Annotated in this window: 100 protein-coding genes (2 of these 100 running past the window's edge); 44 read left to right on the forward strand and 56 right to left on the reverse strand. The window is 30.7% G+C overall.

Features of this window, described 5'->3' with window-relative positions; genetic code table 11:
- From KK2020170_RS07745 to KK2020170_RS07780, 8 genes are all read right to left on the reverse strand, one after another.
- Positions 1-74, reverse strand: partial view of a hypothetical protein gene (locus KK2020170_RS07745; RefSeq protein WP_221257764.1) — the 5' end (the start) only. Its footprint begins 340 nt before the window's first position; only the first 74 of its 414 coding nucleotides appear in the window; it begins with the start codon at positions 72-74; its stop codon lies off the left edge, out of view.
- A gap of 590 nt (positions 75-664) precedes the next feature.
- Positions 665-1555: an outer membrane protein assembly factor BamD gene (locus KK2020170_RS07750; protein ID WP_221257765.1), complete on the reverse strand. Its 891-nt coding sequence runs from the start codon at positions 1553-1555 to the stop codon at positions 665-667.
- Between the two features lie 3 nt (positions 1556-1558).
- Positions 1559-2644 carry a hypothetical protein gene (locus KK2020170_RS07755; protein ID WP_221257766.1) on the reverse strand — a complete coding sequence of 362 codons (1086 nt, stop codon included), beginning with the start codon at positions 2642-2644 and terminating at the stop codon, positions 1559-1561.
- Positions 2645-3183: 539 nt separating this feature from the next.
- Entirely contained in the window at positions 3184-3822 is a 639-nt protein-coding gene (locus KK2020170_RS07760) for a hypothetical protein (RefSeq protein WP_221257767.1), read from the reverse strand.
- A 3-nt stretch (positions 3823-3825) separates the two neighbouring features.
- Complete coding sequence (locus KK2020170_RS07765; protein ID WP_221257768.1) at positions 3826-4884, reverse strand: nucleoid-associated protein; 1059 nt, start codon at positions 4882-4884, stop codon at positions 3826-3828.
- A gap of 121 nt (positions 4885-5005) precedes the next feature.
- Positions 5006-5401, reverse strand: a complete 396-nt coding sequence (locus KK2020170_RS07770; RefSeq protein WP_221257769.1) for a four helix bundle protein — start codon at positions 5399-5401, stop codon at positions 5006-5008.
- Between the two features lie 49 nt (positions 5402-5450).
- Positions 5451-5981: a plasmid pRiA4b ORF-3 family protein gene (locus tag KK2020170_RS07775; RefSeq protein WP_221257770.1), complete on the reverse strand. Its 531-nt coding sequence runs from the start codon at positions 5979-5981 to the stop codon at positions 5451-5453.
- 64 nt (positions 5982-6045) lie between these two features.
- Entirely contained in the window at positions 6046-6960 is a 915-nt protein-coding gene (locus KK2020170_RS07780) for a glutaminase (protein ID WP_221257771.1), read from the reverse strand.
- A gap of 197 nt (positions 6961-7157) precedes the next feature.
- Between KK2020170_RS07780 and KK2020170_RS07785 the strand changes: the two genes are divergently transcribed.
- The 5 genes from KK2020170_RS07785 to KK2020170_RS07805 all read left to right on the forward strand — a co-directional run bounded on the left by KK2020170_RS07785 (position 7158) and on the right by KK2020170_RS07805 (position 10647).
- A complete protein-coding gene (locus KK2020170_RS07785) occupies positions 7158-7787 on the forward strand; it encodes a tetratricopeptide repeat protein (RefSeq protein ID WP_221257772.1) in 630 nt (209 codons plus the stop codon).
- Entirely contained in the window at positions 7787-9121 is a 1335-nt protein-coding gene (locus KK2020170_RS07790; protein ID WP_221257773.1) for a 2TM domain-containing protein, read from the forward strand. Before KK2020170_RS07785 ends, KK2020170_RS07790 begins: the two co-directional genes overlap by 1 nt.
- A gap of 27 nt (positions 9122-9148) precedes the next feature.
- Entirely contained in the window at positions 9149-9451 is a 303-nt protein-coding gene (locus tag KK2020170_RS07795; protein WP_221257774.1) for a 2TM domain-containing protein, read from the forward strand.
- A gap of 55 nt (positions 9452-9506) precedes the next feature.
- Positions 9507-9812, forward strand: coding sequence for a 2TM domain-containing protein (locus KK2020170_RS07800; protein WP_221257775.1), 306 nt, complete (start codon positions 9507-9509; stop codon positions 9810-9812).
- 79 nt (positions 9813-9891) lie between these two features.
- Positions 9892-10647: a LytR/AlgR family response regulator transcription factor gene (locus tag KK2020170_RS07805; protein WP_221257776.1), complete on the forward strand. Its 756-nt coding sequence runs from the start codon at positions 9892-9894 to the stop codon at positions 10645-10647.
- On the opposite strand, the gene KK2020170_RS07810 is transcribed toward KK2020170_RS07805, so the two are convergent.
- The 7 genes from KK2020170_RS07810 to KK2020170_RS07840 form a co-directional block, all read right to left on the reverse strand.
- Positions 10648-11859 carry an Ntn hydrolase family protein gene (locus tag KK2020170_RS07810; RefSeq protein WP_221257777.1) on the reverse strand — a complete coding sequence of 404 codons (1212 nt, stop codon included), beginning with the start codon at positions 11857-11859 and terminating at the stop codon, positions 10648-10650. It abuts the gene before it with no gap.
- A 135-nt stretch (positions 11860-11994) separates the two neighbouring features.
- The gene (locus tag KK2020170_RS07815; protein ID WP_221257778.1) at positions 11995-12675 is read right to left on the reverse strand and encodes an ABC transporter ATP-binding protein; all 681 of its coding nucleotides are present in this window, start codon (positions 12673-12675) and stop codon (positions 11995-11997) included.
- Positions 12675-13589, reverse strand: a complete 915-nt coding sequence (locus KK2020170_RS07820; RefSeq protein WP_221257779.1) for an ABC transporter permease — start codon at positions 13587-13589, stop codon at positions 12675-12677. Before KK2020170_RS07820 ends, KK2020170_RS07815 begins: the two co-directional genes overlap by 1 nt.
- A 2-nt stretch (positions 13590-13591) precedes the next feature.
- The gene (locus tag KK2020170_RS07825) at positions 13592-14623 is read right to left on the reverse strand and encodes a COX15/CtaA family protein (RefSeq protein WP_221260011.1); all 1032 of its coding nucleotides are present in this window, start codon (positions 14621-14623) and stop codon (positions 13592-13594) included.
- A 34-nt stretch (positions 14624-14657) separates the two neighbouring features.
- Complete coding sequence (locus KK2020170_RS07830; RefSeq protein WP_221257780.1) at positions 14658-16076, reverse strand: CCA tRNA nucleotidyltransferase; 1419 nt, start codon at positions 16074-16076, stop codon at positions 14658-14660.
- Positions 16077-16167: 91 nt separating this feature from the next.
- On the reverse strand, positions 16168-16728 hold the full coding sequence (locus tag KK2020170_RS07835; RefSeq protein WP_221257781.1) for an L-threonylcarbamoyladenylate synthase: 561 nt from the start codon (positions 16726-16728) through the stop codon (positions 16168-16170).
- Positions 16729-16731: 3 nt separating this feature from the next.
- Positions 16732-18561, reverse strand: coding sequence for a DUF3413 domain-containing protein (locus KK2020170_RS07840; RefSeq protein WP_221257782.1), 1830 nt, complete (start codon positions 18559-18561; stop codon positions 16732-16734).
- Positions 18562-18656: 95 nt separating this feature from the next.
- Between KK2020170_RS07840 and pseB the strand changes: the two genes are divergently transcribed.
- The 9 genes from pseB to KK2020170_RS07885 are packed head-to-tail and all read left to right on the forward strand — an operon-like array spanning position 18657 to position 28861.
- Positions 18657-19670 carry a UDP-N-acetylglucosamine 4,6-dehydratase (inverting) gene (gene pseB, locus KK2020170_RS07845; RefSeq protein ID WP_221257783.1) on the forward strand — a complete coding sequence of 338 codons (1014 nt, stop codon included), beginning with the start codon at positions 18657-18659 and terminating at the stop codon, positions 19668-19670.
- Between the two features lie 2 nt (positions 19671-19672).
- Positions 19673-20860 carry a UDP-4-amino-4,6-dideoxy-N-acetyl-beta-L-altrosamine transaminase gene (gene pseC / locus KK2020170_RS07850; protein WP_221257784.1) on the forward strand — a complete coding sequence of 396 codons (1188 nt, stop codon included), beginning with the start codon at positions 19673-19675 and terminating at the stop codon, positions 20858-20860.
- 4 nt (positions 20861-20864) lie between these two features.
- The gene (locus KK2020170_RS07855; protein WP_221257785.1) at positions 20865-21536 is read left to right on the forward strand and encodes a class I SAM-dependent methyltransferase; all 672 of its coding nucleotides are present in this window, start codon (positions 20865-20867) and stop codon (positions 21534-21536) included.
- A 4-nt stretch (positions 21537-21540) separates the two neighbouring features.
- Positions 21541-22389, forward strand: a complete 849-nt coding sequence (locus tag KK2020170_RS07860) for an aldo/keto reductase (protein ID WP_221257786.1) — start codon at positions 21541-21543, stop codon at positions 22387-22389.
- The gene (locus tag KK2020170_RS07865; RefSeq protein ID WP_255567346.1) at positions 22386-24473 is read left to right on the forward strand and encodes a glutamate-1-semialdehyde 2,1-aminomutase; all 2088 of its coding nucleotides are present in this window, start codon (positions 22386-22388) and stop codon (positions 24471-24473) included. The genes KK2020170_RS07860 and KK2020170_RS07865 overlap by 4 nt, the downstream gene beginning before the upstream one ends.
- Before the next feature lie 6 nt (positions 24474-24479).
- Positions 24480-25496 (forward strand): GNAT family N-acetyltransferase, encoded by a 1017-nt coding sequence (locus KK2020170_RS07870; RefSeq protein WP_221257788.1) that lies wholly within the window; start codon positions 24480-24482, stop codon positions 25494-25496.
- On the forward strand, positions 25493-26530 hold the full coding sequence (gene pseI, locus KK2020170_RS07875; protein ID WP_221257789.1) for a pseudaminic acid synthase: 1038 nt from the start codon (positions 25493-25495) through the stop codon (positions 26528-26530). The genes KK2020170_RS07870 and pseI overlap by 4 nt, the downstream gene beginning before the upstream one ends.
- A complete protein-coding gene (locus KK2020170_RS07880) occupies positions 26520-28001 on the forward strand; it encodes a capsular polysaccharide export protein, LipB/KpsS family (protein WP_221257790.1) in 1482 nt (493 codons plus the stop codon). Before pseI ends, KK2020170_RS07880 begins: the two co-directional genes overlap by 11 nt.
- The gene (locus KK2020170_RS07885) at positions 27998-28861 is read left to right on the forward strand and encodes a hypothetical protein (protein WP_221257791.1); all 864 of its coding nucleotides are present in this window, start codon (positions 27998-28000) and stop codon (positions 28859-28861) included. The genes KK2020170_RS07880 and KK2020170_RS07885 overlap by 4 nt, the downstream gene beginning before the upstream one ends.
- 1 nt (position 28862) lies before the next feature.
- Here KK2020170_RS07885 and KK2020170_RS07890 read toward each other — a convergent pair whose 3' ends face one another.
- Positions 28863-29711, reverse strand: a complete 849-nt coding sequence (locus KK2020170_RS07890) for a glycosyltransferase (protein ID WP_221257792.1) — start codon at positions 29709-29711, stop codon at positions 28863-28865.
- A gap of 73 nt (positions 29712-29784) precedes the next feature.
- On the opposite strand from KK2020170_RS07890, the gene KK2020170_RS07895 reads away from it, so the two are divergent.
- Genes KK2020170_RS07895 through KK2020170_RS07910 form a run of 4 tightly spaced genes read left to right on the forward strand, consistent with a single transcriptional unit; the run spans position 29785 to position 33161 of the window.
- The gene (locus tag KK2020170_RS07895) at positions 29785-30552 is read left to right on the forward strand and encodes a lipopolysaccharide kinase InaA family protein (protein ID WP_221257793.1); all 768 of its coding nucleotides are present in this window, start codon (positions 29785-29787) and stop codon (positions 30550-30552) included.
- A 22-nt stretch (positions 30553-30574) separates the two neighbouring features.
- Positions 30575-31387 carry a glycosyltransferase family 2 protein gene (locus tag KK2020170_RS07900; protein ID WP_221257794.1) on the forward strand — a complete coding sequence of 271 codons (813 nt, stop codon included), beginning with the start codon at positions 30575-30577 and terminating at the stop codon, positions 31385-31387.
- Between the two features lies 1 nt (position 31388).
- Positions 31389-32210 carry a glycosyltransferase family 2 protein gene (locus tag KK2020170_RS07905; RefSeq protein WP_221257795.1) on the forward strand — a complete coding sequence of 274 codons (822 nt, stop codon included), beginning with the start codon at positions 31389-31391 and terminating at the stop codon, positions 32208-32210.
- Positions 32211-32216: 6 nt separating this feature from the next.
- Positions 32217-33161, forward strand: coding sequence for an NAD-dependent epimerase/dehydratase family protein (locus tag KK2020170_RS07910; protein WP_221257796.1), 945 nt, complete (start codon positions 32217-32219; stop codon positions 33159-33161).
- Here the strand turns inward: KK2020170_RS07910 and KK2020170_RS07915 are convergent.
- Complete coding sequence (locus tag KK2020170_RS07915) at positions 33151-34206, reverse strand: glycosyltransferase family 9 protein (protein WP_221257797.1); 1056 nt, start codon at positions 34204-34206, stop codon at positions 33151-33153. The genes KK2020170_RS07910 and KK2020170_RS07915 overlap by 11 nt on opposite strands.
- A 2-nt stretch (positions 34207-34208) precedes the next feature.
- Positions 34209-35024: a 2,3,4,5-tetrahydropyridine-2,6-dicarboxylate N-succinyltransferase gene (locus KK2020170_RS07920; RefSeq protein WP_221257798.1), complete on the reverse strand. Its 816-nt coding sequence runs from the start codon at positions 35022-35024 to the stop codon at positions 34209-34211.
- Positions 35025-35123: 99 nt separating this feature from the next.
- Between KK2020170_RS07920 and KK2020170_RS07925 the strand changes: the two genes are divergently transcribed.
- The 6 genes from KK2020170_RS07925 to KK2020170_RS07950 all read left to right on the forward strand — a co-directional run bounded on the left by KK2020170_RS07925 (position 35124) and on the right by KK2020170_RS07950 (position 38455).
- Positions 35124-35603, forward strand: coding sequence for an META domain-containing protein (locus KK2020170_RS07925; protein WP_221257799.1), 480 nt, complete (start codon positions 35124-35126; stop codon positions 35601-35603).
- A gap of 1 nt (position 35604) precedes the next feature.
- On the forward strand, positions 35605-36018 hold the full coding sequence (ruvX, locus tag KK2020170_RS07930) for a Holliday junction resolvase RuvX (RefSeq protein WP_221257800.1): 414 nt from the start codon (positions 35605-35607) through the stop codon (positions 36016-36018).
- 36 nt (positions 36019-36054) lie between these two features.
- The gene (gene def / locus KK2020170_RS07935) at positions 36055-36642 is read left to right on the forward strand and encodes a peptide deformylase (RefSeq protein ID WP_221257801.1); all 588 of its coding nucleotides are present in this window, start codon (positions 36055-36057) and stop codon (positions 36640-36642) included.
- A 103-nt stretch (positions 36643-36745) separates the two neighbouring features.
- On the forward strand, positions 36746-37168 hold the full coding sequence (locus tag KK2020170_RS07940) for a DUF5606 family protein (RefSeq protein ID WP_221257802.1): 423 nt from the start codon (positions 36746-36748) through the stop codon (positions 37166-37168).
- A gap of 73 nt (positions 37169-37241) precedes the next feature.
- Positions 37242-38021: a nucleoside triphosphate pyrophosphohydrolase gene (mazG, locus tag KK2020170_RS07945; protein ID WP_221257803.1), complete on the forward strand. Its 780-nt coding sequence runs from the start codon at positions 37242-37244 to the stop codon at positions 38019-38021.
- A gap of 146 nt (positions 38022-38167) precedes the next feature.
- Positions 38168-38455: an antibiotic biosynthesis monooxygenase family protein gene (locus KK2020170_RS07950; protein ID WP_221257804.1), complete on the forward strand. Its 288-nt coding sequence runs from the start codon at positions 38168-38170 to the stop codon at positions 38453-38455.
- 8 nt (positions 38456-38463) lie between these two features.
- On the opposite strand, the gene KK2020170_RS07955 is transcribed toward KK2020170_RS07950, so the two are convergent.
- The 20 genes from KK2020170_RS07955 to KK2020170_RS08050 form a co-directional block, all read right to left on the reverse strand.
- Positions 38464-38997 carry a hypothetical protein gene (locus tag KK2020170_RS07955; RefSeq protein WP_221257805.1) on the reverse strand — a complete coding sequence of 178 codons (534 nt, stop codon included), beginning with the start codon at positions 38995-38997 and terminating at the stop codon, positions 38464-38466.
- Positions 38998-39040: 43 nt separating this feature from the next.
- Positions 39041-40927 (reverse strand): DUF349 domain-containing protein, encoded by a 1887-nt coding sequence (locus KK2020170_RS07960; RefSeq protein ID WP_221257806.1) that lies wholly within the window; start codon positions 40925-40927, stop codon positions 39041-39043.
- Between the two features lie 124 nt (positions 40928-41051).
- Entirely contained in the window at positions 41052-41813 is a 762-nt protein-coding gene (locus KK2020170_RS07965) for a shikimate dehydrogenase family protein (RefSeq protein ID WP_221257807.1), read from the reverse strand.
- A 4-nt stretch (positions 41814-41817) separates the two neighbouring features.
- Positions 41818-42786 (reverse strand): DUF368 domain-containing protein, encoded by a 969-nt coding sequence (locus KK2020170_RS07970; protein ID WP_221257808.1) that lies wholly within the window; start codon positions 42784-42786, stop codon positions 41818-41820.
- A gap of 68 nt (positions 42787-42854) precedes the next feature.
- Positions 42855-44252, reverse strand: coding sequence for a tetratricopeptide repeat protein (locus tag KK2020170_RS07975; RefSeq protein ID WP_221257809.1), 1398 nt, complete (start codon positions 44250-44252; stop codon positions 42855-42857).
- A 91-nt stretch (positions 44253-44343) separates the two neighbouring features.
- Positions 44344-45528, reverse strand: coding sequence for an aspartate aminotransferase family protein (locus KK2020170_RS07980; RefSeq protein ID WP_221257810.1), 1185 nt, complete (start codon positions 45526-45528; stop codon positions 44344-44346).
- A 10-nt stretch (positions 45529-45538) separates the two neighbouring features.
- Positions 45539-47209, reverse strand: coding sequence for an OstA-like protein (locus KK2020170_RS07985; protein ID WP_221257811.1), 1671 nt, complete (start codon positions 47207-47209; stop codon positions 45539-45541).
- 102 nt (positions 47210-47311) lie between these two features.
- Complete coding sequence (locus KK2020170_RS07990; RefSeq protein WP_221257812.1) at positions 47312-48583, reverse strand: adenylosuccinate synthase; 1272 nt, start codon at positions 48581-48583, stop codon at positions 47312-47314.
- A 33-nt stretch (positions 48584-48616) separates the two neighbouring features.
- Positions 48617-49051, reverse strand: coding sequence for a Fur family transcriptional regulator (locus tag KK2020170_RS07995; RefSeq protein ID WP_221257813.1), 435 nt, complete (start codon positions 49049-49051; stop codon positions 48617-48619).
- Positions 49052-49129: 78 nt separating this feature from the next.
- Positions 49130-49810 (reverse strand): hypothetical protein, encoded by a 681-nt coding sequence (locus KK2020170_RS08000; RefSeq protein WP_221257814.1) that lies wholly within the window; start codon positions 49808-49810, stop codon positions 49130-49132.
- 2 nt (positions 49811-49812) lie between these two features.
- Complete coding sequence (locus KK2020170_RS08005; protein WP_221257815.1) at positions 49813-52035, reverse strand: RelA/SpoT family protein; 2223 nt, start codon at positions 52033-52035, stop codon at positions 49813-49815.
- 71 nt (positions 52036-52106) lie between these two features.
- Complete coding sequence (locus tag KK2020170_RS08010) at positions 52107-52895, reverse strand: TrmH family RNA methyltransferase (RefSeq protein WP_221257816.1); 789 nt, start codon at positions 52893-52895, stop codon at positions 52107-52109.
- Positions 52896-52951: 56 nt separating this feature from the next.
- Complete coding sequence (locus KK2020170_RS08015; protein ID WP_221257817.1) at positions 52952-54238, reverse strand: amidohydrolase family protein; 1287 nt, start codon at positions 54236-54238, stop codon at positions 52952-52954.
- A gap of 3 nt (positions 54239-54241) precedes the next feature.
- Positions 54242-57265, reverse strand: coding sequence for an amidohydrolase family protein (locus tag KK2020170_RS08020; RefSeq protein ID WP_221257818.1), 3024 nt, complete (start codon positions 57263-57265; stop codon positions 54242-54244).
- A 150-nt stretch (positions 57266-57415) separates the two neighbouring features.
- Entirely contained in the window at positions 57416-58696 is a 1281-nt protein-coding gene (locus tag KK2020170_RS08025; protein WP_255567348.1) for a DUF58 domain-containing protein, read from the reverse strand.
- A gap of 56 nt (positions 58697-58752) precedes the next feature.
- Positions 58753-59760, reverse strand: a complete 1008-nt coding sequence (locus KK2020170_RS08030; RefSeq protein ID WP_221257820.1) for an AAA family ATPase — start codon at positions 59758-59760, stop codon at positions 58753-58755.
- Positions 59760-60950: a DUF4350 domain-containing protein gene (locus tag KK2020170_RS08035; RefSeq protein WP_221257821.1), complete on the reverse strand. Its 1191-nt coding sequence runs from the start codon at positions 60948-60950 to the stop codon at positions 59760-59762. Before KK2020170_RS08035 ends, KK2020170_RS08030 begins: the two co-directional genes overlap by 1 nt.
- Positions 60951-60953: 3 nt before the next feature.
- Positions 60954-61658, reverse strand: coding sequence for a DUF4129 domain-containing protein (locus tag KK2020170_RS08040; RefSeq protein WP_221257822.1), 705 nt, complete (start codon positions 61656-61658; stop codon positions 60954-60956).
- Positions 61648-62586, reverse strand: a complete 939-nt coding sequence (locus tag KK2020170_RS08045; protein WP_221257823.1) for a hypothetical protein — start codon at positions 62584-62586, stop codon at positions 61648-61650. Before KK2020170_RS08045 ends, KK2020170_RS08040 begins: the two co-directional genes overlap by 11 nt.
- Complete coding sequence (locus tag KK2020170_RS08050; protein ID WP_221257824.1) at positions 62570-63547, reverse strand: stage II sporulation protein M; 978 nt, start codon at positions 63545-63547, stop codon at positions 62570-62572. The genes KK2020170_RS08045 and KK2020170_RS08050 overlap by 17 nt, the downstream gene beginning before the upstream one ends.
- 24 nt (positions 63548-63571) lie before the next feature.
- On the opposite strand from KK2020170_RS08050, the gene KK2020170_RS08055 reads away from it, so the two are divergent.
- The gene (locus tag KK2020170_RS08055; RefSeq protein ID WP_221257825.1) at positions 63572-64309 is read left to right on the forward strand and encodes an RDD family protein; all 738 of its coding nucleotides are present in this window, start codon (positions 63572-63574) and stop codon (positions 64307-64309) included.
- Here the strand turns inward: KK2020170_RS08055 and KK2020170_RS08060 are convergent, their stop codons facing one another.
- A complete protein-coding gene (locus KK2020170_RS08060) occupies positions 64310-66085 on the reverse strand; it encodes a T9SS type B sorting domain-containing protein (protein ID WP_255567297.1) in 1776 nt (591 codons plus the stop codon). It abuts the gene before it with no gap.
- Between the two features lie 106 nt (positions 66086-66191).
- On the opposite strand from KK2020170_RS08060, the gene KK2020170_RS08065 reads away from it, so the two are divergent.
- From KK2020170_RS08065 to KK2020170_RS08085, 5 genes are read left to right on the forward strand one after another with little or no spacing between them, the layout of a single operon-like run.
- Positions 66192-67172, forward strand: coding sequence for a GNAT family N-acetyltransferase (locus KK2020170_RS08065; protein WP_221257826.1), 981 nt, complete (start codon positions 66192-66194; stop codon positions 67170-67172).
- Entirely contained in the window at positions 67169-68269 is a 1101-nt protein-coding gene (locus KK2020170_RS08070) for a DegT/DnrJ/EryC1/StrS family aminotransferase (protein ID WP_221257827.1), read from the forward strand. The genes KK2020170_RS08065 and KK2020170_RS08070 overlap by 4 nt, the downstream gene beginning before the upstream one ends.
- Entirely contained in the window at positions 68257-69261 is a 1005-nt protein-coding gene (locus KK2020170_RS08075) for a glycosyltransferase family 2 protein (protein WP_221257828.1), read from the forward strand. Before KK2020170_RS08070 ends, KK2020170_RS08075 begins: the two co-directional genes overlap by 13 nt.
- Entirely contained in the window at positions 69258-70697 is a 1440-nt protein-coding gene (locus tag KK2020170_RS08080; protein WP_221257829.1) for an oligosaccharide flippase family protein, read from the forward strand. The genes KK2020170_RS08075 and KK2020170_RS08080 overlap by 4 nt, the downstream gene beginning before the upstream one ends.
- 36 nt (positions 70698-70733) lie before the next feature.
- Complete coding sequence (locus KK2020170_RS08085; protein ID WP_221257830.1) at positions 70734-71129, forward strand: sugar 3,4-ketoisomerase; 396 nt, start codon at positions 70734-70736, stop codon at positions 71127-71129.
- Here the strand turns inward: KK2020170_RS08085 and KK2020170_RS08090 are convergent.
- Positions 71116-71991 carry a glycosyltransferase family 2 protein gene (locus KK2020170_RS08090; protein WP_221257831.1) on the reverse strand — a complete coding sequence of 292 codons (876 nt, stop codon included), beginning with the start codon at positions 71989-71991 and terminating at the stop codon, positions 71116-71118. The genes KK2020170_RS08085 and KK2020170_RS08090 overlap by 14 nt on opposite strands.
- On the opposite strand from KK2020170_RS08090, the gene KK2020170_RS08095 reads away from it, so the two are divergent.
- Positions 71976-73106: a glycosyltransferase gene (locus tag KK2020170_RS08095; RefSeq protein WP_221257832.1), complete on the forward strand. Its 1131-nt coding sequence runs from the start codon at positions 71976-71978 to the stop codon at positions 73104-73106. The two genes, KK2020170_RS08090 and KK2020170_RS08095, sit on opposite strands and share 16 nt — an antisense overlap.
- Position 73107: 1 nt before the next feature.
- On the opposite strand, the gene KK2020170_RS08100 is transcribed toward KK2020170_RS08095, so the two are convergent.
- Genes KK2020170_RS08100 through KK2020170_RS08110 form a run of 3 tightly spaced genes read right to left on the reverse strand, consistent with a single transcriptional unit; the run spans position 73108 to position 75786 of the window.
- Entirely contained in the window at positions 73108-74208 is a 1101-nt protein-coding gene (locus tag KK2020170_RS08100; protein WP_221257833.1) for a glycosyltransferase family 4 protein, read from the reverse strand.
- Positions 74209-74214: 6 nt separating this feature from the next.
- Complete coding sequence (locus KK2020170_RS08105) at positions 74215-75102, reverse strand: glycosyltransferase family 2 protein (protein WP_221257834.1); 888 nt, start codon at positions 75100-75102, stop codon at positions 74215-74217.
- Positions 75103-75786: a cell division ATP-binding protein FtsE gene (locus tag KK2020170_RS08110; protein WP_221257835.1), complete on the reverse strand. Its 684-nt coding sequence runs from the start codon at positions 75784-75786 to the stop codon at positions 75103-75105.
- Positions 75787-75964: 178 nt separating this feature from the next.
- Between KK2020170_RS08110 and KK2020170_RS08115 the strand changes: the two genes are divergently transcribed.
- From KK2020170_RS08115 to KK2020170_RS08155, 9 genes are all read left to right on the forward strand, one after another.
- Positions 75965-78979: a tetratricopeptide repeat protein gene (locus KK2020170_RS08115; protein ID WP_221257836.1), complete on the forward strand. Its 3015-nt coding sequence runs from the start codon at positions 75965-75967 to the stop codon at positions 78977-78979.
- Between the two features lie 76 nt (positions 78980-79055).
- Positions 79056-80810 carry a TonB-dependent receptor gene (locus KK2020170_RS08120; RefSeq protein ID WP_221257837.1) on the forward strand — a complete coding sequence of 585 codons (1755 nt, stop codon included), beginning with the start codon at positions 79056-79058 and terminating at the stop codon, positions 80808-80810.
- A 12-nt stretch (positions 80811-80822) separates the two neighbouring features.
- Positions 80823-81242 (forward strand): RDD family protein, encoded by a 420-nt coding sequence (locus tag KK2020170_RS08125; protein WP_221257838.1) that lies wholly within the window; start codon positions 80823-80825, stop codon positions 81240-81242.
- Positions 81239-81688: a hypothetical protein gene (locus KK2020170_RS08130; protein WP_221257839.1), complete on the forward strand. Its 450-nt coding sequence runs from the start codon at positions 81239-81241 to the stop codon at positions 81686-81688. The genes KK2020170_RS08125 and KK2020170_RS08130 overlap by 4 nt, the downstream gene beginning before the upstream one ends.
- A gap of 291 nt (positions 81689-81979) precedes the next feature.
- Complete coding sequence (asnB, locus tag KK2020170_RS08135) at positions 81980-83644, forward strand: asparagine synthase B (RefSeq protein ID WP_221257840.1); 1665 nt, start codon at positions 81980-81982, stop codon at positions 83642-83644.
- Between the two features lie 487 nt (positions 83645-84131).
- Positions 84132-86072, forward strand: a complete 1941-nt coding sequence (gene gyrB, locus KK2020170_RS08140) for a DNA topoisomerase (ATP-hydrolyzing) subunit B (RefSeq protein ID WP_221257841.1) — start codon at positions 84132-84134, stop codon at positions 86070-86072.
- 162 nt (positions 86073-86234) lie between these two features.
- On the forward strand, positions 86235-87167 hold the full coding sequence (gene mdh / locus KK2020170_RS08145; protein WP_221257842.1) for a malate dehydrogenase: 933 nt from the start codon (positions 86235-86237) through the stop codon (positions 87165-87167).
- 181 nt (positions 87168-87348) lie between these two features.
- Positions 87349-90279: a protein translocase subunit SecDF gene (gene secDF, locus KK2020170_RS08150; protein ID WP_221257843.1), complete on the forward strand. Its 2931-nt coding sequence runs from the start codon at positions 87349-87351 to the stop codon at positions 90277-90279.
- A 79-nt stretch (positions 90280-90358) separates the two neighbouring features.
- Positions 90359-90811, forward strand: coding sequence for a gliding motility lipoprotein GldH family protein (locus KK2020170_RS08155; protein WP_221257844.1), 453 nt, complete (start codon positions 90359-90361; stop codon positions 90809-90811).
- Between the two features lie 29 nt (positions 90812-90840).
- Here the strand turns inward: KK2020170_RS08155 and lgt are convergent, their stop codons facing one another.
- The 4 genes from lgt to folE form a co-directional block, all read right to left on the reverse strand.
- Complete coding sequence (lgt, locus tag KK2020170_RS08160; RefSeq protein WP_255567298.1) at positions 90841-91773, reverse strand: prolipoprotein diacylglyceryl transferase; 933 nt, start codon at positions 91771-91773, stop codon at positions 90841-90843.
- Between the two features lie 79 nt (positions 91774-91852).
- A complete protein-coding gene (gene yidD, locus KK2020170_RS08165; protein WP_221260014.1) occupies positions 91853-92074 on the reverse strand; it encodes a membrane protein insertion efficiency factor YidD in 222 nt (73 codons plus the stop codon).
- A gap of 10 nt (positions 92075-92084) precedes the next feature.
- Positions 92085-93572: a cysteine--tRNA ligase gene (gene cysS, locus KK2020170_RS08170; RefSeq protein ID WP_221257845.1), complete on the reverse strand. Its 1488-nt coding sequence runs from the start codon at positions 93570-93572 to the stop codon at positions 92085-92087.
- A gap of 140 nt (positions 93573-93712) precedes the next feature.
- Positions 93713-94384, reverse strand: coding sequence for a GTP cyclohydrolase I FolE (gene folE / locus KK2020170_RS08175; RefSeq protein ID WP_221257846.1), 672 nt, complete (start codon positions 94382-94384; stop codon positions 93713-93715).
- Between the two features lie 199 nt (positions 94385-94583).
- Between folE and KK2020170_RS08180 the strand changes: the two genes are divergently transcribed.
- Together KK2020170_RS08180 and KK2020170_RS08185 are read left to right on the forward strand one after the other, a co-directional pair.
- On the forward strand, positions 94584-94979 hold the full coding sequence (locus KK2020170_RS08180; protein WP_221257847.1) for a hypothetical protein: 396 nt from the start codon (positions 94584-94586) through the stop codon (positions 94977-94979).
- Positions 94980-94987: 8 nt separating this feature from the next.
- On the forward strand, positions 94988-101491 hold the full coding sequence (locus tag KK2020170_RS08185) for a T9SS type B sorting domain-containing protein (RefSeq protein WP_221257848.1): 6504 nt from the start codon (positions 94988-94990) through the stop codon (positions 101489-101491).
- A 67-nt stretch (positions 101492-101558) separates the two neighbouring features.
- Here the strand turns inward: KK2020170_RS08185 and KK2020170_RS08190 are convergent, their stop codons facing one another.
- Positions 101559-102749: a pyridoxal phosphate-dependent aminotransferase gene (locus KK2020170_RS08190; protein WP_221257849.1), complete on the reverse strand. Its 1191-nt coding sequence runs from the start codon at positions 102747-102749 to the stop codon at positions 101559-101561.
- A 127-nt stretch (positions 102750-102876) separates the two neighbouring features.
- On the opposite strand from KK2020170_RS08190, the gene KK2020170_RS08195 reads away from it, so the two are divergent.
- Positions 102877-104202: a PDZ domain-containing protein gene (locus KK2020170_RS08195; RefSeq protein WP_221257850.1), complete on the forward strand. Its 1326-nt coding sequence runs from the start codon at positions 102877-102879 to the stop codon at positions 104200-104202.
- 30 nt (positions 104203-104232) lie between these two features.
- On the opposite strand, the gene KK2020170_RS08200 is transcribed toward KK2020170_RS08195, so the two are convergent.
- Entirely contained in the window at positions 104233-104619 is a 387-nt protein-coding gene (locus tag KK2020170_RS08200) for a DUF1573 domain-containing protein (RefSeq protein ID WP_221260015.1), read from the reverse strand.
- A gap of 308 nt (positions 104620-104927) precedes the next feature.
- On the opposite strand from KK2020170_RS08200, the gene KK2020170_RS08205 reads away from it, so the two are divergent.
- Entirely contained in the window at positions 104928-107555 is a 2628-nt protein-coding gene (locus tag KK2020170_RS08205) for a valine--tRNA ligase (protein WP_221257851.1), read from the forward strand.
- A gap of 769 nt (positions 107556-108324) precedes the next feature.
- Here KK2020170_RS08205 and KK2020170_RS08210 read toward each other — a convergent pair.
- The 7 genes from KK2020170_RS08210 to KK2020170_RS08240 form a co-directional block, all read right to left on the reverse strand.
- Complete coding sequence (locus KK2020170_RS08210; protein ID WP_221257852.1) at positions 108325-108987, reverse strand: hypothetical protein; 663 nt, start codon at positions 108985-108987, stop codon at positions 108325-108327.
- Positions 108988-109027: 40 nt separating this feature from the next.
- Positions 109028-109489: a hypothetical protein gene (locus tag KK2020170_RS08215; protein WP_221257853.1), complete on the reverse strand. Its 462-nt coding sequence runs from the start codon at positions 109487-109489 to the stop codon at positions 109028-109030.
- A gap of 148 nt (positions 109490-109637) precedes the next feature.
- Positions 109638-110753 carry a hypothetical protein gene (locus KK2020170_RS08220; RefSeq protein ID WP_221257854.1) on the reverse strand — a complete coding sequence of 372 codons (1116 nt, stop codon included), beginning with the start codon at positions 110751-110753 and terminating at the stop codon, positions 109638-109640.
- A 6-nt stretch (positions 110754-110759) separates the two neighbouring features.
- The gene (locus tag KK2020170_RS08225; protein WP_221257855.1) at positions 110760-112016 is read right to left on the reverse strand and encodes an OmpA family protein; all 1257 of its coding nucleotides are present in this window, start codon (positions 112014-112016) and stop codon (positions 110760-110762) included.
- A gap of 41 nt (positions 112017-112057) precedes the next feature.
- Complete coding sequence (locus KK2020170_RS08230) at positions 112058-112834, reverse strand: hypothetical protein (protein WP_221257856.1); 777 nt, start codon at positions 112832-112834, stop codon at positions 112058-112060.
- A 4-nt stretch (positions 112835-112838) separates the two neighbouring features.
- On the reverse strand, positions 112839-113585 hold the full coding sequence (locus KK2020170_RS08235; RefSeq protein WP_221257857.1) for a hypothetical protein: 747 nt from the start codon (positions 113583-113585) through the stop codon (positions 112839-112841).
- A 303-nt stretch (positions 113586-113888) separates the two neighbouring features.
- A protein-coding gene (locus KK2020170_RS08240; RefSeq protein WP_221257858.1) for a response regulator crosses the window boundary here: on the reverse strand, positions 113889-115343 show its 3' portion. It continues 1311 nt past the right edge of the window; only the last 1455 of its 2766 coding nucleotides appear in the window; its start codon lies beyond the right edge, outside the window — the gene reads right to left on this strand; it ends in the stop codon at positions 113889-113891.

The following is a 115343-nucleotide window of genomic DNA, read 5'->3' on the forward strand; positions in this document are numbered from 1 at the left end:
TTTTCAGTCAGAGTTTGTCCGAATACGAATGAACTTAAAGAAATTAAAAAAACGAAGGTTAAAAATTTTCTCATAGGTGTTTTTAAATTGTTTAGAACGACCTGCTAAACGCAGTTCTATGATTTTTGCGTAAATATAAGAAATTTGTTGAGCAATTATCCGATTATAGATCTTCCGCTTAACAATCGGATAATTGATTGTCCAATAGTAAACGTAGTTTACGTAATTGGTTCAAATTTCGGTTATTGGGAGCAAAAATTATAGGACCAAATTGCTTATAGCTTATGTTAGTACACGTTTTCCCTCGATGGGCAGTTAAAGCTGTATTATAGCAAATATTCCTGGCAATTTGGTTTAGCAGGTCGTTAGAACACATTTCTTTTGGGGTGGGATTTAGCGCAGCAAAATATAGCAACAAAAGTCAGCTTTAGCTGAATGTGTTCTAACGGTCTTGTATATGAAAAGTAGCGGGTTTTATGCACTAACTTTTCGGATTATAACTGACCTCTAATTTATTTATTTTGTTTCGGTTAAGCGATTAAACCGCTATTTTTTATATACGTTGTTAGCACAAGTATATTGATTTCGTTCATAATGTTATATCTTTTTATTAATTAGGCTAAAAACAATCTTTAGCTACGCTTTAGTGCTATTATTTATATTTCTAACGATTATTATATTTAGGTACAGTTCCATATTTTTTTATAAAATAGCTCATTGCATCATAAAATTCATCTCTTCTTTTCTCAGTAAAGAATACAATGTCCCAAGTCTTTACTTTGCTATTCTCAAGAAATAAATATTTAGTTTCACTAGGTAGCTTTCGATAAATTCTGACAAGAACCCCTTTTGAAGCATTACCTCCTTCTATCATCGATATACTTGACTGTTCAATGCTTATTTTGTATTTATTGTCATCAAATGTTTTATAATAATTTCCCACACAAGACCAACCAATATGATAAATATATTTATTACCACTAGTTTTGCTTGTCATATAAATCTTTAAAGCGTAAATCTCTTTATCACTTTCTGTAAATATAAATTCTGTAGTAGTTACTTTTTTTGCAAAACTTGAATATCTATCATCCTCTTTACCATAATTATTAATGATATTATGCATTTTATTTTCATACTCTTTTTCTTTTCTCTTTTTTTCTTCTTTCTCGTCCTTAATTCTTTTCAGTCTATCTATTTCATTCTGTTTTTCTTCAACAGCTTTTTCAATTCTAACAAAGTAACTTAACGTTTCACTTTTTATTTCCTCTGAAGCATTATTTTGATGCTCATTTATAAATAAATTTAAGGATGATTCAGCTTTTTTGAATTCTCCATTATTATAATACGCTTTAACTTTCAAATTAAGAGTTCGAGCATTTGAACTTCCTAATACTTGTTCTGTTTTTTCGACATATTCTATAGCTTGTTTGAAATCATTTTGATTAAACAATCTTTCAGCCTCTGTAAAGTAGAGAAGTGCTTTTTTGTTATCATCTAATTGAGAAAAAGCGTTAATGTTAACTAATAAAAAGATTAATGAAAACAGTGATTTCATTTTTTAATATTTAGTGATTAATAATGTTCCTGTAAACCCAGTAAGTAAATTCCATTCTTTAGACGATATTAATTTACCTGTATCGTCATAAACATCAAATTTTGCTGTATTTGGACCAGCAGTTCCTTGGTTTAATGCTTTAAAGTCTATACGATTCATACCCCATTTTAATTGGATTTTAAATGTTTTTGGGGAATTTGTTAAATATATATTTGATTCAACAATTGATTTATTGTTAAATAAAGCAACTCTATCTCCATCTTCACTTCCGTGGTCTTTACATACAATTCTTATGTATTGGGTACTACTATTTATTTCGCCGATAAATTGGTTACTTTCTTTAGGTTTTGTGTTATGTTTAAAATATTCTTCTTCTTTTTGATTTCCTTTACCAGACCAAAAGTTTTCGTCATTATTTTGTTTAGCTTTCTTTTTCGATTCTCCACCACTCCAGAAATCATCATCTTTCTTAGAGTTTGATGATGTATTTTTAGATTCTTTTTTTCCAGACCAAAAATCATCATCATTATTTTTTTGTTTTGATTTTTGAACTTGATTTTTAATTGATAATCTATTTGCAACACTTTCTGCTGTTTCAAGACATTTTAAATATTGCGTTTCTGATTTTCCGTATTTTTTTCTTTCGTTTTCATTGAACCTAAAAGTTACCTTACTTATCTCTGCTGTTGCATATGGTTTATCGAAAATATTACTCTCAAAAGTATAACTACCTCCGGGTTTAATATATGCTCTACCACCTAAAGGTTCATTTTCCCATTTTAAATTTAAACCTACTTCAAATTTAGATTTATTTGTTATTACGATTTTATTCCACCTGTCTCTTTTGTTGTCACTTAATGTATTGGCATCTTTTAAAAAAGCTTCATATTTGAGAAAGAAAAAATTTGTACCGCCTTTTACACCGCCAAGTGATTTCCACTGTTTTGGTAAATCGTATTCACTTTTTCCATTTACCAATTTTCGACCAGGTTCATACATTATTTCAATTGTATAACTACAACTTTGTGAATACGTCAACTGATAAAAGTTAATAACTATAATTAATATTAATAAACTGCGTTTCATCATATTTGTGCTAACGACCTGCTAAACGCAGTTCTATGATTTTAGCGTAAATATAAGAAATTTGCTGAGCAATTATCCGATTAAAGGACTTACGCTTAACAATCGGATAATTGATTGTCCAATAGTAAACGCAGTTTACGTTATTGGTTCAAATTTCGGTTATTGGGAGCAAAAATTATAGGACCAAATTGCTTTTAGCTTATGTTAGTACACGTTTTCCCTCGATGGGCAGCTAAAGCTGTATTATAGCAAATATTCCAAGCAATTTGGTTTAGCAGGTCGTTAGAACACATTTCTTTTGGGGTGGGATTTAGCGCAGCAAAATATAGCAACAAAAGTCAGCTTTAGCTGAATGTGTTCTAACTTATTTATATCCTTACCTTTATTCCGCATAGCCAACTATTTTGGAAGGATAAGCGTATAAAAGGATTCTTATATCAAACCTAATAAATATTTACAACATATCAAATAAGAAGTTGTTGACATATACAAAAAAATCCTTCTTTAAAAAGAAGGATTTTAATATTTAAGTTTATAATAAACTATATTTTTTTTGCTTTACTTTTTTTAAACCTTGAGTTTTTCCAAACATTCATCATCACTTCTTTATCTTCTTCATTATTGTAGTTTATATTTACACTAAAATCATAACCTTCAATAAATCTACTATACATAATTTGCTCCAAAATAACTTCATCATTTGGGCTGTAAATTGTAAAGCTAAATTTTTTAAAATCTAAGCCATTAATTTTTTCAATTGTAGTAGCAGAAGAATCCGTTTTAATGCCATTATTTACATAAGTCATATAAATAATTTGCTTTAAAGCTTCATTGTTTTCTTCCCATTCACCATCGTATTCTTCTACATAAGGTTCTGAAGTAGATTGAAAAAGATTAAATTGATTTTTTTGAAAGCCTATAAGGTTTCTTAGTTCACTATAATCAATTTTTCCATCAATAGTTTCTTCAATAGCTTTCAAGCCTCTCTCATTACTAGCTTTTGTTTGTTCTTTGTCTATTACTGTCCAATCTTCAGGAATTTCTATAGACCATCCAATTTCTTCACTAGTATAGATGTTGTTTTTAACATTTCCTTCATCAACTTGTTGGTTTGGATCTGCCTTTCCACAAGAAATCAAAGTTGTTATTACAAAAGTAACTGCAATAATTATTTTCTTCATTTATTAACTCTTTTGTTCTTTGTTGAAATATACTAAGTAATAATACATTTGTTTTTCTTCGTCCCAACCTTTTTCTACAAATTTCTCAGCGCTTTCTGGGTTAATAAAGTCAAGTTTAATTTGTATGTTGGTATCCAGTTGAATCGTGTTTTTAATTTTCTTACGCGCATCAGTCACCGCTGGGTTCGAAATAGGGAAGTTGGAAACATCTTCAATGCTGTATTTCGCACCTTTATCTACTTTATAGTTTTTAAATTCTGGGATAAACTCAGGGTTTTCCATTACTTCGTTTAAGAAAGCCGTTTCTTCAAACTCATCGTTTTTCGCAAAGTGATTAATCGCTCGGTTCATAAACAAAACTTCTTGTTGTTTGTCTTCGGCAGGTAACACCACATCTTTAGCGAAATCTTTACAAAATTGTAAGTATTTTTTCGTCATGAAGTTTTCGTCTTCAAAAACATCAACCGATAAGAAATGCTCTAACCAATAACGTGCATCGTAACGATTGCTATCTACGGTTAAAATCTTGTAACCTTCTTCTTTTTTATAATTGAAAATGATACAACCTTTGTCTAACTTGTTTAAGTTAATTCCTTGTTGTAACACCATTTCTAAACTGCTGTTGTTTTCTTCAAATTGTAAGAAATCGGTTTTAATTTCACTTTTGAAAACGCCAATTGCATCAACATTTTGATTGTCGATTCCCACATGCGTCATATACGTAACATACACTTCACCACTTTTAATGTGTGGATGGTTCGATTGTTCAAATAGATGTTGGTTTATCTTTTTAGAAACCTCGTGTACTTGCGACGGATTGTTGAAAATTTCTGTAACTAAATTGTACATTTCGTTGTATTCTAAATCGACATCATGAGCAAACTGATAATAGTTTTCTTCCTTATCGCGAAAGGGTTTAAAGAAAAACTCTTTTAACAATGGCGTAATTTCATCGTTTAATGCATACGGCGCTTCCGATAAAAAGATACCTTCGTTTTTGCTTTTATTTCCTACTCGGTGAATCGATAGGTTTTCAATATGTGTACTGTATAGGTTGATCATGTTTATTTAATATTTTTTATAGTTTAAAGTTGTTTGAAGTTGTTTAAATAGTTTAAAGTTGTTTAAGGTTGTTTAAAAATTGTTTAAGGTTGTTTAAACATTTAAAATGGTTTGATTTTACTTATTTGTCCATAAACTTTGTTCCTCTAAACTCATTTTTATTAAGATAGTTAATGAAGTTATGAATTTTGATGCTGAGCTTTTCATATTCAGTAACTAGCTCTTGCATTTTATCTTCTTCAATATAATTGTTGTCGTAAATTCTATAGATTTGAGAACGTGTTTCTCCTGCTGATGCTTTTGCAATAGAAAGAAATTGAATGAATTCTCGGTTTCCATTTCGTTCAAACCCTTCGGCAATATTATCCATAACTGAACCAGCTGAGCTTTTAACTTGATCTCGTAATCTGAAGTCAGTTTTTAACTCCGAATTTTTACTAATGGTTATTATTTCTAACGAAAGTCTTCTGGCTTCAATCCAAATTTCTAAATCTTCAAATCGCTTTACTGTAGCCATAAAACTTTTAAACCTTTAAACCAAAGAACAATTTTAAACTAATACTATTTTAATTCCAATTCTCATCAAATCCGAAGTCTTCGAAGCTGTCGTCTCCGTCGAACATATCGAAATCTTCTTCGTCATAATCGTCTTTAAACTCAGAACCGAAATCGTCACCTTCAAAGTTCATATCTGGTGCTTGATTAGGCAATTGTCCGTGAGAGAACAAAAGAGCTGGATAACTTTCGCCTTCTTCTTTTTCTTCGATGGCTCCAAGTTCAATTAAGAATGTCCACATATTGAAGAAATCGTACACATAAATGATTTTCGTTTGGTCTTGGTGTAAAATGTCTTCCAAAGTAAAATCGTTCATAATACGCATTTCACCAGGAACATCACCAGTATCAAACAACGGAATTTCTTCGTCTTGTGTCCAATCTTCATCACACGTATAAAAAGCTGCCATTTCGCTTCCGTCGAACCCAAAAGCATTTACAACGGCATTGTGTAAATCTTCTAAAGTAGCTTCTTTTTCAATGGCAATATCTCTAAAAATATCTTCTTCGGCATCGAGTATAACTCGGAATTTGTAAATCATGTTCATTAAATTTTAGGAAAGCAAAATTAAGTATTATTTGTGAGTTTAAAGTACAATTTTAGATTTAAAAAATAGAAGTTCCGGTTTCGGTTGTCAATCGTTCTAATACTTCTAATCCGTAAAATGAATTTCCTTTTTTGTTGAGTTTTGGACTCCAAACGGTTACGGTATATTGGTTAGGAAGTAAAGCCACAACGCCACCGCCAACACCACTTTTTCCCGGTAAGCCTACTTTGAAAGTAAATTCGCCCGCTTGATCGTAAAAGCCACACATTTGCATTAAGGCGTTCATTCGTTTGCACTGACTTTTGGTTAGAAATAAATCATCAGTATTCGGAATTAAGCCTTGGTTAGCAAATACTCTGAAACATTTTGCTAAATCGGTTGTGGTCATTTCAATCGCGCATTGGAAGTAATAGAAATCGAGCACATCTTCTGGTGCATTTTTAATGTTTTTAAACGATTTTATAAAGTTTACCAAAGCAGCATTGCGAAATCCGCTTTCCATTTCAGATTGCGCCACACTTTCGTTCGATTGAATGGTTGGATTTTCAGCTAACGTACGCACAAAGTTTAAAAAATATTTTTTTGGATCGTCGAAATGATCGAGCATTAAATCGGCAATAACTAATGAACCTGCATTTAAAAAAGGATTTCTAGGAATTCCTTTTTCGTATTCTAGCTGAATTAATGAATTAAAAGCATTTCCAGAAGGTTCAAAACCTACACGTTTCCACAATTCGTTACCTTCTTTGGCAAAAATGATTGCTGTAGTTAAAACTTTAGAAATACTTTGAATGGAAAAAGTTTCTTTAGTATCGCCAACTTCAAAGATGTTTCCAGTAGAATCGACTAAAGAAATTCCAAATTTTTCAGGATTGACCTTAGCTAATTCGGGAATATAATCAGCAACTTTTCCTGTGTTTTCAATCGATTGTACTTCGTTATATATATTTTCTAGTAATAACTGGTAATTCATTTACTTAAATTTAGATTTCAAATGTAGTAAATTGGACGAATTAAAGTGTAATTTACAATTCATCCGTCAAAATCTACAATTCGGTAAGTTCTTTTTTTATTGAGAGTAATTCTATTGCAACTTTGTCATGTAAATCAATAAAAACAAACAAGAATGAAATCAAAGATTCACGTAAACCAATTAAACCAATAAATATTATGAGTACACGAATTATCACTTTAATTGCGCTTATGATTGTGGGAGTACTTTCTGCGCAAAGTAAAGAATCTGCAAATTTAATAGAAGCAGTTTCTTATTTTAACAATGACCAACATAAAGATGCAAAGTCTTTATTTGAAAAAGAAGTAGAAGCTAATCCTGAAAATTGGTTGCCAAATTATTATTTAGCTTTAATTTATGGAGTTGAAGCTCTTGAAAGTAGAAATGCTCAAGATAAAATGAAATCCTTATTAGAAACGGCTCAAGTTTATCAAGATAAGGCAAACAATCTTCAACCTGAGAATGCTGAAGTGATGATAGTGCAAGCGATGATTCATACAGGATGGATAATTTATAATCCAATGGTATATGGAAGAGATTTGTCTACGGTTGTTGATCACCTATATAACAAGGCGTTAACGATTGCTCCAAATAACCCAAGAGTTGTTTTTCAAAAAGCTTCATATGATATTGGAAAGGCAAGTTATTTTGGTCAAGATACTAAGCAGTATTGCGCTGAAGTAGGAAAAGCCATAGAACTTTTTAGTACCTTTAAGCCTGAAAGTAGTTTAGATCCTAGTTGGGGATTAATTTTAGCAGAAAAAACATATTCTAATTGTAATCAATAATGAATATTCAAAAAGAACTTATCAAAGCGTTAGGAATAGGAGTTGTAATTTTTATTGTAATTCAAACCATTAATTATATTTATAACTTACAACTTCCAGATTTTAATTCCTTAAAATTCAATTTCTTATTCACCATATTGTATAGTGTTGTATTATATTTTGCCAATGCCTTGGTTTTTATACAACTCGATAAGTACTTTGAAAAAAACAGATTTCATTTAAAGCGATTGGTAATTGGTTTTCTAGCTTCTTTTTTAATTTCTGGAATAGCTATTTTCTTTTTGAGAATTGTTGAAGAAGTATTGGTAGAAAAATTAAGTTTGAGAGATTTTTTTAATCAAGAAACTGTTTCAAATTATGTAGTAGCCATGATTATAACTTTAGTGGTTACACTATTTGTTCACTTAATTTATTTCTACAAAAATTACCAAGAAAACCGAGTTAAACAAGAAAAGATTATTGCTGGAACAGCTTCGGCACAGTTTGAAAGTTTAAAAAATCAGCTCGATCCGCATTTCTTATTTAATAGCTTAAATGTATTAAGTTCTTTAATTGAAGAAAATCCAGATAATGCGCAGAAGTTCACAACATCGTTATCAAAAGTATATCGTTATGTATTGGAACAACGCGATAAAGAATTGGTTACTGTTCAAGAAGAGTTAGCGTTTGCTAAAACGTATATGAATCTCTTAAAAATGAGATTCGAAAACAGTATTTCTTTTGAGTTACCAACTGATTTTGAAAACCAAGAAGCTAGGGTAGTTCCGCTTTCATTACAGTTATTGTTAGAAAACTGTATCAAACACAACATTGTGAGCGAACAAAAACCGCTACATATTAAAATTTATATTGAAAATAACGAATTAATAATTGAAAATAACAAACAAAAGAAAGAAGTTTTACAAGATAGAAAAGGCGTAGGTTTACAAAACATTGTGAATAGATACGCTATCCTAACGAATAGAAATGTAGCTGTTTTAGATTCTGAATCTGTTTTTAAAGTAAAACTTCCAATTTTGACTAAACAAGTAAACATCATGGAAACAACAATAAACAATTTCAATGAAGATATGGCTTATGCAAGAGCCGTAGATAGAGTAAAAAAGATTAAAGAATTTTATAGTAGTTTAATTTCCTACTGTTTGGTAATTCCTTTTTTAGTATTTATTAATTACAAAACTTCCGATTTTCAGTGGTTTTGGTTTCCAGCTTTAGGTTGGGGAATGGGATTAATTTTTCAAGGATTTCAAGTTTTTGGCTTTGCAAAAGATTGGGAAGAAAGAAAAATTCAAGAGATTATGGACAGAGATAAGAATTCAAAAAATTATCAATAATTTAAGTTAAAAGTCAAAATTAGAAAAATGGAAAAATATAAATCAGATTACGAGCGATACGAAGAGGCAAAAAAACAAGTAAAAGAAATTAAAGGATTTTATGTACACTCATTTATTTTTACAGTTGTACTTATTTTTTTAATTTTTATAAATCTAAAATATACACCAGAATATTTATGGTTTATTTGGACACTAGGAGGATGGGGTATAGGTCTACTTTTTCACGGATTGGGAGTTTTTAAAGTAATGCCTTTTTTTGGAAAAAATTGGGAAGAAGATAAAATTAAAGAGTTAATGGAGAAAGAAAAAAAAAATGGGAGTAGCTTTTAAGTTAAAAGTTAAAAGTTTTTTAAACTCATAATTTATCTCATAATTAAAAAACATCATGAATACAGAAGAAATAAGATATAGAGAAGCGCAAAAAAGAGTAAAGAAAATAAAAGGTTTTTATACACATAGTATGGTTTATTTGGTAATTAATATTATGATTGTGATTATCAATATTCAAAACTTGAAAGATGGAGAAAGTTATTTTCAAGTACAAAATTTTTTCACAGCTTTCTTTTGGGGAATCGGTTTATTAGCCCACGGACTTTCCGTTTTTTTACCCGATTGGATTTTAGGGCAAAATTGGGAAGAGCGTAAGATTAATGAATTGATGGAAAAAGAAAAAGCAAATAAGTGGGAATAATTAGTCACAGTTTTCAGTAGCAGTTGACAGCCAACACAAAAACTTGAAACCTTAAATCTAAAACCTGAAACAAAAAACAATGAACATATTAATTATAGAAGACGAAAAACCAGCAGCAAGATTATTACAACGAAAAGTTGAAAAACTTGGATTTGTGGTGAACCAAATGTTGCATTCTGTTGAAGAAGCGATACATTGGTTTACCAATAATAAGCATCCCGATTTGATTTTTTTAGACATTCAATTATCGGATGGTTTGTCTTTTGAAATTTTTGAGCAAATTGATATTAAAAGTGCCATTATTTTTACAACTGCCTACGACGAATATGCTTTGCGTGCGTTTAAATTAAATAGTATCGATTATTTGTTAAAGCCAATTGATGAAGACGAATTAGAAGTGGCAATTTCAAAATTTAAAAATCAGTTTCAAAAGAATACCATTTCAACATTAGATTTTGAAGCGATCAAAAGAATGTTGGTTAATCCGGTTCAAAAAGAATATAAAGAACGTTTTACGGTAAAAGTGGGTAACCAAATTAAAGTCATTTCTATCGATGAGGTCGAATGTTTTTACAGTGAAAATAAAGGAACCTATTTACATACTTTAGAAAATCGGGATTACTTAGTCGATAGTTCATTAGAAGTAGTTGAAAGCGAGCTAAATCCAAAAGATTTCTTTCGTATTAATCGAAAGTTTATTGTTCCACTTAAAGCGATTAAAGAAATTCAAATGCATACCAATTCACGTTTAAAACTCATTCTTCCCACATACAAAGGAGATGAAGTAATTGTAGCTCGTGAACGTGTGAATGAATTTAAAGATTGGATTGGGTAACTAGAAAAACATTTGCCAATACATAAAAAATCCAATTAAAACTAAGTACAAAGCATTGTTTATGCTGAATGTAAACAATGAAAATGTTTTCCAAGATTTTTCTTTAATTATTTTATAATTAAACAACAGTAACGGAATAATCGTAATTACCAATACATGTGGTAAATACGAAGCTAAAGTAATAGCTAGACTATGTGAATCGTAATAAGGTGCTGGAAAATAAAAAATACTGGTATTAGTATTCAATATAAAGATGTAATAAAACAATAAAGGACCCATTGCAATTAAAAATAATTTAACCCAATTGTATTTTTGTTGTTTTCTAGTTCTAATATAATTAATGAAGAAATAAAAAGAATTTGCCAGAAAAAACAATCCACATAATAAAAGAAACATTCGGATTGTATTTGAGTTTTTGGGTGTTTTAAATTGTACAAGTTGTTCAAATTCTTTATTCTTTGGAAATAAGTAATCGACTTTTAATATATGATTCCCTTTTGCTAATTCTTCTTTTAAATTATATTGAACAGTATGGTTATAATCGTGATAAAAATAAATGTTTACAGTGCCATTAGTTGAATCAAAAATGGATGTTATTAAAGTTCCATCACCAATTTTATCACGACAAACACTCATTGTATCTGAAACACTTCTGCAAAACTCTAAATCTGCTTCGTAATTGTCTTTTAAAAAATCAACACCTTTTTTATAACGAACTAATTTTCGTGCATCGTCTTCAGATGTAATAGATGGACAAAAATTAGATAAAACATAAGTTGGATCATTTCCTTCAATAATTTTGTAAGGTTCCACCACAATATAATCGCCCGTCTTGTCGATGTAAATAAAGACATCTTCTATAAAAAAGCTTTGGTCATATTTTTCAATATAAGCTTTTACTTCAGCTATTGTTTTACAATTGTGGAGAATATCTTTGAGGTAAAAGGTTGGATTAGTAATTTTTGTTCTCGCATCCATTATTGAATTTTCAATTTTAGGATGAAAAGAAGATAAACGTGAAAAAACTAATCCGTGTTCATTCATTCCTGATTGTGGTGCATAACCATTTTTGCCATCAAATCTAGAACCTGTAAAAACCGTACCATAAGGAGCATTTTTTGTTCCAATTTCAAACCAAATTTGCGGGGTTGTCAGCCAAGCATCATGATTACAGCCTACAAATGTTATTCCATTTTTAGTTATTTTGTACATGCTACAAGCATTACTAAAACTAATTGAAAAGACAAAAAATAAGCTAAATAAAATTTTAAAACACTTCATCGTACTAGTTTTATAAAACTAAAACGACTGAAGTGATTAATTGTTACACGATTGAATTTTAGTTTTTTATTTTAAATTCAAACGATCTATTTTATTCCCAATGCTAAAGTTCTTCATTTCGGATTCAAATGAAGTAAAATTTTCTTTTAAAATTTGTTTGGAAAATTTTCCATTTTCTAAAACTAAAATTTCGTCACAAGTATCGCTCAGTGTAGAAAAAATATGAGAAGAAATAAGTATAGTTTTTTGTAAGCTTTTTAGTTTATGAATTATTTCTGTAATAATAAGATTGCTATGAATATCGACACCATTAAAAGGTTCGTCTAAAATAAAACAATTATTTTCTTGAAGTAAAACAGCGGTTAATGCCAATTTTTTCTTCATTCCAGTTGAATATGTTGAAGCGTATTGATGTAAAGGTAAATCAAAAATATTTTTTTCTTCAAAATCTTCAATCTCAATTTCTCTTGCATTACAAAGTAATTGCAAATATTCTTTTCCTGTCATTTTTGAAAAGAAAAAAGGTTCGGTTGTTAGTAAACCTAATTCATTTTTTAAAACTTTTAATTCTGAATGTATTTCGCCTTCAAATTTTTCTAAACCAGCAATACAATTGAAAAGAGTAGTTTTTCCAGCGCCATTTTCGCCCATAATTCCATAAACCTTACCTTTTTCAAAAAGTATTGAAATGTCTTTTAAGATTTCTTTGGAACCAAATTTTTTTGACACGTTTTTTAGTTCAATCATTACAAAATTATTTTGAGGTTTTTGATTGCTTGAAAGTAAAATATTGGAATTACAACAACTAATAATGGAGGGAAATATAGGCTAAAAGCTAAAAATACACCTTGAACTACATTCATTTTTTCAGGATATGCCGAATATTTTGCTAAAACTCCTGCGATTGTAAATAAGTAGCCAAGAAATGTGAAAATTAAAATAGATTCAAATTCTTTAAAAAAGAAAAAGCATAGAATTGAAACAAAGGGCACTACTAGATATGAAGAATATTGTAATGAAACTCTAATCTTATTCCATAAAAATTCTTTAGGAGTTAAGCTGAAGTTCCACACATAATATGAATTTTCAGGAAAACTATAATAGCTAAATATTATCGCAAAGCAAGCTACGATAGAAAATATTCCCAGGTTTAAGTTTGAAACATCAATTGCCTTAATTAAAACAAAAAATACTATCGCAAAAACATAAAATGTTTTACGAAAGCCAATTGCAAATTCAAATGGTTTTTTTGAAAATGGAGTAGGTATCGTTTTTTGAAAAACAGCATCGAATTTGATAAAACTTAGTATAGCTGCCAAAACTAGTATAAATGATATTACTAAGTAGTTTTGTTTGTAAATTAAATAAAGAACAAATGGAAAGGCTAATGCATAATTTTCTATTAAACGTAATTTAAAATACTTTTCTTGACTGAAACATGATTGTAAAAACCGATTTCTATCAAAATTGCTCAATTGTAATGTAAATCCTGCATATAAAACAATGTAGATTAGATAAGCATAATCAACCTTTTGGAAAAGTTTTTCTGAACCTATAAAGAATCCGCCTAAAATTATAAGATAACCTATAATAACTGGTATGCCAAATTCTACAAAAGAACGATTTATAATTTTATATTGCAGATAGAAATAGTTTTTCATAACTATTTACTCAATCGATGCAACGTATAAACCATAGTGGTTAATAAACCAAATGCCACCAATTGATGCGCTAGCCCTAACCAAAGTGGGACATGAAATAACAAAGTCAAAACACCTAATGTAAATTGTAATAGAACTACAATCTGCAATAGTATAATTCCTTTTTGTTGATGAGAATTTAAAGTATATTTTTTGCTTTTGAAATACAATAAAAACATTAAGAAAACTACCACATAAGCAAATGTTCTGTGGAAAAATTGAACGCCACTTTTTCCTTCAACAATCGCTTTTAAAATGTTAGATTGTTCTAATAAAATACTTTCATGGAAAAACTGACCGTCACTCATTAAAGGCCAATGATTATGAATTAATCCCGCATTTAAACCTGCTACAAATCCACCCCAAATAATCTGAATGATAAGGACAATTAAAGCAATTTGAGCAATCTTTTTTAATTGCGGAAAAAGTGTTTCCGTTTTTTTAGGATATATTAAATCTAGCGCCACCCAAAGTGTATAAGCAAATGTGATGAAAGCAAATGTTAAATGCAAAGCTAATCTGAAATGACTTACGTCGGGATTATCTATTAGTCCGCTTTTCACCATAAACCATCCCAAAAATCCCTGAAAACCACCCATTACTAATAGAATCAAGCATTTTTTGATAGTTTCTTTATCTAATTTCTTTTTGGCTAAAAAGTAGATAAATGGGATGATGAATACTATTCCGATAATTCGACCAATAAAACGGTGAAACCATTCCCAAAAGTAAATAAACTTGTAATCTTCTAAATTGAAACCGCCCGTTTTGTATTGATTGATTTTTTGATATTCTGGAAAGGTTTTGTAAGCTTCAAAAGCTTCATTCCATTTTTCTTCCGATGTTGGAGGAAAAGTATCAGTTATCAAATGCCAATCGGTCATTGATAAACCAGAATTGGTTAAACGGGTAATGCCGCCAACCATTACCATTATAAAAAGTAATACACAACCTGAAAGTAGCCAAATTATAACTGATTTATTTGATTTCATTATTTATTATTAATTTTCAAATTGACATATTTTCAAATCAACGAATTGATTTCAATCCCATTTTTTCAGCTCTTGAAAGTACAAATTGATAAGCGGCTTCATATTCATTTGGAATTTCGCCTTCTAAAATAGCTTCTTTAACGGCTTCTTTTAAAACACCAATTTCTCTACCAGGCTTCAAATTAAACAACTGCATAATTTCTTCTCCATCAATTGGTGGTTGAAAATTACGAACTCTATCTTTTTCTTCAACTTCTACAATTTTCTCACGAACAATCTTGAAGTTGTTATGATATTTTTGAAACTTCTTCGGGTTTTTTGTGGTGATATCGGCTTCACAAAGTGTCATTAAATCTTCCACATCTTCGCCAGCATCAAATACTAGTCGTCTTACGGCTGAATCTGTTACTTCTTCTTGTGCTAAAACAATGGGACGCGAACTCATCATTACCATTTTTTGCACAAACTTCATTTTTTGGTTCAATGGCATGTGCAAACGAGTGAAAATTTTCTTAACCATTTTTCCGCCTAAAAATTCATGTCCGTGAAAAGTCCAACCCTGTTTTTTGTGAAATTTCTTAGTTGGTGCTTTACCAATATCGTGTAATAATGCCGACCAGCGTAACCATAAATCTTCCGTATTCGGACAAATATTATCGACCACTTCTAAGGTGTGGTAAAAATTGTTTTTATGTGTATGACCTTCAACTTCTTCTACATTATTTAAAGCGGTTAATTCAGGGAGAATAATGTCTAAAAGTCCAGTTTTATGCAATAATAAAAATCCGATTGAAGGTTTTGGCGTTGCCAAAATTTTATTCAATTCGTCTACAATTCGTTCTCCGGAAATGATTTTGATGCGTTCTGCATTTCGAGTAATCGCATCAAGTGAATCTTTTTCGATTTCAAATTGCAATTGTGTAGCAAAACGAATAGCACGCATCATTCGCAATGGATCGTCTGAATAGGTAATATCTGGATTTAAAGGTGTTTTGATGATTTTGTTTTCCAAATCTTGAACACCACCAAAAGGATCTACTAAATCACCAAAATTATTTTTGTTAAGTGAAAAAGCTAAAGCATTTATCGTAAAATCACGACGTTCTTGATCGTTTTTCAGTGTTCCGTTTTCTACAACTGGATTTCGGCTTTCAAAATTATAACTTTCTTTACGTGCCCCTACAAACTCAACATCCATATCTTTATAGCGTAACATGGCTGTTCCGTAATTTTTAAAGACTTGAACTTTTGGTGTATTGGGTAACAAAGAAGAAACCTTTAAAGCCAAATCGATACCGCTACCAACGGCAACAATATCAATATCTTTTTTATGGTCTCTTTGCAATAAAATATCACGAACAAATCCGCCAATTACATAAGATTCTAGTTGAAGCTCATGCGCGGCTTGTGTAATGATTTTAAAAATTTTATTATCGAGATGTTGTTTGTAATTCATGTTTTTTTATTCTTATTGTCACTTCGAGCGGAGTCGAGAAGTCTTATTAATCTTGAGATTCTTCACTTCGTTCAGAATGACAAACGAACTTTTATTTTCTAATAATCTTCACTTGACTATCAAGAGTTAATTTGATAATAGTGGAAGGTTTGTCACAAATTTTATCGTGATGCAAATTTACAACATAGTCAACACCTTTTATAATTTCAGGGGAAATTTCTTTGAAAGATTTTGGTGTAGGCTCACCAGAAATATTAGCAGAAGTTGAAACCAATGGTCGTTTCATTCGTTCCATTAATTTATTGCAAAATTCTTCAGTAACCATACGAACACCTAAAGTATTGTCTTCAGCGATAATATTTTTGGCAACATTTTTTGGTTTTTCTAATATAAGGGTTGTGGGCTTTTTAGTATTATCCCATATATCCCATGCCACTTGAGGTAATTCATTAAAAACTTGATACAACATACGTTCTCCATTAACCAATACAATCATGCTTTTACTTTCTTCTCGTTGTTTCAGAGCAAAAATTTTCTTTACAGCTTCTTCATTTGAAGCATCGCAACCAATTCCCCAAACAGTATCAGTTGGGTAAAGGATTATCCCGCCATTTTTAATTACTTCTAAAGCATTTTGGATTTCAGTATTCATGGTTTATTTTTTATAAAATCGACTATTTATTTCGAATGCATCTTTAAGTATGGTAACATCCAAATCTTCATCAGTTAAATTTAAATTCTTATCTAATGTTTGGTAAGAACCTGATTCGGAAATATTTGTAATCAATGAATTGCAAATTATGGAATATTTTTGGTTATAACCGCAAATGAACCAATCTCTTTTTTTCGTGTCAAATAAATTTTTCCCGATAGAATAATCCATTATTTCATTTTGTACATTCAGCATATCTTTACATAATGTTGGTGCCAAATCGTAATGAAATGTATTATGAGTATATGTTTTTTTTGTTTTTCCGTCGTAATAAATAAAAGGAACTTTAATTTGATAATCAGAAAAATTTCCACCGTGCAGCCAATGTCCTTTTTTATTATCATTGAACTCTTGGCCGTGATCACCTGTGATTATGATTGTAGTATTTTCAAGTAAATTTTTCTCTTTTAATTGATTAATTACTTGTCCAACTAATTCATCAACATAGTAAATTGAGTTTTTATACAGATTAATTAGTTTTTCAGGATTGTAATCTCCATTAATTGCTAAATAATCTGGCTCTTGTAGAGTTGGGTTAAATTTGGTTTTATAGTTTTTTGGAATACTAAAACCATGAGCAGAATCATAAAATAAAAAACCGAAGAAAGGTTTCGAATTATCTAAATTATCAATATCTGCAAGCCATTCCTTTGTAATTGACAAATCTCTTTCACTAGGAGAGTCACCTTTTGAGTCTGTTCTTAAATTATCGACACTTGAAAAAACATTTAAATTAAAAGGTGGGTTTTCTAATGTTGAACTGCTATAAATTTTAAGCTGGTAATTGTTTTTTTGAAGTTCATTAATAAAAACAGGGGATTTTCTTGCTGTTGTAAACGACATGAAATATGTAGCAGGTATTCCGTAAAACATTGAAAAGATACCTCCTGTTGTCATGTTAGAACCACTTCTGTGATTTTCAAAAACATTTGATTCTTTTGAGAAATTATAAATGTTTGGTGTGATTTCTGGTGAAATACAATCAAATCGCCATGTGTCGATAACTATAAATAGTATGTTTCTTTTATGATTTAATGGAGTGCTTTTAATCTTACTGAGCGGATAATTTACGATTCCAGAATTTTTATCAAATAATAAATTTTCTTTCTTTTTACTAGCTTCTTCATCAACCATGTCTAATTTAGCCAATAAAGTATCAGCAGTTAAAGGAAAGTAAACAGGTAGTGCTTGTTTATATTGCATTATGAAACTATTGTAATTCGCATCTCCCCAAGCATGAATAAAGTTACTTGTGATAGTTAAAAATAAAAAGCTAATTAATGTGGCTTTAAAATAAAAAGTTCTTTTAGATAAGTTATTTGCAATTTTTAAGAATAAAAATTGTGCTAAAATTATTATAAGGACTATTGAACCAAAAGTAATTTTATTTTGCAATGAAAATTGAAATATATCACCAGATTTTTTACCAAAAACCAAATTAAAAACAACTGGTGAAAGATGGTATTTAAATTGACTAAATATTAAAGCATCAACTTTAATATAGATCAATAAAGCGATGTTTAAAATAACAAAAATGTATTTAACCCAATTTTTCTTTATCAGGTATAATGCAATTATGCTAATAATAAGGGGTATTAAAGCAATAAAGAAAAAATGAGTTAGAAATGTAATCAAAAAGAAGAACCTTAAAAAAAAGGTTTCTCCAACTTCTAAATAGGCGATATAGGGTATCGCTAAATATAAAACAACTAAAAAATTAAAAAGAAAAGCAATGTATAATTGTTTCCTTAAATTAGAAGTTAAGCTATTCATAAATAATCATTAATAATTGCAAAAGTAAATATTAATTGTTTTAGAAAATAAAATGTCTTTATTTTACTTCTTATATTTGCATAAAATAGTTAACAATGTTAAATAATAAATCAATTCTTATTACAGGTGGAACTGGTTCCCTTGGAAAAGAACTCACCAAAACAATATTAAATAAATGGCCAAATGTTAAAAGATTGGTTATTTACTCTAGAGACGAACAAAAACAATTTCAAATGGCTCAGGAGTTTCCTGAGTCCGAATATCCAGCGATTAGATATTTTATTGGCGATGTAAGAGATTTAGAGCGATTGAAAAGAGCTTTTAACGGAGTTGATTATGTAATTCATGCGGCGGCTATGAAGCATGTTCACATTGCTGAATATAATCCTGATGAATGTGTAAAAACAAATATTGGTGGAGCTGAAAATGTTATTAAAGCTGCACTTTCTTCAAACGTTACTAAAGTAGTTGCTCTTTCAACAGATAAAGCATGTGCGCCAATTAATTTATATGGAGCTACTAAGCTTACATCCGATAAATTATTTATTGCGGCAAATAATATTAGAGGTAAACAAGATATTAAGTTTTCTGTAGTTCGTTATGGAAATGTTATGGGTTCAAATGGATCGGTAATTCCTTTCTTTATGAACAAAAGAGACGAAGGTGTTTTACCTATTACTGATGTGAATATGACTCGTTTTAATATTTCTCTTCAAGGTGGTGTAGATATGGTTTTACATGCATTAGATAAAGCATGGGGTGGAGAATTATTTGTTCCCAAAATTCCATCTTACAAAATTCTAGATGTTGCAAAAGCAATTGCACCAAGTTGTGAACATAGAGTAGTAGGAATTAGACCAGGAGAGAAAGTACATGAAGAAATGATTACTGCTTCTGATTCTTTTACAACTTATGACTTGGGTAAATATTATGTTATTTTACCACAAGTAACCAATTGGGATTTGAATGAATACAAGAAAGAATTCAATGCAGAATTAGTTCCACAAGGTTTTAGTTATACTTCAGGAGAAAATACTGATTGGGAAACCGTTGAAAGTATGAGGGACCAAATAAAAATACATTTATATCCAGATTTTCAACCTAAATAATTATGATACCTTACGGACGTCAAAATATAACTGAGGACGATATAGAAGCAGTAATTTCAGCTCTTAAAGGTGATTATTTAACACAAGGACCTACAATTTTAGAGTTTGAAAAGGCATTTGCTGAATATATCGGATGTAAATATGCTGTAGCAGTAGCAAATGGAACAGCAGCATTACATTTATCTGTTTTAGCTCTAGGAATTGAAAATGGAGATAAAGTTATTACAACTCCTATAACCTTTGCAGCATCGGCTAATTGTGTTAAATATTGTGGAGGAGATGTTGTTTTTTCAGATATTAATGCAGAAACGTATTTATTAGATGTAAACGCTGTTGAAAAGGTATTGGAATCTTCTCCGAAAGGAACTTACAAAGGAATTATTCCAGTTGATTTTGCAGGTAGAGCAGTTGACTTAGAAGCCTTTAAAAAATTAGCAGACAAACATAATTTATGGTTAATTGAAGATGCATGTCATGCTCCTGGTGGATATTTTATTGATAGTAAAGGAGTTCAACAAAATTGTGGAAATGGAAATTATGCTGATTTAGCAATTTTTTCATTTCATCCTGTAAAACATATAGCAACTGGAGAAGGAGGGATGATAACAACTAATGATAAAGAGTTGTATGAGAAGTTATTACAACTTCGTACCCACGGAATAACAAGAAATGTTGAAGAGTTTTCAAATTCATTAGAGTTTGCTAACGGTACAACTAACCATAATGAAACATATCCCGGTTGGTATATGGAAATGCAAACTCTTGGTTACAATTATAGGTTTACCGATTTTCAATCTGCATTAGGACTAAGTCAGTTAAAAAAAGCAAACGCAGGTATTGATAGAAGAAGAGAAATTGCCAGTATTTATAATGATGCTTTTACTAATGAATCTTTCATTAAAGGGCAATCAGGAGTAATAGAAGGACATGCTTATCATTTGTATGTAATTGAAGTTGAAAACCGTTTGGATTTATATAATCATTTAAGAGAAAATAAAATTTTTGCACAAATTCATTACATACCTTGTCATTTGATGCCTTATTACAAACAATTTGGTTGGAAAGAAGGAGATTTGTTGAATGCTGAAGAATATTACAAGACTTGTATTAGCTTGCCAATGTATCCTACTTTAAAAGGAAGCGAACAAGAATTTGTTATAAATACAATTAAAGAATTTTATAAAAAGTAAAATATTGGAAAATACTCATAAGCATTCTTTTTTAACGTATGAAGCTGATAATTGGTTTGAGAGAAATAAAGTTATTGTAGATAATTATACTCCTGAAAATGATAAAGTAATTGATTTACTGAAGAAGTATAATGTTAATTGCAATAAAGTCTTAGAAATTGGTTGTTCTGCAGGTTATCGATTAAATGCAATTAATGAGATTTTTCCCAAAGCTACTGTTTTTGGAGTTGAGCCGTCTTTAAAGGCAATTGAATTCGGTAAGGCAAATTATAGGAATGTAAATTTTTCGCACGGAACAGCCGATGATTTGAGTGATTTTAAAAATGATACATTTGATGTAGTTATTGTTGGTTTTGTTTTCTACGTTATTGATAGAAACATTTTACTAAAAGTAATTTCGGAAATAGACAGGGTTTTAAAAGATGGTGGTATTTTAATTATTATTGATTTTTTTTCGGAAACATCTTTAAAAAATATCTACGCGCACATAGATGAATTTGAAGCTTATAGCTATAAACAGAATTATTACGAAATATTCACAAATTCTAAGCTATATCATTTATTGGATAAATCTACATTTAGCCACTCTACTAAAGAAATGGATTCATCGGATAATTATCATGATAAATATAGTATATCATTACTAAAAAAGGATATTAACTCAAGTTATAAATAATACATTGAAGCTTGCATTAGGAACCGTTCAATTTGGCTTATCTTATGGAGTATCAAATACACAAGGTATTCCATCAGATAATCAATTAGCCGAAATATTTTCAATGGCTACAAAGTATCAATTAAATACATTTGATACAGCAATTGCGTATGGAAATGCAGAAGAAAGAATTGCACCTTTTTTGAATCAGGATTCTAAAGTAATTTCTAAGTTCCCAAAGCCCAGTTCAAAAGGTGAATTGGAAAATGCAATTGTTCAATCTTTGCAAACACTTCGTTTAGAATCATTATACGGATTCATGTCTCATAATGGTGATTTTTTAATTGAAAACCCAAAACTTTGGGATGTTTTATTGAAATTTAAATCAGACAGGAAGATTAACAAAATTGGATATTCATTATACCATCCAGAACAATTAGAAAAACTACTAAAATTAGGATTACAACCAGATATTATACAAGTTCCTTTTAGTCTTTTAGATAGAAAATTCGAACCTTACTTTAAAGAATTGAAAAGTAATAATGTAGAAATTCATTGTCGATCGGTATTTCTTCAGGGTTTATATTTTTTAGATTTAAATAAGATACCAACTAAATTAGAAGTTTTAAAACCAAGTTTATTAACTTTACATCAAGTTGCTAAAGATGCGAAAAATGAAATGGTAGATTTAGCATTAAATTATGTATTAGAAAATAAATTTGTAGACAAAGTTGTTATTGGTGTTGAAAACGCAAAACAGTTAGAGCAAAGTATTTCATCTTCATTACGTTGGAAAGAAGATAAAGAAATATTTGAAGCAATTAATAACATTAAAGTAGTAAATAAAGAATTATTAAATCCGGCTAATTGGTGAAAATAATTGGTGTAACACAAGCAAGAATTGGCTCTTCTAGATTGCCAAAAAAAGTTTTATTAGAAATTAAAAATAAAACACTTTTAGCATATCATCTCGAAAGAATTGTTCAATCGAAAAGTGTTGATAGGTGGATTGTTGCTACTACTAATGAATCTGAATCCGATGCTATTTGTAAAATTGCAAACGAGTTCAAAATAAATTCATTCAAAGGAAGTTTAGATGATGTTTTGGATAGGTTTTATCAAGCAGTAAAAAATGAAAATGCTGATTATATTGTAAGGGTAACTTCAGATTGTCCATTAATTGATAATCAACTTATAGATGAGACGGTTCGGTTTTGTATTGATGAAAAGCTAGAGTATTACTCTAATGTTTTTGAAGATAGTTATCCAGACGGTTTAGATGTTGAGGTATTTTCTTTTAAAATGTTAGAAGAAGCTTGGCAAAATGCAAATTTGAAAGCCGATAGAGAACACGTAACGCCTTATATCAGAAGAAAAGTTGATTTGTCCTATTATTCAATAAATATTGAACCTAAGTATTCTAAACTTCGTATTACAGTTGATGAAGAGAAAGATTTTAAACTGGTTCAATTTTTAATAGAACAATTAGGCGATAATAAAGGTTGGAAAGAATATGCAGATTTTATCTTGCAAAATCCTGATGTTAAAAATATTAATGATTCTATAATTAGAAATCAAGGTTATATGAAAAGTAAGTTTGAAGAAATTAAATTAAGAGAAGTTACAAATTTTACAATTTCTAATAAATATAGAAATGAAATTCATCAATTAATTCCTGGTGGATGTCATACGTATTCAAAAGGTGATGATCAATTCCCACAACTTTCTCCAGCGGCAATTGCTAAAGGAAAAGGTTCGCATGTTTGGGATGTTGATGGTAATGAATATTTAGACTGTTCAATGGGACTTACAAGTGTAAGTTTAGGACACGCTTATGATGAAGTTGTAAACGCAGTTAAAGAAGAATTAGAAAACGGAGTTAACTTTCAAAGACCTGCTTCAATAGAAAAAGAAATGGCCGAAGCATTTTTAGCTTTAGTTCCTGGTCATGATATGATTAAGTTTTCAAAAAACGGTTCAGTAGTAACAACAGCTGCAGTTAAATTAGCGAGAGCAAAAACGGGTAGAGATTTTGTTGTCTTTCCTGGCGATCATCCATTTTATAGTTACGACGATTGGTTTATTGGTAAAACGGCATGTAATAAAGGGGTTCCTGAAGCTACAACTAATTTATCACTAACGTTTCAGTCGTATAATATTGATTCATTAAAAGAGCTTTTTGAAAAATATCCTAATCAAATAGCTTGTGTAATTACAGAACCTGAAAAACCAAATTATCCTCATTTGCCTGCAAATTTCAAAGTAAAAGAGTTTTTAGAGCAAGCGATACAATTGTGTCATGAAAACGGAGCCTTATTTATTGCTGATGAAATGGTAACAGGTTTCAAAACTGAGTTTCCAGGTTCAATTACTAAATATGGAATTCAACCCGACATGGCTACTTGGGGAAAAGGAATTGCTAACGGATTTTCTTTTTGCGCCTTAACAGGTAAAAAAGGAGTAATGGAGTTAGGCGGAATTTTAAATGAAGGTGAAGAGAAAGTATTTTTAATTTCGACAACTCATGGAGGAGAAACTCATGGAATGTCCGCTGCAATTGCAACTATTGATATATTCAAAAATCAAAATGTTATTCAGCATAATCATGCTATTGGTAAGAAATTATCACAATTGTGTAAAGAGTTAGTTCAAGAAGCAAACATTTCAGACTATATAGATGTTGTAGTTTCAGAATGGATGCCTTTCTTCATTTTTAAAAACAATAAAAAAGAAGTATGTCAAGGTTACAGAACTTTATTTTTACAAGAAATGATTAAACGAGGTGTTCTTTTTCAAGGAGCTTTTGTACCTTGTTTTTCACACACAGAAGAAGATGTTTATTATTTTGCTAAAGCTTTTAAAGAATCTATTGAGGTTTATAAAAAAGCTTTAGAAGAAGGATATGAGAATTACTTAGTTGGAAAACCTGCTAAAGCAGTATTTAGAAAATTCCTTTAATTTTTTGTGAGAGTTTATAAGTGTTTACATACTAATCGATTTCAATTTGGTGATTTTTACATCGAACCTATTCGTCATGAAGATCGATTAGAAATTATGACAATAAGAAACGAACAGCTTTATCATCTAAGACAAGCTAAACCATTAACAATTGAAGATCAAGATAATTATTTTAATACAGTTGTAGATGCTCTTTTTAATCAGGAAAAGCCTAGTCAATTATTATTTTCTTTTTTCGAAAAGGATGAGTTTATTGGTTATGGTGGATTAGTACATATTAATTGGATTGATAAAAATGCTGAAATCTCTTTTGTTATGAAAACAGCTCTTGAAAAAAAGAACTTTTCAAAGTATTGGTCAAATTATCTAAAATTGATTGAACAATTGGCATTTAATGACTTAAATTTTCATAAAATCTTTACTTATGCTTTCGATTTAAGACCGCATTTGTATGAGGTTTTAGAATCTTGCCAATTTAATGAAGAAGCTAGGTTGAAAGAGCATTGTTTTTTTGAAGGTAGTTTTTTGGACGTTGTTTATCATTCTAAAATAAACACAAATATAAGTTTCAGAAAACCAACAGCTAATGATTTAAAATTGTATTTCGATTGGGCAAATGATAAAAATGTACGTATGAATTCGTATCAATCAAATGAAATTTCATTAGAACAACATTCGCAATGGTTTTTAAATAAATTAAACGACGATTCTTGTTTTATGTATTTGTTTGAAAATCATATTGGAAATCCAATCGGACAAGTTCGTATTCAAAAGCAAAACGAACAGGAAGCAATTATTGGAATTTCTAATGATGAAAAACATAGAGGTAAAGGTTATGCAACAAAAATGTTAATTGCAGCAACCGAAAATTTCTTAAATGAAAATTCAAGTTGTTTAGTTAATGCATTTATTAAAGTAGAAAATACTGCTTCAGAAAAAGCATTTCAAAAAGCAGGATTTAAACTAACAGAAATAGTTAATTATGAAGGCTTTTCTAGCTTTCACTATATAATTTCAAAATGAAAATAGCTCATTTTAATATCGATAAAAACTCACCAGTATTTATAATTGCAGAACTCTCTGCAAACCATAATGGTAGTTTAGAAACGGCTTTAGAAACTGTTAGAGCAGCTAAAAGAGCAGGAGCAGATTGTATTAAATTGCAAACGTATACTGCAGATACAATTACACTAGATAGTAATAAAGAGGACTTTGTTATAAAAGGAACTATTTGGGACGGTAGAAAACTTCATGATTTATATAAAGAAGCGTATACGCCTTGGGAATGGCATGAAGAAATCTTTAAAGTAGCCAAAGAAGAAGGTTTAGTTTGTTTCTCATCTCCTTTTGATTTTACTGCAGTAGATTTTTTAGAAGAGTTGGATAGTCCAGCGTATAAAATTGCCTCTTTTGAAATAACAGATATTCCACTTATAGAATATGTGGCATCAAAGGGTAAGCCTGTAATTATGTCAACAGGTATTGCCACCTTAGAAGATATTGAATTGGCAATTGATGCTTGTCATAGAATGGGTAATCATGATATTGCAATATTAAAATGTACATCAAGTTATCCTGCACCAATAGAAGAAGCTAATATGTTAATGGTTAAGGATTTTGCAGAGAGATTTAATATTTTAAGTGGTTTGTCAGATCATACAATGGGAGCAACGGTTCCAATTGTTGCAACTACATTTGGCGCTAAAATTATTGAAAAGCATTTTATTTTAGATAGAAGTATAGGCGGACCAGATGCTTCTTTTTCAATGAATGAAAAAGAGTTTAGAGATATGGTTGTTGCTGTTCGAGAAGCTGAGAAAGCAATTGGAGTAGTTGATTATACTTTAACTGAAAAACAAGCGAAAGGGAAAGATTTCAGTAGATCTTTATATATAGCAGAAGACATAAAAAGTGGCGAAACTTTTACCCATAAAAATTTACGCTCTGTTAGACCAGGTTTTGGCTTACATCCTAAATATTTAAACGAATTATTAGGAAAAAAAGCTAAACTAAACCTTGAAAAGGGAACACCAATGAAGTTAGAATATGCAGAATAGAATTATGAAAGATTTAGAAACAATACATAATCAAACTATACTTATTCAGTCTACAAATCAAACAGCACCGCATTTAGAGACTGAATTAGAAATTATTGAGATTTTATTAAATCAAGGCAATCAAGTATACTGGTTACAATGTAAAACAGAATTAAAGAATTGTTTTTATAACCCTAAAAATGATAGTTTTAGGTGTAATACTTGTTATTCAAAAGTTTCAAACGGATTAAAAATCATAAGAGAGAACAATACATTCAGTAATAATTTACATGTTTTAAACTATAGTGATTTTAAGGATATAAAAGACTATAAATCAATTTTTAAAGAATCATTTGATTCCTTAGAAGAGCTAAAGTCTTTTACTTATAAATCATATGATGTTGGATTAGCTGCTGTTTCTTCTTTAGTTTCCTTTACACGAGATCACCAACCCAATTTAGTAGTTTACAAAGATTTTATAAATAGAGGTTTAATAACAGGAACTTTTATGTATGATGTTGCTCATGAAATTATGAGTAAAATCAAGCCAACCTTTGTAATTTTATTTAATGGAAGATTTATTGAAAACCGACCATTATTAAGAGTTTGTCAGCATCTTAAAATAGATTATGCGACTCACGAAAAAGGAGGAAGACTTCAAACATTTTTGTTTAGGAAAAATTCAATTCCACATTCAATTGATGCTATAAATGAAGAAATGGATTGGCTATGGAAAAATGCAGGTGAAGACAAACATGAAATTGGCGAAGGTTTTTTTACTAAAAAAATTAAGGGCATTGAAGATGCTTGGTTTTCTTTTACAAAGGAGCAAGAACAAGGAATGTTGCCTCAAAGTTTAGAAGAAAATAAAAACAAACGAATTATCACAATTTTCAATTCTTCCTTAGATGAGTATGAAGGTTTAGAAGGGTTTGGTCCTTATTTTTATAAAGATGATAATGTTGGGATTGAGAAAATATGTAATGATCTTTTAGATGTTGAAGGCATTAAATTATACTTAAGAATTCATCCTAATTTAAGAGGTTTACAAAACAGCCAAGCTGAATTTATAAATAAAAGAATTAGACCGCTAGATTCAGTTGAAATTATTGATGCTGAAGATACAGTGGATAGTTATGCACTAATTAGAGCTAGTGACATAATTATTGTTTTTGGTTCTACTGTTGGTATTGAAGCAGCTTTTATGGGTAAAAAAGTGATTTTATTAGGAAGAGCAGCTTATGAAAAACTAAGTTGTTGTTATATTCCAAAAAACCATGAAGAAGTTATTGAAATGTTGAGAGACGAAAATTATCCATTTTCTGAAATCAACACAAAAGAAGCTATTAAATATGGTTATTGGAACGAAACATTTGGTTTGCCGCATATAAATTACGAACCAATAGGTTTTAATAAAGGGAAATACAGAGGAAAATTTTTAAAAGCCAATTTTATTACAAGAAAGTTGAAGCAAATATTTGAGAAGAAATGAAAAAAATACATGTAGGTTTTTTATTGTCATACGATTACGAGTTGTTAAAACATGCAATTCCACCTGTTTATGAAGCTTCAGATAGAATCTTTATTGCTATTGATGAAAATTTAATAACTTGGTCGGGAAATAAATTTGAGGTTTCACCTTCTTTTTTCGAATGGCTTAAAGAGTTTGATAAGGATAATAAAATAGAATTGTATTATGATAATTTCTATGTACCTTCTTTAACGACAACCCAAATGGATACTCGTGAACGCAAAATGCTTTCAGATAAAATGGGTATCGGGAATTGGTTAATTCAGGTCGATAGTGACGAGTATTTTATAGACTTTGAAGGATTTGTTAAACAGTTAAGAAAATACGATCATTATCTCGATAATCCTGAAAAAAACAAAATTCAAATCGCAGCTTTTTGGATTATTATTTATAAATACACTGACAAGGGTATTTTATATGTAGATAAACCAATGAAGTCAATTTTTGCTACCAATTACCCTAATTACAAAGCGTTTAGAAGAACTAATGAAAGAGTTATTTACTTAGATAGTTTGGTTTTACATGAATCTGTAGCGCGTTCGGAAGAACAATTAAGATATAAGCTTAAGAATTGGAGCCATAACACGCATGTTAACGATTCGTTTTTAGACAAATGGTTAAAAGTGGATGAAAATAATTACAAAGAATTTCAAGACTTTTACTATATAGAACCAGATAGATGGAAAACACTAGATTATTTTCCTACAAAAGATATTCAAGAAATTAATGAATTGTCAAAAAAATCAAAAAAATTAAAACTAACGAAGACGTTTTTGTTTTTTAAGAATTTCGGACAATGGTTTAAATTTTTATTTAAGTAATTTATTTTTTGTAAACACCAAGCATTTTTTTGACTTGTTTACTTAATAATACACGCTTAACATATAAAAAATTACGAAGACTTAAAAACCACCATTTTGAGAACGGCAATTGGTCGTTCTCAATTTTTTTTGATACTTTATCCGAAACTATAAAATCATTTTTAAGCGTATTCCATTTTATGTTTCCGTAACCGTCAAATTCATTCACTTTGTTTTTTCCGTGAATTACAGATAACCAAAGTCTTTTTTCGGTTACATGAATTAATCGAGGTTCTTTTTTCCACATATTATGAACATAATGCCAAACCGTTTTTGGATGCTCATTTTTCTCAATTAGACTTATAAACGGATTAAAAATGTGTTCTTTTTTGCCTAAAATAAAGTTAGGTTCAATTTGTAAAGTATATCCTTCAATATTATCAATAGCTAAGAAATCTTGTTTGTCGAAATGTTTCTGAATTTCATTTATAAAATCTTTATGAATACAATCATCATTGTCAATTCTTGAGGTAATTAAGTATTCTGCAGAAATGTTTTCCTCAACATATTTAATAATACTTTCATTAAAAACAGGCATTCCATCGATAAAGAAAGTTTTAACATTGTTTTTATTGCCTATGATTTCTGCAATCTTACTTTTGTGAATTTCACTTGTTGTACTATCAAAATACAATAACCATTCAAAGTTTTGATTGGTTTGGTTACTTATTGATGGAAAACAATAATTAGCAAATAATTCTAGTCGTTCATTCATCCAACTATTGTCTAAAAGCGATTCGTTGTTTTTAGTTAATTGCTTCCATTCTGGATTTTTAAGATTGAATCTAGTAATTAAAAGATGTTTGAACATGTTCTATTTTTTTGTAAAAATAAGCCAAATAAATAAAAAAACTTACTTTTGTTAATTATTAGAAGTAAACGTAATGAAGAAAGTTTTTCGCCCAAATTTTAACTATTTAGAAAATCAGTTTGATAGCATTTTAAATAAATTTAAAAAAGAAGGCGAATTAATTGGTTCCGAAAAACGAAATGTAATAAAGTTTTTTGATTTAGAAGATGGAACTAAAGTAAACGTAAAGTCTTTTAAAAAGCCTAATACATTAAACGCAATTATTTATGGCTACATAAGAAAATCAAAAGCCCAACGCTCTTTTGAATATGCAACATTACTTCTAGAGAAAGGAATAGGAACACCTCAACCTTTTGCATATTATGAGAATAAATCCATTTTAGGTTTAGAACATAGTTATTATTTCAGTAACCAACAAGATATTGATTTGATGTTCAGGAATTTAGTATTTGATCCAAGCTATCCTAATCGTAAAGAAATAATTAAACAAACTGCGCAATTCTTTTTTAAAGTTCACAATGAAGGCATTGAATTTATTGATAATACTGCGGGAAATACTTTAATTAAAAAAGTTGACGAGAATGAATATCAATTTTATTTGGTAGATTTGAATAGAATGAGTTTTCATGCTAATTTGAGTATGGAACAACGTGCACGAAATATTGCTAAACTTACTATTGAGGAAGACATTAATTCAATTTTAGCAAAAGAGTACGCTAAGTTATATCAAGTAGATGAAAATGAGTTCTTTCAATTGTTAATGAAAGAAGCTAATGGTTTTCTAGAACGATTTAATAGAAGAAAGAAAATAAAAAAGAAGATTAAATTCTGGAAAAAGTAGTACATTAGTTTTTTATCTATTAATGAAATTATCTGTAATAATTACAACATACAATTCTGAAGAATGGCTTGAAAAAGTTTTGATAGGGTATTTAAAACAATCCATCAATGATTTTCAAATTGTAATTGCAGATGATGGTTCAACCGAAAAAACAAAAAATCTAATAGCTTCATTTCAATCAAAATTTAAATTCCCGATTGTTCATGTATGGCAACCCGATGAGGGTTTTCAAAAGTGTAAAATATTAAATAAAGCAATTCTTGAAGCAAAATCAGATTATTTATTATTTACTGATGGAGATTGTATTCCTAGAGAAGATTTCATCGCAAAACATTTAAAACACAAGGAAAAAGGCTACTTTCTAAGTGGGGGTTATTTTAAATTACCATTAAAAACGTCTAAGATGATTAATGATAATGATATTTTAAATGAAAACTGTTTTTCTATTAATTGGTTAGTAAAAAATGGAGTTAAGAAATCATTTAAATTATCTAAGCTAACCAAAAATGGAATTTTTGCGGCATTTATGAATTGGGTTACAACTACAAAAAAAACATTTAACGGTCATAATACTTCATGTTTTAAAGAAGATTTATTAGCAATAAATGGTTTTAATGAAGAAATGGATTATGGTGGTTTAGATAGAGAAGTAGGGGAACGATTATTCAATCATGGGGTTCTAGCAAAGCAAATTAGGTATTCAGCAATTTGCCTTCATTTAGATCATGAACGAAAATATGCGGATAAGTCTAAAATTTTGAATAATTTAGCAATTCGAAAATTCAATAAGAAAAATAACATTACTTGGATTAAAAACGGAATAAAAAAAGATTAAATTGAATAATAATTTAAAAATATCAGTTGTTGTAAGTACATATAATGCAGAGGAATGGCTGGAAAAAGTTTTGATTGGTTATAGTGTTCAAACGTATAAAGATTTTGAACTAATTATTGCAGATGACGGTTCTCGTGCAACAACAAAAGAATTGATTGATAGATATGCCGCAAATTATCCAGTGCCTGTAAGACATTTATGGCATGAAGATGAAGGCTATAGACGCCAAGAAATTTTAAATGTGGCTATTGTTGAAGCAGCACATGAATATATTTTAATGACTGATGGGGATTGTATTCCTAGAGCCGATTTTGTTGAAATTCATGCGCAGCAAGCAGAAAAAGGAAGGTTTTTATCGGGAGGTTATTGCAAGCTTTCAATGAAAACGAGTAAAGCAATTACAAAAGAAGATATTTTAAACCAAAATTGTTTCAATGTAAAATGGCTAAATGCTATCGATAAATTAGATTTTTCAAATACATTAAAATTAGGATCAAGTCCATTTTTAGGAAAGATTTTAGATTTGATTTCACCAACAACACCTTCATTTAATAATTGTAATTCTTCTGGTTTTAAAGAAGATATGATTGCTATTAATGGTTATGATGAGCGTATGAAATATGGTGGTCCAGATAGAGAGTTTGGAGAGCGTTTAGAAAATTATGGTGTAAAAGGAAAACAAATACGACACAAAGCAATCGTAGTCCACTTAGATCACCCAAGAGGATATAAAACTCCTGAATCTCTAGCAGCTAATTTAGCGATTAGAAAAGAGGTAAAAGAGAAAAAGATTAAATGGACTCCATTTGGAATTAAAAAATAAAATTAAATGAATATTTTAGTAACAGGCGCTGCAGGTTTTATAGCTTCTCATTTATGTGAAGACTTAGCAAGTAAAGGCTTTAATGTTTATGGCATCGATAATTTTAATGATTATTATGATGTGAAGCTAAAGCGTTTAAATGCTGCAGATTTGCTTACTAAAGGCGTTAAAATATTTGAAGTTGATCTTAACAGTGATTTAGCGGAAGTTTTTAAAGTTAAATACGATTATATTTATCATTTAGCTGCTCAACCCGGAATTTCTACAACAACTTCTTTAGAGGAATATGTTACCAATAATATCTATGCTACGCAAAATTTATTGGATTTTGTTTTAAAGTATAATGCAGATTTAAAGATGTTTGTAAATATTGCGACCTCTTCTGTTTATGGTTTAGAAGCAACGGTAGATGAAACGGTTCCGCCTCAACCGGTATCTTTTTATGGAGCTACTAAATTAGCCGCAGAACAGTTAGCTTTAGCTTTACAGAGAACAAACAAATTAAAAGTTTGTTCAATACGCTTATATTCTGTTTATGGGCCAAGAGAACGTCCTGAAAAATTATACACATTATTAGTTGAAAATTTATTCAACAACAAACCTTTCCCTTTGTTTGAAGGAAGTGATAAACACGAAAGAAGTTTTACATATGTAGGAGACATTGTTGAGGGTCTATCATCAATTATTGGGAAAGAGGAATTAATCAATGGCGAAATTATTAACCTTGGAACTGATGAGGTTAATACAACAGGTCAAGGAATAGAATTGGTTCAAAAGATTATGAATAAGCAATTATTGATAGACCATAAACCACCAAGAAAAGGAGACCAACAACGTACTGCTGCAGTTATAGATAAAGCACGTAAATTATTAGACTACAGTCCGAAAACAAGTTTTGAAGAAGGTTTAAAAGAACAAGTAAAATGGTTTAAAGAAAAGTTTATTGACTAATTCTTTTTACAAATTGTTCTAATTTTTCTTTGAATAAATCCGGATTCAATTTTTCATACCACTCTAAAGACTTTTCCTTAAAGTTTTTAGGGTGTTTGTTTTTATAGAGATCCGAATAATAATCGCGTAAGTGTACTATATCATGTAAACCACTTGTTTCCATTATATTCCATGAATTTCTATTTATCCAAGGGGCATAAATTGTAAATGTGGGTATGTTAAGAGCTTTTGCCATATTAGTTGCACCACCTTCATTTCCTATTAATGCATCGCATTGCGATAATACACTAATAAATGTTCGCAACCCTTTACAATAAAAATCAAAAACTATTTGCTTTTGTGTTTCTAAATTACAACTATCAAAAATTGCTTTAGCTTCATCTTTTTGATTTGGCATGTAATTAAATACAAGCTGTGCATTCTTATTACTGATAGTAATGGTGTCTAAAACTTTTGCCATATAATCTTTTGGTAAGCTTTTGTTAGGAGCACTTCCTACAATACTTATCATAAAAATTGGCTTACTAATGTTGAGTTGACTTTCAATAATAGATTTTGCATTTGTAGTTTCTTCAGAAGTTAAGTGAATTTTTGGATAAATTAATTCAACTTCTTTTTTAAGGAAAGTTTTAGCTAATAAAAGTCGGAAAGCATTTGCAGTTCCTTCACATTCTGTATCAGGTGTTACAGTTTTAGTAAATAGTAAATCAGTATACCATTTTTTTGTTGCAATTCTTGTTTTTACCTTACTTAAATAACTTGGAATTATACTTTGAAGTTTTCCGTAGGCATCTATAATTGCAGTATAATTCTCTTGCTTGATTTCTTTCCCTAGCTTTACAAAACCTTTAAAGCCTTTATATTTTTCTTCTTCAAAAAATATAACTTTATCAATGAAAGGATTGTTTTCTACAACTGCAAAACTATTTTTTTGAATTAAATAATGAATTTCGCAATTGGGATTATTTTTTTTTATAGTTTCACAAATGACAGTACTTGCCAGTACGTCACCTATCATTTTGATTTGTATGACAAGTACTTTCATTGTTAAACCGCTACATTATACTCTCTTAACGCATCGTTAAGTGATGTTTTTAAATCAGTAGAAGGTTTTCTTTGTCCTATAATTAAAGCACATGGAACTTGAAATTCTCCTGCAGCAAATTTCTTAGTATAACTCCCTGGAATCACAACCGAACGAGCAGGTACAAACCCTTTATATTCTTTTGGTTTATCTCCCGTAACATCAATAATTTTTGTTGAACCCGTTAAAACAACATTTGCACCTAAAACGGCTTCTTTTTCAACGCGAACGCCTTCAACAACAATACAACGCGAACCAATAAACGTACCATCTTCAATAATTACAGGAGCCGCTTGTAAAGGTTCTAAAACACCTCCAATTCCAACACCTCCACTTAAGTGAACATCTTTTCCTATTTGTGCACAACTTCCTACAGTAGCCCATGTGTCAACCATAGTGCCTTCATCTACGTAAGCACCTATGTTTACATAACTTGGCATCATAATTACACCTTTAGAAACATAAGAACCATATCGAGCTGTTGCAGGCGGAACTACACGAACACCTTTTTCAGCATAATTACGTTTTAGTTCCATTTTATCATGATACTCAAAAATTCCAGCTTCCCAAGTTTCCATTTTTTGAATAGGAAAATACATCACTACTGCTTTCTTGACCCATTCATTTACTTGCCAACCATTAATTGTTGGTTCTGCAACACGTAAAGTTCCGTTATCTAATAATTCAATAACTTCTCGAATAACTTTTTGAGTTGTTTCCTCTTGTAATAAAGCTCTGTTTTCCCAAGCTTGTTCTATTGTAGATTGTAAGTTTTCCATGCTAAAAAATTGTTATGCAAATATACGCTTTTCAATTATATTGGTATGTAATTTGCAAGAAACAACTTATGATTTTGTAAATTTGTAAAAAGTATTGCTATGAAGTATTTTAAATTTCTTTTTGTTGTGATTTTTTTCACAATAATGGGTTGTAAAGGAGGCAAGGAAACTAATTCTAATAAAATTACCAGCGAAGTTTTTACTGACTCTGTGATTTCTTCTATTGAATCGTATGATAATGAAATAAAGTTAGAAGGAACAAAATGGAAGTTAATACAATTAAGAGGAAAACAAGTTCAAAATACTTCCGAAAAAGAAATGATTATTGAGTTTCATTCAGATGGTCGTTTTTCGGCAAATATGGGATGTAATGGAATTGGCGGAAATTATCATATTAAAGAAGGAAATAGAATTTCTTTCTCTCAAGTCATTTCAACCATGATGGCTTGTCCAAATATGGAAAATGAAGAGGTTTTTAAAGCAATTATTGAAACAATTGATAATTATGCAATTTCAAATAATAAATTATCTTTAAACAAAGCAAGAATGGCTCCTTTGGCTGTTTTTATAAAAAAATAATATGCCACAACTTTTAGCCATAGATTACGGAAAAAAAAGAACAGGGATTGCGGTTACAGACGATATGCAAATAATTGCATCTGGACTTACAACTGTAGAAACAGAAAAATTAATTTCTTTCTTAAGAGATTATTTTTCAAAAAATAAAGTTGAAAAAGTAATTATTGGTGAACCCAAACAAATGGATGGCTCAGCTTCAGAAAGTGCTATTTTAATAGACAGTTTTATTACAAAGTTTAAAGAGGTTTTCCCCAATATGATTATTGAAAGAATAGACGAACGTTTTACTTCTAAAATGGCTTTTCAAACTATGATTGATAGTGGAATGAAGAAAAAACAACGCCAAAATAAAGGTTTGATAGATGAAATAGCCGCAACTATTCTTCTTCAAGATTATTTAAATTATAAAAAGTAGTATTTTTGCCATTCAGAATTTAGAAAATTACAAAACATGATTTTACCAATATACGGATATGGAGAAGCAGTTTTACGCAAAATGTGTGAAGAAATTTCTAAAGATTATCCAAACTTAAAAGAAACTATTGCTAACATGTACGAAACTATGTACAATGCTCATGGAGTAGGATTAGCAGCGCCTCAAGTTGGTTTACCTATTCGCATTTTTATTGTTGATACAGAACCTTTTGCGGATAGTGATGATGTTTCTAAAGAAGAAGCAGCTGAATTAGAAGGTTTTAAAAAGACCTTTATTAATGCAAAAATTATAAAAGAAGAAGGTGATATTTGGGGATTTAACGAAGGTTGTTTGAGTATTCCAGATGTTCGTGAAGATGTTTTTCGTCATGAAAAAATTACAATTGAATATTTCGACGAAGATTTCAATAAGAAGACAGAAGTTTATGATGGTTTAATTGCAAGAGTTATCCAACATGAATACGATCATATCGAGGGTATTTTATTTACCGATCATCTTTCTACTTTAAAGAAAAAATTAATTGGTAAAAAACTAATGAATATTATGGAAGGAAAAGCAAGACCCGACTATAAAATGAAGTTAGCTAACAAAAAAGTAAAATAAAAACAGTAAATAGTCGTTAAAAATTAGTTTTTAAAACTTTAAAATACTAATCACTAATCACTAAAAAAACATATATTTGCCAACCTAAAAAAATTGATTTAAAATGAGCATTCAAAAAATATTAGCTATTTCTGGGAAACCAGGTTTATTTGAATTAAAATTACAAACAAGAACAGGATTTGTTGCTGAATCTTTATTAGACGGAAAAAAAATAACTGTTGGAATGCGTAGTAACGTAAGTTTACTTTCTGAAATTGCAGTTTATACGTATTCTGAAGAAGTTCGTTTAAGCGAAGTATTCAAAGCAATTGCTACTAAAGAAAAAGACGGTCAAGCATTATCACATAAAGAAGACGATGCTAAAATAAGAGATTATTTCCGTGAAGTATTACCTGAATTTGATGAAGATAGAGTATATACTTCAGATATCAAGAAAGTACTAAATTGGTACAATTTACTTCAGCCAAAAGGGTTTGTTTCTGTTGAAGCTTTATCACAAGAATCAAAAGAAGAAACTGCTGAATAAGTTGTTAATAAGATACAATTGAAATCCTACCTGAAAAGCGTAGGATTTTTTATTTTTACTAAAAGCAAAAAACATGAACTCTCGCCAACAACATCTCGACGCATTTAACCGATTGCTAGACATTATGGACGATTTACGTGAAAAATGTCCGTGGGATAAAAAGCAAACTTTAGAAAGCCTTCGCCATTTAACCATTGAAGAAACGTATGAATTGGGCGATGCAATTCTAGATAATGATTTACAAGAAATCAAAAAAGAGTTGGGTGATTTGTTGTTGCATATTGTTTTCTATGCAAAAATTGGCAGTGAAACCAATGATTTTGACATTGCTGATGTAGCCAATTCTATTTGTGATAAGTTAATCGATAGACATCCGCATATTTATGGTGATGTTGTAGTAGCTGATGAGGAAGAAGTAAAGCAAAATTGGGAAAAGTTAAAACTGAAAGAAGGCAAAAAATCAGTTTTAGAAGGCGTACCAAAGAGTTTGCCCGCATTAGTAAAAGCAAGTCGAATTCAAGACAAAGTAAAAGGAGTGGGATTCGATTGGGAAGAGCCACACCAGGTTTGGGATAAAGTTCAAGAAGAGCTACAAGAATTACAAGAAGAAGTACAATCTGCTAATCAAGATAAAATAGAAGCCGAATTTGGTGATGTTTTGTTTTCAATGATAAATTATGCCCGATTTTTAAAAGTTAATCCAGAAGACGCTTTAGAACGTACCAACAAGAAATTCATGAAGCGCTTTATGTATTTAGAAAGTAAAGCAGCTGAATTAGGTAAACCTTTAGCCGATATGACTTTGGCTGAAATGGATGTATTTTGGGAAGAAGCGAAGCGATTACCAAAATAAGGAATTGGAAAATCTTTGATTTTCAAATTAAAAAAGGGAAGAAGCGAAGCGACTTTAGTTTTCAGTCGCAGTCTCAGTCGTCAGTTCGAGTGTTCCGATGAAATCGGAATGTATCGAGAACTATAATTCATAACTCATAATTAAAAATGTATTACGCAGTAATTTTCACATCAACACGCACCGAAGTAGAAGAAGGCTATGCCGAAATGGCTATGCGTATGGTTGAATTAGCAAAACAACAAGCTGGTTTTATAGGTTTAGAAAGCGCTCGAAGTGAAATTGGAATAACTGTTTCGTATTGGGAGAGTTTAGAAGCCATAAAAGCTTGGAAAGATAACACCGAACATCTTTTGGCACAAGAAAAAGGAAAAACGACTTGGTATAAAAACTATAAAGTTAGAATTGCTAAAGTGGAACGGGAATATGAGTTTTAGAATAATAATTATTTGATAAATTTCTCTATTTCTGATGTAGAAATTATTATTAAGGAACCGCCAACATTCAAGCAAGATGAAGGAATGCCAAATTCAACATGAAAAGCCATATTATTAAATTCGTCAAAACTAATACCCATTTCATTAATTTTATAATATCTAAAATTAATGTATTTCATACAATCACTAATTTCAGAAATTTTCATATTAGACTCGTATTCTATTTTTAGTTTTTCATTAATAATTTTCTCAATTTTACTCGAATTGTTGAATAATTCTGAATTCTGAATTTTTATGTAATTTCCGTTTGATAATTTAAATAATTCATATTCATAAAAATAACGTCCTTTAAAATCAGGAGTTCCTACAGAAATAGTTTTGTATTTTTTAAAAATACAAGTTTTTGTAATAATTGAGTCTGTATTTTTTTCTTTTTCAGTTAATTGGATATTACAAATAATTTCAAGTTTTGAAGACTTTTTTTGACCAATTACATTATAAGAAATTAATATGATTGGGATTAAAATTAAATATTTTTTCATAAAAATGATTTAAAAACCCCAAGCTTTCACTCGGGGTTGGGTATTAAATTTCTCTTAATTTGCTTAGTTTTTCTTTCCACAATTTCAGTTCGTCTTTGTGGCGTTCAATATTCTTTTGAACTTCTTTCAAGAAAGGATTGTCTTTCTTCGCACTCGTAATAAACTGAATGTTATTTTCTAATTGGAAAATCTCATTTTGGACTTCATCAATTTTCTTGCGAATGAAGTATTGTTCTTTTTCTAGTGCTCTTCCATCTTCGTTTTCAACCATTTGCTCTAATTTGGCATCAAACTTCATTAATTCTGTATCTTTTTTAGATAAGCTTAGTTTTTCAAACAATGCATCTAATATCTTATTGAATTTTCCTTCAATATGACGACGATTAAAAGGAACTCTACCAATAGCTTTCCATGCTTCTATATGAGCTTTTATGGCATCTAAATCGGTTTTGTGATCGCCTGTTAATTCAAAAGATTTTAAATTTTCTAAATAGTCTTTCTTTTTATCAAAAGCTTCGATTTCAACTTTGTTTTCTTGATTTCTTACTTTATGTAAACGATCAAAATAATGGTTACAAGCATTTTTAAAATCAGCCCATATTTTATCTGAATATTTTCTTGGAACATGTCCAATTTTTTTCCATTCATCTTGAATTTGCTTCATTACTGGAGTAACTGCATTGAAATCTTCGCTATCTTTTAACGATTCGGCTTTTTCAACTAAAGCTAACTTTTTGTTTAAGTTTTCTTGTTGCTCGTGTTTGATGTCTTTATAAAACGAATTTTTATTAGCATTAAAGGCACGAACAGCTGATTTAAAAGCATCCCAAGTAGCTTCGTTTACTTCAGCAGGAACACGACCTGCTTTGAAGAATTGCTGACGTAATTCTTCCATTTTTTTAATTTGAGCTTGCCAACCATTATGCGAACTAATACTTTCGTTTCCTAAAGCTTCAATAGCTCTAATAATGGTGTTTTTGTTAGCTAAATTATCGTGCTCGCGTTCTTTTGCCTTTGAAAAGAAAGCTTCACGTTTATCGTGCATTTGTTTGGTTAAGTCGCTAAACTCGTTCCAAATAGCTTCTCTTTCTTCTCTAGCAACTGGACCAATTTCTTCTTTCCAAACACGGTGTAACAATTGCAATTCGCGGAATGCTTTCATTACATCTTCTTCGTTCACTAATTCTTTAGCGCGCTCAATAATAGCTTGTTTTTGCTCTAAATTGTTTTTAAAGTCAGAATCTCTTGCTTCTTTATCAAGATGAATTAAATCGTAAAAACGTTCGATGTGGAAATGGTAATTGTTCCAAACGATATTGTATTTGTCTCTTGGAATTGCACCCGCCGATTTCCATTGCTCACGAATATCGTTTAACTTCTTAAACATATCAGCAATTGAATCAGATTCATCTGGATGATCAACTAAAGTTCTTAGTTCTTCAATTAAATCATTTCGCTTTTGAAAATTGCTTTTTAGATTTTTTTGAAGTTGATTATAGTGTTCGTTACGTTTATGTTTGTATTCTTCATAAACCGAATCGAATTTATTTTTTAGAGGGAAATGATATTCGAATTCTGCGTTTTCATCCGTATTTTCAGCATTAAATTCATCTCTTTTTTCATCAATTAAATGATGATAATGATTCATAAATGCTTTACGGATTTCTTCTGCATGATCTTTAATAGCCATAACTTTATGGTTATTAACTAGCTTCTCTAATTCAGAAACTAAGTCTTCCATAGTCATTGACTCATAATCCAATAGCGGAATATCGTGTTTGTCTTTTACCGTATCGTCTTCGCTTTCTTCTGCATTAGAATTGTCAATCTCATCTTGAGCGTTTTTAGGTTGTGTTTCCACAAAGTTTTCTGACGTTTGGTTTTCTTGTCCATCTGCTTCATGCAGGTTATCATTCTTTTCTTCTAACATTTTTTAAATGCTTAAGGTTACTAATTGAGCCCGAAGATAATAAAGCAAGTGCAGAAATTCAAAGGAAATTCGTTAAATGTATGTTTTTTTACGTGTAACGAATGTTTTTTAAAATGCTATATTTCTATTTATTCCAAATTTTCCAAGCTTTTTCTGCCTGAAACACTAGCATCTCATATCCGTTTTGAACTTTTGCCCCTCTTTCTTTAGCTTTTTTCATGAATGTAGTTTCTTCAGGATTATACACTAAATCAAAAGCAATATGTTTGTCTGTAAACAATTCGTAAGGTAGTGGTGGACAATCTTCAACTTTAGGATGCGTACCTAATGGAGTTGTATTTATTATGATTTGATAATCATCAAAAACTTCGTCATTCAATTCTTCATAGGAAAGTTCATATTCAGAAGGAGTTCTAGAAACAAAATCGAACTCTATTTGAAGTCTTCTTAATGCATAAGCAATCGCTTTGCTCGCACCACCTGTTCCTAATATTAAGGCTTTTTTATGATGTTTTTCAAGTAGCGGTGAAAGTGCTTTTCTAAATCCGTAATGATCTGTATTGTGACCTTTTAATTTTTTGTTTTTTCCAATAGAAATAGTATTTACAGCACCAATTTTTTTAGCTGTTTTTGAAAGTCCATCTAAATAAGGAATAATTTCTTGTTTGTAAGGTATAGTGACATTTAAACCTTTTAAGCCTTTAGTTTCGCCAATAACTTTAGGAAAACCTTTAATAGATTCTAGATCAAAATTTAAATATTCACAATTGTCAAAGTGAAGAATAGCAAATTTTTCAGTAAAATATTTTTTTGAAAAAGAATAACTGATGTTTTTGCCAATTAAGCCATATTTCAATTGTTTTTTTTGCTTTTTCTTCTTTGCCATTGCTCTATTTTTTACCTAATTTATATGCAATTTTTTCCAAACCAAAAATTAATAAAAATCCGATTATGACCATAATAATTGCTAAAATAATTTTTGGTTCGCCATCGAAGTTTTGGGGTAAAATGCTTCGTTCGATAAATGGAACTGTTTCACCATGACTATTTAAACGAGTTTCTAAAACTTCTTTCCAAGGCCAAATTTTATTTAATGATCCAATCATAAAGCCTATTAGCAAAGCTAAAGTTGTGTTTTTATGATGTGCAAACATCCAAGTTAAGACTTTTGAAAATAATTTTAAGCCTAATAATGCACCAAGTGCAACGGTACCAAGTTTTAAAATAGCGGTTGATATAACATCAAAATTACCAGAAATTAATCCATTTTTAATATCGTTAAATGATCCGAAAATAGTTGCGTACGAACCTATTAATAGTAAAATAAAAGCGCCAGAAATTCCAGGTAAAATCATAGCAATTATAGCTATGAATCCGGATAAAAACAAAAAAATATAGCTATCTGGAGAATGAGTTGGCTCAGCTATTGTAATATAAAATGAAAGTATTGTCCCAATTAATAATGAAATGATACTTTTTGGGGACCAATGCGTGATTTCTTTCCAAATAAATAAAATACTGGCTAAAACTAATCCGAAGAAAAACGACCAAACTAAAATAGGCTGAATTTTCAATAAATTAGTAATTATAATTGAAAACGTAAAAAGACTTGTCGCAATTCCAATGCCAAGTGCCAATAGGAAATTTCCATTAATAGCACCCCAAGTGGCTTTTAAGCCATTTTGTCTTAAATGTTTGATAACATCTAAATTGATTCTGTTAATGCTATTAATTAATTCTTGGTAAATACCTGAAATAAAAGCTATTGTACCACCAGAAACACCAGGAACAACATCAGCTGCACCCATAGCCAATCCTTTCAAAAAAATTAAAATATAATCGGGAAATAGTTTTCTCATTTTTACATAAAAAAAGTCACTCTTAAACAAAAGTAGTTAAAGAATGACTTTCAATTGGTTTTTGTAGGTTATTTTAATTTAAAATTTTCAATTTGTTGTTGCACTTCTTCCATTTCCCAAGTTACAGGAAAAAACTCATCTAATATTGTATGATTATTAAAGTTTAGATGAAGTGCATTTGTAAGGTGAAATTTGCCTTTATCTTTTTCGTCTAACATATAATATAAACCTGCTAAGCGGTATTCAATTTCATATTCATCAGGAAATACTTCTGAAGCTTGTAAAAGAATATCAATTGCAGTTTCAAATTCGCCTAAATAGTGTAACATATTTACCCATAGGATGAAAGTGTCTAAATTTATATCGCCACTTTCAAAGGCTCTACGGTAACCAACTTCAGCTTCTTCATAAAAATGTAGCGCTTGGTTTATTGCAGCATATCTCTTCCAATAGAAACTATTTTCACCATCTATTCCAATTGCTTTATTAACATAGTAAAGTGCTTTTTGGAAGTCTTTTTGACGAATGTAAAAATCTGTTATAGCAATCCAACCTTTATCTAATAAAGGATCTTCATGAACTGTTTTGTGATAATATTTTAAAGCTTTTTCTTTGTTATCTAATTTTTCAAAACATTTACCAATTCTCAAATAAGCAAAAGATGTTGGATCATCTAATTCAAGAGTCGTTTTATAACAATCTATTGCTTCTTGGTACTTTTTAAGCTTTTCAAGTGATTTTGCTTTTTCCATATAAGCACCTAAAAATACATCATCAATGATTGTTGCATAGTCGAAAGCCCAAACGGCTTTTTCGTAATTTTTTAAGGCATAATATTGGCGACCTAATTGATGCCAAGCAACTTCACTATAAGGATTTTTATCAATATACTTTTCTAGGTATTCTATTGCCTTTTCATTTTGATCGAGAAAATCATAACAATAAACTACATTGTATAATGCAGAATAATCCAACTCATCTTCATCAAGACATAAAATAAAGTAATCTTTGGCTTTTTCTAAATCATCCATGAATAGATATTCCATGCCAATCATAGAGTAAACATCAGCTAAATCATCTGTATATTTTAGAGCGATTTTAAGCGTTTCAATTGCTTTTTCGTGGTTGTCTCGCTTTGAATGGATTTGTGCCTGTTGTATAAAAATTTCTTCGTTTGTAGGTTCTAAGGCATATAATTCTATCAAAAGTCTTTCGGCAAGGTCTAATTTGTCTTCATACACTAACATTTCAACTTGAACTAGCTTTAATCCAGTAGATTTTGGATGTTGGTCTAGACCTAATTTTAGTGCTCGTTTAGCCAAATTAATTCTGCCCGTATCCATGTAATGCAGGATAATATCCTCGAATTCTTCCGAATCAAAAAAGAAAACTTTATTGGTTTTCAACATCGATTCGAACTTGGATAACGAAAGGTTGTTTTCTTCTTCATCGTGACTCAATCTCATATCTTTCTCAGTTTATGGTTTTGTCCTTAACTAAATTAAGGATTAAAACAGGGCATTTGGTTTTAAAAACAAATTGTTTTAAACAATTTAATTAACAATTTGCTATTTCGTTTAATACTTCAATAATAATGCCACAACCTTTGCGTATTTCTTCTTTTGATAGTGTTAGTGGAGGAGTTATACGAATTGCCTTACCTTCGAATAGTAACCAAAATAAGATTACACCTCGTTTATGACATTCAAGGATAACTTGGTTTGTGATTTCCGGACTTTCTGTCATAGCAGCAAGCATTAACCCTTTTCCTCTAACTTCTTTTATAAGGGGATGAACTAAAAGTTCTCTAAATAATTGTTCTTTTTCTAATGCTTCTTGCATCAAATTAGACTCTGTAACTTCTTGTAGTGTTGCTAATGAAGCAGCAGCTATAACTGGATGTCCGCCAAAAGTAGTAATATGCCCTAATTTTGGATCATGACTTAATAAATCCATCATTTCTGCTGAAGCCGTAAATGCGCCAACAGGCATTCCACTTGCCATTCCTTTTCCCATAACTATAACATCGGGAACAACATCATAATTTTGAAAGCCGAATAATTTACCTGTACGACCAAAACCAGGTTGGATTTCATCTAAAATCATTACAGCACCAACTTCAGTACAACGTTGACGTACTTTCTTTAGAAAATCATTTTCCGGTTGGATAAATCCAGCACCACCTTGAATGGTTTCTAAAATAATTCCTGCAGTTTTCGTTGTAATTTTTTCTAAATCATCTTCGTTATTAAAAGTAATAAAATCAACATCTGGAATTAATGGACGAAATATTTGTTTGCGCTCTTCAAACCCCATAACGCTCATGCTGCCCATCGTATTACCATGATAAGCATTAAAACAAGAAATTAACTGACTTCTTCCAGTTACTCTTCGCGCTAATTTTAGAGCACCTTCGATAGCTTCCGTTCCTGAATTTACTAAATAGGTTTTATTTAAAGGTTCAGGTAGGTGAGAAGCTAATAATTTACAAAATTCAGTTGCGGGATGCTGTGCATATTCGCCATAGACCATCACATGAGAATATTTATCGAGTTGTGCTTTTATGGCATCGTTTACACGCTTTGGTTGGTGACCTAAAGTATTGGCTGAAACTCCTGCAACAAAATCTAAATAAGCATTTCCTTCAGCATCGTAAATATAGCTTCCTTCCGCTCTAGAAATTTCCATTGCTAATGGATGTGGAGAAGTTTGCGCTTGGTATTTAAAAAAATCGTTCAGCATTAATCAAAAATTATTCAGCTTTAAGTGTAGGTTTTGGTTTTGGATTGTTCTTATCGTAATCTAATGTTTCAGGTAAAATTTCCATTGGAACATCTTCAATTTTTGCTTTCTTTTTACTTTCGATTATAATTTTTTCATGTAGAACGTTTTCTTCATCAGGAAAAATATCATCTTTCGATTTTATACGTTCGTCGCCTCTCCAAATAAAACCTCTTAATTTTCGAGCATTTTCTGGAAATTCATCTTCGGGATATAAATTACTTTCAACATTATTAAAAGCTGTAACGGTATTTATTTTATTATCAATAATTCCTAAATTGATTTTACTACAAACTTTTTTATCGATTCCAATGAGTTCATTATTTTCGCTTCGCATATAGTAAATAACTTCAGTGTTTTTAACTATATCAACTTCACTTAAAGCATTATCCTTAAACTTTCCATATAAATTTTGACCCTTAATTTGATTATATCCATTTTTACTAATGGTATCTTTTTGAACTAAAAAAGCATTATTTAATACCTTTAACGAGTCTAATTGTTCGTTAGTATTGTTTCCAATTAAATGCATAACATCACCAGTCATTTGGTTTTCTTCATTCCAAATAACTGGCTTCCCGATTAATTGAGTTAAGGCATTTTTGTTGTTTGAATGAATTGAATCGCATTTTCCGCTCATGTCTGTTTTATAAAAACGTACATTGTTGAAAGCACGAATCGTTCTGTCCTCTGGCGGACCAGTAACTAAGATTTTCTTACCATGCATGTAAAGCGAATCGTTTTCAACTTTTGTAATAACAACTGCTCTTTTAGTAAGAATGATTGAGTCTTTTCTGGTTTGGCCATCACGCCACATTTCTGCATAATGTCCTTTAGCAACCATATTATTTATGGTGTCTGTAATTTTTACATTATTAATTGCACGCGAAAAATTTCTGGATTGGTCGTAATACAAATCGTCACCTTCAATAATTTTATTATCGTAAGTAATTTTTGAATTTTTAAGAAGTTGTCCCGTATTGTTTTTAGTATCGTAAAATCCGTTTTCTGTATATATTACATTTCCTTGATTGGTTATGGTTGAAGGTCCGAAAACATAAGCATGTCCAGAATTTTCATAATAGTCAAGATGATTTGTTTCAATTTTAGCTTTCGGATTAGTTACAACAACCTTCGTATTAAATTGATATTTTTTTGATTGCACAAAATAACGACCAGATTTACTTTTCAAAGTATTTTCTTTATTTACGATTGTGCCGTAGCTGTTGTAAAAAGCCATCTGGTTCTTTTTGTCAAAATATATAGTGTCTGTAGTTAGAGTTGATTCTGGTGAACGTAAAAAAACATCACCAGTAGCGAAAGCTAATTCTTTAGTTCCGTCATATTCGGCATATCTACTGTTAAGTGCAACCGAATCGCCTTGATTAATTCGAACGTTACCAAAAGCTTTTACATAATTTTCTTTATCAAAATAATACGCTTTATTACATTTTATATTAACGCCCTTGTGAACAACATTAACATTACCTGTAAATACTGTTGCCCCTGGAATTTCATCTTGATTTCGATCAACAAAATCTGAATTCTCAATTTTTATTTTATCATTTTCTTGTTCGTTTTGTGCAATAGCACTAATAAAAACAAAGAAAACTATAAATATGAATATTATATGTTTTTTCAATCTAATATATTTTGGTTCAAAAATAAGTAAAAACTAGAGATAGCGTTTCTTATTAAGAATATTTTATAAAAAAAACGCTTTCATTCGAAAGCGTTTTTAGTTTTATTTTACAATAGTTTGTTTTCTATCAGGTCCAACAGATATTACTTTGATTGGGACTTCAAGTTCTTTTTCAATAAAAGAAATATATTCTTTTAATTCTTCTGGTAACTCTTCATACGATGACATTCCAGTTAAATCAGCTTTCCAACCTTTCATTTCTGTATAAATAGGTTGAACATTTTCAGGTTCAATGTTGTAAGGTAAATGATTTATAGTTTCTCCCTTATATTGGTAACCTGTACATACTTTTAATGTGTCAAATCCAGAAAGAACATCTCCTTTCATCATATATAATTGTGTAACACCATTTACTTGAACAGCATATTTTAGTGCTACTAAATCTAACCAACCACAACGACGAGCGCGACCAGTAACCGAACCAAACTCGTTACCAACCTTTGCCATTGTTTGTCCAACTTCATCGAAAAGTTCTGTTGGAAAAGGTCCAGAACCAACACGAGTAGTATAAGCTTTAAAAATACCAAACACGTCTTTCACTCTATTTGGAGCAATTCCTAAACCTGTACATGCACCTGCTGCAGTTGTATTTGAAGAGGTTACAAAAGGATAAGTTCCAAAATCTACGTCTAAAAGTGAACCTTGAGCTCCTTCTGCAAGAATAGATTTTCCTTCTTTTAACGCTTTGTTTAAATATTCTTCACTATCAATAAAGGTAAGTTTCTTTAAAGCATCAATAGCTTTGAAAAACTCAGCTTCCATTTCTTTTAAATCATATTCTAATTCAACGTTGTAAAAAGCAATCATAGCTTCATGTTTATCAGCTAAAGCTCTATAACGTTCTTTGAAGTCGCTTAATTCGGTATCACCAACACGTAAACCATTTCTTCCAGTTTTATCCATGTAAGTTGGTCCAATTCCTTTAAGCGTTGAGCCAATTTTTGCTTTTCCTTTAGAAGCTTCAGAAGCAGCATCTAATAATCTATGGGTAGGTAATATTAAATGAGCTTTTCTAGAAATGAATAATTTAGAAGTAATATCCATGTCAAATTTAGCTAAACCTTCAATTTCTGATTGGAAAACTACTGGATCGATTACAACTCCATTTCCAATTATGTTTACAGCATTTTTGTGAAAAATTCCCGAAGGGATAGTTCTTAAAACATGCTTTATTCCGTCAAATTCTAAAGTGTGTCCAGCATTTGGTCCTCCTTGAAAGCGAGCAATAATATCGTATTTTGAAGTTAATACGTCTACAATTTTTCCTTTCCCTTCATCTCCCCATTGAAGACCTAAAAGTAAATCTACTGTCATTGTGTTGTGAGTTGTTTATTGTTTAGTGTTAGTTTATTTTTCTTTTTTAGTTCCGTAAAAGTAAAGAGAATGAGAGTGAATTTCTATCCCAAACATTTCTTCCATTGTTTGTTTTATTTGCTGAATTCTTGGATCACAAAATTCAATTACTTCACCATCTGTTAAAATAATATGATCGTGTTGTTTGTCGAAATATGATTTTTCGTAATGTGCTTGATTTTGTCCGAATTGATGACGACGAACTAAACCACAGTCTAATAATAATTCTATTGTATTGTAAAGTGTAGCACGGCTAACGCGGTAATTTTTGTTTTTCATTTTAATATAGAGTGATTCTATATCAAAATGCTCGTTAGATTCATAAATTTCTTGGAGAATAGCGTAGCGCTCAGGAGTTTTTCGGTGCGCTTTGTCTTCTAAATATTTTGTAAAAACATCTTTTACAATTTCTTGATTGTTATTTTCCATAGAATTTATACATAATTCGTTGCAAAGATAAAAAAGTTAAAGTTAAGGGATACATGTTTCAACTAATTTATCAAGAAGTTATTCACTATTACTTTGAAAAACTTGATCCCATATTTCTGGGTTTAAATGTTCTGCCATACTATCAGCTCTATATTCTCCATTTCTAACTAAAGTCTCACCATTTGGTTTTATTAAGCAAAACGACCCGCAAACTGTTGGGTAAAGAAATAAATTGTTTCTAAAAAAGTTATTTACATCACTAAAAAAATATTCTTTTTTAGATTTTTTATTGTTTTTAAGTTCGATTTTCTTTTCAAAAAAATTTAAGAAAATAGTATTATTATATTTCTTTTCAATATCTCTTTTTATTTGATTCAAAAAAGCTTTTCTACCAAAAATTAATGATTTTGACATAAAGTTACTATGGTTTACTGAACAAGGGTCATCTAAAAATCGATATTCTATTACATAAATTGTTGAATCATTGTATTTTTTGTCAGTTATATTTTCAATTTCAGCTTTAATAAATTCATAATTAACTTTAAAAGTTGAATATTTTGGAACATTTAATTGATAAACATAACCACTATCTTTTGTTTTTCTAAAAGACAATGAATTATCAGGATATTTATCTTTTAGATAAATTTTTTCTTCTTTAGGTATTTCCTTTCCTTCTGGATCTAAATAATAGTTTGTTTTACTATTTTGAGCAGAAATATTAAAAGTAAAAAGAATGAAGAGTAATAAAAGTTTATTCATATTTAATTTTGGTAAATGCGAGTTACTTTATCAACACCATCTACTTTTTTAATATTATCGATTAATTTTTTTAGAACGCTGTTGTTTTGTACAATTACAGTAATTCGACCTTTGAATATACCAGCATCACCACTTAACGATAAACTTTGAATGTTTACGTGCATTTGATTAGATATTACTTTAGTCATTTCATTGGCTAATCCCATTGTATCAAATCCAGTAATTTCTAAAATAGCTATGAACTCTTCTTGACTAGAATCTATCCATTTTGCTTGAATTATTCTATAAGCGTAGTTTGATTGCATACTAATAGCATTCGGACAATCTTTGCGATGGATTTTTATGCCTTCATTGATGGTTATAAAACCAAAAACGTCATCTCCAGGAATTGGATTACAACAACTAGCCAATTTATAGTCTAACTTTTCTTGCTCTTTTCCAAAAACTAATAAGTCGTACTTCTTACTAATTTCATTTTTAGAAATTTGTTCGTTTTGACCAGAAGGAGAACGCTTAATTGTTTTCTTGAAGAAATTTACTAGAGTATTACTTTTTTGTGCAGCAAAATCTTTAAGCTGTTGGTTTTCAATAGCTCCAATACCTATTCTATAAAATAAATCTAAACTTGTTTGTAATTTGAAATAGTTAACAAGCTCATTTACAACTGATTCGTTTAGAGTTATTTTTAAATGACGTAATTTACGAGTAAGTAGTTCCTTTCCATCTTCTGCAATTCGTCGTGCATTATCATTTAGAACATTTTTAATTTTAGTTCTTGCTCTCGAAGTAGTTACAAATTCAAGCCATTGCGAATTAGGCTTTTGGTTTTGAGAAGTTATAACATCAACTTGGTCACCACTGTTTAAAACATGATTTAAAGGAACTAATTTTCCATTTACTCTTGTTCCGCGCGTGTGTAAACCAATATCAGTATGAATACTAAAAGCAAAATCTAAAGCTGTTGCGCCTTTTGGTAATGATTTAATATCTCCTTTAGGTGTAAATACATATATTTCTTTGGCGTATAAATTCAGTTTAAAATCTTCAACAAAATCTACAGCACTGGAAGTTTGATTTTCTAAAGCTTCTTTTAATTGATTTAGCCAAATTTCTAATCCATGCTCTTCATCATCATCTGCATTTTTGTATTTGTAATGTGCAGCGTAGCCTTTTTCTGCAATTTCGTCCATGCGTTCGCTTCGAACTTGTATCTCTACCCATCTACCTTTAGGTCCCATAACAGTAATATGAAGGGCTTCATATCCAGTGGATTTAGGTGATGAAATCCAATCTCGTAATCTACTTGGACTTGGTCTATAATGATCCGTAACAACAGAATAAATCTTCCAGGCTAAGAATTTTTCATCGTGTGCATTAGATTTATATATGATTCTAAGGGCAAACTTGTCATAAACTTCTTCAAAACTTACATTTTGAGCGCGCATTTTACGACGAATGGAATAAATAGATTTAGGTCGACCTTTTATAATAAAATCAACGCCTTCTTCTTTTAAAGAAGCACTTAATATATCAGAAATATCTTTTATATAAGCGTCTTGTTCTTGTTTTGTTTCTTTAATTTTACTTACAATCTCATTATATACTTCTGGTTCAGTATATTTTAAACCTAAATCTTCTAATTGAGTTTTTATATTATATAATCCTAAACGGTGGGCGAGAGGTGCATAAATATAAAGAGTTTCCGAAGCAATTTTTGCTTGTTTGTAATCAGCCATACTTCCCATAGTTTGCATATTATGCAATCTATCGGCGATTTTGATTAAAATTACACGTACATCTTCGTGTAGTGTAAGTAACATTTTTCTAAAATTTTCTGCTTGAAGTGAAATATCTTGTTCGGTTTTAACCTTTGCAATTTTGGTTAAGCCTTCAACAATCTTTGCAATTTTTGGATTGAACATTTTTTCAATGTCCTCAACCGTAATTTCTGTATCCTCAACCACATCATGCATTAGTGCAGCAGCGATTGAAGTTGCTCCCAAACCGATTTCCGAAGCAACAATTTTAGCTACGGCAATAGGGTGAAAAATATATGCTTCTCCAGATTTTCTTCTTTGATCTTTATGCGCATCAACAGCTACATCAAAAGCTTTACGAATCAATTTTTTATCTTCATCGGAAAGTGTTTGATAGCTTATGCGTAGAAGTTCTTTATATTCTTGTGCAATTGCTTTATTTTCTGCTTCTAAATCTATTTCGGTCATAGCTTTGAGGATAACTTTTGAAAGTTAATACAAAGTTATGAAATGTGCAAGAAAATAAAGTAGTGTTTGATTTAAAACCCTCGTTGTCTTTTTGCTTCAAAAAGTAGGATTGCTGAAGCTACAGAAACATTCATAGAATCGATTTCACCTTGCATTGGGATTATTATATTTGAAGTACTATCTTCTCTCCATATTTCTGTCAAACCTGTTGCCTCGGTTCCCACAACAAGTGCCGTTGGTTTTGTGTAGTCTTGTGTATGATAAGATGTGCTATTTTGTAAAGTTGCCGAGTAGTAATTAATGTTGTTTTCTTTCAAAAATGCAATAATTTCCTCGGAACTTCCAACAGCAATTTGACGTGTAAATAAACATCCGACACTTGAACGAACAATATTCGGATTGTATAAGTCTGTTCTTGGATTTGCAATTATTACAGCATCAATATTTGCCGCATCAGCTGTTCGAAGAATGGCGCCAAGATTTCCTGGTTTTTCTAATCCTTCAGCAATTAAGATTAAAGGGTTTTTAGAAAGTTTTAAATCTTTTAAAGCTAATAATTTTGTTTTTGCAACAGCAATAATACCTTCAGTTGTATCTCTGTAGGCTAATTTTTGATAAACTTCTTTTGAAATTTCGATGGTATTTATTTGTCGATTGACTAGTTCCTTTAAGCTTTCAATTGAAATTATTTCAGGTAAAAATAAAATAGTTTCAATTTCGTATTCTCCTTTTAAGGCTAAATCAATTTCACGTTGACCTTCAATTAAAAATGTGCCATTTTGCTTTCTAACTTTTGATTTTTCCTGAAGTTGAACTAATGATTTAATAAATGGATTTTGAACCGATTCTATTTTTTTCATAACTAAAATAATTATACAAAAGTAAAAAGGCTTTCTTTAATGAAAGCCTTTTTAAATTATTTTCTTTGGTATTTTTCTTTATAACGTTCGTAAAGTTCTGTATGATGCGATTCTAAACTAATTTGACGCCCATCGATAAAGGCGTGCGTAATATTGTTAGTTTTCATATCTAATGCATCACCTTCAGAGATGAAAAGTGTAGCGCTTTTACCAGATTCTAAAGTTCCATAGTTTTCATCAATTCCTAGAATTTTTGCTGTATTTGAAGTGATTAATTGTAAAGCAGTTTCTCTATTTAATCCCCAAGCGGCACAAGTTCCAGCATAAAAAGGTAAGTTTCGGGTTTGCATACGTTCCATATCACCTGCATTTTCTAATCCGACTAAAATACCTTTATCGACAAGAGTTTTGGCATTTTTATATGGTAAATTAACATCTTCATCTTCTAAAAGTGGTAAATCATGTATTCTTCTTAAAAGGACAGAAATATTTTCTTTTTTTAATTCATCAGCAACCTTGTAAGCGTAAAAACCTCCAATAATAGTTACATTTTGTAAATTAAATTTTCTTTTAAACTGAATTGCATCTAAAATTTCTTTTTCTCCATCAGCATGAATATAAAGTGTTTTTTTGTGAGAATCTATACCTTTCATAGCTTCATATGGAATATCTTTCTTTTCACCTGAAGATTTTAAGTAAGCAAAAGCATTTGTGAAAAATTGTTCAATTTCTTCAATTTGTTTTCCATAATTTTTATTGGCTTCAATACCACCAGGTTCTGCCCACCATCCTTTTCTAACATAACTCTTGGGCCAATTTAAATGTATTCCTTCATCATTTTTCAATACTGCATCTTCCCAATTCCAAGCGTCTAGTTGTACTACAGATGATGTACCTGAAATTCTTCCACCACGCGGTGTAATTTGTGCTAATAAAACACCATTTGGTCTAGTAGTTTCAACAAGAACAGATTCAGTATTGTAAGCAATTAAACTTCGAATGTGAGGATTGAACTCACCAATTTCTGATTCGTCATCTGAAGCACGAACTGCATCTATTTCTACAAGTCCTAATGTTGAATTTGGAGCAATAAAGCCGGGATATATATGCTTGCCATTGGCTTCGATAATTAAATCATGCTTACTAGGTTTAATCACTTCGGCATTTCCGATTAAATTAATTTTTCCATCTACTAACGAAATAATGCTGTTTTGGATTATTTGCCCATTTCCAATGTGAGCAATACCACCAATAATTAATATTGATTTTGATTGTTTAGGTGCAGGAGTTTGTTGCGCAAACGAAAACAAACTTATGAATAGTATTATTATATATTTTTTCATTTTTTAGAAATGTTTGTAGTGAGAAATTTTACAAAACTCGCCGTGAGTATCACAATGATAATGTCCGACAGCTTTCTTTTTTGGAGCTTGTGTTTTCATACCTTTGTTTTTAGCTTCAAGCATTAAATTGATAAGATCTGCTCTTTCGTTCTTAATTTCTTCTTGAAGTTTTTCTTGTTTTTGCAAGTCATAGAAAATAGTACCTTCAATAACTGTTTTTTCAACTTTAGCATAAATTGAAAGTGGATTGTCTGACCATAAAACAACATCAGCATCTTTACCAACTTTGATACTTCCAATCTTATCATCTACTTGTAAAATCTTTGCAGGATTAAGGGTAACCATTTTCCAGGCTTCTTCTTCTGAAACACCACCATATTTTACCGCTTTAGCTGCTTCTTGATTTAAACGTCTTGACATTTCAGCATCATCAGAATTAATCGAAACTAAAACACCTTGCTCTTTCATAAGAGCTGCGTTATAAGGAATTGCATCATTTACTTCAAATTTATAAGCCCACCAATCGGCAAAAGTAGAACCTGCAACACCATGTTCAGCCATTTTATCGGCTAGTTTATATCCTTCTAAAATATGTGTAAAAGTTTGAACTTTAAATCCGTAGCGTTCAGCAACCTTCATTAACATATTAATTTCAGATTGAACATAAGAGTGGCATGTGATAAAACGTTTTTTATCTAAAATTTGTCCAAGAACTTCCATTTCAATATCAAAACGCGGCATTTTTTTATTTTTACTTTTACTGTTTTTATAGTTAACCCATTCTTTTTGATATTCCCTAGCTCTTGAGAAGTAATCTTCATAAACTTGTTCAACACCCATTCTCGATTGTGGGAATCTATTTCTTGAAAAATCTCCCCAATTAGATTGCTTAACATTTTCCCCTAAAGCAAACTTTATATATTTCGGAGCATCAGACACTAATAGCTCATCTGGAGTGTAACCCCATTTTAATTTAATGAATGCAGCACGACCTCCAATTGGATTAGCTGAACCATGTAATAAATTAGCTGCTGTAACACCTCCTGAAAGATTTCTGTAAATATTAACATCTTCAGAATTTACAACATCTTCAATAGTTACTTCTGCAGTACAGTTTTGACCACTTTCATTAACACCTCGAGATATTGCTATGTGAGAGTGCTCATCTATAATACCAGAAGTTAAGTGTTTTCCTGTTGCATCTACAATTGTTGCATTTGTTGAAGATAAATTTGATCCTATTTTAGAAATTTTACCATTAACAATTAAAACGTCAGTATTTTTTAAAACACCATCTTTTTCATTTGTCCAAACTGTAGCATTTTTAAATAGTAAAGTTTCTTGTTTAGGTTTTTCAGTTGAACCAAAACCTACATTAGGAAATGTAATCGGAAACATTTTTACTGCTTCATCTTTCTTTTCTTTAGAAGACTTTTCTTTATCTTCAAATTCTTTCGTTAATGTTGCTATCCATTTGCCTTCATTTCCATTTTCAAAAATAATTTTACCTTCAATAGTATTATTAATTTTTAATCCAGAAAGTCTATAAAATTTAGAAGATGTAGTGTCTTTGCTTTTGATTACTAAATTAATCCAAGGTTCAGAAAAGTCTAGTTTTGTTCCATATTCAACACTATCTTTTTCTATTTTAGCTTCTGGTTTTTCAATTTCACCAGATATTTTAAGTTTATAATTTTCATTATTGAAAGTTAAGGTGTAATCACCCCTAATATCAATACTATTCATTTTTTTTACTTCAAACTTTTGACCTTGAATCCAGTTTTCATGAATTACTGTTTTGTCGTCAAAAATATCTCCGGAAGTGATTAAAAAATTTGCTAATGAATTTACTTTTAGGGTTCCAATCTGGTCACTCATGTTAACCAATTTCGCAGGAATTTCAGTTAAGGAAGCTAAGGCTTTATCTTTAGGTAAACCACATTTTACTGCTTTACGCAAGTTTTTTAAAAAGTCACTTTTGTCTTTTAATTCATCCGTTGTAAGTGTAAAAGAAATATTATTATCGTTTAAGATTTTAAGGTTGTAAGGCGCTTGGTTCCAAAAACGCATATCACTTAAACTTACTTGTTGCGCTAAATAAGGATCAGAAACATCATAAGCATCAGGAAAGTTTATTGGAATGATTAGTGAAGAATTTGTTTTTTTAATTTCTTCAATACGTTCAAATTCGTTTCCACTTCCTTTAAAAATGTAATTTACTCCAAATTCTTTACCTATTTTATTAGCTCTTAATATGGAAAGTTTGTCACCAGCATCGAATATTTGAATTAAGTTTTTGTTAGCATTGAAGTTTTCTAATGAAAGGTCTTTTGATTTACTTAATCCTTGAGAATACCATTTTGCATCATGATATACTTGTCTTATTAATGCCATTGAACCCATCAAAGATGATGGGTAACTTTGTCTTGAAAATTTACTTTTTGAAAAAGAAAGATGTTGAGATACTTTTGTATTAAGTATTCTATAGGCATTAGATAAATTATCATTTAATGTCCAAAGTAATCCAGTTCCAGCAATGATTCCATCATTGTGATGACTTAAAACGGTTCCAAAACCAATACTTCTTAACTCTTTAGCGTCTTTTAAGCTGTATTCTAAGTTTTCAAAACTGTTGTATTCAGGCATCACATGATCGTTCCAGTAATATCCTTCTCTTTTAGAATCGTACTGAGGCGACATACTTCTGTCAGGTCTGTTTTGAGGTTTTTGAATTCCAAATTCTGTGAATAAATCAATAAAGGAAGGATAAATTGTTTTTCCTTTTAAATCGATTATTTCAGCATTTTTAGGAATTTCAATTGATTTTCCTAGGGCTACAATTTTACCTTCTTTAATGATTAAAGTAGCATTCTCGATTTTAGTTGACGAAGTTGTTTGAATGTCAACATTAGTAAAAGCAGTATAATTTTTAAAACTTTGTTTAACGCCATCATTTTTAGGAAAATAATCTTGTCCAAAAAGTAATGTACTAAAACACAAAAGAACAAAAAATGTAAGTTTTTGCATAATGGTTAAAATTTTTGCTTAAATATAAATATTAATTTTTTCAATAAAAGATTTCTAATAGCTTTTAACTTTTGTTACTATGAATTAGAAAATGTATTTTTAAAAAAAAATCGAATCATTACGAGGGTAATGAAAATTAAAAAACCTTAATTATAAAATACCGCGTGCTTTAATTTCTAAATATTTATTAATGGTATCAAGAGTTAGATTTTCTGGTTTTGTTAATACAGAATAGATACCGTATTTTTTTAATTCATTTACGATTAAACGTTTTTCAAACGCAAATTTTTCAGCAATAACTTTATCGTAAATTTCTTGAATATTAGTTGCTTTTGTATTAATTAAATCATCTAATTCGGTATTGTTGAAGAAAACTACAACCAATAAGTGGTTTTTTGCAATTCCTTTTAAATAGGGAAGTTGACGATGTAAGCCGTCTAAAGTTTCAAAATTTGTATACAATAAGATTAAACTTCGTTGATTAATATGTTTTTTCACATCGACATATAAACGACTAAAATCACTTTCAAAGAAATCGGTTTTAATATTATATAGGTTTTCCATGATTTGTTGCATTTGACTCAAACGCTTTTCGGCAACAATTCTATTTTCAACTTTTTTAGAAAATGCAAACATTCCTGCTTTATCACCTTTTTTTAAAATTACGTTTGACAGAACTAAAGTTGCATTTATGGCATAATCGAGTAAACTTAGACCATTAAAAGGCATTTTCATAACTCGACCTTTATCTATAACCATATAAACATTTTGTGATTTTTCATCTTGAAACTGATTGACCATCAGTTCGTTTCTTTTAGCAGTAGCTTTCCAGTTTATAGTACGAATATCATCACCTTGAACATATTCTTTAATTTGTTCGAATTCCATAGTATGACCAATTCGTCTAATTTTTTTCAATCCGTATTGATACAAATTATTCGAAAAAGCCATTAAATCATATTTGCGTAATTGTATAAAAGAAGGGTAAGTAGGAACCATTTTATTGTCTTCATACATAAAACGTCTACTGATTAGTCGAAGAGGAGAGGCTACATAAATGTTTAATTTTCCAAAAAAATACTCACCTCTTTCTGTTGGTCGAAGTATATATTTAAAAGAATCTTTAGTTTGAAGGTCAATTTTTCTTTTGATTTCAAAATTGCGTTTCTGAAATTGAAATGGAATTTCATCAATAACTTTTGCCCAAACAGGAAAAGTATACTTGTTATGTAAATAAACGATTATTTCGTTTTCATCTCCATTTGATAATTTTTCAGGAGTATTTCTACTTCCTGTGACTGTTTTTCCTGAAGCAAATAACAATAACACATCAATAATTGTAAAGGTTACCAAAATGTAGAACAAATACCAAGTAGCATTATAAAACATAGGAAAAAAGAACGCTAATAAGAAAAGCGCTATCATTCCCATAAGGCAATAAAAGAAAAAATTATTGAGATATAATTGTTTGTAAAACTTCAGCATTATTATCTAGGAATTTCAACCATATCTATGATTTGCTTAATAATTTCAGAACTTGTGAGTCCTTCCATTTCTCTTTCTGGAGTTACTACTACACGATGTTGTAAAACAGGAATTGCAGCTTCTTTTACATCTTCAGGAGTTACGAAGTCTCTACCTTTTAATGCAGCAAAACCTTTAGCGGCATTTAAAATAGCTATAGAAGCACGAGGTGAAGCACCTAAGTATAAGAATGCATTTTCTCGAGTGTTCATCACAATTTTAGCAATGTATTCCATTAAGTGTGGTTCAATTATAACTTGTCTTATTAAACCTTGGTGTTCTAAAATAGCACTCTTAGAAATAATAGTTGCAATATCTTCTAACTTATTTCTATTCTTTAATTCGTTTTCTTTATTAATAATCGCAACTTCTTCTTCTAAATTTGGATAATTAATATTGATTTTGAATAAAAATCGGTCTAACTGTGCTTCAGGTAAACGATATGTTCCTTCTTGTTCAATTGGATTTTGCGTAGCAATTACTAAAAAAGGATGGTCTAATAAATAAGTAGTACCATCTGCAGTAATTTGACGCTCTTCCATAACCTCAAATAAAGCAGCTTGTGTTTTAGCTGGAGCACGATTGATCTCATCAATTAAAACAAAGTTTGAAAATATTGGACCTTTTTTAAATTCAAATTTTGATTGTGATAAATCGAAAACAGATGTTCCGATGATGTCAGAAGGCATTAAATCTGGCGTAAATTGAATTCTACTAAAGTCTAAACTTAATGTTCTTGCTAATAACTTTGCCGAAATTGTTTTTGCCACACCTGGAACTCCTTCAAGTAAGACATGTCCGTTTGCTAAAATTGCAACTAAAAGCTGATCAATCATTTTGTTTTGACCAACAATTACTTTGCTTATTTCGCCTTTAACTTGAGAAATACTTTCTTGAAGTGGTTGTAAATTTATACGTGATTGAAAATTTACATTTTCATTTTGTTCGTTTTGTTCAAATGTATTTTCCATTATGAATAAAATTTTTCTATTTTATTATTAAGTTCTACAACTTCATTTTCAGTTGCAGTAAATTGATTTCTTAGTTTTTTTATTAAGTGAATTAATTCACTAATTTCTTCTTTAGATTTTCCGCTTTTTTGATGTAATCTATTAATAAAAGTTTCATCTAAATTGAAAGTATCTAAATAATAATCGTTTCTAATTTTTTCAAGGAAAAAGATAATCTTTTTATCAATGATATTCATATAATCTTTTTCTTGATAATATAAATTTCCAATTGTTTTGGTAAAATCTACTGTTGTATTGCGTAATGGCGTTATGATTGGAATAACTCTTTGACGTCTTTTAGCATTAAAAAACATAAATATAACCATTCCGAAAATAGCAAATAACCAAGCCCATTTGAGTGCGGGTTGACTGAAGATAAAACGTAAGGGCGAATCTATCATGTTTTCATTTTGATAGCGTCGAATTTTCCAAAAAACATCTTTCTCTTTCGGAAAATAACTAAGTACATCTTCGGTGTATTTGTAATTATCTTTTAATAAATAATAATTTGTGAATGCTATAGGTTGGCTATGTAAATAGAAATTTCCGTTACCAAAAGGCACTTTTATGAAATTAGCTTGAATTTCTCCTGATTCAGATTTTTGCGTCCCTATGATTGTAGTCAAAGTTGAATCAATTTCGGAAAAAAACATGGCATTTATGCCTTTGTGAAAAGGTTCATATTTTGCATCATTACCAGAGATAGAGAACGAAACAGTATCTTGAAATTCGTAATCGTATTGCATTTTAAAGGCTAACGAATCTTCAAATTGACGTGGGAAATCATTACAACTTATAAAAACATCGTTTCCATGACTAGCGAAATAGAAAATTTCATCTATTGATTCTTCGTCAATCTCAAAATTATTACTTACATAAAAAAATGTACCGTCTATGTCATATTGATAGTCTACAAAATCGTAATGTTTATCAAAAAATTCATAAGGAGATTCGCCAAATTGAGTAACCTTTTGTGGATTAAATATCTTTTCATATTCTTCATTAAAAATATATAATCCAAATGGGATTTTATCATTTAAAGAAAAGGTTTGCCTCCAATTAATCGGTTTTGGTCGATTAGCATCAATAGCCATTATTCCTATTAAAATTAGGAGTAAAATACCGATATATATTTTTAAACTTTTTGGCATTGATTATAAAATGTTTTTTTGAAATGCTTTTTCAGCTTTTTTAAAATCATCTTCAGTTAAATCAAATTCTCCATACCAACTATATTCGTATATGTATGATAAAAACTGAAAATTCTTTTTAGTTTCTAAATTTGAAATTTCGTTGAGATAATCAGCATTTGTTTTTTCAATATCCCATTCAATTATATTTTTATCCGATAATGATTTTAAAAGCCATAAATAATAATAACGAACTGCAATTCGATAATTTTTATTTTGAACAGCATCCTTAACTATTTTATTGAAGTTTATTGTATGAATGTTTTCTTCAACATTTTCTAAAACATCTATTTTCTTTGCTGATTTACTAAAAACCCAACCACCTTCTTTATTAATTATGACTTTTACGATTAAGTAAACAACAAAAACAATTACAATAACAGCAATTACTTTAAAAAGGATTTGTAGTCCACTCATTGAATTTCCAACACCTCCAAAATCAAATAAATCAGCAAAAAATCTTCCTACTGCCTCCCAAAATTTCTCCCAAGCGGAAAGCTCTTTAACTTCAACTAGTGGTTCGTAATTGAATTCATCCCCTTTATAATTATCTTGAAAAGAAGACTCAAAATTACGTTGATTGTATTCAATAGAATCATTAACCGTTTCGTTAAAAGAAAAAGCTGAATTTAATAGTAATAGAAATAAACAGGTTAGTTTACTCTTCATTTTGACCGATTGTATCTATTTCTCTGTTAATGCTAATGTTTTCTTCCTTTTCAGCTGCACTGTAGTATATTATTCCTTGATTTATAAGAATAATATTTTGTAAAGTATAATTGAATAAAATTGAAACAATCATAACTATTGATAACATTAATGTTACAAGTGAAATAGCTTCTTCAGGGTCGTTTTGGACACCTTCTGGATTTACAAAAAAACTCCCCATAACAAAAATGTAAGGTATAAATGTTACAATACTTACCACAACTTGCACAATCATGTACATAACAAAAGTTGACCCAATTATTGGCCAAAAGTTATTACGTAACATATCATAACCTTTTCCTAATGCTTCTGTATAACCAGATTCAGTTGAAATATAATGATAATAACTTAATGAAATCCAACTACTAACAGCTGGTATTACAATAAGTAATAATGGAATTCCTATTATTATCATCATTAAAACAAACATTATTCCCATTATGATTAGCATTATTGGGAATAAAATGAAAATAGAAAACAAAAAGAATAATAAAGAACGACTAATTTTAGATTTTAATTTTTGAATTATTGATGAAGTGTTTATTTCTTTTTGTTCAGCCAATAAGCTTAAGTAACTAACCGGATAAGTGTAATTTATTAAACTCACAACAATTATTAAAACGGTTAGTAAAAGCCCAATAGTAATGAATATTCCTAGGTTTGAATATAATGATTCTGCAAGAAATTGATTATCTCCAACTCGTGCTGCTGAAATAGTTCCTTCAAAAAAGAATCTAATTAAAAAATAGATTGCAACAACAAGTACTAAAAGTAAACCACCATTAATAATGAAGTAGTTTTTATAATAGTTTTTTCCTTCAATCTTAAAGAATGAAAATGTATCACCAACTAATTGACTAAAATCTCTCTTTTTATATACTTGGAACATTTTGTTTTAATTTTTTATGAACTATAAATGGGTAAACTAAATAATAAAAACTTATGATTGATAAAGTTAATAAGATAATACCAACACTTAAGAAGTTGTGCATTACATTTGAATATCTAGTTATATAGCCTTCTAAGAAACCTGCAGCAAATGTAAAAGGCATTGTACTGATAAATATTTTAAAACTATTTTTAAATCCTATTTTGAAAGAATTCATTCTTGAAAAAGTTCTTGGGAATAAAATACTTGCTCCTAAAATAAATCCAGCGGCAGCTTCAATTACAATAGCGAAAATCTCCATTGAACCGTGAATCCAAATACCACGAACACTTTCCCAAAAAACACCTTCTTGGTAGAAAAAATATTGAAATGAGCCTAACATTATACAGTTATTCAATAAAATGTAGAATGTCCCTATTCCTAAAAATATTCCAAAGAAGTATGATAATGCGCCAACTCTAAGATTGTTAAGAGTTATGCCAATAAAGCTTCCCCAATTACTTCCGCTTTTATAAACCGCAACAGGATCTCCTTCTTTAATATTTTCTAATGTCATATTTACATAGCCATCACCTAGAATTAATCTAACAAAGCTTTCATCGTTGTGTGCAGAAACTGCCCCTATAAAAGTTAGTAATCCAAAAGCTATAAACGCATAAAGAACATATCTTCGGTAATCGTAAACCAACAAAGGAACCTCAGTTTTAAAAAAATGTTTAATTCTATTGGTCTCGGTTCTTTTTGTTTTGTAAATTTTTTGATAGGTTTGCGAAGCCAAATGATTTAAGTAAACCGTAGTTTTACTTTTTGGATAATACGTTTGAGCATACGAAAGGTCATTCATCAAATGAATGTACAAATTAGCTAGCTCGTCTGGATTTTTTTTGGTTTTTCCAAAAATGGCTTCTTCAAAGTTGAGCCATTTTTCTTTATTTTGTTTAATAAATGCGACCTCTCTCATGGAGTTGCTAAAATAGGAATTCAAATGCAATTAGCAATAAACACAACGCAAAATGTTGTAATAAATTTTTCAGCGGCATCTGTTGGAGATAGAATTTTAGCACAATTACTAGATGTTTTAGTTAAAGTAGCTTATATTTTCGTAATTATTTTACTTTTTGAAATTTTTGATTTAGATAGATTTTTAAATGGACTTGACGATTGGTCATTAATAGGTTTTTGGAGCGTAATTGCTTTACCTGTAATGTTTTATTCGCTTGTACAGGAGAGCCTTTTAGAAGGTCAAACTGTTGGAAAAAAATTAATAAAGATTAGAGTAATTAAACTAGATGGCTATCAAGCAAGTTTTGGAGATTATTTGATTCGTTGGTTGTTTAGAATTGTAGAAATTTCAATAGGAAATGGAATTATTGCCTTAATTGCAATCATTGCCAATAATAAAAATCAACGTTTAGGAGATATGGCAGCTGGAACTTCGGTAATTTCATTAAAAAATAAGGTAAATATTAATCATACAATTTTACAAGAAGTTAATAACGATTATGTGCCAACTTATCCATTAGTGATAAAACTTTCCGACAACGATGTTAGGATTATTAAAGAAACTTTTGAAGCAGCTATTGCAACCAGAGATTATGGAACTTTAATAAAGTTGAGAGATAAAGTAATACAAGTTACAGGCATTAAAAATATATCGGGTAATGATCAGGATTTTATAAAAACGTTACTCAAAGATTATAATTATTACACTCAAAACATGTAATTATCGTGTTATGTATAAATATCCAGTTAAAGCTTCTGGATAATCTGGGTCATTCAAATACAAAATATAGAAATAAGTTCCTTCAGGAGCTTCTTTATGTCCAATTCCTTCTTCGACATATCCTTTCCAAAATGGTTTAGAATTGTCGCCAACCCATAGTAGTTTACCCCAACGATTATAAACTTCTAGTTTAAAGTTTACAAAAATATCACGTAAACCATCAATGAAAAATTCATCGTTCATACCATCTTCATTGGCCGAGACAGCATTGTAGATTGTGGGCGGACAATTTTCGGTTAATAACTGAAATGAAGTAATTGAATAGCAACCAAAATCGTTTTCAATTCTAATGAAAATATCTTTAGGTGTAGTAGTTGCTAAATAATTGGAAGTATTAAATAATTCATTTGTGTTTAATTCGGCATTTTCAAAACTTTCAAAGAATGCTACATCTAAATCAGGATTATCGGTTACAAAGAACTCATAATTTGAAAAATCAAATAATCCACTAGTTAAGCCTAAATTACATGTAAGTAAATTGTCTAATGGATTAAAAGAGGGTGAAATTAATTGTGTTATCTCAACATCAAATGTATTATTAGTCTCAACTAATTCAGTTTCAAAATTTGTATGATCTACATAGGCTGTTATTGTAAATATATCATTGAGATTTGTTGGTAATGTTAAAGTAATTGTTCCCGATTCGCTTCCGCCAATTGGTATTTCATTGATAGTCATTGAGCTTCCAATCAAAACTCCGTCGATATAAAAACCAATTGGTGTATTGGCTAGCAAAACTTCAGTACTATTAACATTATAAATTGTATAATCTAAAGTAACCAGTCCAGAATCACAGCTCGTCGAGAAGTTATCGATAATAACAGTAGCGTCTGGTAATTGACTATTTAGTTTTGTAATTATTGCGTTAATCATAACATAATCTTGATTAGATGCAAGAGAAATTTGAGCTTCGCTATCACCAATATTTATGTTGTTTTGTATGTCATAAATATCTAAATCCATATTATAAAGCGTGGTAGATCCTGTAACGCTATTGGTACTATTAAAGGCATTGTTTGAAGGATTTAATGGTGGATTACTTAAAATTGACCCGTTAATTTGTAAAGTCTCTCCATTAGCAATTCCAACATCTCCTTCCCAAGCTATAAATCCTATTTTTGCACCTACATCGTCAATGACATTTAAGCTATCCAAAGTAATATCAATAGAATTTGGAACAGCTTGTAAACCATCATAAATGTTGAGTTGGTTTAGAGGTAAACTATTGTTTTCATAAACAACTAGGATTGCCCAACCAGCAAAGTTAGTTCTGTTTTGAAAATATTGATTGATAAAACTTGTTACATCTAAATCACTTAATGTATAAGTTCCATTTCCAGTTGCTTGTACTTGATTAGTAATATCTGCAAAGGCACTAAAATGTGGCCATCCACTACTTGTTTGAATTATAGAAAAAGTTCTTTCAGCTGTAATAGGTATTCCGTTTAAAACAACATCAAAATCTCCAGTTCCGCAACCAGCCCAATAAAGATATGCACGTTCTATTATATCATCTGAGGCTAAATTTAAATCTGCCGAAGAGCTTGTAAGTATTGTAGGAGTAGACATAAATGAATTTTCATTTGTGTTTAATGTATTTCCAACAAATGTAAAATCATATCTACCATTTATTTGTGTATAAAGTGAAATGTCTTGTCCTAAAGTCATTTGACCGAAACATGTAATAAAAATAATTAGACAGATTTTTTTTATCATTTAAACTTGAATAATTTTCTCGAATATACTAAATAAAATAATATTTTGAATAATTCGTTTTAGTAGTCAGTTAAAAATTAGTATTTTCACAAGCAAAATAGACTACTTGAAGAAGCATTCTGTAAGACTTTATAACAAAGAAGATTACCACAAATGGAACGAATTTGTTGCTAATGCAAAAAATGCAACATTTTTATTTCATCGTGAGTTTATGGAATATCATCAAGATAGATTTCAAGATTTTTCATTAGTTGTTTTGGATGAAAATGAAAAAATAAAAGCACTTTTGCCAGCAAATAGAGTAGAAGAATCTGTTTTTTCACATCAAGGCTTGACTTATGGAGGACTTGTGGTTAGTCAAAAAACGAAATTGCCTGATTTTATTTTACTTTTTCAAGAGGTTTTAAAGTTTTTAAATCAGAATCAAATACAGAATTTAGACATAAAGATTTTACCGTTAATTTATTCTAATTTTCTTTCCGATGAATTAGAATACTTGGCTTTCTTATGTAAAGCCGAATTAACAAGGAAAGATACATTGTCAGTTATCGATTTAACTGCGAATTTTAAATATTCACATGGAAGGAAGCAAGAAGTTTTAAAAGCTAAAGCTTTAGGTTTTGAGATTAAAGAAGTAAACAGCTTCGATGCTTTTTGGAATGAAATATTAATTCCGAATTTGAATGAAAAGCACCAAGCAAAACCCGTTCATTCTCTTACTGAAATTACTCTGTTGAAAGAAAAATTTCCAAAAAACATTCGTCAGTTTAATGTCTATTTAGAAAATAAAATTGTGGCTGGAACTACAATTTTTGAAACAGAAACAGTAGCTCATTCGCAATATATTTCGGGTAAAGCAAATGCTGAAACTAATTTAAGTCTAGATTTTTTACATCATTATTTGATTACAAACGTTTTTAAGGGTAAAAAATATTTCGACTTTGGAATTTCAAATGAGAATCAAGGTCAGAATATCAACAAAGGATTACTTTTTTGGAAAGAAAGCTTTGGTGCAAGAACACTTACGCAAAGCTTTTATCGATTTGATACTAAAAGTTATGAGAAATTAAATTCAGTATTATTATGATAAAATTTCTCGATTTACATAAATTAAACCAACCTTTTGAAGCTGAATTCAAAGAAAAGTTCCAATCTTTTTTAGATAATGGTTGGTACATCTTAGGAAACGAAGTAAACCAATTTGAAGAGAATTTTGCTAAGTATTGTAGTTCAAAACATTGCATTGGCGTTGGGAACGGTTTAGACGCTTTAGTCCTTATTTTTAAAGCCTATGTTGAATTAGGCCAACTTCAAAAAGGAGATGAGGTTATAGTTCCCGCAAATACATACATAGCTTCAATCTTAGCCGTTTTACAAGCCGATTTAGTTCCAGTTTTGGTCGAGCCAAGTTTGGAAACATACAACATCAATCCTGATTTAATTGAAGAGAAGATTTCTCCAAAAACCAAAGTCATTTTACCGGTTCATTTATATGGTCAATCGAGTGAAATGGATAAAATTTCAGAAATTGCTCAAAAGTATAATTTAATTGTTGTTGAAGATGCAGCGCAAGCACATGGAATAAAATTTACAGGAAATTATGTAAAAGCTTTCAGCTTTTATCCGGGAAAGAATTTAGGTTGTTTAGGCGATGGCGGAGCAGTAGTTACTGACGATGATAAATTAGCAGAAATTATCAGAATGCTTCGTAATTATGGCTCGAAAGTAAAATATGAAAATGATTTTATAGGAGTAAATTCAAGATTAGACGAAATTCAAGCAGCTTTTTTAAATATAAAATTACCGCATTTAGATGCTGAAAATGAAAAACGTAGCGCTATTGCAAATCGTTATTTGTCTGAAATAAAAAATGATAAAATTACTTTACCGAATTTGTCATTGCGAGGAACGAAGCAATCTCATAATCATGTATTTCATTTATTTGTTATTCGAACAGAAAAAAGAACTGATTTACAAAATTATTTAAAAGAAAATGGAATTGAAACCATGATTCATTATCCAATTCCACCTCATAAACAAAATGCATTGAGTTCTTGGAATGGCTTGTCATTTCCAATTACAGAGAAAATTCATAATGAAGTATTGAGTTTGCCTTTAAATGGAGTTTTAACTGATGATGAGGTTTCGAAAATTATTAAAGTTTTGAACGAATGGACATCATAATTAAATCTTTTAATCGTCCATATTACCTCGATAGATGTTTGTTTAGCATTCAAAAGCATTCTAAACATTCATATACAAGAATTGTTGTTTTAGATGATGGAACTCCAAAACAATATTTAGATAAGATTCAAGAAAAATACCCTCATGTTGAAATTACTACATCAGATTTATACGATGACAAAAGTTCCAATTTAACTGATAGTTATAACGGAAAAATTCCAATTGATTTTTGGGTTGAATCGGCTAAAAATTCAAGCGATTATTTTTTATTACTCGAAGATGATTTTTGGTTTACTAAAGATTTGAATTTTGAAGAATTAGAAAAAGAAATAATAAAAGATAATTTAGTTTTTTTAAAACTTTTTTGGTTGGGAAATCCAAAATTAACCAGTCAAAATATAATTGGGAATAGCACTTTTTACAATATAATAAAACCAAAATTATTTACTTGGAATACGTTTTGGTACAAAAAGATTTTTAAAACCTATGGTTTTCGATTTAATGATGTAATGAAGTTTTTAGGTTTTTATTCAACTAAAAGAAATTTAGCCTATTATCATATATATTCAGTAGCGGGTTCTATCTTTAAAAAGGAATATTTTGTTTCGCTTTGGAAAAATAACAATGGTAAAGTTGATGAAGGACTACAAATTCAAAATGCCTTAGAATATTTAAAGGCTAATTCGAATTATAAAATAGCGCATTCTACAAAAGAATATTTTCAAACCGGATTTTCAACTGCAGCAACTTTAACTCATAAAAAATATGAAGGAATAAATCTTGATATTTTTAAAGTAAATAATTATTTAAATGAAGCTTGGTTTAATAATCAATTTGATGTTTTTTCAAGTTTACCAAAAGATATTAATGAATTTGAGATTGAACAAATATTAAGCAATGCCGATGTAACTGGTAATCTATTTTCTGAATGGAAAAAATGGCATAATAATTTTAAAAATCAATACGAAAAATTAGGTTGTAAAACAGAATGAGTCAACAAAGTTTTCATAGAATCATATTTAAAAACACTGGGCTGTTTGGTATTTCCCAATTTGTAAAGATTGTGGTTAAGTTAATTTCTAATAAAGTAGCTGCCATCTTTTTAGGAACTGCTGGAATAGGAATGATTGGTTTGCTTGAAAATATTTTAGCGCTTATTCAAGGTTTTACAAGTTTAGGAATTGCTTCAAGTAGTGTTAGGGAAGTTGCTGTATTAGATGGTGATTCTAAAAAAGAAAAACGACTTTTAAAAGTTTTATACCATTGGGCAATAATTACTGGTTTTTTAGGATTTTTAGTAGCAATAATCTTTTCAAATTATATCAATAAGGAAGTTTTTGAGAACGAAAATCATTTGAATTGGGTTTTAGCATTGAGTGTGTATTTTATTTTTAGCGCTATAACATCAATTCGATTATCAGTTTTACAAGCTAAAAAACAAGTGTCTAAAATTGTTCAGTTTCATATTGTTTCAGCTGTAATCACTGCAATTTTAGCAATTACGCTTTACTATTTTTTTCAAGAAGAAGGAATAATTCCAGTATTTATATTTTCATCGTTTTTTCAGTTTTTATTTAGCTTTTATTTAACTAGAAATATTCAAATTTCTAAAGATAAAATAAAGTTTAAAGAAGTTGTAAATGAGGGAATGCCGATGATTAAATTAGGTATACTTTTATCAATAAGTGCTATTTTCGGACAAATATGTTTTTACATAATCCGATGGTTTTTAAAAGAAAAATATTCGTTTGATACTTTGGGAATTTATCAAGTAAGTAATACTTTATTAGTTGGATATTTAGGTTTAGTTTTTTCAGCTATGGCAAATGATTATTATCCTAGGTTATGTAATTATGAAAACGATACTAAGCGATTGAATGATTTAGTAAACGATCAAACTGAAATGGCTTTATTAGTAGTTGTACCTGCTATTTTAATGTTATACTTAATAGCACCATTTTTAATTGAGTTGCTCTATTCTAAAGACTTTTTAGATGTTCTGAAAGTCTTAAAATTTGGATTGTTTGCAATAGTTTTAAAGGCAATTGTGTGGCCAATTGGCTTCATTCCATTGATTAAAGGTAATAAATTACTTTATCTAAAACAAAACCTTTTAGGTGATGGAGTAAATGTAATTGCTTCAATTTTATTGTTTTATCAGTTTGGATTTTTAGGTCTAGGAATTGCAATGGTTACTATGTTTTTTATTTCAGGAATTTATAATTTTTACACTGCGAAATTGAATTATAATTTCCAATTTAGGAAGAACACTTTACAAGTATTATTTGTTTCGTGCTTAATAGGCTTATTAGCGGTTTTAACAATTTTATTTACTGAGTTTTCAAACTTTAATTATTACATCATTTTACTCTTTATAGTTTCTGTACTATATTCATTTTTTACGATGAAAAATAAGTTAACAGTTTAGCTTTTATTACATTTGTTTATCCGAAATAAAAAGACAATGAATATAGAACTTATCACTATTCCTAAAATTGAAGACCCAAGAGGTAATTTATCAGTTATTGAAAACGATATAGTTCCATTCGATATAAAACGTGTTTATTATTTGTACGATGTTCCAGCTGGTGCAGAGCGTGGTGGACATGCTCATAAAAAATTACAACAGTTTTTAGTGGCACTTTCAGGAAGCTTTGAAGTGGTTCTTAATGATGGAAATGATGAGCAAATTATTACGCTGAATAAACCTTTTGAAGGAATACTTATCAAAAGTGGAATATGGCGAGAGTTAAAAAACTTTTCTTCAGGTGCAGTTTGCTTGGTAGTTGCTTCTGAAGTTTTTGATGAAGAGGATTATATTCGTGATTTTAAAGATTTTGTCGAATTTAAATCGATTTAATGTAAGCTTTAATTATCAACTGAAATAAAGTAAAACTTAATTTCCATTCTCTAGCGGAAATAAACTTATGAAGCTCAAAGTACATCCTATTTATAACTAATCTGTTTTCTTTTTTTGAACTGTTTAGTTCTAAAATTTTATAAAAAATCTTTAAAGTAGATTGATGTAAAAATTTAGTTTGATTATTATTTTTTTTTAAAAATTGTGAGCTCAAAGAAGTTTGTATCTCTCTTTTTTCGGCTAAAACTTCATTTATGTACTCAAAATTATAATTTCTAGAAATTCTAACCCAAATATCTAAATCCTCATAGGCAAGAGATTCGTCATAACCACCAACTTTCTTTAAAACTTCAGTATTGTATATGGTTGCAATTGAACCTAACTTTACACTTCTACTAATTACCATTTCATAAACATTTCCACTTTGTGGAAATTCATTTTCTTGAAAGTAAACATTAGTGATTTTTCCTTCTTTATCAATCAAATTAAAGTTTGCGTAAACAACAGCTAAATCTTGAAATTGTGAATTTTCAAAAGCTTTGAGTTGGCTCGAAATACAATTGGGGAGTAAACGATCATCGGTAGCTAAATCTATAATGTAAGTTCCATTAGCTTTTTTTAGAGCATGATTAAAACTTTTTGTGTTACCTGAGTTAAAGCTATTTTTAATAAATAAAACTTCAGGATGATTGATCAACCATTTTTCTATTAAAACGACAGAATTATCACTACTAAAATCATCAACGATAATTAATTCAATATTTTTATAATCTTGGTTTATAACTGAATCTAAAGCTTCAATTACAAATTCCTCATGATTATAACATAAACATACAATGGTAACTAATGGTTGATGATGCATTTATTGCTACAAAGTTTTATATTTGTTACGAATGTAAATATATCCAAGTGAATTCGCAAAATAAACCACGTAAGATTGCCATTGTGGCTTACAATTTAGAACCTGGTGGTTTAGCAAATGTTATTCAAAATGTATTTAAGATTTTACAATCGGTTTCTTATTTTCAAGTTAAGTTAATATTGTTAGATGAACGGAAAGAAGTTCAAAACAAGAACATAGTAATTCTTTCTAATAATAAGTTTAAAAAGTATTTTCAATTATTCAATTTACTTAATAATCATAAATGGGATTATATTATTGATTTAAGGTATCGAATAAACCCATTAACAGAGGTTTTAATTACAAAGTTTATTTATCCCAAAATTAAAACAATTTATAATGTACATAGTTCTAGATTACAAACCTATTTACCTAAAAATGTAACTTTAGTCAATTGGCTATATGGTACAAGTTATAAAATTGTTTGTGGAGCTAAAGGAAATGAAGATTTAGTTGTTGAAAAATACAATCTTAAAAATACTTGTACATTATACAATCCTATCGATATTAATTTTATATCTGAAAAAGCTAATGAGCCAATAGAATTAGACTTTGAATATATTTTAGCGGTAGGAAGAGTAGAAGAAGTAAAGCAATTTGATTTGTTAATTGAAGCCTATTCAAATTCCATTTTAGTTGATAGAAATATAAAATTAGTTATTGTAGGCGATGGTTCTCAGCTTTCTAAATGTAAAGAAAAAGTAAAACAACTAAATCTAGAGGATAAAGTAATTTTTGAAGGCTTTTCAAAAAATCCTTACAAATACATGAAACAGGCTAAGTTTTTTGTTTTATCAAGTAAATACGAAGGTTTTGGCTTGGTTTTAGTAGAATCTTTAGCTTGTAGAACACCGGTAATAAGTTTCGATCTACAAACAGGGCCTAATGAAATTATTACGCATGAAGATAATGGTTTGTTAGTTAAAAATCAAGATTTTGATGAGTTAATTAAAGCAATGAATTGTTTTGAAAATGAAAAAGACTTATACAATCATTGCAAGGCCAATTCAGTTAAAAGCATTTCTAAGTTTGCCATGGAAAATATTAAAAATGATTGGTTAAATCTCTTGAAATAAATTAAAAAAGTAATCTTTTGTAAATTTTCACTAAATCTTTAAAATGTGATTCCATTGTTCTATCAGCTATAAATTTTTTGCCATTTTCAGCAAATTCATGTTTTAGGATATCCTCAATAAGTAATTTTTTTATTTGATTAGTTAACTCAGAAACATTTTCATGTGAAAATACTAATCCTGAATTGTATTTTAGAACTTCGTCTTTAACACCTACGAAATCAGAAATTATTACAGCTTTACCGTATGCATGTGCTTCTAAAACAACGTTTCCATAACCTTCTAAAATTTCACTTGGAAGTATAACAAATTTTGACTTTGAATAATAATACTCTAATTCACTTTTTAATTTCTTACCAACTAAAGAAATGTTATTTTCTAACGAATTCTTTTTAATGAAATCTTCTATGTTTTTTTGCATAGTTCCTTCACCAACAAGTACTAGTTTTTCATTTGGAAATTCATTTAAAACTTCAGCAAAAGATTCAACCAACGTTAAAACTCCTTTACCTTTTTCTATTCTCCCAACATAAAGTATAAATTCTTCATTATTTACAGATGTTTTATTTGTAACTAAAACGGGATTGTGTAGCGTTTCTCCTTTAAGTTTAAAGTTTTGTTTTACAGCTTCTGTTAGTTGATTTGATGGCGTTAAAAAATAACTTGTATGTTTATTAATTAATTCTTTATGGTATTTTCTTTTTGCAGAAATAAGAATATTATAAATAAAATTCTTTTTAGGATCTAGTTCGATAACATGAGTATTATTTTTGTTAAACTGATAATAATAATCTCGAAAAGAAAATAGAATTGGAATATTTTTATGTTTTGCATACTTCATAAAGTGTGGAGTAATTGGCGCGCCAATTCCAAAACAATGAATAAGATCAGGTTTGAAGGTGTCAATTATTCTCTTAATCTCAGAAGTAGTAGAGTAGTTGTAAAATTTCTGAATCCAGTTTGTTTTTTTTGATGCTCTCCCGTACCAATAAAATTCTATTTCTGAATAAATTGAGTGATTGTATTTTAAAAGTTCTACTAAATAATTTTCAACACCACCTACAAGTAGATTTTGGCTAAAATTATTGATGAGTAAAACTTTCATTCTATTTTATTTTGATGCCAATTTACAGAAATATCCTAATCGAAATACATTAAACCAAAACAATTTAGGATTGTTACCCGTTAAGTTTTTCTCAATAATAGGATTTAAAACGCTGTAGATTAATGAAATTGGTTTAACCAAATAATAAAGCTTTAATTTTTCAAACAAAGTTATCATTTTACTATGATTAGTATCAATTTTGTTCGTTGTGTATAAGAAAAACAGATTTTCTAAAGAGTGTTTGGTTTTATTGTAAAAAACAATATTACTATCAATATCGTCATGAATTACAGGATTTTCAATATGCTTTAATCTTGCATTTATCTTTTTTAATTCAAATGAAAATAAAGTATCATCATGCCCATATTTTTTAAATGAATTATCAAATTTAACTTGATTAAAAATTTCTTTACGAATAAGTGTATTATTGAATAGAAAACTTCGATATGGAGATTTATTACGTTGTTCAATACTTTGGTCTTCCATAAATTTTCCATATTTCCAACGCAAAGTTTGTTTTGGTGAAAATGGTTTTTCAGGATGAATTCTTCCGCCATAAACACCATCAAAATTTTCAAAACTATTTAAATAGTTTTTAATAAAATTTGGATTATCAATTTTGCAATCCCCATCTAAAATTAATAATAAATCGTACTTGGATTTTTGTACTAGAATATTCTTGTTTTCACGATAACCAACGTTTTCTTTTAAAACAAAAAAACTGCAATGAGGCAATGAATTTATCTTTTCATTTTCAATGTTAAGCGTTGAATTTGAGGCATCGTCTTGTGTTAAAATTTCAAAATCAATATTACAAGAAATACATTGACTATATAATTCTTCAACAAGAGGAAAAAGGTTGTAATTGTAAATTGTTATTAAAATAGAAAGCATTTACACTGTTCTTTGTACAACTTCAAACACTTTACCTTCATCAAATTTTAAAGTTTTTGAAGGGTATTTTAATAATAAAGCATAATCGTGTGTTGCCATTACAATTGTTTTTCCGTTAGCATTAATCTTGCGTAAAACTTCCATAACTTCAACACTTGTTTGTGGATCCAAGTTGCCTGTTGGTTCATCAGCTAAAATTAATTCTGGATCATTTAATAAAGCGCGTGCAATGGCAATTCGTTGTTGCTCTCCACCTGATAATTGATGTGGCATTTTAGTTTGGTAATTTATCATTCCAACTTTATCTAAAACTTCATCAATTTTCACATTCATTTCTTCTTTAGCGGTCCAGCCAGTAGCTTTTAAAACAAATAAAAGATTTTCCTTTACATTTCTATCAGGTAGTAGTTTAAAATCTTGAAAAACAACGCCTAATTTTCTTCTTAAATATGGGATATCTTTTTCTTTTAATTGTCGTAAATCATAATCTACAATGGTTCCATTGCCTTCCGTTAAAGGTAAATCAGCATACAATGTTTTAAGGAAACTACTTTTTCCAGCACCAGTTTTACCAATTAAATAAATGAACTCACCTCTGTTTACATCAATTGAAACGTTTGTTAACACAGGGTTTTTCTCTTGATAAATATTTGCTGATTGTAAAGATAAAATTGTAGACGACATATTTTATAAACAGATTTAAGTTGTAAAAGTAAGAACTTAATCATCGGTTACAAAATTTTGTTACAAGAAAACATTTTCGTTAATAAATCTGTTTAAAAAAAGCACAATAATCTGTTAATAGCTTTCGTTATTACCATAAGGAAATACTATCTTTGAAGTCAATAAATCAATATACAAAATGATAAAAGTATTTAGATTATCTCTTTTTTTACTTTCAGCAGTTCCTGCTGTATCTGTTGCTCAGCAATCGGCTATTTACACTCACGATTTAAAAGAATTTGAAAAAGCACAAGCCTTATACAAAGACAAACAATACCAATCGGCTCAAATTATTTTTGAAAAGGTAAAAACTTCGACAAATAATCAAGAAGTACAAGCAGATTGTGCATACTATATTGCTAATTGTGCGATTCGTTTAAATCAGTTTGGTGCAGATGCTATGATTGAGCGTTTTGTGGAAGATTATCCAACAAGTACAAAGCAAAATCAGGCGTATATTGAAGTAGCACATTACTATTTTGGAGAAGGAAATTACCCTAAAGCGATTGAATGGTTTGATAAAGCAGATACATCAAGTATGTCGAATGCTGAAATGGAGCGTTATAACTTTCAAAAAGGATATGCATACTTTACTATTAAAAACAATAAAGAGGCGCAAAAATATCTTAATAAAGTCGTTAATTCTCAAACGTACGGAAGTCAAGCAAAATATTATTTAGGCTACATTTCGTATGAATCTGACGATTACAATAGTGCAAATCAGTACTTCGAACAAGTAAACGATAAAGACAAGTACAAAGAAAAAATGGGCTATTTTCAAGCGGATATGAATTTTAAGCTTGGAAATTTTCAAAAAGCGATCGATTTAGGTTTAGAACAACTACCAAAGTCGAGTGCAGCTGAAAAAAGTGAATTGTCTAAAATTATTGGTGAAAGTTATTTCAATTTAAAACAATACGATAAAGCGCTTCCTTACCTTCAAGATTACAAAGGAAAAAAAGGAAAATGGAACAATACCGATTTTTACCAGTTAGGGTATACGTATTATAAAAATGGAGATTACGAAAATGCAATCAGTCAGTTTAATAAAATTATCAACGGACAAGATAGCGTGGCACAAAATGCCTATTATCATTTAGCAGAATGTTATTTAAAAACGGATCGTAAGCAAGAAGCTTTAAATGCATTCAAAACGGCTTCTGAAATGGAATTTGATTTGAAAATTCAAGAAGATGCGTTTTTAAATTATGCAAAATTGAGCTACGAGTTAGGAAATCCATACCAATCGGTTCCTGAAGTTCTAAATACGTATTTAGCAAAATATCCTAATACGCCTTACAAACAAGAAATCAATAATTTATTAATTAGTTCGTATATCACTTCCAAAAATTATACAGAAGCATTAGCATTATTAGAAAAGAATAAAACGGCCGAAAATCGTTTGGCATACCAAAAAGTAGCTTTCTATAGAGGTTTAGAATTGTATACAGATGGCGATTATCAAGGCGCTTTCGATTTGTTCAAGAAATCTATTTCCGAAAATAAAGACCAAAAATTCACAGCTCGTGCAACATTTTGGAAAGCAGAAACTGAATACAACCTTGACCAATACAATGAAGCAATGTTAAGCTTCAAACAATTCATGGGTTACAATGAAGCAGCTTCAACACCTGAATATGCAAATGTGAATTATAATCTTGCCTATTCCTACTTCAAATTAAAAGAGTATGACAATGCAATTACTCACTTTACTGATTATTTAAGCACGGTTAAAAATGATAATACACGTAAAACCGATGCTTATTTGCGTTTAGGTGATTGTAACTTTATTTCAGCTAAATATTGGCCAGCAATGGATGCTTACAATAAAGCTATTGAAATGAATGGAGTTCATAGTGATTATGCGGCATTTCAAAAAGGAATTAGCTACGGATTTGTTGGTAGAAATGAAAAGAAAATTGAAGATTTAGAAGCATTTGCTAAAAAATATCCAAATTCTCAATATGCAGATGATGCTTTGTATGAATTAGGAAACACTTACACAAATGAAAATAACGAACAAAAAGCAATTGGAACGTACGATAAGTTAATTGCGAACTATTCAAGTAGTTCATATAAATCGAAATCAATCTTAAAACAAGGTTTAATCTATTACAACAATAACAAAAGCGAACCTGCTTTAGTGAAATTCAAAAAAGTTGCTGCGGATTTCCCAAACTCTCCAGAAGCTTTACAAGCGGTTGCAACAGCGCGTTTAATTTATGTAGATAACGGTCGCATCGATGAATATACCGAATGGGTTAAAACATTGAGTTATGTTGAGGTTTCAAATGCCGATTTAGATAATACAACATACGAATCTGCTGAGAAACAGTATTTAATGAACAATACAAAACAAGCGATTGCTGGATTTAGTAGTTATGTGGCTAAATTTCCGAATGGTTTACATGCTTTAAAAGCGAATTTCTACTTGGCACAATTGTACTTTGCTGATGGATTAGAAAGTAATTCGGTTAAACATTATGAGTTTGTTATCAATCAAGCACGTAACGAATTTACAGAACAAGCATTAGCTCGTTTATGTCAAGTGCATTTAAAAGCGAAAGACTATCAAAATGCTATTCCGGTTTTAAAACGTTTAGAAACTGAAGCAGAGTTTCCTCAAAATGTAACGTATGCTCAATCAAACTTAATGAAAGCGTATTACGAAAAAGAAGATTATGCAAATGCGGTTGTTTATGCTGATAAAGTTTTAGCAAATGATAAGGTTGATGACAGAATTAAAAGTGATGCTCAAATTATCGTAGCGCGTTCGGCTATGAAAACGGATAACGAACCAAAAGCACGCCAAGCGTATGCCGATTTATTAAAAATCGCAAAAGGGGAATTAGCAGCTGAAGCATTGTTTTACGATGCTTATTTCAAAAATAAAGATGGAAAATTTGAAGATTCAAATAAAATAGTTCAAAAAATAGCCAAAGATTATTCGGGTTATAAATACTACGGAGCAAAAGGTTTAGTGGTTATGGCTAAAAACTTCTACGGATTAAAAGATAGTTTCCAAGCGACTTACATTTTAGAAAGTGTAATTAAAAACTTTACCGATTATCCTGATGTGGTGGAAGAAGCTAAAGCCGAATTAGAAAAAATCAAAGCTGAAGAAGCTAAGACTAATTCATCAATAACAAACTAATTTTTTTACTTCGAGCGGAGTCGAGAAGTAAGTAAAACAAATTCTAAAATTGAAAATTCGTAATTCAAAAATGAACATGAAGAATTTAAAAATATATTTCCCAATCGTTATCACAGCATTAGCTTCACAATTTTCATTCGGTCAAGAAGATGAAAACATTGGTTCTGAAGTTGTAAACGTTGTCAAGCCTTATACGCCAACAATTTCTGATGCTTTTAAAGTAAAGGAAACACCAGTTATTGACGATGAGGATAATACACAAAAAGAAGAAATTCAATACAATATTTTTTCATTTCCGGTAGCGTCAACCTTTACGCCTGCAAAAGGAAAAGCAGCTGGTGTAGATAAAGAGGAAAAAGAGCGCATTTTTAGTAATTATGCCACTTTAGGTGTTGGTAACTACGGAACAATTAATGGAGAATTATTTCTAACACACAATTTCGGTCGTGATAGTTATGTGGGCGGAATGATTCGTCATTTATCATCTCAAGGCGGAATTCAAGATGTAAAATTAGACGATAAATTTGCAACTACAGGTTTAGATGTAACTTATGGTTCGAGAAATCGTGATTTAAGTTGGAATGTTGATTTAGGAGTTAAAAACCAAGTGTATAATTGGTATGGATTGCCTTATGAAAACATCTTTTTTGACGATACTACGATTGAAAATATAGAGGAAAAGCAAGTCTATAATACAATCGCATTAGGCGGTAAAATGGCAATGGAAAAAAGCTTTTTTAGCGAAGCGTCTATGCAATTTAAGCGTTTTTCAGATGATTTTGGTTCGGGAGAAAATCGTTTTTGGGTAAAACCAAATTTCGATTTTGAAGTAATGGATTATAAAGTAAATGCCGATTTTATTATTGATTACGTTGGTGGTTCTTTCGATAGAATGTATGATGTAGATGCTGAATTAAAATACAGTAACATCATTTTTGGTACAAAACCTAATTTCTTGTACCAACAAGATGATTTATCGGTGCAAATTGGAGCAGGAGTTTTCTATACAACAGGAAAATTAAACGATGAGACCGATAGTAAAATTTTTGTGTATCCAAATATAAAAGCATCGTATAAAATAGTAGGCGACATTTTAATCGGTTATGCTGGAGCAGAAGGTGGTTTAAATCAAAACTCGTATGCCGATTTTGTAGACCAAAATCCGTTTGTGTCTCCAACTCTTTTCATCGCACCAACAGACAATAAATATGATGTTTATGTTGGTTTAAAAGGAAAATTAGCAAGTTCTGTAGCATTTAACATTCGTGGTTCTTACAATTATGACGAAGGTAAACCAATGTTTACAAGTAATTCTTTCGATTTATCAGGAGCAAATACCGAAGGTTATGCGAATGGAAATTCATTCAATGTGTCTTATGATAATGTAAAAACGTTGAGCATTTTTGGAGAAATTAAAGCTGATTTTTCAAAAAGTGTAAGCTTAGCTTTAAACGGACAATACAACAATTACAACACAGAATATGCTAAAGAAGCTTTTAACTTACCGCAATTAAAAATTGGAGCTAATTTAGATTTCGATATTACCGATAAATGGTATGCTGGAGCAAATATTTTCTTTGTTGGCGAACGTAAAGATATGATTACGGTTCAAGATGATTTAACAATCAACCCTGGAACTTTTACACAACAAGAAGTAACTTTAGATAGCTTCTTCGATTTAAATGCTCACATAGGTTACAATTACAATGATAGATTGACATTCTATTTAAAAGGAAACAACTTAGCGAACCAACAATACAATCGTTGGGCTAACTTCCCAGTACAAGGAGTACAAGGAATGTTTGGGGCAAATTATAAGTTTGATTTTTAATTTTTATTCTTAATGACTAAAAAAAATATTGGTAAAAGAATATTTGCAGGATTTATAGATTATTTAATAGTTTATTTGTTAATGTTTGCCTTTGCATATTCTTTTGGTGAACCAAATGAGGAAGGTGGTTTTTCAGTAACTGGAATATTAGCACTGATGCCTTTTGTTTTTTGGTTTGTTATTATAGTATTATTAGAATCTGTTTATGGAGCAACAATTGGTAATTCATTAGTAGGATTAAAACCACAATCATTAATTTCAAGGAATGGTGAAGTTTCTTTAGGTCAATCTTTTAAAAGACATCTTTTAGATCCGATTGATATGTTTCCTTTTGGTTTAATTGGAATTATTACAATAAAAAATAGTGATAAAAATCAACGATTAGGTGATTTATGGGCAAATACAATTGTAGTTGAAATAAAAAGTAAATGATTACCAAACCAAAAATCCATTCCCATTACATTCAATTGCTCGAAGAGAAAATCAAAAAGCTACGTTTTCAAATTAATGATTTAGCGGAAGATGCACAAAACGATGCGAAAGGTTCTGCAGGCGATAAGCACGAAACCGCTTTGTCGATGATGCATCTCGAGCAAGAAAAACTCAACCAAAAACTAAAAGAAAATTTAGAGCAATTAGCACTTTTAGAGTCCATCGATAGTTCCAAACAAAATACAATTGTCGCTTTAGGTAGTTTAATAATTACCGATAAGTTTACCTTTTATATTTCATCTGCTTTACCAAAAATAACAATCGATAATCAAGAAATTATCGCTTTATCATTACAATCACCACTTGGCTTAGCCATGAAAGGAAAAACCAAAAAAGATTCCTTTTCCTTTAACGGAATCCATTACACCATTCAAGAAATTTATTAGTTTTAAAAGTTGGTTCTGCTTGCAGAAATAACTATAAAAGTGAAAAACGCATTTCTTTTGTTACTTTTCTTTATGCGAGTAAAGAAAAGTTATGATTACAATCTCAAACTTTTCTACACTAAAAAACTGTAATTTAATTTCAATTTAAAATAAATTTTAAATATAAAGTTTAAAATTGTAATTAAAAATAAGTATATGGTTTAAAATTAATACTTAAAAGCGCAACTTTGCTTCATAATAAAAAGTAAAAAACATTCTGAATTCTAAATTCATAATTCTAAATTAAAAAATATGTGTGGAATTGTATGTGCCTTTGATGTAAAGCAAAAAACAGAAACTCTAAGACCTCAAGTATTAGAAATGTCGAAAAAAATCCGTCATCGCGGACCCGATTGGAGTGGTGTTTTTAGTAATGATAAAGCAATTATGGCGCATGAGCGCTTGGCAATTGTTGATCCAGCTTCTGGAAAACAACCTTTATTTACAAAAGATAAAAGTTTGGTTTTAGCAGCCAATGGCGAAATATACAACCACAGAGAATTACGCAAACAATTTGAAGGAAAATTCGAATTTCAAACAGAAAGTGATTGCGAAGTAATTTTAGCATTATATCAAGCAAAAGGAACAAGTTTTGTAGATGAATTAAATGGAATCTTCGGATTTGCGATTTACGATGTTGAAAAAGACGAATATTTCATCGCTCGCGACCACATGGGAATTATTCCATTGTATATTGGTTGGGATCAATTTGGAACGTTTTATGTAGCATCCGAATTAAAAGCATTAGAAGGCTATTGTACAAAAATTGAATTATTTCCACCAGGTCATTTCATGTCTAGTAAAGACGGCGAATTGGTAAAATGGTACAACCGCGAATGGACAGAGTTTGACGCTGTAAAAGAAAATGAAACAAGTATTCAAGAATTGAAAGAAGCACTTGAAGCAGCAGTTCATCGTCAATTAATGAGTGATGTTCCTTATGGTGTTTTACTTTCGGGAGGTTTAGACTCTTCTATCACTTCTGCAATTGCTAAAAAGTTTGCCAGTCGAAGAATTGAAAATGATGATAAATCAGAAGCTTGGTATCCTCAATTGCACTCTTTTGCCGTTGGTTTAGAAGGTTCTCCAGACTTGGCAGCTGCAAAAAAAGTAGCCGATCATATCGGGACTATTCATCACGAAATTAAATTTACGATTCAAGAAGGCTTAGATGCCATTCGCGATGTAATTTATAACATTGAAACATACGATGTAACAACTATTAGAGCTTCAACGCCTATGTATTTAATGGCTCGTGTTATAAAATCGATGGGAATTAAAATGGTACTTTCTGGTGAAGGCTCAGATGAATTGTTTGGAGGCTATTTATATTTCCATAAAGCACCAAATTCAAAAGAATTTCACGAAGAAACTGTTCGTAAGTTGAGCAAATTACATATGTACGATTGTTTACGTGCTAATAAAAGCCTAGCCGCTTGGGGAATTGAAGGACGTGTACCATTCTTAGATAAAGAATTTATGGATGTAGCTATGCGAATTAATCCACAAGATAAAATGATTAATGGTGAAAGAATGGAGAAATGGGTATTGCGTAAAGCTTTTGAAGAAATGTTACCAGAAAGCGTGGCTTGGCGTCAAAAAGAACAATTTAGTGATGGTGTAGGGTATAGTTGGATTGATACATTAAAAGAAATGGTTGCCAAAGAAGTCTCTGATGAGCAATTGGCGAATGCAAAATTTAGATTTCCAATTCAAACGCCAACTTCAAAAGAAGAGTATTATTACCGTTCTATATTTGCAGAACATTTTCCAAGCGATGCAGCGGCTTTAAGTGTACCACAAGAGGCAAGTGTGGCTTGTAGTACAAAAGTGGCACTGGAATGGGATGAGGCGTTTAAAAACTTAAATGATCCTTCAGGTAGAGCAGTAGCAAAAGTTCACGTAGAGGCTTATTAGATTTCTTATAATCGTGTTTTGATTGCAAAGCTTTGCTTTGCAATTCTTTTACGCAGAATAGTTTGGAAAAGCTATGAGATTCAGGACAAAGTCCGCAGAGTTTTCCAAACGGTTTTATCATAGATAAAAATTCCTCGTAAAAGAAGAAAATGTCTTTTCTTTTGGTTCGTTTTCTTTGGACAAGCAAAGAAAATGAATAAAACTTATTTCAAAAATCCGATATTGTATTATTAAATGTCTTTTTCAAATATGAAAAAGACATTTTTATATTGGATTTAAGCCACTTTTACAAAAATCCATTTTTGCAGTAGGTAAAAAAATGATAAAAATTCAATTTAAAGCTATTTTTAATCGATTTAAGACACTTTTTAGAAATTAACAAATGTTGATAACTTTAGATTATTTTGTGTCTAATTTTTAAACATTCTCTCTCTAATTAATTATATTTGTTTGTTAACAACAAGTTGATATTATAAGCATTTAAAATATGAGTGAAGAAGTAAAAAAGAATGGCTATTCAGCCGACAGTATTCAGGCGCTTGAAGGGATGGAGCACGTACGTATGCGTCCTTCCATGTATATTGGTGATACTGGAGTTAGAGGTTTACATCATTTAGTTTATGAAGTAGTAGATAACTCTATCGATGAGGCTTTAGCTGGACATTGTGATACGATTAAAGTTATAATTAATGAAGATAATTCCATTTCTGTTGAAGATAACGGGCGTGGTATTCCTGTAGATTTACATAAAAAAGAAGGTGTTTCTGCTCTTGAAGTTGTAATGACAAAAATTGGAGCTGGAGGTAAATTCGATAAAGATTCATATAAAGTTTCTGGAGGTTTACACGGTGTTGGTGTATCGTGTGTTAACGCACTTTCTGATCACTTAAAAGCTACTGTTCACCGTGATGGAAAAATTTGGGAACAAGAATACGAAAGAGGGAAATCTTTATATCCTGTTAAACAAGTTGGAACTACTGATAAAAGAGGAACGATTGTAACATTTAAACCAGATGGTTCAATCTTTACGCAAACCTTAGTATATTCTTACGATACTTTAGCAGCTCGTTTACGTGAATTATCATTCTTGAATAAAGGAATCACAATTACTTTAGTTGATAAAAGAGAGACAGATAAAGATGGAAATTTCTTAGGTGAAACGTTCCATTCTCAAGAAGGTTTAAAGGAATTTGTTAAGTTTTTAGATGGAAATCGTGTGCCTATTATTGGTCACGTTATTTCAATGGAAAACGAAAAAGGTGAGATTCCAGTTGAAGTTGCCTTGATTTATAACGATAGTTATTCTGAAAATATATTTTCTTACGTAAATAACATCAATACGCACGAAGGAGGAACGCATTTACAAGGTTTCCGTATGGGATTAACGCGTACGTTGAAAAAATATGCCGATGCTTCAGGTTTATTAGATAAATTAAAATTTGAAATTTCTGGAGATGATTTCCGTGAAGGTTTAACAGCTATTATTTCGGTAAAAGTTGCTGAACCTCAATTCGAAGGTCAAACCAAAACGAAATTAGGAAATAGAGAAGTAGTTTCTCCAGTTTCGCAAGCTGTTGCAGAAATGTTAGAGAATTATTTGGAAGAGAATCCAAATGATGCTAAAATAATTGTACAAAAAGTAATCTTGGCTGCTCAAGCACGTCATGCTGCGAAAAAAGCGCGTGAAATGGTGCAACGTAAAACCGTTATGGGTGGTGGTGGATTACCTGGAAAATTATCAGATTGTTCTGAGCAAGATCCAGCAAAATGTGAAATATTCCTTGTCGAGGGAGACTCGGCGGGTGGAACTGCAAAACAAGGACGTGATAGATTTTTCCAAGCTATTTTACCGTTACGTGGTAAGATTTTGAATGTGGAAAAAGCAATGCAACATAAAGTATTTGAAAACGAAGAGATTCGAAATATTTTTACTGCTTTAGGTGTTACTGTTGGAACTGAAGAAGATAGCAAAGCTTTAAATTTATCAAAATTACGTTATCATAAAGTAGTAATTATGTGTGATGCCGATGTTGATGGTTCTCACATTTCAACTTTAATTTTAACGTTCTTTTTCCGATATATGAAAGAACTTATTGAAGGAGGGCACGTTTACATTGCACAACCACCTCTATATCAAGTTAAGAAAGGTAATAAAAAAGCCTATGCTTGGAATGATGACCAACGTGATAGATTGTCAATGGAATATGGTGGAGGAGCAAACGTTCAACGCTATAAAGGTCTTGGAGAGATGAATGCAGAACAACTATGGGAAACTACATTGAATCCAGAATTTAGAACTTTACGTCAAGTTACTATTGAAAATTTAGGAGAAGCAGATAGAGTTTTCTCTATGTTAATGGGAGATGAGGTTCCGCCAAGACGTGAATTTATCGAGAAAAACGCAGCGTATGCTAAGATTGATGCGTAATATATAAAAGAAAAGGTGTCGATTATCGACACCTTTCTTTTTTTATATTATTTAAGTACTTTTTTAGAGTATTTTTTATAAAAAGCTCATTTTCATTTGGTAAATTTGCAAACATTAATTTAGAATTCAATAAACATTAATAATTAAAAAACTATAAACACAATGAAAGTAACTATTGTTGGTGCGGGTAATGTAGGTGCAACATGTGCTGATGTTATTTCGTACAGAGGAATTGCAAGCGAAGTAGTATTGATTGATATTAAAGAAGGTTTTGCTGAAGGTAAAGCTATGGATATCATGCAATGTGCAACTACTACTGGCTTTAATACAAAAGTTGTTGGAAGTACAAATGATTATACGAAAACAGCAGGAAGTGATGTAGTGGTAATTACATCTGGAATCCCAAGAAAGCCGGGTATGACTCGTGAAGAGTTAATTGGTATCAATGCTGGAATTGTAAAATCTGTTTCTGATAATGTATTAGCACATTCTCCAAATGCAATCATTGTAGTAGTTTCAAATCCAATGGATACGATGACTTATTTAGCGTTAAAAGCGACAGGATTGCCTAAAAATAGAGTAATCGGTATGGGTGGTGCTTTAGATAGTTCTCGTTTTAAATATTTCTTATCACAAGCTTTAGATAAACCATCAAATGATATTCAAGGTATGGTTATTGGAGGTCATGGAGATACAACAATGATTCCTTTAACAAGATTGGCTTCTTACAACGGTTCGCCAATTTCTAATTTCATGTCGCAAGAAGAAATGGATAAAGTAGCTGCTGATACTATGGTTGGTGGTGCAACGTTAACTAAATTGTTAGGAACATCAGCTTGGTATGCGCCAGGTGCATCTGTTGCGTATTTAGTTGATTCAATATTAAACGATCAAAAACGTATGATTCCTTGTTCGGTAATGTTGGAAGGAGAATATGGACAAAATGATATTTGTATAGGAGTACCTTGTATCATTGGTAAAAATGGCGTTGAAGAAATTGTTGATATTAAATTAAACGAAGCTGAAAAAGCTTTATTTGAGAAAAGTGCTGATGCTGTTCGTAATATGAACGAAGCACTTAGTTCAGTATTATAGTATATATTTTACATCAATTGAAACTGCCAAATTAATTTGGCAGTTTTTTTATGTTCAGATTTCAACAAAAAAACTACAAAAAAATCAATTTTATTGCTTAATAAAATTGGTTAATCCTATTGTAAATTATATATTTGTCCGTTTTTATAAAAATAACAGAATAATTAATATTTAAGTAGTAATGCAGAATAGAGGATTAATTAAGTTTTTCGCAATCATATTTGCTTTGGTATGTATTTACCAATTATCGTTTACTTTCGTTGCAAATAAAATTGAGAAGGATGCTAAGGCTTTTGCAAATGGTGACTTCAAAAAAGAAGTTTCGTATTTAGATTCAATTTCTAAAGAGAAGGTGTTTTTAGGTCAAACTTACGCAGACGTAAGAAACAATCAAATTAACAAAGGTCTTGACTTAGAAGGTGGTATTAATGTTATCCTTCAAATTTCAGTTAATGATATTTTAAAAGGTTTAGCAAATGGTTCGAAAAACCCAGCTTTTAACAAAGCTTTAGCTGATGCAAAACAAAATCAACAAGGAAATCAAGATTATATTGATGCTTTTTTCAAAGAAGCTAATGCTGCAAATGTGAAATTGGCAGATGCTGAAATCTTCGGAAATAGAACTTTAGATGATGTTATTAAATTTGACATGACTAATGCTCAAGTTGAACCAATTATCAAACAAAAAGTTCAAGAATCTGTAGAATCTGCTTTTAAAGTATTACGTGAGCGTATCGATAAATTTGGAGTTACACAGCCAAACATTCAATTATTAGGGAATTCTGGAAGAATTTTAGTAGAGTTACCAGGAGCTAAAGACGTTGATCGTATTAAGAAATTATTACAATCTACAGCTCAATTAGAATTTTGGGAAACATACAAAGGTGAAGAATTAGGTAGTTTCTTAGTTGCTGCTAATGAGCAATTAAAAAAGACAGAGGTTAAAGAAGAAACTGAAGTTGCAGAAGCAGCAACAGGGATTGACTCTTTATTAACAGATAAAACAGATTCTACTAAAGTTCAAGTTAACCCTTTATTTGATAAAATAGTAATGCCAGGACAACAAGGATCTCCTTACATTGCTTATTTTAATACAAAGGATACTGCAAAAGTAAATTCTTACTTAAATAGAAGTGATATACGCTCATTATTGCCTTCTGAATTAGCAAATGTTAAATTCGCTTGGGGAAAAATTAATGAAAAGTCACCAGAAATGGTTGAATTGTATGCACTTAAGGGTAATAGAGATAATGTTGCCCCATTAAGTGGTGGTGTGATTGTTGATGCTCGTGATACATTTGATCAACTAGGTAAGCCAGCTGTTTCAATGCAAATGAATGGAAACGGTGCAAAGAAATGGGAAGAAATTACAGGAGCTGTCTCTCAACAAGGAAATGCAATTGCAATTGTATTAGATAATATTGTATATTCTGCACCAGGTGTTAGTAGAGGTGCTATTTCTGGAGGACAATCTGAAATTTCAGGTAGTTTTACGGTTAATGAAACAAAAGATTTAGCAAACATTTTAAGAGCAGGTAAATTGCCAGCTTCTGCAGAGATTGTTCAGTCTGATGTTGTTGGACCATCTTTAGGACAAGAAGCTATTGATAATGGTTTAATTTCATTCATCATAGGTTTCTCATTGGTATTATTATGGATGGTAGTTTACTATGGTAAGGCAGGTTTCTATGCTAACTTAGCTTTATTGGTAAACATCTTATTTATATTTGGAATTTTAGCTTCATTTGGTGCTGTATTAACATTACCTGGTATTGCTGGTATCGTTTTAACAATAGGTATGGCGGTAGATGCTAACGTAATTATTTACGAGCGTGCTAAAGAAGAGTTAGATTCAGGGAAAACAGTTGAAGAGGCAGTTGGTTATGCATATACATGGAAAGGTGCCATGTCATCAATTGTTGATGCTAACGTTACTACATTAATTACTGCAATTATTTTATTTGTATTTGGAACAGGACCAATTAAAGGTTTTGCAACTACATTAATTATTGGTGTTGTAACTTCTGTATTTACTGCGGTGTTTATTACAAGATTAATGTTAGAATGGAGTTTAAGTAGAAATGAAAATATTTCTTTTTCAACGTCAATTACTAAAAACTGGTTTAAAAACTTAAATTTTGATTTCTTAGGAAAACGTAAAATTGCTTATGTAATTTCTGCAATCTTAATTGTATTAAGTATAGTTTCAATTGCAACTAAAGGATTAAATCAAGGAGTTGATTTCTTAGGAGGTAGAACTTACCAAGTACGTTTTGAAAAACCAGTAGTAGCTTCTGAAGTTTCTAAAGATTTATCAGCTGTGTTCGAAGGAGCAGGAGCTGAAGCTAAAACTTTTGGTAATGATAACCAGTTGAAAATTACTACGAAATATAAAGTTGACGAAGAGGGAGAAGGTATTGATAAAGAAGTAAATCAAAAATTATACGATGGATTAAAGAAATATTTACCATCAGATTTAACTTATGAGCAGTTTGTTACTTCTTACGAAGGAAAAGAGTTTGGTGTTATGCAAGCTTCTAAAGTTTCGGGTACAATTTCAAAAGATATTAAGACTAACTCTTTATGGGCAGTTTTAGGTTCTTTATTAGTTGTGTTTGTTTACTTAATGATTTCATTCCGTAAATGGCAATTTGGTTTAGGTGCTGTTGTAGCTGTAATGCACGATGTTATCATTGTTTTAGGAATTTTCTCATTCTTCTATACAATCTTACCATTTAATATGGAGATAGATCAAGCATTTATTGCAGCTATCTTAACGGTTATTGGTTATTCATTAAATGATACAGTAATTGTATTTGACCGTGTAAGAGAGTATTTAGATTATAATTCTTCATCTGATTTTAAAGGATTAGTAAATAAAGCATTGAACTCTACTTTAAGTAGAACAATTAATACATCTGCAACTACGTTAGTTGTATTAATTGCAATCTTCATCTTTGGTGGAGAAACTATTAGAGGGTTTGTGTTTGCAATCTTAGTAGGTATCTTAGTTGGTACATATTCATCATTATTCGTTGCAACTCCTGTAATGAATGATACTATGAGTGATAAAGAAGCTAAGAAAATGGCAGAATTCAAAAAAGAAGATTAATTTCGATTTTAATATTTTAAAAAGTCCTGATGAAGATCAGGACTTTTTTTATATCTTTTATTTTTAAAAACTTTTGACTATGCGTTTATTAATTTTTATGTTATTTCTAGTTTTCGTTTCATGTAATAAGAACGTGAAATCAAATGATTTTTTTAGAGATTTTGAAGACAATCGTTGGCCTTTTAATCAAGATGTTGAGTTCGATTTTACAATTGATCAAGGAGAAGAATTATGGTTGCATTTTGGCCATATTTATGATTACGATTACGATATGATTCCTATCGAAATGGAAATCACTAAAACGGAAGGAGATTTGAATAAAATGTTTGTTATTGAAAAATTAAAAGTCAAAAATGTTAATGGTGGTGATTCAGGTGAATGTCTAGGAGATATTTGCGATTATTATCAAAAGGTAAATCTTAAAGATTTAGAACCTGGAAAATATCATATAGTATTAAGAAATAAATCAGATTTACCGTATTTACCAAATGTTTTAGGAATTGGTTATCAAATCAGAAAACCAAATCAATAAAAAAAGCCGCTCAATTGAGCGGCTTTTTTTTATTCTACTTTTTTGGCTTTTACAATAAAGTAAATCCCAGCTATTATAAACGGTATACTTAACCATTGTCCTGTAGAGAAAACTCCAAGAGCATTTTCAAACCCTCCTTGACTTTCTTTTACATATTCTACAAAGAAACGAACGGTCCAAAGTAAGACTAGGAAAACACCAAATAAGTAACCTAATTTTTGACGTGTTTCTGTTTTCCAGTATAAATAAAATAAAATAGCAAACACAAAAACGTATCCAATTGCTTCATATAATTGTGCAGGATAACGATACGGAATTGAATTTAATATTTCAACAAATTGTGGATTGCTTTTAACAGCATTAAAAGCTTGATCTACATCAGGAATTTGAGTTAGTTTTGTTACTTCATAACTATTTAGAGTGTCTTCTCCACGAATGAATTTTGTAGCTAAAAAGCTTGATTCAGATGTGGGTTTTCCAATAATTTCAGAATTAAAAAAGTTTCCTAGACGTACAAATATAGCTCCAAGTGAAACAGGAATTACAATTCGGTCTAAAATCCATAAAATGGGCTTTTTAATAATATTTTTACTGTAATACCACATTACAAGAATTATAGATATTGCAGCTCCATGACTTGCTAATCCTGCAAAACCAGTAAATTTCCAACCTTCAGCGGTTTCTTTAATTGGAAGTAAAATTTCAAGAGGATGATCTTTAAAGTAATCCCAATCATAGAAAAATACATGACCTAAACGAGCTCCAATTAATGTCGCTAAAACAGTATATAAAAAAAGTTTGTCTAATTTTTCTAAAGATTCTTCTTCACGTTCATAAATAGCTTTCATAACGTACCAACCTAATCCAAAGGCTACTACAAACATTAAACTATAGAAACGAACATTAATAATTCCTAAATCTATTCCTTCAGAAGGATTCCAAATCATGGCTAAAAAACGCATATTAAATTGTTATTTAAGGCTAAAAATAAGTATAATAGTTGGGAAACTTGTTAAAAATAAGTAAACTTTTATTAGATTTTTAGGGAACAGGATCGTAACCGCTTCCTCCCCAAGGATGACAACTAAATATGCGCTTTATTGCAAGCCAACCGCCTTTAAAAACGCCGTGTTTTTTTAGGGCTTCAGCAGTATAATGTGAGCATGTAGGTGAGTAGCGACAAGTTGCCGGTGTGTAAGGTGAAATGGCTACTTGGTAAAATCGAACTAAGAAAATAAAAGGATAGGCTAATATTTTTGTTATCGTTTTCAAATTAATTTACTGTAAAAGAAGTGCCTTCTTTTCCATCTTTAAGTTGAATTCCTAAAGCTAAAAGTCTATCGCGAATTTCATCAGACAATGCCCAGTTTTTATTAGCCCTTGCTTCGTTTCGCATTTCGATTAACATGTTTACAACACCATCTAATTTATTGGTATTTGAACTTGAAGATTCAGAATCGAAATTCAAACCTAAAACATCTACTAAGAAATCTGAGAAAGTCGATTTTAATATTGCCAAATCATTTTCTGTAACGGTTTCTTTTCCTTCTTTAATTAGATTGATAAAACGAACACCTTCAAATAATTGTGCAATTAAAATAGGTGAATTAAAATCGTCATTCATGGCATCGTAACAAGATTGCTTCCATGAAGTTATATCTAAACTTGAATTTGCTGAAGCTGAAAGATTCGCAAGATTTTTATAAGCCTCACTCATTCGGTTAAAACCTTTTTCACTGGCAAGCATAGCTTCGTTAGAAATATCTAAAACACTTCTATAGTGAGCTTGTAAAAAACAAAAACGTACAATATTAGGATGGAATGGTTTTTCAAAGAAATCGTTGTTTCCGTTGACTAATTCCATTGGTAAAATATAATTACCAGTCGATTTACTCATGCGTAAACCATTCATAGTAAGCATATTCGTATGCATCCAATAACGAACAGGCGAATGTCCGTAACCAGCTTTTGCTTGAGCAACTTCACATTCATGATGCGGGAATTTTAAATCCATTCCACCACCGTGAATATCAAAAGTTTCACCTAAGTATTTTGTACTCATTGCAGTACACTCTAAATGCCAACCCGGAAAACCAGCGCCCCAAGGTGAATTCCAACGCATAATGTGTTGTGGCGATGCATTTTTCCAAAGTGCAAAATCTTGAGGATTCTTCTTTTCAGTTTGTCCGTCTAAATCTCGTGTATTGGCTAAAAGTTCTTCAATGTTGCGATTACTTAACTCTCCGTAATTTAAACCTTTTGCATTATAGGCTTGAACGTCAAAATAAACCGAACCATTACTTTCGTAAGCAAAACCCAATTCAATTAGCTTTTCAGTTAATTCAATTTGCTCTAAAATATGTCCGGTTGCTGTTGGTTCAATAGTAGGAGGAAGAAAATTAAAAGTATCTAAAACTTTATGGAAATCAACCGTATATTTTTGAACAATTTCCATTGGCTCTAGTTTTTCCAATTTCGATTGTTTTACAAAACGATCGTTTTCTACATTCCCATCATCTGTTAAATGTCCTGCATCCGTAATATTTCTTACATAACGAACATTGTAACCTAAATGTGATAAGTAGCGGTAAATTACATCAAAACTCATAAAAGTTCTAACATTTCCAAGGTGAACATTACTGTAAACTGTAGGTCCACAAACATACATTCCAATTCTTCCTTCATGAAGTGGCTTAAAATCTTGTTTGTCGCTCGTTAATGTATTGTAAACTTTAAGTTGTTGGTTTTGATATAATTTCATTTTGTTTTTTGAAGCTTTTCCTGCTTTCCGCTATATCTTTTTTGTCAGTTCGAGCGAAGTCGAGAACAAAAAAGGATGTCGCTTCAATCAGGGCTAATTTTCTTTAAGAATAATATTTTACTTTAACAATTAGATTTAAACTAAAATTGAGTTTCCAATTTTATATAATCTAAAAATTCTCTACGTACTTTTTCTTCTTTAAATTTTCCGCCAAATTCAGCAGTAACTGTACTACTTTCAATGTCTTTAATTCCTCTTGAATTAACACATAAATGTTTGGCATCCATAACACATGCTACATCTTCAGTACCTAAAACTTTTTGTAATTCTTGAACAATTTGTATTGTCAAACGTTCTTGTACTTGAGGTCTTTTAGCATAATAATCAACTATTCTATTCATTTTAGAAAGACCTACAACAGTACCATTTGAAATGTAAGCAACATGCGCACGACCAATAATGGGTAATAAATGGTGCTCACAAGTAGAATAAACAACAATGTTTTTTTCAACTAGCATTTCACCATATTTGTATTTGTTATCAAATGTAGATGAACCCGGTTTTTTATCAGGATGAAGCCCTCCAAAAATATCTTTAACAAACATTTTTGCAACACGATTAGGAGTTCCTTTTAAACTATCGTCAGTTAAATCTAAACCTAAAGTATTTAAAATATTTTCTACGTCTTTCTTTATAGACTCAATCTTTTCGTCATCAGTTAAATCAAAAGCATCTGAACGTAAAGGAGTTTCAGCACTAGTTGCGATATGATTATTACCTAATTCTTCGTGTAAATCCTCGTTATGACTCATAGTATAATTCTTGCAATTTTTGAAGATGCAAAGATAATTAATAAACTTTAAAAATGTGATGCCTTTGTAAAATAATAAAAATGTAATAAAATAACAGATATTGTTATAAATGTTAATTATTAAGAAAAGAGCCGTCTAATTTTATTTTATTGTTAAATTTGTTGATTATACTAAACCAAAACAAAAATAAATTAACAAAATGAAAAAGTATTTACTACTCTTATTACTAATGTCAACTCTTTTTGGTTTTTCTCAGGAAGAAAAGTCTTTATTAGACTTTATATCTCTTAATGAAAAACAATCCAAAAATGATTTACTAGTTGAGATGAAATGGGATTTTTCTGAATTTAATAAATCAAATGATCATTTTTTTATTGAAATTATTCCTATTCAAGATTGTTGGAATAGACTTGAAGCTGAAATGTTAAATGAAGGATTCGAAATTGTTATAGATAATAAAAATAAATTATTAGAAGATAATTTGATTATTAGTCACTTAAAATTAAAAGCAAAGTGTTTTAAATATAGAGTTGGTTCAAAAAAAACTCATGAAAAAAAATCTGATTGGTCATTTTATACTTTCGTAAACCTTTAACTATTGAGATGAAAAAAATTTTACTTACATTATTATTATTTAGCTCAGTGTTGTTGTTTTCACAATCTCCTACTTGTGAAAGTGCTTCGGCTATTTGTTCTGGGCAAGGTGGTCCTTATAATAATACTAACAATACCACGCCTGGTGGAAATTCATCAGGTTATGGAACGGTAAACTGCTTGTTTTCAACTCCTTATCCGGCATGGTTTTATATGCAAGTAGGAGTTTCTGGTTCTATGGATTTTACTTTAGTACAAACTGTATCATCAGGAAATCCAGATGTTGACTTTGCCTTATGGGGGCCATTTACTTCATTAAATAATTATTGTGACAATTTATATGGATATTCTGCAGGCTATACTGGTCCAAATAATGTAGTAGATTGTAGTTATTCTGGTTCTGCTACTGAGACAATAAATATTCCTGGTGCTACTGCAGGTCAGTATTATATATTACTGGTTACTAATTATGGTCAACAACCTGGTTCTTATACGATTAATCAAACAGGAGGTACAGGTTCATTGAGTTGTGAAATAGTTTGTGGTGTAGACTTAGGTCCAGATCAACAGTTTTGTAATTCAACCATTACGAGTTACACGATGACTGCTGAATTTAATCAAGCTCCTACAACTGTTGGTACACCTACTTATTCATGGTATTTAGGTGGGGTTTTACAAGGAACAACTACGACTAATCAATATACTGCTAACCAAGAAGGTACTTGGACAGTAGAAGTTATTCGTCCAGGTTGTTCAGATGTAGCCACAGATGACATTGAAATTTTATTCGATTCCGAGCCGATATTAAATTCACCACCTCCGATTTCTGGATGTGCTCCTTTTGATTTAACGTCAATTATACCGGGATTATTATCACCTGCAAATCCAGCGGATTATGTTGTTTATTTTTATGAGGATATAAATGATGCTTTTACAGGGAGTTCTAATTATATAGCAACACCTACGAGTTATACTCCAGGTTTTACAGATATTTTTATTCGTGTAGAGAATAATGGTAATCCTACATGTTATAATGTTGATGAGATTTTACAATTGATAATAGATTGCGCATCACCGTGTAGTTTAACACTAACTTCTGCTGTTTCTTCAGATGCTCAAACAATTTGTTTAACAGATGCACTTGATGATATTATCTTCACTGCAGGAGGAGATGCGACAGATGTTGTTGTTACAAGTGGTTCATTTCCAACAGGAGTGACTGGAGTTTATAATGCTGGGACTTATACTGTATCGGGTACACCTACTCAAACGGGTAGTTTTGCTGTAACCATTTCTACAGTTGGTTGTGCAACAAACATAACACACGATATTACTATTGTAGTAAATGAGCCTTCAGATGCAGGGTTAGATGGAAACACTACAGTATGTGATAATGACACTAATGTTATTGATTTGTATGCATTAATATCAGGAGAACAAACAGGTGGTGTTTGGACACAAACATCAGGTGTAGGAGGTACTTTTGATGCTACTGCTGGGACATATACACCGGCTTTAGGAGCAACGACTTCAACTTTTGAATATACGATTACTGGAGCTGCACCATGTCCAGATGATGTGAGTGTTGCAACAATAACAATAGTACCTCAAGCAAATGCTGGTACAGATGGCGCTACCACAACGTGTGAGAGTAGTTCAACAGCAATAGATTTATTTTCATTGCTTACAGGAGCACAAACAGGTGGAACTTGGACCCAAACTTCTGGAACAGGAGGTACATTTAATGCTGGGGCAGGAACGTATACACCAGCGTTAGGCGCCACGACTTCTACATTTGAGTATACTATTACAGGTACGCCACCGTGTGTGGATGATGTGAGTGTAGTTACAGTTACTATTACAGCAACACCAGATGCAGGTAATGATAATTCAATAACATTATGTAGCACTAGTTCTTCTGTAGATTTATTTACAGTATTATTAGGTTCACCAGATTTAGGCGGGACTTGGTCGCCAGCCTTAGCAAGTGGAACAGGAGTTTTTGATCCGGCAGTAGACACAGCAGGTGTTTATACATATACGATAGATATTCCAGGATGTACCATTGCATCAGCAGCTATAACTGTTACAATTAATGCGCAACCCGACGCGGGATTAGATGGGGCTACCACAGTTTGTGATAGTGATACAACAGCCATAGATTTGTTTGCTTTACTTACAGGAGCGCAAACAGGAGGAGTTTGGACACAGACTTCAGGAACAGGTGGAGTGTTTAATGCAGCAGCAGGAACTTATACACCAGCTTCAGGAGCAACTACATCTACTTTTGAATACACACTAACAGGTGTAGCACCATGTGTAGATGATATGAGTGTGGTTACCGTAAACATCAACGCACAACCTGATGCAGGGTTAGATGGCGGAGTTACCATATGTGATAACGATACGAATGTTATTGATTTATTCTCGTTAATCACAGGAGAACAAACAGGTGGCGTTTGGACACAAACTTCAGGTACTGGTGGGACGTTTGATGCAGCAGCAGGAACTTATACGCCAGCTTCAGGGGCAACGACATCAACATTTGAATATACACTAACAGGAGTAGCACCATGTATTGATGATGTAAGTGTAGCTACTATAACAATAAATGCACAACCCGATGCTGGATTAGACGGAAATACAACGATTTGTGATAACGATACAGCAGCAGTTGATTTATTTGCTTTACTTACAGGAGCGCAAACAGGTGGAGTTTGGACACAGACTTCAGGAACAGGTGGAGTGTTTAATGCAGCAGCAGGAACATATACACCAGCACCTGGAGCGACGACATCAACATTTGAATACACACTAACAGGTGTAGCACCATGTGTAGATGATATGAGTGTGGTTACCGTAAACATCAACGCACAACCTGATGCAGGGTTAGATGGCGGAGTTACCATATGTGATAACGATACGAATGTTATTGATTTATTCTCGTTAATCACAGGAGAACAATCAGGAGGAGTTTGGACACAGACCTCAGGAACTGGTGGAGTATTTAATGCAGTAGCAGGAACGTACACACCAGCACCAGGAGCAACAACATCTACATTTGAATATACACTAACAGGAGTAGCGCCTTGTGTTGATGATGTAAGTGTAGCTACTATAACAATAAATGCACAACCTGATGCGGGATTAGATGGTTCAACATCGGTTTGTGATAGTGATACAACAACAATAGATTTATTTGCTTTACTTACAGGAGCGCAAACAGGTGGCGTTTGGACACAGACATCAGGAACAGGAGGAGTATTTGATGCAGCAGCAGGAACTTATACACCAGCCTCAGGGGCAACGACATCAACATTTGAATATACACTAACAGGAGTAGCACCATGTGTTGATGATACAAGTATAGTAACAGTTACTATTACAGCACAACCCGACGCAGGATTAGACGGAAACACAACGGTTTGTGATAATGATACAACAACAGTTGATTTATTTACTTTACTTACAGGAGCGCAAACAGGAGGAGTTTGGACACAGACCTCAGGAACAGGTGGAGTATTTAATGCAGCAGCAGGAACTTATACTCCAGCTTCAGGAGCAACGACATCTACATTTGAGTATACTCTAACAGGTGTAGCACCGTGTATAGATGATACAAGCGTAGTGACGATAAATATCAACGCACAACCTGATGCAGGGTTAGATGGAGCAACAACAGTTTGTGATAACGATACGAATGTTATTGATTTATTCTCGTTAATCACAGGAGAACAATCAGGTGGCGTTTGGACACAAACATCAGGAACAGGCGGAGTATTTGATGCAGTAGCAGGAACGTACACACCAGCACCTGGAGCAACATCATCTACATTTGAATATACACTAACAGGAGTAGCGCCTTGTATTGACGATGTAAGTGTAGCTACTATAACAATAAATGCACAACCCGATGCTGGATTAGACGGAAACACAACAGTTTGTGATAACGATACAACAACAATTAATTTATTTGCTTTACTTACAGGAGCGCAAACAGGAGGAGTTTGGACACAGACCTCAGGAACAGGAGGAGTGTTCGATGCAGCAGCAGGAACTTATACGCCAGCTTCAGGGGCAACGACATCAACATTTGAATATACACTAACAGGTGTAGCGCCATGTATAGATGATACAAGCGTAGTTACGATAAACATTAACGCACAGCCCGATGCAGGATTAGATGGGGCTATCACAGTTTGTGAGAGTGATACAGCAGTGATTGATTTATATGCTTTAATATCAGGTGAGCAAGCAGGAGGTGTTTGGACACAAACTTCAGGAACAGGAGGAGTATTTGATGCAGTAGCAGGAACGTATACACCAGCACCTGGAGCAACGACTTCAACATTTGAGTATACACTAACAGGCGTAGCGCCATGTATAGATGATACGAGTGTGGTTACAATTACAGTCAATCCTGATGCTGAAATAACTTTAATGACTGATATTACAACAACAGATCAAGAGTTATGTCAAGGTACAGCTATCTCAACTATAGAGTATGAATTATCTAATGGAGCCACTGGAGTTATTGTTGCAGGTTTACCAGCAGGTATAACTTACACCATCAACGGTAATATAGTTACTATTTCAGGAACGCCTACAGATTTAGTTGGCGTATATAATTATTCAGTTACTACAACAGGAGGTTGTTCGAGTGATATGGAAAGCGGTAGTATTGAAATAACAAATGGAGTATTACCGACTTTTGATCCAATGCCAGATATTTGTGAAGGAAGTGGATATTCATTACCGACAACATCAACAAATGGTATTACAGGAAGTTGGTCTCCAGCTTTTGATAATACACAAACAATGATGTATACTTTCACTCCTGATGCTGGACAATGTGCAATACCAACAACAGCTACAGTAACTATTATTGAAAAACCTGTATTATCAATAAATAATCCATTGCCAATAACTTTATGTGATGGAGAGTTTTTACATGTAGACTGGACAAGTAATGTAGCGGGTACTACCTTAACGTATACGGCTTCTAGCAATAATGTTACTTATCCTAGTAATGGAGATCAAAGTACATTAGATCAAGTTTTATCATTAATAAATTCGGATCAGATAGGCGATATTACGATAACAATTACCCCTTTTGCTAATGGCTGTTCAGGAGATGCGATACAAGTACCAGTTCGAATCAATCCAAATCCGGTTATAAGTTCTGTTTCAGTAGATCAGAATACGATTTGTTCAGGCAATGAAGTTACTTTTACTGTAACGAGTAATTTAGGAGGAACGACTTACGATTGGTCGGTAATAAATAATACCGGAGTTACTGTTGTGGGAGGCGTTACAAGTGGAACGATAACTACAGGTACATTAATGTTAGTATTAGAGAACTCTACACCTGGATTATCAGGAACAATAGAAGTTGATTTTACACCTTATAGAGATGGATGTCCAGGAGCGACAGTAGTGAGTGAAGTAATTACTGTTAATCCTATTCCGGGAGTTCCAAACGGATTACCAGAATATTACATATGTGATGGAGAAGCTACGCCGATGAGTATCACTTCAGATCCATTTGTAGCGGGGACAGAATTGATATATGATGTTGTAGATTATTATAATGTAACGGGATATAGTTCAGGCGGACCATTACCGGAGCCATTATTAATAGAGGATGTTTTAACATTAACAGATTCCTATGTTCAAGGTTATGTGGTTTACCGCATTTGGGCTACATTAAATGGATGTGATGGAGAGTATAGAGACTTTACGGTTTATGTAAATCCTAATCCACAACCGGTTTTAACAGATGGTGCGATATGTGTTAATGATATAGGAACAGTTTTCCAAACGTATTGGTTAACAGTTGAAGGATTACCAGGGACAAATTATCAGTATACATGGTATGAGTCATCAGATCCAGTTAATCCTATTGCAATAACAGGAGTTCCAAGTTTAGAGGTAGCTGTAGCGGGTAGTTATTATGTAGTGGTAAGAGATTTAAGTTCAACGGACACTTCATGTGAGGGTACTTCAAACACAGTAAGTGTAATAGAGACCAATCCAGCGACAAGTTTTATCACAACGGTAACTGATGCATTTAGTGATAACGCAACAGTTGTTGTTACGGTAACAGGAGGAAATGGTATGTTATTGTATCAGATAGATGGTGGAGCATTCCAAGAATCGAATGTGTTTACAGGAGTAAGTGCAGGAGAACATGTTATTACGGTTATCGATTCACAAGGGTGTACTTATTTACAAGAGACAGTATTGGTGATAGATTATCCAAACTTCTTTACACCAAATGGAGATGGATATAATGATACATGGAATATAATAGGTTTAAACCAACCAGAGGCGAAGTTGTACATTTTTGATAGATACGGTAAGTTAATCAAGCAATTAAGTACAGTAGGACCGGGTTGGGATGGAACGTATAATGGTGAGCAATTACCATCGACAGATTACTGGTTTAGTTTAGAATATTTAGAAAACGGAGTAGCTAAAGAGTTTAAGGCACACTTCGCAATGAAAAGATAATAAACAGAATTTATCCAAAAAAAAATCCCCACTATTTAAGTGGGGATTTTTTTATTAATTTTAAAAATTATCCCTTGTAAACTGATAAAGCTTCTTTTAAAACCTGAACTGATTTTATTAAGTCTTCTTTCTTTAAAACATAAGCAATTCTAACTTCATCTAGACCAACACCAGGAGTCGAATAAAATCCAGCTGCTGGTGCAACCATTACAGTTTCGCCATTATAATTAAAATTTTCTAATAACCATTGTGCAAAATCATCTGCATTTTTTACGGGTAATTTAGCAATACAATAGAAGGCTCCTTTAGGTACTGCAACTTTAACACCTGGAATTTTATTTAGTTCGTTAACTAAAGTATCTCTACGGTCTTTATATTCAGTAATAACCTCATCAAAATACGATTGAGGAGTTTCTAAAGCAGCTTCACTGGCAATTTGAGCATAAGTTGGCGGACTTAAACGTGCTTGTGCAAACTTCATGGCTGTAGCCATAACTTCTTTATTTTTAGAAACAATACACCCAATTCTTGCACCACACATACTATATCTTTTCGAGACAGAATCAATCATAATTGCATTTTCTTCAATTCCCGGAACGTTCATTACTGAATAGTGTTTAAAACCATCATAAGTAAACTCACGATATACTTCATCAGCAATTAGAAATAAATCATGCTTTTTCACAATTTCAGCAAGCTTTAGAATCTCCTCTTGAGAATATAAATATCCTGTTGGGTTTCCGGGGTTACAAATTAAAATAGCTTTTGTTTTAGCAGTAATAAGCTTTTCAAATGCCTCGATTGGAGGTAAAGCAAAGCCATCTTCAATTGATGACATTACAGGAACAACTTTTACCCCAGAAGCAGTAGAAAATCCATTATAATTTGCATAAAAGGGTTCAGGAATAATAATTTCATCATCTGTATCCATTGTACTTCCCATAGCAAACAGTAATGCTTCTGAGCCTCCAGTTGTAATAATAATATCTTGATTGTCTATTGGTAAACCATGATTTTTATAATATTCTGAAAGCTTGTTTCTATAACTTTCAAATCCTGCGGAGTGTGAATACTCTAAAACCTCAATATTTGCATTTTTTACAGCACTAATTGCTGATTCAGGAGTTTTAATATCTGGTTGACCAATATTTAAATGATAAACTTTATGACCTTTCTTTTTTGCTCCTTCAGCAAACGGAACAAGTTTTCTAATTGGTGATTCGGGCATTGCTAACCCTTTTTTGGAAATTTTTGGCATAATCAAGTTTGTTTGAAAGTACAAAATTGCACTTTTTTAAATAAATGGAAAAAATAAATGTTTTAAAAATGTTAAATGAAATCAATAATTTGATAAAATTTCCTACATTTAAGTACAAACTTTTAAAATGATAACAATTTTACACATAAGAGTGTTGTTTTTTTTATTTTGGGTTACTTTATCCTTCTCTCAACTAAATTGGAATTCAAATAAAGATAAAATTGTAATACCTTTTGAATTAACCGATAATTTAATAATTGTTGATGTAGTTATAAATGAAGTTGATCTTAAAATGATTCTAGATACAGGTTCCGAAAGAAATTTATTATTTAGTTTTCCAGAAAATGATAGTATAGAGTTTTATAGTCCTAAGTTGATTAAGGTAAAGGGGCTGGGTTACGGAGAAAGTTTAGAAGCTGTAATATCTTCAGATAACAAGTTCACAATTAAAAATGAAAGCTTAGTAGACTCTAATTTTGAAATTTTATTGATTACTAATCAAAATATTGGACTAATAAATAAATTAGGAGTTCCAATTAATGGAATTATAGGCTCTTCTTTTTTTAAAGATTATCTTTTAGAGATAAAATATTCAAGTAAAAAAATTGTTATTTATAAAAAAAGAACTTCTAAAATAAATAAACGATATAAATCAAAAAAAATTGACTTGATTCAATATAAACCCTATATAAATTTAAAAATATCTAATAATAGTAAGGTAAGTGAGTTTAACCTTTTATTTGACACAGGACTAAGTGATGGGTTATGGCTATTTGAAAATGATACAATTGAATCTTCAAATAAATTTTTTAATGATGTATTAGGTAAAGGTTTAGGTGGAGATATTAATGGAAAAAAATCAAGAGTTGAAGAACTTTATATTGATACATTTAATTTAAAAGACGCATTAGTCTCTTACCCTGATAGTATATCTGTAAAAAGTTTGGAACTTTTTAAAAATAGAAATGGTTCTTTGGGAGGAGAAATAATAAAAAGGTTCGATTGGTTTTTGGATTATCAAAATTCATTATTTTTTTACAAAAAGAACTCAAATTTTAATGACCCGTTTAATTATAATATGTCAGGAATTGAAGTTCAACACGATGGTGTTGAATGGGTTAAAGAAGTTAAACGAACCAATGAAAGCTCTGTTTACAATAATGTTGATGCACTTGAATATGTATATAATAATTCAGATTTAAAAAATGCACATAGTTTTAAATTAAAAAATATATATAATATTTATTCTGTAAGAGAAAATTCTCCCGCTTATTTAGCTGGTGTTCGAGAAGGAGATAAAATTGTTTCTATAAATAACAAGAACGCATATTCGTTTACACTACAAAAGATAAATGATTTATTTCAATCTGAAGAAGGTAAAAAAATAAAATTAGAAGTGGAACGAGAAGGTGAAATTTTAGAGTTTGAATTTTATCTTGAAAAAATATTATAACAAAAAAAGCGCTCAAGTTGAGCGCTTTTTTTATTTATCTTTCTTTATCACCGTTCCTTTTATTCGTAATGGAATTACACCATTAGGTTTATTTGTTGCATTAGTTTCAACCGTTATTGTTTTACTAATCGGGCCAGGATTCATATTATATTTTACAATAATTTTATCACTTTTTCCAGGTAATATGGGTTCAGCAGGTTTTGTAGGAACTGTACAACCACAACTTGATTTTACATCTTTAATAATTAGAGGCGCATCACCAGTATTTGTAAAAACAAACTCGCGAACACCATCATCTTCTCCTTTAACAACTTCACCATAATTAATGGTTTCGGTTTTAAACTCAATTTTCGGGCCATCTTGAGCAAATGCAAAGAATCCAACTAAAAATATAAAAACACTAAGTAATTTTTTCATCATTTTTAAAATTAATAGGTTATCGTAAAAATATATACTTTAAATACGTTTAACAAGCAATTTAACTTTTTTTATTTTGGCATATATCGTTACTTTTGCATAAAATTTACAAAAAGTGTACCAAAATAGTTTTTCGCAGCGAGTCTGCAGTTTGTATTTGTAAACCTTATTCCCGCTATCACTTGCACACGGTGCTTGTTCTATCGGGGCTAAGCGGTAAACTATTTAACTTTTGTAAACAAATTAATAATATTTTAGAATTTAGAGTTTAAAACATCTAACATCTAATATCTAACATCTAACATAAAATGATTCCAGCTCAATTTGATGCCAAACAAGTAGAAAAGAAATGGTACGACTATTGGATGAAAAACAAGTATTTCCATTCAACGCCCGACCATAGAACACCATATACAATTGTAATTCCGCCACCAAACGTAACAGGAGTGTTACACATGGGACACATGTTAAACAATACTATTCAAGATGTATTAATTCGTCGTGCGCGTTTAAAAGGATTCAACGCTTGTTGGGTTCCGGGAACGGATCACGCTTCGATTGCAACTGAAGCAAAAGTTGTAGCTAAATTAAAATCGGAAGGAATAAATAAATCCGATTTATCTCGTGAAGAGTTTTTAAAACACGCTTTCGATTGGACTGAAAAATATGGTGGAACTATCTTAGAGCAATTAAAACAATTAGGTTGTTCTTGCGATTGGGACAGAACCAAGTTTACTATGGACGAAGACATGAGTGCTTCAGTAATCAAATCGTTTGTTGATTTATACAACAAAGGCATGATTTATCGCGGTTACCGTATGGTAAACTGGGATCCAGAAGCAAAAACAACGTTGTCTGATGAAGAAGTTATTTACGAAGAAAGACAAGGAAAATTATACCACTTAAAATACCAAATTGAAGGAAGTAATGAGTTTGTAACGATTGCTACCACTCGTCCTGAAACTATTTTAGGTGACACTGCAATTTGTATTCATCCTGAAGACGAACGTTATTTCCATTTAAAAGGTAAAAAAGCCATTGTTCCTATTTGTAACCGAGTAATTCCTATTATTTTCGATGAATATGTTGATATGGAATTTGGTACAGGATGTTTAAAAGTTACGCCTGCTCACGATGTGAATGATAAAACGTTAGGAGATAAACACGGTTTAGAAATCATCGATATTTTCAACGAAGACGCTACTTTAAATTCGTTTGGTTTACATTACGAAGGTAAAGACCGTTTTGATGTTCGTAAGGAAATCGAGAAAGAATTAGAAACTATTGACGCTTTAGCAAAAGTAGAAACGCACGTAAATAACGTTGGAACTTCTGAAAGAACAAAAGCGGTAATCGAACCAAGATTATCGGATCAATGGTTCTTGAAAATGGACGAGTTGGTAAAACCAGCTATCAAAGCGGTTTTAGAGTCGGATGACATTAAATTACATCCATCTCGTTTTAATAATACGTATGCGCATTGGTTAAACAATATCCGCGATTGGAATATTTCGCGTCAGTTATGGTGGGGACAACAAATTCCGGCTTATTATTATGGCGATGGAAAAGAAGATTTCGTAGTTGCTGAGAATATTGAAGATGCTTTAGCATTAGCAAAAGAAAAAACTGGAAACTCAGCACTGTCAGCTGAACACTTGCGTCAGGACCCTGATGCGCTTGATACATGGTTCTCCTCTTGGTTATGGCCAATATCGGTTTTTGGTGGAATGATGGATCCTGAAAATGAGGAATTCAAATATTACTATCCTACAAATGATTTAGTTACAGGACCAGATATTTTATTCTTCTGGGTGGCGCGTATGATTATTGCAGGTTATGAATACACAGGAGAAAAACCATTTTCAAATGTATACTTAACAGGTTTAGTGCGTGATAAACAAGGACGTAAAATGTCTAAATCGTTAGGAAATTCACCAGAACCACTTGGTTTAATTGAAAAATTTGGAGCTGATGGTGTTCGAGTAGGATTATTATTAAGTGCTTCTGCAGGAAACGATATCTTATTTGATGAAGAATTATGTAATCAAGGAAAAGGATTCTCTAATAAAATTTGGAATGCTTTCCGTTTGATTAAAGGTTGGGAAGTTGCTAACATTGCACAACCAGAATCTTCAAAAGTAGCAATCGAATGGTACGAAGCTAAGCTTCAAAAGACTTTAGCTGAAATTGAAGACAACTTCGAGAAATATAGAATTTCTGATGCGTTAATGGCCATTTATAAATTGGTTTGGGACGATTTCTGTTCGTGGTTCTTAGAAATGATTAAACCGGGTTACCAACAACCAATTGATAGAACAACTTTCGATAAAGCTATCGAAATGTTAGAAGCAAATTTGAAGTTGTTGCATCCGTTTATGCCATTCTTAACAGAGGAAATTTGGCAACATATTGCAGAAAGAACTCCGGAAGAAGCTTTAATTGTTGCTTCTTGGCCAGAAATGAAATCTTTTGATGAAAAATTAATTGCTGATTTCGATTTTGCTACCGAAGTTATTTCTGGAATTAGAACGATTCGAAAAGATAAAAACATTTCGTTCAAAGAAACTATTGAATTGAAAGTGGTGAACAATGAAAAAGCTTCAACGCATTTCGATTCAGTGATTATGAAATTAGGTAACGTAGTAGATTTAGTTTATGTTGATGAAAAAGTAAACGGCGCGTTATCGTATCGTGTAAAATCGAATGAATATTTTATTCCAGTAGGAGGAAATGTTGATTTAGATGCTGAAATCGCTAAATTAGAAGAAGAATTAAAATACACACAAGGATTCTTACGCTCAGTGCAAGGGAAACTTTCAAATGAAAAATTTGTTAGCGGAGCACCAGAGCAAGTAATTGCAAACGAACGCAAAAAAGAAGCCGATGCTTTAGCGAAAATTGCCACTTTAGAACAAAGTTTAGCAAGTTTAAAATAGTATTTTAATAAGTATTAAAAAAAATCCCGATTTTAATTCGGGATTTTTTGTTTTAATATTGTGAGTAGCCATTGTTAAAGGTAATTTCTATTTGATAATCAAATAATCAACAAGTAATAAAAATAAAATTGATCCTGAGATTATATAATGACTCAAACTGAGTTCATGATTTTTTCTAAGTTGAATAAATAGAAAAATCGAGAAAGTAATCGACGCTATTAATAATACTATAACTCCAAAGAGTAAGTAAAAATTGTCGATTTGATTTTTCGAAATTGTATTGAAGAGAACAATCGAAAGCGTCAAAGTATATATCAACCAAGAAATGATACCAAGCAACCAGCCATAAATATTTCGCTTCAATATTAGAACTGCAGCGGCGAATGCTAAGGATGAAACAACGAAACTGAAATGATAGTTTTTAACTAGTTTCCAGTAAGAGACATTATCACCTAACATTTTTTTTAGTTCAACTATATAATGGTATAGAGTAGTAGTTATTATGCAAAATACTGCCACTGAAAACAGAAGTTGAAAAATAGCTAGAATCTTTTCAGTTTTACTAATACTATTCATTTGAAGATGATGTTCATGAAAATTTCTTTAACGTTGTGTGACTAAAGAAAGTGACGTAAGCCACAACTAAGCCAAACCAAAAATAGACAAAATTTAGAAAATTAGTAGCCTCGAGCACAAACTGCGAACTGATGAAACAATTTTCGGAATATTCCTGATCTAGCCGTTACTTGTAATCGCTGTTGTAGGTTGTTTATTTTAATCCTTGTTGTGTCAATTTTCCTAAAATATAGGTCTCGCCAGAATCAAATCCACAGCCAATGTAAATTTCATTTGAAGACTTGATTATATTTTCTTTATAAGTTTCTATATTTTCTAAAATTATTAAGTTTAAAATACCATTGTATATTAAAACTTCTAATTCACCGTTTAGTTCAACATTTGAAGATTTTATTATTTCAAAATAACTTGGAATCATATACATTTTTGGGAGATAAATAGGTTCAACATTCCAATCTTCAGAATCTTCCATTGGTGATATTATTGAACCGCTTAAATAAATTGTAATGTATTCTTTGTTATTATCAATAGATGTAAAAATCCCAAAATAAAGACCTTTAATATCATTGGGTAAATAATTTTCTTTAAGAACTTTTTTGGTAAAACTATTAAATTCATTAATAAGTTTTTCAAGTTCAGATTCTGTTATCAGGTTTTTATTATCAAAATTTAAGAGTTTTTTTATTTCATTTATTCCATTCTGTATAGAAACTTTGTTTTTAATTTGTTTTTTTAACAAACTATCAACTAATTCCCATTCAATCTCTCTATTTTCTATTAGGATTTTTCTAGTTTGATTTTGGCTGTTGGAAATAAGTCCAAACAACGAACAGATAAGTATTAATATTTTTTTCACGATTTATTTTTAAATTACCTACAACCATTGTTGTAGTGCGTTATTTTTCTAAATTATTTACGATTTCAACAAATTCTTCATAGCTGTCCGCTGGTGGATTTTCATACTGAACATATCCAAGATTTGTGTCAAAATATTTTTTCATTTCAATCAGACATTGGTCTTCGTTTTCAGTATTCAAATTTCCACTCATTTCAGCATTTCTTGAAATTCCGAAAATCATTGTTCCATCTTCATTGTAAAAAATCATTCCGTGTTTATTCAAGTTTTTCTCGTCAGTATTTCTCCAATAAATTCTATTTGGGTAATTTTCATTTTTCTCAAGAAAAGACATTAACTCATCAGTATTTTCAAATTCGTGAGTCGGATTATCAGAGTATTCAGGAATCAAATATTCACTCGAACTTTCTTTTCTGTTTGGTAGAAAATGATTCAAAAAATCATCTGCTAATTTTTTCGACCGAGTCTTTTTAATCACGTATATGTCGGCTAAATATCCCATTTTGTTTTAATGCACTACAACCTGTTTATATGAGCTATAAACTAACGTTTTCAAATATATTAAAAAATTGTGTAAATTATAAAACACCACATTAGTTTCAATGAAATTTTATAAACAAAAAAATCCCAAGCTAATGCTCGGGATTTTTTTATTGAATTGGTATCATCATACTACCCGCTAATTCTTCCGCTCTCATTTCTATTTCTTTTTGGACTTCTTTTATTTGTCGTTCATATTCTTTCCTACAAGCTGAACCTGATTGGTGTGGCGGACATTTTTTGCGTTTTTCTCTGAGCATCGAAATTTCGTTTTGTTTGTCTTTCAACCAACTTACAATATTATCCACTCGGTTTTGACCACTTGGTAAATGGTAATCCATTTTAATGACTTTATAATCATTGGTGTTAATTCCCCATTTGTCAATAGTTTGTAAATCAATTAATTTTAAAACATTGTTATCGATTTCGGTTACGGCTAAAAATTGTTGTTTTTTCTCTAACACATTTTTAAAGATTCCAACACCAAATCCCATAATAGGAACTGCAGTAGGAATTTGTGCTTCTTGCTTGGCAAACCAAAAGGTAATGGTTTTTTCTACGCCTTTTTCGTTAATAAATTTACCCGTATACGGTTCTAAATTGTTATTGTTATACGTATAATTAGAATTTGCTTTGGTAGAATTTAAAACTTCTAAATTTTTCAAATGTGTTTCAGTAATTACTTCCGAAAAGTTCATTCCTGAAGGCGCTTCAATACATATTTTTCCTTGTTGTGAATTGGTTACATACACTAACCAATCGCCTTTTGCATTTCGAATTAAAAAATCAATTTTGTATTGCTGTAAATACGGATTATTTTTTAGAGGTAGAAACAAAGGATTATTCGTAATATCAACCCCATGAACATACATTGAGTTGTCATTACTATTCACTTTATATCGGAATGTTCCCGAATGTTCGCCTAATTTTGAGAATTGCTCAATTTCATAATTAAACTTAAAGATTCCGTTTACTTGTAAAGGATTCGCTTGAATACTTGGTTTTAAATCAATGTATTTCGAATCGTCAAAAGGAGTTCCTTGATCTAAAATGGGAATATCTTGCGGTTTTCCAGCAAAATGCCAAGAAACTTTCATTTCGTGTTGTAAATGAAGGGGCACATCATTATTTAAATTCACATCAAACGGATTAGGAATAACTCCTGTAACCATTCCTAATGCGGTTACAGAAGCCAATCCAATCGCTATTTTTACGCCTAGTTTCATGTGTTACTATTTTAAAGTTTGAAATTCTACGCGTCTATTTTGTGCTTTTCCTTCAGCAGAAGTATTATCGGCAACAGGTTCGTTTTCACCTCTTCCTTGATACATAAAACGCGATTTGTTTAAACCTTTACTATCAATAAAATAATTCATTACCGCTGCTGCTCTCGATTTTGAAAGCGTCATGTTTTTAACAGCATCGCCATCACTATCGGTATGTCCAATAATGTTTAATCGGATAGTGATGTCGTCTTGTAATACTTTAGCCATTTTATCTAAAAACGCATACGATTCTTTTTTTAGTTTATCTGAACCTGAATCGAATAGAATTTTAGTTGTTGAAAATCCACCTTTTAATAACATCGAACGAATGTCTTCTCCTTCTTCCGTAATTTTTACATTTGATATAGCCACAATGTGTTTTTCTTTTGGATCGGTTCCTTTTAAGTAAAATTGAATATAATTTCCAAAGTTGTTACTCAAAAACGAAGGTAAATCGATAGCTTTTTCGTTATCTATATAAACGCGTAATCTTGTTTTGTTTACCACAATTGTAAAATGCGTAGTTGTATTGAATTTTTCTTGCATTTTAAACGGAATGTTGTTGTCGATTTTTCCGTTTGTTTTACCCCAATTTTGAACATTTATTTGATTGCAAATGTTGGAGCCTTTCCACAATGAAAATCCAAATTTCCCACCATTTTTAGGTTTACTTAGCGTAGATTCATTAGAAAAGATCAATCCGAAATTGGAACCCGAAAGTCCTTTGTAGTCTAAGTTTTCAGTAACTAAATCAAATTCTAATGCATAATTTTCTGGTAATTTAGAAGTTTTAGCGATGTAAGTTCCACTTGGATTCAATTTGAAGGCTTTTTCGCCATTTACTTTTATGATTTCTCCACCCGAATTAGTATTCCAATTTACAGGAAAATCACCGTAAGCATCCTGTTTGAAATTATCAGAAAATAGCACTTGTCCATTAGGGAAAAAACTGCTTCCAGTTACAATTTCATTTCCAGAATTACTTGTTGAACCTTCTTCATTTGATTTCTTTTTTGAAGATTTTTTCTCTTTTTTAGTAGACTTTTCCTCAAAAACTTCGTCTAAAGCTTCATCTGTTTTCTTTTCGGTTTCTTTTTCTACACGTTTTTCAACGGTGCGTTCAGCTGCTCTTTCAGCTTTCTTTTTTAGTTTATCTAATAGTTGCGCTTGTGAAAAACTGAAACTTAATAAAGCGATGATGGTAAATAGATATTTTGTTTTCATGTTATCAGATTTTAATAATGAATTAGTTTAAAGTTGATTTCTTAATAAGAGATTTCTTGATAGGTTACATTTTTAATCATAGACGGATTAACGTCGGTATTATAGCGTATTTCACTAGTGATTAAATTATTATTAGCATCGTAGCTATTATTGTAATGATGCTCAATTATGTCGGATGAAATTAGATCTTCATAACGCGTCATGGTAATTGGTTTTTGACTCAGGAAAAATAAATCTTGATAGAAGTTTTCTGCAAAATATGAATCCATAATCGCTAAAACAGGTTGTGAATTCATAAAATAATTGAAAGCTTTTCCATCTTCATAAGTAACTTCAAAAGCAGTAGTACTAGAAAAATAATAATATTCTAAATTATTACCTGAATCAAACTTCCATGTGTAAGGGAAATTATATTTATAAGTATTGGTAACGCTATTATAATCGATGTTATACTCGGTATTTCCACTAGTTGAAACGGCAATTATTTTGGATAAAAATCCGTTGGTGTATTCTGCCTGATAATTGCGATCATCACCTGTAGAAGGTTCTTCAATTCTTAGATTTGTAAGTTGGTTTTGCGAATTATAATTACAGGTATAAATAATTTGCGAATTATTTGAAAATGTTCTTGTTACTGTTTCAATTAAAAGCTGATTGTTATAGGTAATGTCTAATGTTTGATAAGATGCCGTTGCGGTTGGAAATTCAATTTCAACTTGTGTTGGAAGTAGCATCGTTTTTTTGTCATCGTCTTTACTACAACTCATCATCAAAATACTTATAAATAAAAGGCTGGATTTTAGAATATAATTTTTCATGATTTTATAAATTTCTTGATTGATAGGTAATATCTATTTGGCTTCCGCCTCCAACAAAATTGTAGATAACAGAAGTTATATTTCCGTTGGTATCTCTATTGTTTACTACATCAAAATCTTGAACTCCAAAAGCAAAATGATTGATTTGTTTTTGACTGAAGAAATAAAACAAATGACCATTATTAAATAACGCTAAATCAAATTGTAAAGCAATTTGAGGAGAGACATGTTCAAAAATTCCCTTTTCAGTTCCATCAAGAGTTATAGTTAAATCAGAAGTATAAAAAGTACTAGAATAAACAGTGGCGTTATTTGTATTATCCAATTGAACAGAACTGGTGTCACCGCCATCTACAATACTGTAAGTATTTGTTGTTGCATTATAATTTATTGTAAAAGTTTCAGTTGAACCATCAGTTTCATCAGTAATTGATGTTAATATACCGCTAGAATTGTAGCTAAATGTTCGTACATCTGGTCCAGATAAAAAGCCTGAATTAGTAACACTTGTAATTCTACCATTTGTATATGAATATTCCTTTGTTTTAGTACCTTGATTGTCAACTAAAACGATTTGAGATATTAAATTGTCATTATTGTAGCTAAAAGTTATAGTTTTATCATTTACACTATTATTGTAATCTGTAAACTCAATGTTTGTTGGAAAATTACCTTTTTTATTATCATCATTGCTACATGAAAAAAGTAATGTAAGAATACACAATGTAAGAAGAGATTTGATTGTTTTCATAATTGTCATTTTTTAAATTTTGTTTTTTTAATGATTTTGTTTTTGTGAATAATGTTTAGTTCATAATCGCCTTTTTTAAGGTGATTAATGTTGAGTAAAATTTTTTGCGAAGGATGTTGCTCCAAATGTGTCTCATAATTAAATTTCTTTTTCGCAGGCATTTTATTTCATTTTGTTGAGACAAAGTTATTCGCGAACACAAGAAAGCAGTAGGAGAGATGTAACCATTATATGGAAATATGTAACATCAATAAAAAAGCCTCTAAAATAGAGGCTTTGAGAAGTTTTTTAAAAAGTAAAATGTTACTTTTTTTGATAATCGGAAGGCGATACATGATACATTTCTTTAAAACATTTAGAGAAATATCCCACATCATTAAACCCGACATTATACGCAATTTCCGACACGCTTAGTTTTTCATTTTTCAACAAATCAGCTGCCATTTTTAAACGCTCGTTTCTTATGAATTCTGTTGCAGAAACTCCAAATAGTGATTTTAATTTTCGATGCAATTGCATACGACTTATATGCATTTCTTCAGCAAAAGTTTCTGCATTAAATTCCGAATTAGGAATTGCCGTTTCTAAAACTGTTTCTAATTTGGTAATGAATTTTTCATCAACGGAATTAATAACAACTTCTGTTGGTTTTAAAATTAATTCCTGACTATAGCGCTCTTGTAGTTTTTTACGTTCTTGAATTTGTTGGGAAACCGTTGCTTTTAAAACCTCATGATTAAATGGTTTGGTTAAAAAGGCATCTGCTGTATTTTGTAAGGCTTTTAAATGCGCCTCTTCTGAAGTCTTAGCGGTTACTAATATCACAGGAATAAACGATGTTAATTCGTTAGACTTTATTTGCTTGGTAAACTCAAATCCATCCATTTCTGGCATCATTACATCCGAGATAATACAATCGGGAATTTCTTTTTGAGCTAATTTCAAGGCTTCTTTTCCGTTAGACGCTTCTAAAATTTGATAATTGGATGAAAAAATATCCTTTATTACTTCTCGAATTGAAGCATTATCATCGACTAAAAGTAAAATTGGTAATTCAGTATTTGAAGTAACTTCAATTGGAGTAGAAGTTTCAGAAATTACTTCAATATTTTCATTAATTACAATAGCATTTGTGATGTCTTTTTTCAAAGGTATTTCAACCGTAAAACTAATTTGTTGGTTGTTAAAATTGGTTTTAATAGTGCCATTATACAATTCAACTAAGTCTTTAACCAATGCTAAACCAATTCCAAAGCCAGAAATTGCATTATCTTTTTGGTAAAAACGCTCGAATAGTTTTTTGTAATCTGCTTCTTTTAATTGGTTATTGAAATTTCGAACTTGTATAATTAAATTTTGATTTTCTTTTTTGGTAACAAAGTCAATAGGTTTGCCTTCTTCATTGTATTTGAAAGCATTATCTAAAAGATTAGTTGTAATTTTTGTAATGATATCTTTGTCGAAATGAGATTCAAAATCTAAATTTTCAATTGTAGAAGTAAATTCTTGGTTTTCGTCTTTTGCTTTGAAAGAAAAAGGTTCAACTATCGAATGAAAGAAATGTTGAAGATTTCCTTTTTTTAAGATAATTTGAAGTTTTCCACTATCAATTTTAGATAATTCTAATAGTTGATCAACTAGTTCCAACATTCGATTCGCACTGTTGTCAATTAATTGAAGTTGTTTATTTTGTTCTTCGTTTGAAATATTGTTTTGTAATTGTTGAACTGGACTTTTAATTAACGTTAGAGGCGTTCT

Source organism: Flavobacterium okayamense (genome assembly GCF_019702945.1).
Taxonomy (GTDB): Bacteria; Bacteroidota; Bacteroidia; order Flavobacteriales; family Flavobacteriaceae; genus Flavobacterium; species Flavobacterium okayamense.

What these genes read in the sequence shown, in the direction of transcription:
- KK2020170_RS07750 (WP_221257765.1), bottom strand. Translation starts at nt 1,555, where the DNA reads ATGAAATCACTGTTTTCATTAATCTTTTTATTAGTTAACATTAACGCT.
- KK2020170_RS07755 (WP_221257766.1), bottom strand. Translation starts at nt 2,644, where the DNA reads ATGATGAAACGCAGTTTATTAATATTAATTATAGTTATTAACTTTTAT.
- KK2020170_RS07760 (WP_221257767.1), bottom strand. Translation starts at nt 3,822, where the DNA reads ATGAAGAAAATAATTATTGCAGTTACTTTTGTAATAACAACTTTGATT.
- KK2020170_RS07765 (WP_221257768.1), bottom strand. Translation starts at nt 4,884, where the DNA reads ATGATCAACCTATACAGTACACATATTGAAAACCTATCGATTCACCGA.
- KK2020170_RS07770 (WP_221257769.1), bottom strand. Translation starts at nt 5,401, where the DNA reads ATGGCTACAGTAAAGCGATTTGAAGATTTAGAAATTTGGATTGAAGCC.
- KK2020170_RS07775 (WP_221257770.1), bottom strand. Translation starts at nt 5,981, where the DNA reads ATGATTTACAAATTCCGAGTTATACTCGATGCCGAAGAAGATATTTTT.
- KK2020170_RS07780 (WP_221257771.1), bottom strand. Translation starts at nt 6,960, where the DNA reads ATGAATTACCAGTTATTACTAGAAAATATATATAACGAAGTACAATCG.
- KK2020170_RS07785 (WP_221257772.1), top strand. Translation starts at nt 7,158, where the DNA reads ATGAGTACACGAATTATCACTTTAATTGCGCTTATGATTGTGGGAGTA.
- KK2020170_RS07790 (WP_221257773.1), top strand. Translation starts at nt 7,787, where the DNA reads ATGAATATTCAAAAAGAACTTATCAAAGCGTTAGGAATAGGAGTTGTA.
- KK2020170_RS07795 (WP_221257774.1), top strand. Translation starts at nt 9,149, where the DNA reads ATGGAAAAATATAAATCAGATTACGAGCGATACGAAGAGGCAAAAAAA.
- KK2020170_RS07800 (WP_221257775.1), top strand. Translation starts at nt 9,507, where the DNA reads ATGAATACAGAAGAAATAAGATATAGAGAAGCGCAAAAAAGAGTAAAG.
- KK2020170_RS07805 (WP_221257776.1), top strand. Translation starts at nt 9,892, where the DNA reads ATGAACATATTAATTATAGAAGACGAAAAACCAGCAGCAAGATTATTA.
- KK2020170_RS07810 (WP_221257777.1), bottom strand. Translation starts at nt 11,859, where the DNA reads ATGTACAAAATAACTAAAAATGGAATAACATTTGTAGGCTGTAATCAT.
- KK2020170_RS07815 (WP_221257778.1), bottom strand. Translation starts at nt 12,675, where the DNA reads ATGATTGAACTAAAAAACGTGTCAAAAAAATTTGGTTCCAAAGAAATC.
- KK2020170_RS07820 (WP_221257779.1), bottom strand. Translation starts at nt 13,589, where the DNA reads ATGAAAAACTATTTCTATCTGCAATATAAAATTATAAATCGTTCTTTT.
- KK2020170_RS07830 (WP_221257780.1), bottom strand. Translation starts at nt 16,076, where the DNA reads ATGAATTACAAACAACATCTCGATAATAAAATTTTTAAAATCATTACA.
- KK2020170_RS07835 (WP_221257781.1), bottom strand. Translation starts at nt 16,728, where the DNA reads ATGAATACTGAAATCCAAAATGCTTTAGAAGTAATTAAAAATGGCGGG.
- KK2020170_RS07840 (WP_221257782.1), bottom strand. Translation starts at nt 18,561, where the DNA reads ATGAATAGCTTAACTTCTAATTTAAGGAAACAATTATACATTGCTTTT.
- pseB (WP_221257783.1), top strand. Translation starts at nt 18,657, where the DNA reads ATGTTAAATAATAAATCAATTCTTATTACAGGTGGAACTGGTTCCCTT.
- pseC (WP_221257784.1), top strand. Translation starts at nt 19,673, where the DNA reads ATGATACCTTACGGACGTCAAAATATAACTGAGGACGATATAGAAGCA.
- pseI (WP_221257789.1), top strand. Translation starts at nt 25,493, where the DNA reads ATGAAAATAGCTCATTTTAATATCGATAAAAACTCACCAGTATTTATA.
- KK2020170_RS07880 (WP_221257790.1), top strand. Translation starts at nt 26,520, where the DNA reads ATGCAGAATAGAATTATGAAAGATTTAGAAACAATACATAATCAAACT.
- KK2020170_RS07885 (WP_221257791.1), top strand. Translation starts at nt 27,998, where the DNA reads ATGAAAAAAATACATGTAGGTTTTTTATTGTCATACGATTACGAGTTG.
- KK2020170_RS07890 (WP_221257792.1), bottom strand. Translation starts at nt 29,711, where the DNA reads ATGTTCAAACATCTTTTAATTACTAGATTCAATCTTAAAAATCCAGAA.
- KK2020170_RS07895 (WP_221257793.1), top strand. Translation starts at nt 29,785, where the DNA reads ATGAAGAAAGTTTTTCGCCCAAATTTTAACTATTTAGAAAATCAGTTT.
- KK2020170_RS07900 (WP_221257794.1), top strand. Translation starts at nt 30,575, where the DNA reads ATGAAATTATCTGTAATAATTACAACATACAATTCTGAAGAATGGCTT.
- KK2020170_RS07910 (WP_221257796.1), top strand. Translation starts at nt 32,217, where the DNA reads ATGAATATTTTAGTAACAGGCGCTGCAGGTTTTATAGCTTCTCATTTA.
- KK2020170_RS07915 (WP_221257797.1), bottom strand. Translation starts at nt 34,206, where the DNA reads ATGAAAGTACTTGTCATACAAATCAAAATGATAGGTGACGTACTGGCA.
- KK2020170_RS07920 (WP_221257798.1), bottom strand. Translation starts at nt 35,024, where the DNA reads ATGGAAAACTTACAATCTACAATAGAACAAGCTTGGGAAAACAGAGCT.
- KK2020170_RS07925 (WP_221257799.1), top strand. Translation starts at nt 35,124, where the DNA reads ATGAAGTATTTTAAATTTCTTTTTGTTGTGATTTTTTTCACAATAATG.
- ruvX (WP_221257800.1), top strand. Translation starts at nt 35,605, where the DNA reads ATGCCACAACTTTTAGCCATAGATTACGGAAAAAAAAGAACAGGGATT.
- def (WP_221257801.1), top strand. Translation starts at nt 36,055, where the DNA reads ATGATTTTACCAATATACGGATATGGAGAAGCAGTTTTACGCAAAATG.
- KK2020170_RS07940 (WP_221257802.1), top strand. Translation starts at nt 36,746, where the DNA reads ATGAGCATTCAAAAAATATTAGCTATTTCTGGGAAACCAGGTTTATTT.
- mazG (WP_221257803.1), top strand. Translation starts at nt 37,242, where the DNA reads ATGAACTCTCGCCAACAACATCTCGACGCATTTAACCGATTGCTAGAC.
- KK2020170_RS07950 (WP_221257804.1), top strand. Translation starts at nt 38,168, where the DNA reads ATGTATTACGCAGTAATTTTCACATCAACACGCACCGAAGTAGAAGAA.
- KK2020170_RS07955 (WP_221257805.1), bottom strand. Translation starts at nt 38,997, where the DNA reads ATGAAAAAATATTTAATTTTAATCCCAATCATATTAATTTCTTATAAT.
- KK2020170_RS07960 (WP_221257806.1), bottom strand. Translation starts at nt 40,927, where the DNA reads ATGTTAGAAGAAAAGAATGATAACCTGCATGAAGCAGATGGACAAGAA.
- KK2020170_RS07965 (WP_221257807.1), bottom strand. Translation starts at nt 41,813, where the DNA reads ATGGCAAAGAAGAAAAAGCAAAAAAAACAATTGAAATATGGCTTAATT.
- KK2020170_RS07970 (WP_221257808.1), bottom strand. Translation starts at nt 42,786, where the DNA reads ATGAGAAAACTATTTCCCGATTATATTTTAATTTTTTTGAAAGGATTG.
- KK2020170_RS07975 (WP_221257809.1), bottom strand. Translation starts at nt 44,252, where the DNA reads ATGAGATTGAGTCACGATGAAGAAGAAAACAACCTTTCGTTATCCAAG.
- KK2020170_RS07980 (WP_221257810.1), bottom strand. Translation starts at nt 45,528, where the DNA reads ATGCTGAACGATTTTTTTAAATACCAAGCGCAAACTTCTCCACATCCA.
- KK2020170_RS07990 (WP_221257812.1), bottom strand. Translation starts at nt 48,583, where the DNA reads ATGACAGTAGATTTACTTTTAGGTCTTCAATGGGGAGATGAAGGGAAA.
- KK2020170_RS07995 (WP_221257813.1), bottom strand. Translation starts at nt 49,051, where the DNA reads ATGGAAAATAACAATCAAGAAATTGTAAAAGATGTTTTTACAAAATAT.
- KK2020170_RS08000 (WP_221257814.1), bottom strand. Translation starts at nt 49,810, where the DNA reads ATGAATAAACTTTTATTACTCTTCATTCTTTTTACTTTTAATATTTCT.
- KK2020170_RS08005 (WP_221257815.1), bottom strand. Translation starts at nt 52,035, where the DNA reads ATGACCGAAATAGATTTAGAAGCAGAAAATAAAGCAATTGCACAAGAA.
- KK2020170_RS08010 (WP_221257816.1), bottom strand. Translation starts at nt 52,895, where the DNA reads ATGAAAAAAATAGAATCGGTTCAAAATCCATTTATTAAATCATTAGTT.
- KK2020170_RS08015 (WP_221257817.1), bottom strand. Translation starts at nt 54,238, where the DNA reads ATGAAAAAATATATAATAATACTATTCATAAGTTTGTTTTCGTTTGCG.
- KK2020170_RS08020 (WP_221257818.1), bottom strand. Translation starts at nt 57,265, where the DNA reads ATGCAAAAACTTACATTTTTTGTTCTTTTGTGTTTTAGTACATTACTT.
- KK2020170_RS08025 (WP_255567348.1), bottom strand. Translation starts at nt 58,696, where the DNA reads ATGGGAATGATAGCGCTTTTCTTATTAGCGTTCTTTTTTCCTATGTTT.
- KK2020170_RS08030 (WP_221257820.1), bottom strand. Translation starts at nt 59,760, where the DNA reads ATGGAAAATACATTTGAACAAAACGAACAAAATGAAAATGTAAATTTT.
- KK2020170_RS08035 (WP_221257821.1), bottom strand. Translation starts at nt 60,950, where the DNA reads ATGCCAAAAAGTTTAAAAATATATATCGGTATTTTACTCCTAATTTTA.
- KK2020170_RS08040 (WP_221257822.1), bottom strand. Translation starts at nt 61,658, where the DNA reads ATGAAGAGTAAACTAACCTGTTTATTTCTATTACTATTAAATTCAGCT.
- KK2020170_RS08045 (WP_221257823.1), bottom strand. Translation starts at nt 62,586, where the DNA reads ATGTTCCAAGTATATAAAAAGAGAGATTTTAGTCAATTAGTTGGTGAT.
- KK2020170_RS08050 (WP_221257824.1), bottom strand. Translation starts at nt 63,547, where the DNA reads ATGAGAGAGGTCGCATTTATTAAACAAAATAAAGAAAAATGGCTCAAC.
- KK2020170_RS08055 (WP_221257825.1), top strand. Translation starts at nt 63,572, where the DNA reads ATGCAATTAGCAATAAACACAACGCAAAATGTTGTAATAAATTTTTCA.
- KK2020170_RS08060 (WP_255567297.1), bottom strand. Translation starts at nt 66,085, where the DNA reads ATGATAAAAAAAATCTGTCTAATTATTTTTATTACATGTTTCGGTCAA.
- KK2020170_RS08070 (WP_221257827.1), top strand. Translation starts at nt 67,169, where the DNA reads ATGATAAAATTTCTCGATTTACATAAATTAAACCAACCTTTTGAAGCT.
- KK2020170_RS08075 (WP_221257828.1), top strand. Translation starts at nt 68,257, where the DNA reads ATGGACATCATAATTAAATCTTTTAATCGTCCATATTACCTCGATAGA.
- KK2020170_RS08080 (WP_221257829.1), top strand. Translation starts at nt 69,258, where the DNA reads ATGAGTCAACAAAGTTTTCATAGAATCATATTTAAAAACACTGGGCTG.
- KK2020170_RS08085 (WP_221257830.1), top strand. Translation starts at nt 70,734, where the DNA reads ATGAATATAGAACTTATCACTATTCCTAAAATTGAAGACCCAAGAGGT.
- KK2020170_RS08095 (WP_221257832.1), top strand. Translation starts at nt 71,976, where the DNA reads ATGGTTGATGATGCATTTATTGCTACAAAGTTTTATATTTGTTACGAA.
- KK2020170_RS08090 (WP_221257831.1), bottom strand. Translation starts at nt 71,991, where the DNA reads ATGCATCATCAACCATTAGTTACCATTGTATGTTTATGTTATAATCAT.
- KK2020170_RS08100 (WP_221257833.1), bottom strand. Translation starts at nt 74,208, where the DNA reads ATGAAAGTTTTACTCATCAATAATTTTAGCCAAAATCTACTTGTAGGT.
- KK2020170_RS08105 (WP_221257834.1), bottom strand. Translation starts at nt 75,102, where the DNA reads ATGCTTTCTATTTTAATAACAATTTACAATTACAACCTTTTTCCTCTT.
- KK2020170_RS08110 (WP_221257835.1), bottom strand. Translation starts at nt 75,786, where the DNA reads ATGTCGTCTACAATTTTATCTTTACAATCAGCAAATATTTATCAAGAG.
- KK2020170_RS08115 (WP_221257836.1), top strand. Translation starts at nt 75,965, where the DNA reads ATGATAAAAGTATTTAGATTATCTCTTTTTTTACTTTCAGCAGTTCCT.
- KK2020170_RS08120 (WP_221257837.1), top strand. Translation starts at nt 79,056, where the DNA reads ATGAAGAATTTAAAAATATATTTCCCAATCGTTATCACAGCATTAGCT.
- KK2020170_RS08125 (WP_221257838.1), top strand. Translation starts at nt 80,823, where the DNA reads ATGACTAAAAAAAATATTGGTAAAAGAATATTTGCAGGATTTATAGAT.
- KK2020170_RS08130 (WP_221257839.1), top strand. Translation starts at nt 81,239, where the DNA reads ATGATTACCAAACCAAAAATCCATTCCCATTACATTCAATTGCTCGAA.
- asnB (WP_221257840.1), top strand. Translation starts at nt 81,980, where the DNA reads ATGTGTGGAATTGTATGTGCCTTTGATGTAAAGCAAAAAACAGAAACT.
- gyrB (WP_221257841.1), top strand. Translation starts at nt 84,132, where the DNA reads ATGAGTGAAGAAGTAAAAAAGAATGGCTATTCAGCCGACAGTATTCAG.
- mdh (WP_221257842.1), top strand. Translation starts at nt 86,235, where the DNA reads ATGAAAGTAACTATTGTTGGTGCGGGTAATGTAGGTGCAACATGTGCT.
- secDF (WP_221257843.1), top strand. Translation starts at nt 87,349, where the DNA reads ATGCAGAATAGAGGATTAATTAAGTTTTTCGCAATCATATTTGCTTTG.
- KK2020170_RS08155 (WP_221257844.1), top strand. Translation starts at nt 90,359, where the DNA reads ATGCGTTTATTAATTTTTATGTTATTTCTAGTTTTCGTTTCATGTAAT.
- lgt (WP_255567298.1), bottom strand. Translation starts at nt 91,773, where the DNA reads ATGCGTTTTTTAGCCATGATTTGGAATCCTTCTGAAGGAATAGATTTA.
- cysS (WP_221257845.1), bottom strand. Translation starts at nt 93,572, where the DNA reads ATGAAATTATATCAAAACCAACAACTTAAAGTTTACAATACATTAACG.
- folE (WP_221257846.1), bottom strand. Translation starts at nt 94,384, where the DNA reads ATGAGTCATAACGAGGATTTACACGAAGAATTAGGTAATAATCATATC.
- KK2020170_RS08180 (WP_221257847.1), top strand. Translation starts at nt 94,584, where the DNA reads ATGAAAAAGTATTTACTACTCTTATTACTAATGTCAACTCTTTTTGGT.
- KK2020170_RS08185 (WP_221257848.1), top strand. Translation starts at nt 94,988, where the DNA reads ATGAAAAAAATTTTACTTACATTATTATTATTTAGCTCAGTGTTGTTG.
- KK2020170_RS08190 (WP_221257849.1), bottom strand. Translation starts at nt 102,749, where the DNA reads ATGCCAAAAATTTCCAAAAAAGGGTTAGCAATGCCCGAATCACCAATT.
- KK2020170_RS08195 (WP_221257850.1), top strand. Translation starts at nt 102,877, where the DNA reads ATGATAACAATTTTACACATAAGAGTGTTGTTTTTTTTATTTTGGGTT.
- KK2020170_RS08200 (WP_221260015.1), bottom strand. Translation starts at nt 104,619, where the DNA reads ATGAAAAAATTACTTAGTGTTTTTATATTTTTAGTTGGATTCTTTGCA.
- KK2020170_RS08205 (WP_221257851.1), top strand. Translation starts at nt 104,928, where the DNA reads ATGATTCCAGCTCAATTTGATGCCAAACAAGTAGAAAAGAAATGGTAC.
- KK2020170_RS08215 (WP_221257853.1), bottom strand. Translation starts at nt 109,489, where the DNA reads ATGGGATATTTAGCCGACATATACGTGATTAAAAAGACTCGGTCGAAA.
- KK2020170_RS08220 (WP_221257854.1), bottom strand. Translation starts at nt 110,753, where the DNA reads ATGAAACTAGGCGTAAAAATAGCGATTGGATTGGCTTCTGTAACCGCA.
- KK2020170_RS08225 (WP_221257855.1), bottom strand. Translation starts at nt 112,016, where the DNA reads ATGAAAACAAAATATCTATTTACCATCATCGCTTTATTAAGTTTCAGT.
- KK2020170_RS08230 (WP_221257856.1), bottom strand. Translation starts at nt 112,834, where the DNA reads ATGAAAAATTATATTCTAAAATCCAGCCTTTTATTTATAAGTATTTTG.
- KK2020170_RS08235 (WP_221257857.1), bottom strand. Translation starts at nt 113,585, where the DNA reads ATGAAAACAATCAAATCTCTTCTTACATTGTGTATTCTTACATTACTT.